Source organism: Neorhizobium sp. JUb45, assembly GCF_004343585.1.
Lineage (GTDB): Bacteria > Pseudomonadota > Alphaproteobacteria > Rhizobiales > Rhizobiaceae > Neorhizobium.
The window spans coordinates 787,338-897,096 of sequence record NZ_SLYW01000002.1 but is presented as its reverse complement, the minus strand read 5'-3'; the positions used below and the strand labels follow the sequence as shown (position 1 = coordinate 897,096).

Here is a 109,759-nt window from a genome sequence, read left to right as displayed (position 1 = left end):
GGCAAATGGCTCAAGCGTTTGTATTACCCCGCTCACCGCCGCGGCGACGCGGTTTTTCCCTGGTAGCTCAGCGGTAGAGCATTCGACTGTTAATCGACAGGTCGCCGGTTCGAATCCGGCCCGGGGAGCCAAATTAAAAGACAAACGCCTGCTTTCGTTGAGAAATCCGAAAGCGGGCGTTTTCTTTTCTGCTATACGGACTATCGCCGTGTGCAGGCATTTATCCCCGTTAATCAGAACCGAGCGTTTTCAGTCCGCCCTCAGCGATCAGGCTGTTTCGAGAGACGGCAAGGTCACGTCTTCCTGCCATCGAAATCGAATCGTCTGCACAGACATTCGTCCGAATGTTTCAGGTGATCCGCATGAGGAGGGATTTGATCCGTTCAGATTCGGGCAGAGCCGGCGCCTGATCGAGTTTTGTGCGCGAACGGTACTTCGTGTCGGAAGCATACCAATCGATCAGCCCTGACGCCACATCGAGCGCCTCGGCATCGGTCTTGTCGACGCCGTTCTCTTCGCACCATGCGGTATGGAAGCGATCGATCTCTTCCAGATCATCGGAAGACAATACGGTCGACGAAACTCTATTGGAAAGCATAACTGATCTCCGCGCGCTCACGCGTCATTGTTTGCGCATAACGGCAGCGGAATCATTTTGTTCCTGATTCGAAAAACACGAAGGCTGAAACGTCAGCACAGTTCGACGGTTTGAATGACCTTCGTCGGCATCAGCCCGACACGGAACACGTCAGGCTTTCTCCTCCAGAATCGCACTGAAGGCCTTCATGTCTTCCAGAAAATTCTGAAACCGCTCTTTTCCCATGGCCGAATGGATACGGCTTCTGGCCTTGAGCGCCGCCTCATGCACCGTCTGCAACACCTGTTCGCCCTCGGGCGTGATGAACAGCAGGCGCGCGCGCCTGTCCTTGCTGTCGACTTCGCGCCGGATCAAACCCTCGTTTTCGAGAATCTCGACGCATTTTGTCACCGACGAGCGGTCGAGTGCGATGCGTTCACCAAGCATGTTCTGCTGAATGCCCGGTTCGATATAGGTGAATGCCAGCGCGCTATATTGGGTTGGGGAAAACCCGAATTCCGACGCCTCTTCCGTAAACAGAGCAAGCGCCACCTGCTGGCAGCGCCGCAAGAGTATCCCATGGGTATTCAGCATATGCTCGGCGGTCACGATCACGGAAAACGTCTCCCTGCGACAGATTGACATACGTCAACTGGTGGCGTAACTGATCATCAGCTATCCAACTAATTTGGCGCGGTGGAGGACTGCGCTGTCTCGCGACAGCGTCAACAGGTCCGCTCGCGCTTTTTTTCGTGACTTCCGCATGCCCGAAATCCGTCAGCATTTTCCAGTCTCCGGACGCCAGGCGCTCAGCGCCACGGTGAAGAGCGCGACCTTGCCCGACATTTTTCGCCGATGCAACGCACCGGCCGTGCCGAAAACCCTTTTCCCGCAGGCAACAGCCTCGCTTTCTTCATGGACAGGAAAACGATGACGAGACAGTCGAACGATCCCAACGGCAAGCTGATGATGTCGCGCCGCGGCATGCTGCTCAGCGGCGCCACCCTTCTTGCCGGCAGCATGGCGGCTTCGCTCTGTCCCGGCATGGCGCTGGCGGCGGTCGATGCCGGCGCGCAGAGCCGCTTCATGCAGCTCTCCAATCTGCTGATCGACCATCGGCTTAACCCCGATGTCGGCGCCCGCATCGCCGAGACGGCGACAGGCCAATACACGAATTTTGCCGGCATGCTTGATGCCATCATCGCCATTGCCGAAAAGAAGCAGGCAAAGACGGTCGAAGAGTTTTTTGGTGACATCCCCGAAGGCGAGCTGAAGGACTTTGCCCACTGGGTGATTTTTGCCTGGTACAGCGGCTGTTCGTCGGAAAAGCGCGATGCCAAGGTTTTCACCTATGAAGAGGCGCTGACCTTCAAGACCACCAGCGACGTGGTCACCATCCCCTCCTACGGCATTTCCGGCCCGAACCTGTGGACACGCCCCAACGTGCCGCTGTCGGCCCCGATGCCGCGCTTCTGACGAACCCCATTTAAAAGAAGTTTTCCCATGGTTACCAAGAACAGTGCCGACGTCGTTATCGTCGGAACGGGCGTGGTCGGCGTCGTGATCGCCGAACAGCTGCTCGATGCAGGCCATTCCGTGCTGATGATCGAGGCCGGCCCGCGCGTCTCGCGCGCCGAAGTCGTCGAGAACTGGCGCAACGCGCCGCTCGGCGTCAAGGGCGATACATCCGTCGCCTATCCGCCCCGCCCCTGGGCGCCGCATCCGACTGGCGCGGAAAAGCCGGAAAATGCCTATCTGCAATTCACCGGCCCCGATGCCTACGACCAGACCTTCATCCGATATGCGGGTGGCTCGACCTGGCACTGGGCAGGCACGTCCTGGCGCCTGACGCCGGAAGATATGCGCCTGAACTCGCTTTACGGCGTTGGCCGCGACTGGGCTTTCGACTACGACACGCTCGAGCCCTATTACGTCCGCACCGAACACAAGCTCGGCATCTGCGGCCCCTCCGACAGGGCGCAGCAATGGCCGCAGACCGGTGCCCGCTCGGCTGACTATCCGATGCCGGCCCTGCCATTTTCTCCGGGCGAGGTGCGTTTCACCGACGTCGTGAAGACGCTCGGCTACAACAACATCCCCGTCTCGCAGGCGCGCAATAGCGGCATGCCCTATGATGGCCGCCCGGCCTGCTGTGCCAACAACAACTGCGTACCGGTCTGTCCGGTCGCGGCAAAATACGATGCCGAAACGGCGCTGCACCGCCTGGAAAAGAAAGGCGTCACCCTTCTCGTCGATTCGGTCGTCTACCAGGTCGAAACGAACGCCCAGAACAAGATCGAAGCCGTCAGCTATTACGACCAGCACAAGCAGAGCCACCGGATCACCGGCAAACTGTTCGTGCTCGCCTGCAACGGCCTTGAAAACCCGAAACTGCTGCTGATGTCGAAGGACGACCGCAACCCGAACGGTGTTGCCAATTCGTCCGATCAGGTCGGCCGCAACATGATGGACCATCCGGCCCGCTCGTTTACGGTCACCACCAAGGATCCGTACTGGTCCGGCGTCGGCCCGGTCGTCAATTCCGGCATCATGCAAACGTCGCAAGGCTCGTTCCGCTCGGAGCATGCCGGCGCCTATTTCCGCTATAATAACTTTGCCCGCAACCGCTTCGTCACCTTCGCGGCGCTGAAAAAGGGCCTCGTCGGCAAGGCACTTGATGAGGAAATCCGCCGCATGACCGCCTGCACGGCGGATATCGTCGCCGCGCACGAAATCCTTGCGGACCCGAACAACCGCCTGACACTCTCCGACAAGAAGGACTGGCTCGGCCTGCCCAAGCCATCGATCCACTACGACGTCGGTGATTACGTTCGTAAATCCTGGGAAGCCTATTCGCAGCCGATCGGCAAGCAGATCGCCGAGGCCATGGGTGCCGTCGACATCAAGATCAGCCCCAAATTCAACAACAGCAAGCACATCATGGGCGGAACCATCATGGGCAAGGACGCCTCGAACTCGGTCGTTGACGTGGATTGCCGGTCGCATGACCACGAAAACCTGTTCATTCCGGGCGGCGGCGCAATGGCAGCCGGCGCATGCGGCAACAGCACCATCACCATGGTCGCCCTCGCCCTCAAGGCCGGCGACGCCATTGTCGACCAGATGCGGGGTGCATGATCATGAAGACCATCACGTCCTTTGCCCTCGCCGCACCGCTGGCGCTGGTTGCCCTTGCTCCGGTCACGGCTTCCGCCCAGGAATTTTCCAAGGAATTGATCGACAAGGGCCGCTATCTGGCGACCGCGTCGGACTGCGTCGCCTGTCACACCAACCATGCCGGCGGCAAGCCGATGGCCGGTGGCCTGCCGATGTCGTCGCCGGTCGGCACGATCATGTCGACCAACATCACGCCGTCGAAGCAGTTCGGCATCGGCAACTATACCGAAGCCCAGTTCGCCGACGCGGTGCGCAAGGGTGTTCGCGGCGATGGCGCCAACCTCTATCCGGCCATGCCCTATGTCTCCTATTCCAACATGACGGATGAGGATATCCACGCGCTCTACGCCTATTTCATGCAGGGCGTGCAGCCGGTGGACGAAAAGGCGCCGGAAACCAGTCTGCCATTTCCGATGAACATCCGCGCCTCGATGATGGGCTGGAACATGCTGTTCCGTCCGAACGAGATGCACAAGGATGATCCGGCGCAGTCGGCCGAGTGGAACCGCGGGCGCTACCTTGCGGAAGGTGCCGCCCATTGCAGCACCTGCCACACGCCGCGTGGCGCCCTCATGCAGGAGCAGAAAGACCTGAACCTCACGGGCAGCCAGATCGGCCCGTGGTTCGCGCCTGACATCACCAATGACAAGGTGCACGGCATCGGCACATGGACACAGGAAGAACTGGTCACCTACCTGAAGACTGGACGGCTCGATCACCGCGCTCAGGCGGCCGGCAGCATGGCGGAAGCCATCAGCTATTCGTTCCAGCACCTCACTGATCCCGATCTCAACGCTATCGCCACCTATGTGCGCAGCGTGCCCTCCGCCAATGCCACCCAGGCATCCGCACCGACACGCTTCGATCAGGGCAAGGCCGGCAACGAACTCGCCGCCTTCCGTGGCAGGAACTATGCCGAAGGCATCAAGGGCGATCAGGCAGGTGCCGCACTCTACACCGCCAACTGCGCCTCCTGCCACGGCTACAATGCGCAAGGCACGACGGACGGTTATTATCCGAGCCTGTTCCACAATGCGGCGACGGCCGGCGACAACCCGACGAACGTCATCGCCGCCATCCTCTACGGCGTCGATCGCCACACCAAGGGCGGCCACGTGTTCATGCCGCCTTTCGGCGACCAGCCGAACACCGTCAATGCGCTCAGCAATGTCGAGGTCGCCTCGCTGTCGAACTTCCTCCTCAAGGACTATGGCAATGCGAAGCTGACCGTGACGCCGGAGGACGTGCAGGTGATCCGTCAGGGCGGCCCCAGCTCGCAGCTGGTGCTGTTTGCACGTATCGGCATGGGTGCCGGCGCTGCTGCGGCGTTGATCGTGCTGGGTGCCGCCGTATGGCTCTTCCGCCGCAAGCGGGCACAAACGCAAACCGCCGCGTAATCGCGGCGGCATTGCGTTCAAAATTGAAAGCCGCCCTCGCCGGGCGGCTTTTTTGTTTAGAAGAGCTCGGCAACAGCCGACGACTTGGCGGCCGCCATGGCTTCCGGCAGCGTCAGGGTCGAATAGACGCGGTTACGGCCATTGCTCTTGGCCAGATAAAGCAACTGATCGGCAGCATTGAGATTGTTGTCAAAACTCTCGCCGGTTTCGGTCTCCACCACGCCGATCGAGATAGTCACCGCGATCTCGTGCTTGTTGACCTCCATCACCAGTTCCTCGATCTGCTGGCGGATCAGCTCGCAGAAAGAATGCGCCTGGAAAGCATCCGTATTGCGCAGGTAAAGCGCGAATTCCTCGCCACCCAATCGCGCGGCAAAATGCTTTGCCGGTGCGCAGATCTCTGTCAGCGTATCGGCCACCATCTTCAGCACCCGGTCACCTGCCTCGTGACCGTAAGTGTCATTGATACGCTTGAAATGGTCGATATCGAGAATGGCAACGCTGCTGCACTGGCCGGGCAGCCTCGCCTCCTCCATCTGTTTGGTTTTCTCGAAAAAGCACCGACGGTTGGAAAGTCCGGTCAGGTAATCGCGGTCGGCCAGATAACGCAGCCGCTGGATCTGCTTCAGCGTCTCGATATTATTGTCGATGCGACACTGCAATTCTTCCGGCACAAACGGCCGATAGATGAAGTCGCAGGCGCCGGCCTTGAGAAAACTGGCCGAAAGCCACCGGTCATTCGAGGAAGACACGCCGACGATGCGCATTTCCTCCGAGGAACGGGTCTCGCGGATGCGCCGCGTCAACTCGTAACCATCCATGTCGGGCATGTGATAATCGGTCACGACGAGATCGATGATCTCTTCAGCCTCCAGGATCTCGAGAGCCTGTTTGCCGGAATGCGCTTCGAGAACGCGAAAATTCTGGCGCGCCAGTATTTCAACGAGGCCGGAACGTGCTGATCTTGCATCGTCAACGACGAGGATCGTGAAGGCACGGTTGGAGAGGATGCGCGACACTGTCTGCAGCACGGTCTCGATTGTCCGCTTGCCGTCCTTGACGATGTAGTCGATGATTTTCTTTTCGGCGTAACGCTCGCGTGCTTCCGGATCGAAGATCGCCGTAAAAACAATCGTCGGAACTCCGAAATCCCCGAGCAGGCCCACAATTTCGCCGCGCGGCGCATCCGGCAGATTAAGTCCGGTCAGCGCCAGCGTAAACTGCTGCGTCTGAAGACAAACACGAGCGCTTGCCAAGCTGTCACAACATACGACATCCGCACCGGTTTCTTCTTCCATTCGCTGCCGCAGCAACATCGTCATGGCCGGAGAATCTTCGATCAGCAGTATTCTATTGTGGTCGTCTTTTATGGTCGCAACACTCACGTGTCGCGCGTCTTTTCTGCCTGCCATTTACCCCACCGCAATAACAGTCACCCCAAATTTCCTCTTTTGTAGGAGGCAACCTGTTACCAAGCGATTATAGTGGAAGTAAAATTGCGAGCGGAAAGAAGCTTTTAGAGCAAAAGCTCATGTTGTCATGAACACCAATTGGTAAAAGCACCACCCTTTGGTTGCGCCAAACCTTCGCGCACAAGCTGATCACCTATCGACTTACCATTCCGCATCGCCACCCGCAGCTTGGCTCCGGCCTGTTCTCGATCACCGCTATCCGAAAGGACAAGGTCGAACGGGCCAGCGCCTAGAAGCTCCCGCAGACGAACCTTGGCGCGAAAACCGCGCTGGCGTTCGGCATCACACTTTGCAGACTCGGCTCCGGGCACGTCGACATCGGCCAGGCGCACCGCCGTCTTGTCGTGCCAGAACACACCCGCCTCGGCAATGCAGTCGTTCAATCCCGACCGGCCGCAATAATAGAACTGTCCCTTGAAGCCAGCACCGACCATCTTGGCACCACCATCGGGCGCAAGTGCTTTCGCACCTGCTGCCGTTGGAATGGCCGGCGGCGGCAGCGAGGCCAGCATCGGCTTGGCGATCGGCTGCGGTGCGGTTGCCGGTACGGATCGTGACGGAATGGATGCCGGCGGGACCGGCACATTGGCGGGCAGGTTCGAGGCCGCCTTGCTGCTCGACACGGCTGGCGGCGAAGTGGGGCGTGGCGACGGCTGCGGCTTTGCAGCCTCATGCCGGCTGGCCGCGGTCGCCGGCGGTTTTGTCGGGGGCAGATATCGCGCGAGATCCTCGCGGTTATCATAGGCGATGATACCGACGACCACGAGAGCCGCTGCACCGTACCAGGGCGTCATGCCGCCCCCGCCCTTTGCCTTGCTTGAACGGCGCGTCTTGCGCGCCCTGCTCGTGGCTGCCTTTGCCATTGCCTTTTCCTTCACGCCGTTTGCGACGGAGTATCGTTAATAAATCTTTCCGAATGGTTGGCATGAGACGATTGAGCGTACCGTTTCGGCGCAGATTTTTTTCGTCATCCACAAGCCTGAAATACAAGGGGTCCGGGCGCATGGGTGCGCAGACGTGCCGCCAAACATGACACCAGCCTCTAGAAAAGCGGATTCCCCCTCTATATGCAGGGGCTATCGGCACCTGTGTCAGTTTTGATCATGTGTGTATTTCGCGGATTTCGCGGCGGTGTTGATCCAGTTTTACGCAAGCCCTGAATTCTAGGGTCTCGTCACCGGAATGAGTCCGGCCCCAACGAGGACAATGATATGTCAAATGAAACGGACCATAACCGCCACGAGCCGAGCGATTCGGCCATTGCGCTTTTCCTGCAGGACAATGATCCTGATCAGTTGACGGACATCCTGGTCGCGGCGCTCGATGAGGCCTTCCGCATCATGGAACAGGATATCCGCACCGAAACCTTCCACTGAGACTTGATAGGGTGACGAGCCGGCCAACCAACCGGCTCAGGCCGCCAGCAACGCCTTGAGCTTTTCGAAACGCCGACGTGCGCGCGCCAGTCGCTTCGCCTCGGCGATCGGCAGATGAACGATATCCTCGAGGGATTCCATCAGCCGGGTGGCCGCTTCATTCTCGCCGGTTCCAACCGGCGCGTTTTCGACAATCTGGCAGGCGAAATTGTACATCTGTCTATAGCTGGCGATTTCCGCGGCGATCTCCTGCCAATCGCGCTTCTGTCTGCTCATATCCATCCATCACTTTGATCATCAAATCGGGACGGAAACGCGCCAACTGCCTAAAATGCCCAGCTTTATCGAAATCATTAGTCAAGCTCGCATTAACCTGTAACCGGCGCGCGAATTAGCATTGTCTGAATAAACGCACACACTTAAGTTTCGGATGGGAACCGGACGCGTACCGTCAGCCCTCTGCCGCCGGGTCCGTCCGCAAGCTCGACACTGCCGCCGTGCAGCGCGGCGACTTCCTCGACAATCGGCAACCCAAGTCCGCTTCCCGGCCGATCCTGCCATCCGCCACGCTCGAAACGGGTCAGCGCCTGCGTCCTGCGACCTGGTGGAATGCCCGGACCGTCATCCTCCACCTCGAGAATCACCTCGTTTTCCGTCTGCGATGTCCGCAGGGTGACGACGGCGCCCTCGCCCGCATAAAGAACGGCATTTGAGATCAGGTTCTTCATCAACTCGGTCAGCAGCAAGGGTTCGGCCTTGACCATAACAGGCGCCTCGCCCTCGAAACCGAGATCGATGCCGGCCTCTGCCGCCCGCACCACATGCTCGGCTGTCGTGGCACGCGCCAGTTCCGTCAGATCGATCGACGCAAAACCGTCGCGACGTGCGCGCGCCGTTGCATCGATCCGCGCCATCAGCAGCAGTTGCGCCAGCATGCGCTCGGCATCGGCCACCGCCTCATCGGCCTTCAACGCCGCCCGCCGCGCCTCGTCGAGATCGGTCGCCCGAGTCGCCAGCGCCAACTGGGTGCGGATGACGGCGAGCGGTGTGCGCAACTGGTGGCTGGCATTGCCGGTGAAGTGACGCAACGCATCGAGCGCCGATTGCAGCCGCACCATGAAGGAATTGACCGTATCGACCAGTTCCTGCACTTCCTTCGGCACCCGGTCGGCAATCGGCGCCAGATCGTCCGGGCTGCGATGGGCAATCGCGCCGCCCAGCCGGCTGAGCGGCCGCAGCGACACGGTCACGGCAATCCACACGATCAGCGTCGCACCGACGATCAAGAAAAGCAGCCGCAGCGCCGAATGCAGCAGGATCGAATTGGTCAGTTGCCGGCGCGCGATCGTGGTTTCCGCCACCGTCACCATGAAGGGCATGGAATTGATACCGGTCGAGGCGGAGCGCGCCAGCGTCGCCACCCGGATCGGTTCACCGCGAAATGTCGAATCGAAAAATGCCGTTGGCTGGCCTTCGTAACGCGCCAGAAACGGCAGGTTCTTGTAGCCGGTGATGAAGGTACCGGGTGGGCCATCAACCCGGTAGAAAACCCGGTCCTGCGCCGCCGAGGTCAGCATTTCCAGCGCCACATAGGGAATATCGACTTCAAGACTGCCGTCTTCGGCAACCACGACCCGCTCGGCAATGGCCAGCGCCGAGCCGGCCAGCACACGATCCGACACCTCGTTGGCGGTTTCGCGCGCCTCCCGCCATGTGTCGGACAGAGCCAGCAGGCCCAGCACGCCGGTCGAGGCGAGCAACCATGCCAGCAGGCGCCGGCGGATGGAATAAAGCACCAGCCTCATGCGGTCACGATCGTCTGGTTCTGGAAAAGGCGAGCATCAAAACTCACCGGCTCGCCGCCGCGCCTTCGAGGTAATAACCGATGCCGCGCGCACTCTTCACCGTCAGCCCATGCGGCTGCAGGCGGCGGCGCAGGCGGCTGACATATTGTTCGATCGCATTGGCCGACAGGTCCTCGTCGAAACCCGTCATCGAGCCGATGATCGCCTCCTTGGAGACGACCTTGCCGGCGCGCATGAACAGCAGCTCCAACAATCCGAGTTCGCGGGCGGGAATATCGAGCGGCCGGCCTTCGCTGGAAAAGCTGCGCGAGGTCAGATCGAAGGTGACGCCGCCATACCCGATCTGCGACGAGCGCATGCCCGCCTGCCGACGCAGGAGCACGCGGATGCGCGCTTCCAGCTCGGAGATATCAAATGGCTTGGTGAGATAATCGTCGGCGCCGAGATCAAGCCCCTTCACCCGCTCCTCGGGCGCTCCCCGTGCAGTGAGGATCATAACGGCGGCACGGTTCTGCCGCGAACGCATGGCGCGCAGAACGTCAAGCCCATCCATTTCCGGCAGGTTGAGATCGAGTATGACGAGATCGAAATTCTGGGCGGCTGCCACGGCTTCCGCAGACGCACCGTCGCGGACGACATCGACCACATAACCGCTGCCCCGCAGAATCGCCGCCAGCCCGTCGGCCAGCGCGACATTGTCCTCCACCAGCAAGATACGCACCGGCGACACCTCCCTCTTCGCAAGGCCGAGAATAGCGGCAATGCGACGAATTGTCACCGGCATTAGGCGGCTCGCGAACAGGGAGGCGGCGTTACTGCTTAAGTCTGCGATGGCTGAGCAGGTGCAGACGCTGGAGCGGCGTTTAGCTGGCGCGCCAGAGACATCTTTGCAATGTCGTTCTGGTACTCGGCAGATTTTACGAGAAAGTTCATGTGTTTCTCAATCTTAGCGATGTTGCCGCTGATGAGCAGCCCAACAGCGATGATTCCACACGTAAAAGTCGCCACAACGATGCCGATGAAAAAGCCAACCCACCCCGCTCCAGCCATGGCGGGTGAGTAAGCCATGCTGGCGAGAGTAAAGCCCGCAACGATCAGGATAGCATAGATTCCGTTCAGGCCATTTAGCAGCGCAACAAGAAGTCGATTCATAGGTCCCCCCAGGTTGCGGTAAAGATGCGCCCGACTGCGCATGATTTCAACTCATGGTCGTTGACGAACTGCTCAAGGCCTTTGGCCAAAACGTCGCGGGAGAAGGCGAACTGCCTCGTTTAAACGCTAGGAGCGCGGGCCGAGATAATCCATCTTGCCGATCGGAACGCCTTTGTGGCGCAGGATGGCGTAAGCGGTCGTGACGTGGAAATAGAAGTTCGGAATGGCGAAACCGAGCACGTAATCGCGCGCCGTGAAGGTAGTCGAACCGCTGCCGGTTTTCAGCACCACTTCAATGTCGTCCTTGCCCTCCATCGCTGATGCCTCGACGGCCTTCAGGATCTCGACGGTCTTTTCGATACGGGCGTGCAGGTCGGCAAACGTCACTTCTTCGTCCGCCATCGGCACGTCGTCGATTCCGGCGACGCGCACGGCCACGAATTTGGCGGTATCGCTGGCACGCTGGATCTGCGAGGTGAGCGGCGCCATGTCCTCGATCAGCCGTGCTTCAAGAAGGGTCTTGTGATCCAGCCCCTTTTCATCAGCAAAGGCCTCGCCTTTCTTCAGAATGGCGGAAAGGTTTTCGAAGGCGCGGATGAAGGCCGGGAGAGTGATGTCGTAAAGCGAGAGCGACATGGATGCGTCCTGTGTATTTGGCCGGAACGGCCGGGGAATGATCGCCAACAGGTAGGCATGGCGTTCCGTCAAACAAGCGGGACAAAAATTGTTTTTCCAGCCGTTGTGTTTGCGCTGGCAGTGCCCATGCTTGTCGTTTGTCAGGCAGTCGGGCATGCTTCGCCGATGAAGGCTTTTACGCTCCCGTTTATTATCGCGCTTCTCTGTCCCATCGCCGCGTCGGCGGCGGAGGAAACGCTGTTCCCTGCCCTTTCCGGCGCCAGGGACGCGCGCGAACTGAAAGTCTATTCGTCGCTCGACCGGCCACTCGCCACACCGATGATCACCGGCTTTCAGAAGGCCAATCCCGATATCGCCATTCGTTATGAGGAAATGCTGACCGGCGAGATCTACGATCGCATCGTGCACGAAACCGATGCCGGCCAGAAGACCGCGGATTTCGCCTTCTCCTCGGCCATGGATCTGCAGGTCAAACTCGCCAATGACGGTTACGCGCAGGTCAGCGAAATGCCGATGAAGGAGCGCTGGCCGACATGGGCCAACTGGCGCGATGCCGTTTATGCCCTGACGTTCGAGCCGGCCGTGTTCGTCTACCACAAGCCGAGTTTCGAAACGTCGCCGCCGCCATCCACCCGCGCCGAACTGGTCGATTATCTGGAAAGCCAGGGCGACGCCGTTCATGGCCGCATCGGCACCTATGACATCGAGCGTTCGGGCGTCGGCTTTCTGTTCATGTCGCGCGATCAGGAACAGTTCGGCGACATCTGGTCGGTGGTGAAGGCGATGGGGGCTGCCGGCGTCAAGCTCTATTCCACCAGCGAGGCGATCCTCGAACGCGTCGCCGACGGCCGGTTTGTGCTGGGTTATAATATTGTCGGCTCCTATGCCTCCAACTGGGCGAGCCGCCATCCCAATATCGGCATCCTGCTGCCCAAGGATTATACCGTGGTGATGTCACGCATCGGTCTTGTTCCGCAGGCTGCGGCGAACGCCGATCTTGGCCGGCTCTATCTGGAATTCTTCATGTCGAAGGAAGGCCAGACCATTCTCGCCCGCGATGTGCAGATCCCCGCGGTCAGCCCGGATGTCGCCGGCGCCAATACCGAAACGGCCCTGCAGAAGATTCTCGGCGGCCAGTTGAAACCCGTTCCCGTCAGCCCCGGCCTCATGGTCTATCTCGATCAGGTCAAGCGCGCCCGGCTGATTTCGCACTGGAACGACGTTCTGAGGCGACAATAATCGCTGTTTCCCCTTGTCAAATGCCAGGCGCGGGTGAAGTGTCAGGTAGATGTCAGCTTCATATGTTGGCTTAACAAATGATCGGTGACCGCGTGGAGGCGGAAACCGGTGGTGATGGGAGAGAGATTTCAAGCTGGGCCAACCCGGCACAGCTCCTCCTGTCTCCAGCAGAGACACCGCGCCTCAAAGGCGCCTTTGGAGGAAGACACTTGAAACACTTTTTCATCGCTTCGTTGTTGGCTGGTGCCATGGCACTGCCCGCTTATGCCGCCGATTACACCATCGTCGCTCCGGCAGCGCCGGGTGGCGGCTGGGACCAGACGGCCCGCTCATTGCAGGCCGACCTGCAGAAGGAAAAGATCTCCGGCAAGGTTCAGGTCGTGAACGTACCGGGCGCCGGTGGCACGATCGGTCTTGCCCAGTTCGCCAGCCAGCAGAAGGGCAACCCGAACTCGCTGCTCGTCGGCGGTTACGTCATGGTCGGCGCCATCCTCACCAACAAGGCCCCGGTGACGCTCGACGCCATCACCCCGATTGCCCGCCTCACCGGTGAATATGAAGCCGTCGTCGTTCCGGCCTCTTCCGACATCCAGAACATCGGCCAGCTGATCGAGAAGCTGAAGGCTGATCCGGGTGCGGTATCCTGGGCTGGCGGCTCGGCCGGCGGCACCGACCATATCGGTGCGGGCCTGATTGCCAAGGCAGCCGGCGTCGATCCGACCAAGATCAACTACATCGCCTATTCGGGCGGCGGTGAAGCGCTTGCTGCCATCCTCGGCAACCAGGTCACCGCCGGCATTTCCAGCTATGGCGAATTCGAGCCGCAGATTAAGGCCGGCACGCTGCGCCTTCTCGCCGTCTCCAGCGCCGAGCGCATCGAAGGCGCAGACGCTCCGACGCTGAAGGAATCCGGCCTCGACGTCGTTCTGGAAAACTGGCGCATGGTTGCCGCAGCTCCCGGCATTTCCGCCGAGCAGAAGGCTGCCATCACCGCAGACGTCGAAAAGCTGGTGAAGTCCGCCACCTGGCAGGCAACGCTGAAGACCAAGAAGTGGCAGGACACGTTCCTCGCCGGCAAGCCGTTCGAAGACCAGCTCGCCAAGGACATTGCCGCGACCGAAACCATTCTCAAGGACATCGGACTGGTTAAATGACCACTGGCAATCACAACCACACCCACGCGCGCCGCCCTGATTGGGCGGCGCTTGCCGTCGCCCCCGTTCTCGCCGGCATCGCCGCCGTCATCTTCTTCGATGTCAACCGGTTGGAAAGCAGCGGTGGCTATTCCGGCATCGGCCCGGCAACGGTTCCCGAAGTCATCGCCTTCTGTCTTGTCGGCCTGGCGATCTGGACAGTCGTTGCGGCCTTCCGGGGCGATTTTCCCGAACGCGAACAACAGGAAGTTTCGCCCGTCATCTGGATCGTCGGTGGCCTTGCTGCCCAGATGCTGCTTCTGACGACCGCAGGCTTCTCGATCGCGACAGGCATCCTGTTCGCCATGACCGCCGCCGGTTTCGGCAAGCGCAAGCTTTGGTTCTCCATCCCTGCCGGCATCGCCTTTGCCTTCGTCGTCTGGATCGCCTTCGCGCAGCTTCTGCAGCTGTCGCTGCCGGCCGGCCCGCTCGAACGACTGTTCTTCTGAGGCGCGTTGCAATCCCCCGGATCGCCTCGTCGCGCCTTAGTCTCTGTTTTCTCGCATGTCGTTACCGCAGCACGCTTTTGCGCGGCATGCTCTAGGAAGTAAGCCCCGATGAATACCTTCGATTTCCTGCTTCAGGGCCTGTCGATCGCAGCACAACCGATCAACCTGTTCTATGCGCTGATCGGTGTCACGCTCGGCACGCTGGTCGGCGTTCTGCCCGGCATCGGCCCGGCGCTGACCGTGGCGCTGCTCCTGCCCGTGACCTACCAGCTCGATCCGGCCGGTTCGCTGATCATGTTCGCCGGCATCTATTACGGTGGCATGTATGGCGGTTCGACCACCTCGATCCTTCTCAACACCCCCGGTGAAAGCGCCTCGATCGTCACCGCGCTTGAGGGCAACAAGATGGCCCGCGCAGGCCGCGGTGGTCCGGCACTTGCAACGGCTGCGATCGGCTCGTTCGTCGCCGGCCTCATCGCCACCGTGGCGCTGGCCTTCATCGCTCCCTTCGTCGTCAAATTCGCGCTCGCTTTCGGCCCCCGCGAATATTTCGCGCTGATGGTTCTGGCCTTCGTCACCGTGTCAGCCGCCTTCGGCGATTCGACCTTGCGCGGCCTTACCTCTCTTTTCATCGGTCTTGCGCTTGCCATTATCGGCATCGACCAGCTGACCGGCCAGACCCGCATGAGCTTTGGCATTCCCGATCTGCTCGACGGTATCGAAGTGACGACGCTTGCCGTTGCGATGTTTGCCATCGGCGAAACGCTCTACGTTGCCGCACAGGGCAGCCGCGCACCCGAAAAGGTCGAGGCGGTCAAGGGTTCGTTGTGGATGACGAAATCGGACTGGGGCCGTTCGTGGAAGCCTTGGCTGCGCGGCACGGCGATCGGCTTTCCGATCGGCGCCATGCCGGCTGGTGGTGCCGACGTATCGAGCTTCCTCTCCTATTCGGCGGAAAAGCAGTTTTCGAAACACCCGGAAGAATTCGGCAAGGGCGCCATCGAAGGTGTCGCCGGCCCGGAAGCCGCCAACAACGCCTCGGCTGCCGGAACGCTGGTTCCGCTTCTGACGCTCGGCCTGCCGACCACGGCGACCGCCGCCATCATGCTGGCCGGTTTCCAGCAGTTCGGCCTTCAGCCGGGCCCCCTGCTGTTCGCCACCAATCCGCAGCTCGTCTGGGGCTTAATCGCCTCGCTGCTGATCGCCAACTTCATGCTGCTGGTTTTGAACCTGCCGCTGATCGGCCTGTGGGTGCGTCTGCTGACCATTCCAAAACCGTGGCTTTACGCCGGCATCCTGATGTTCGCGACACTTGGCACGATCGGCGCCAACCCGTCGGTGTTCGAACTCGGCATGCTGCTCGCATTCGGCCTGCTCGGTTATTTCATGCGCGTCATGGGTTATCCGATCGCACCGGTTGTCGTCGGCCTCATCCTCGGCCCGATGGCGGAACAGCAGCTGCGCCGCGCGTTGTCGATCAGCCAGGGCGATCCGACCGTGCTGGTCAGCTCGCCGATTGCAGCAACGCTGCTGGTGCTGGCCGTGCTCGCACTGATCGTGCCGCTGATCATGCGTGCCCGTGGTCGTGGCGACGTGCTGTCGCAGGTTGCCGGCGCTGAAGATTGATCAAGACACAGCCTCCCAAGGCAAAAAACACCCCGCCCGGTTTCGCCGGCGGGGTGTTTTGCATTTCAGGGAGTGAAGGTTTTTAAAGGCCGAGAATGTCGCCGAGCAGGCCCATCTTCGAGCCTGACAGCACGATCGGCGCAAACAGGACCGACAGGCACAGGCAGGGTTTTGTCTGCCCCGCCACCGGCCGGTGGTCGAGGCTCTCGTCAGCGACAGAAACGTCGCCCCGCGCAAATGTGCCGCGATGATCGTGGAAATCGCCGTCGAGAACCAGCGTCAGTTCCAGCCCCTCGTGGGTATGATTGGGCAGTGCCCTGCCCGGCCGCGCCCATAACAGGCTCGCTTCCGAACCGTCTTCCTTGTTGTGCTCGATCATATGCTGCTTCAGACCCGGCAGCTTGCCCTTCCAGGGCACATCGGCCAGATCGAAGCCGAGATAATCACGCAAAGCGCGCGGCAGGACGTGGTGTTTTTCGCGCGGCTGCACCAATCGCAGCTGCGGCGATGCGGACCGCATGATGGTTTCCATCCGTCGATCGCCATTCACCAATGACCGCGTTTCTCCCTTTTCCAGAGATTGACCGGCAAACGCTTCCAGCGTTCGCGCCATCAGCGCAGAAGACGGTTTCATCTCGATATGGGACGCTATCAGTACCCGCGCAGGTTCCGGCAGGTCACCTGCCACGTATTCGGAAATCAGCGCATCCAGCATTGCAACCGTCATATGCCCGCCTCTGCTGCACAGCAGATTGTAAGCGCGCATGAGAGCAGGCTTCCTACTCTGCAACCTTTCCAATACTGCCAGACCATTGGCCGCATCAATTCACAACCTTCCAGTGTTCCTGCCTCCGCAACAGGGTAGATTTCCCATAATGTGGGGGTAATGGCGAAAAGCCGCCACTCCTGAAAAATAGGGGTAGATAAGAAATTAAGGCTGTCCCGCTTCCCAGAAACAGAATTTCTTGCGTCGGCGCCATTGTCCGTAGACAAGACGGTTACTAGGTCGTGTACTCTCGCGTCCATGCGTCGAGACACGATGCGCTTGTTAAATGACAGAAAAGGCTTTTCCATGACCCCGCATTCCTCGGTGCTCAGCGTGATCGGCAACACCCCTCTGATCCGCCTCAAAGGCGCGTCCGATCAGACAGGCTGCGAAATTCTCGGCAAGGCAGAATTTCTCAATCCGGGACAGTCGGTCAAGGACCGGGCAGCGCTCTACATCATTCGCGATGCGGAAAAGAAAGGCCTGTTGCGTCCGGGCGGGGTCATCGTCGAAGGCACGGCCGGCAATACCGGCATTGGCCTGACGCTGGTCGCCAAGGCGCTCGGGTATCGCACGGTCATCGTCATTCCCGAAACCCAGAGCCAGGAAAAGAAAGACGCCCTGAAACTCATGGGTGCCGAACTCGTGGAAGTGCCGGCTGTTCCTTACAAGAACCCCAACAATTACGTCAAAATCTCCGGCCGCCTCGCTGAGCAGTTGGCAAAGACCGAGCCGAACGGCGCCATCTGGGCAAACCAGTTCGACAATGTCGCCAATCGCCAGTCGCATGTGGAAACCACCGCGCAAGAAATCTGGCAGCAGACGGATGGCAAGATCGATGGCTTCATCTGCGCGGTCGGCTCCGGCGGCACGCTTGCGGGCACTGCGGAAGGACTTCGCGCCCATAACGCGGCCATCAAGATCGGGCTTGCCGATCCCGATGGCGCCGCGCTCTATGACTATTACGTCAATGGTGAGTTGAAGGCCGAAGGCAGCTCGATCACCGAAGGCATCGGCCAGGGCCGCATCACCGCCAATCTCGAAGGTTTTACGCCCGACTTCAGCTACAAGATCGGCGATGCGGAAGCCCTTCCCGTCGTCTTCGACATGGTCGAGCAGGAAGGCCTGTGCCTCGGCGGCTCCACTGGAATCAATGTCGCCGGCGCCATTCGGCTTGCGCGTGATCTCGGCCCCGGGCACACGATCGTCACGATCCTCTGCGATTATGGCAATCGCTACCAGTCAAAGATGTTCAATCCGGAATTCCTGAAATCCAAGGGCCTGCCGCTGCCGAAATGGTTGACCTCGACCAACAAGATTACGGCACCGTTCGAAGCTGCCTGATGCCCCTGAAAGTACACGCATGACCACGAAGCTGCTTTTCCGCGACGACTTCTATCTGTCCACGGCCGAAGGCACGGTTACCGTGCTGCACGAGGATGGCGCGATCGAACTCGACCAGACCTGCTTTTACGCCACCTCGGGCGGCCAACCCGGCGATATCGGCTTTTTCGAACGTGCCGATGGTAGCCGGATCGAGATTGCCACGACCCGCAACGGCGCCACCAAGGAGATCATTCTCCACGTGCCGGCCGAAGGTCAGCCGCAGCCGCTGGTGGGCGAAAAACTGACCATCCATATCGACTGGCCACGCCGCTACAAGCTGATGCGCATGCACACCGCCTGCCATATCCTGTCGGTCGTGTGCCCCTACCCTGTCACCGGAGCGGCTGTCGGCGAGGATGAGTCGCGCATCGATTTCGACATGAGCGACATTCCCGATCCGCTCGACAAGGCGTCAGCCACCGAACGGATGATGGCGCTCGTCACGCAAAACCACCCGGTCTATCTGCAGTGGATCACCGACGAGGAACTGGCCGCCAATCCGGAACTGGTCAAATCCAAGAACGTGCGCCCGCCGGTCGGCCTCGGCCGCGTCAGCCTTGTCTGCATCGGCGAGAATTCCAGCATCGACAGCCAGCCCTGCGGCGGCACCCATGTGTCTGAAACGCAGGAAGTCGGTGCGGTCTACATTTCCAAAATCGAAAAGAAGGGCAAGGAGAACCGCCGGTTCCGCATTCGCTTCGGCACGCCCGAAGAGACCGCCTGACCGCTTTCTGATATTGTCATCTATTGCCATGCAAGGGAGAGTGCCATGAGCGGAGCAAGAAGCCGTTTTATCGTATCCGCTGACTGGGTGGAAAAGCAGCTGGGGACGAGAGGTTTTCGTGTCATCGACGCGGCCTGGTATCTGCCGGCGCATAACCGCAATGGCGCTGCCGAATATGCCGGCGGCCACATTCCCGGCGCCGTGTTCTTCGATCAGGACGTGATCGCCGACCACACGACGGGCCTGCCGCACAGCCTGCCCTCGCCGGACTATTTTGCCGAGGAAATCGGCAAGCTCGGCATTTCCGAACACGATACGATCGTCGTCTACGACGGCCCCGGCTTTTTCTCCGCACCGCGCGTGTGGTGGATGCTGCGCACCATGGGTGCCGAAAACGTCTATGTTCTCGACGGCGGCCTCGATGGCTGGAAGGCGGAAAACCGCCCGCTTGAAACCAACCTTTCAGAACCGGTGCCCACCACCTTCACCCCGCATTACCGCCCGCGTCGCGTCACCGGATTTTCGGAAATGCGCGCCGTCGTCGATACCGCCGTGCGGCAGGTGGTGGATGCCCGAGGTGCCGGCCGTTTTACCGGCGACGAAGCCGAGCCGCGTGCCGGCATGCGCTCCGGCCATATGCCCGGTGCCCGCAGCCTGCCCGCCACCAGCCTTTCTGCGAATGGCCGTTTTCACGATCTCGCCACGCTGAAACGCCTGATGGACGATGCCGGCATCGATCTTTCGCAACCGGTCGTCACCAGCTGCGGGTCCGGCGTCACCGCCGCCGTCATCACGCTGGCGCTGGAATCGCTCGGCCATACCGACAATTCGCTTTATGACGGCTCGTGGTCGGAATGGGGTTCGCGCAGCGACACAGCCGTTGTCACCGGCCCCGCTGAGCCGATTTCGCGTGAGGACGTGCAGCCGATGAAGGCGCATATCACCCGCCTCGAAATGACAGCCGTGCCGAAAAACAGCCTGCCGATCCCGGCCAATATCCACACGGCGCTGATGAGCGTGCAGGACGTTCCCCTTAGCTATTACCGTTATCTCTACCATCAGGTCGGCAAGCGCTGGCACTGGTACGAGCGGCTGCGGATGAGCGACGCAGAACTGTCGGAGGTTCTGAAAGATCCAAAAGTCAGCGTCACTGTTCTGTATGTGAACGGCGCGCCAGCCGGTTTCTTCGAACTCAACAAGCTCAATGACGACCTCGTCGAACTTTCCTACTTTGGCCTGTTCGAACATGCGCTCGGCATGGGCATCGGCAAGTGGTTCCTGTTGCAGGCGCTGTACGCCGCCTGGCAGAACAATCCGAAAAAGGTCACCGTCACCACCAACACGCTCGATCATCCGCGCGCCCTGCAGCTCTACCAGATGATGGGTTTCTCACCGGTCAGCACCGGCGAGGCCTGGGTGCCACCCATGTCGGATGCCGAACTGCTGATGGCGCTCGATCGCTGATGCCGCAATTTCCCCCCAAGGCTACTCTGTGGGCCTTGGGGCTCCTGCCCGTTCTCGCCATCCTTGCCTACGGCTCATGGTCTGCGATCCGGGCTGCGCTTTACGTACCCCAGACAGTCACGATCTCTAAAATTGAAATCCTGTGTTCGATCCGTTCACGGCATCATGTGTTTCTTTTCAATGAGGAAACGCCGTGGACAGAGGACTGCGCGGGGCAGAAACAATTGTTCAAGACGCGGTTCGGCGGTCGACGGGACACGTTGCGGAGCGGCGTCTTTCTGTCTTTTTCCTATGTTTCTCCGGCGGACGGACGCCCACATGTTGGAACGCTACGCCGTCGCCACAACGACCAGAATTTCGAGGCACGACCGGGCGACAGAATTGCGATCGAGGCCTCCCGTCTGATGCCGTTGGTTATCACCGACTGGTCAAGCGGCAGCATCGCAGAAGATGATCGCATTCTCAGTCCTGCCGCAAACAGTTCTCTTCGACGCTGACGCAAGAAACGGGTGGCGGCTCTGAGCCATCCAGTTCATTTCTCCCGAACACAACGGGAGCAGCACCATGATCACCTTCACCGCCATGCCGACCGAACACGCCGAGCACCTGCGCAACAGCGGCCCGGACGCCTACGGCAACACGCCCGAAACCGCCGTGTCGGACGGCCCCGGACATCCGTGCCGTCACTGCCTTGAAAACATCGATGCGGGCGAAGACTATCTCATCCTCGCCTACCGCCCTTTCCCGTCGCTGCAGCCTTACGCCGAAACAGGACCGATCTTCCTGCACGCGAAACGCTGCAAGCGTTACGAGGCAACGGAAATCATGCCGCCTATGCTTGAGAGCCCCGACTATATTGTCCGCGGTTATGGCAGCAATGATCGCATCGTTTATGGTAGCGGCGCGGTGACATCCACATCCGATATTGCCAATCGTGCGGAAATTCTTCTGGCGCGCGAGGATATCGCCTATCTGCATGTGCGTTCAGCACGCAACAACTGCTTCCAGTGCCGGATCGACAAGGTTTGAAGCCATTTGACCGTCCCGTTCTGGGATTATATTCGAATTGCTCGAATTTTACAGATGCAATGAAATATAATTCAACGGCTTACCTGTATTTCTCCATTCGAACGATGGAGAGACGCATGGCAGTCATTGGAATGAAGACCCGCAGCGCCCAGCGCCGCAAGACCCGCATTATCGGGACCGTGAAATATTACAATCAGGCCGCCAAGGGCCGTATCGTTGATCTGTCCGACACCGGCCTGGCGCTCGATCTCGGCAGCCCGTTCCACGCCGCGACCGGCAGCGCGGTCAAGATCGAAACCGAGGAACTCGGCATTCTCGAGGGCACTGTCAAGTGGTCGCACCGTGGCCGCCTGGGCATCCATTTTCGCCCCAATTCGAATGCGTCGGCGCAGGTACAGTCGTATTTCCGCTTCTTCCATCAGGAAATCCGCCCGGTTCTGACACGATAAAAAGCGGCATCGGAAGATATCCAACCCTCTGTCATTTTACTGATGCAACCCCATGCAATTGCGCCTAGGTTGCCTCGATAAGCACAGGGGAGATTTTCATGTCGCAATTGTCCGCTCTTCATCCTATCAGCCGCCGCGCCCTGCTCGGCGGCTTTGCCGCTTCTTCGGCCCTCGTTGTCCTTCACCCATTTGCGGCACGCGCTGCCAATAATCAGGCGCATCTGCGCATCATGGAAACCACGGACATTCACGTCCACGTCTTCCCCTATGACTATTACGCCGACAAGCCGAACGACACGCTGGGCCTTGCCCGAACCGCCTCGCTGATCGACGGCATCCGCGCCGAAGCCGGCAATTCCATGCTGATCGACAATGGCGACTTCCTGCAGGGCAACCCGCTCGGCGATTACATCGCCTATGAGCGTGGCATGAAGGATGGCGACACACATCCGGTAATGGATGCCATGAACGTCCTCGGTTACGACGTCGGCACGCTTGGCAATCACGAATTCAACTATGGCCTGGACTTCCTCTCGAAGGTTCTGGCCGGCTCCAAATTCCCGCATGTCTGTGCGAATCTTACCAAGGGCATGCTGGCATCCGATGCCAAAAAGGATGAACTGATCCTCAAGCCATACGTGATCATCGAAAAACAGATCCGCGACGGCTCCGGCGCCACGTCTACCATCAAGGTCGGTTTCATCGGTTTTGTACCGCCGCAGATCATGACCTGGGATGCCAAGAACCTCGAAGGCAAGGCGCAGACCCGCGATATCGTCGATGCCGCCAAGGCCTGGGTGCCGGTGATGAAGGAGGAAGGCGCCGATATCGTCATCGCCCTTTCCCACTCCGGCATTGATGGTTCCGGCCAGAGTGAGCGCATGGAAAACGCCTCGCTTTATCTTGCCGGCGTCGAGGGCATCGATGCGATCTTCACCGGCCACCAGCATCTGGTCTTCCCCGGCCCCAAGGATTTCGACGGCATTGCCGGCGCAGACGCCAAGAAGGGCACGCTGATGGGCAAGCCCGCCGTGATGGGCGGCTTCTGGGGCTCGCATATGGGCCTGATCGACCTGCTTCTGGAAAAGGACGGTAACAGCTGGAAGATCATTTCCTCCACCTCCGAAGCGCGGCCGATCTACCATCGTGACGACAACCGGAAGATCGTCGCTGACGTGAAGGACAAGCCCGAAGTTCTGGCGGCCGCCAAGGCCGATCATGAGGCGACGCTCGCCTATGTCCGCCGCGCCGTCGGCAAGACATCCGCGCCGCTCTATTCGTATTTCGCGCTGGTGGCAGACGATCCCTCCGTACAGATCGTCTCCAACGCCCAGACCTGGTACATCAAGCAGATGCTGAAGGATGGCGAATACAAGGACTTTCCCGTCCTCTCCGCCGCAGCGCCCTTCAAGGCCGGCGGCCGTGGCGGCTCCGAATATTACACCGACGTTGCCGCGGGTGACATCGCCATCAAGAACGTCGCCGACCTCTATCTCTATCCGAACACCGTGCAGGCCGTACTGATCACCGGCGCGCAGGTGAAAAACTGGCTGGAAATGTCGGCCGGCATGTTCAATCAGGTCAAGGCCGGCTCGAAGGATGCCGTCCTGCTGAATGACGGTTTTCCGTCCTACAATTACGATGTCATCGACGGCGTCACCTACCAGATCGACCTGTCCCAACCGGTACGTTTCGACAAGGACGGCAAGCTGATCAATCAGGATGCCAACCGCATCGTCGATTTGGCATTCGACGGCAAACCGATCGATCCGGCCCAGAAATTCGTGGTGGTCACCAATAACTATCGCGCCGGCGGTGGTGGCAAATTCCCGGAGATCGCTTCCGACAAGCTGATCTTCGTTGCCCCCGACACCAACCGCGACGTCATCGTCCGCTACATCGTCGATCAGGGCACGATCAATCCGTCGGCCGATGCCAACTGGTCGTTCAAGCCGTTACCGGGCACCAGCGCGGTATTCGAGAGCGGTCCGAAAGGCCGCCAGTATGCCGCTTCGGTCAAGGGTGCCAAGATCGAGGAAGCCGGTGACGGCGAGAACGGTTTTGCAAAATTCCGTCTGGTGCTTTGATACCCTCCGGCATCATCAACCCTGACGTCATCCTCGGGCTTGTCCCGAGGATCTAATCACGTCAATAATCACAGGCAGTTGCAGATCCTCGGGACAAGCCCGAGGATGACGGCCGCACCGTTTATCCGAAACAACTCCCGTGATCCCCATGCCCACATTCTCCTTCCAGCAGGTCGACGTCTTTTCAACCCAAGCCATGCGCGGCAATCCGCTGGCCGTCGTCATCGGCGCCGATGGGTTTTCCGATGCCGACATGCAGGCCTTTGCCAACTGGACCAACCTGTCCGAAACCACTTTTCTACTCCAACCTACCACTCCCGATGCGCATTACCGCGTCCGCATTTTTACACCCACACAGGAATTGCCCTTTGCCGGCCACCCGACGCTCGGCAGCGCCCATGTCTGGCTCAGCCAGGCGGTGAACGCACCTGAGGGTGAAGTCGTGCAGGAATGCGGAGCCGGCCTCGTGCGCATCCGCCGGGATGGCGAGCGGCTTGCCTTTGCCGCCCGACCTTTGGTCCGCTCCGGCCCGGTCGATGCCGCCATCGTCGAGCGGATCGCCCGCGGCCTCAATCTGCCGGATGCGCTGATAAAGGACGCCAACTGGGTGGAAAACGGCCCCGACTGGATCGGCGTGCTTCTGCCCTCGCGCACCGATGTGCTGGCCGCCAAGCCGGATTATTCCATCCTGGCCGGCGCCCGCGTCGGCCTTGTCGGCCCGTTCAATTCCGATCTCGATGGCGCGGACGCCCGGTTCGAAGTGCGTGCCTTCACCCGCAACGGCTATGAGGATCCGGTCACCGGCAGTCTCAATGCGGGGCTTGCGCAGTGGCTAATCGCTTCGGGTGTCGCGCCAGACCATTATGTCGCCGTGCAGGGTACCGCGCTTGGCCGCGCCGGCCGCGTGCATGTCGACAAGGTGGGTGACGATATCTGGGTGGGCGGCAATGTGACCACCTGCATATCCGGCACGCTGACGCTATAGTCACCTGACAAGCGGCAGGAGGACGCATGCTGACGCGGCACTATTTTGCGACCCAGGCCTACAACAATGCCTGGGCCAATCACCGGGTTCTGAAGGCATGCAGGCAATTGTCTGCGGCAGAACTTACGGCGAAACGAGTAAACTTCTTTCCGTCGATCATCCACACGCTCAATCACATCCTGACCGTCGATTGGCTCTATATCAGCGCGCTTGAAGGGGATTGTATCGGCAGTGCCGCCTTCGATCCGGAGATCCCGTTTCCCGCCCTCGCCGATCTCGACCGCGAGCAGCGCGCCGCCGACCGTCGCCTGATCGACCACTGTCGAAATCTTGGCGAAATCGGCCTTGCCGCAGAGATCCACATCCCGCGCGCCACGCATATCCAGGTGGAAACAGCGGATCGCACGCTTCTGCATCTCTTCCAGCACCAGATCCACCATCGCGGTCAGGTGCATGCCATGTTATCGGGAGCATCGGTTGCGCCGCCGCAGCTGGACGAATTTTTTACCGCCGATCCGGCAGAACAGGCGCTCCGGCGTCAGGATTTTGCCGAACTCGGCTTCACCGAAGCCCTTATCTGGGAAAACGACAATGCCTGATCTTTATCTCTGTCTCAGGGCCCTGCACCTGATTTCCGACTTCGTGCTGATTGCCGGCATACTGGTCAACGCCTTTGCCATCGGCATGGTGCCGCCGGCCATCCGCACCGGTGTCATCGAGGTGCTGCGCAAATACGACCGCACCGTCAACACCGCGGCTCTCGCCGGTGTCTGGATTTTTGGCCTGTGGCTTGCCTTCGGCTATACCGGTTTTGTCGGCAATGGCTGGCTGCACGCGAAACTGCTGTTCGTGGTGTTGCTGTCGGCGCTGCACGGCATGCAGCAGGGCTGGATGCGCCGCATGGCCAAGGATCCGAAGCTTGATCCGCCCGCTTTCGTGCGCGCCGGCATGCCGATCATTCTGGTCTCGACGGTGATCATCGTGGCGCTGGCCGCCTTAAAACCGTTCTGATCTCGAAAACAGCGATCCTCAGCTTTCGCCGAGGATCGCCGCCAGAAGCTGGCCCTCCAGCAGTGCCAGCTCCGGATCTCCATGACGACGCGGATGCGCCTGTGGCACCGCGAGATCAAGCTTTATCTCGCCCTCATCCAGTACGATGACGCGGTCGGCCAGATGCACGGCTTCCGTTACGTCATGCGTCACCAGTACGGCGGTAAAACCCAGTTCCCGCCAAACCCTTGTCAGCAATTGCTGCATGCTGATCCGCGTCAAGGCATCGAGTGCGCCAAGCGGTTCATCCAGCGCCAGCAGCCCCGGCCGGCTGACGAGTGCACGCGCCAGTGCCACCCGCTGTCTCTGCCCACCGGAAAGCTTTGCCGGCCACTCCTTTGCCTTTTCGGAAAGCTGCACCTCTTCCAGCACCAGTTCCGCCTCACGGCGCGCATAGGCTTTTGGCACGCCATCGCCAAGGCCCACTGCAACATTGTCAGCCACGGAAAACCACGGCAGCAATCGCGGCTCCTGAAAGACGATCCGGGCATCCGGCGCAACACGATCACCACCATCGTCGATGAAATCGATCTCGCCACCGGTCGGCTCATCCAGCCCGACCAGCAGGCGCAAAAGCGTGCTCTTGCCGCAACCGCTTTTGCCGACGATGGCCACGAACTGCCCGGCCGGAACATCGAGGTCGATGCCGCGCAGGACACGGTTGTCGCCAAACGCCTTTTCGACACCACGCAGGCGAAGTCCGGCCGGAGCCTTGGGCAGGACCGGTGGCTCGGCACTCGGCCGGACCTCGGTGCCGTCGGGGAAGTAAGCTCTTTCCTGAAGCTCGAAAGCGTCCCAGACCATGGCGGAAGGAAGCAGATAGGAACTCACTGGCATAACCTCTTCTTCTCAAACCTGATAGGCCGCGTTCCAGGACAGGGCCCAGCGCTCCAGAGCGCGGGCAACAACATCGGCGAGCTTGCCGAGCACGGCATAGATGACCAGCGCCAGCACGACGACATCGGTCATCATGAATTCGCGGGCGGTATTGGCCATGTAGCCGATGCCGGAATTGGCGGCGATCGATTCGGACACGATCAGCGTCAGCCACATGATGCCGAGCGCATAACGAAGCCCCACGAAGATCGATGGCAGCGCACCCGGAAAGATCACCTTGCGGAACAGCGACCAGCTGCTCATGCCGTAAATCCTGCCCATCTCGACCAGATCACGATCAACGTTTTTCACGCCGTGATAGGTGTTGAGATAGATCGGAAACAGCACGCCGAGCGAGGTCAGAAACAGCTTTGCCTCCTCACCGATGCCGAACCACAGGATGACCAGCGGAATCATTGCCAGATGCGGAATGGTGCGCAGCATCTGCAAGGTCGTGTCGGTAAGTTGTTCCGACAATTTTGACACACCGTTGGCAATGCCGAGCAGAAATCCGATCGAGCCGCCGATCAACAATCCGCTGAGTGCGCGTGCGCCGCTGACAGCGATGTCACGCACCAGTTCACCGGACAGCAACCGTTCCCAGAAAGCCGCGACCACCGCCACCGGTGCCGGCATAATGCGATCGGAAATCACCCCGAGTGACGACAGGGTCTGCCACACGATCACCAATGCCACCGGCACGAGATAGGGCAACCAAGCAGCGCGCGAGATGGTGCGCAGGCCAGACGGTTTCCCGCCCTTTGCCTGCACACCGTCCGCCGCGCCCTTGGGAGGGTTTTGTGAGGCCTGCGCCCAGTCCTTGGACTTTTCCTGGGGCCTGTCTTCGGTCAGTGTCCGTGGCGTTCCACTGGTCGCCCGCCGCAGTTTTCGTCCGTCGGAAAACGTATCGATCGTCGTCATCGGCCAAGCCTCCATGGGTTATCAGGACGCCGCAACGGCGCGCACGGTCGCGTGCCCGCCGCCGCCAAAGATCGGTTTTGCCGCTGCAAACTCGTTGCCGAACCCGGCACGCTGTTCTTCGCGAGTAATGCCAAGCTCGGGGAAAAGCAGTTCAGCCACGCGATAGGCTTCTTCCAGATGTGGATAACCGGAACCGATCACCGTTTCGATGCCGAGTTCCTGATACTCCTTGAGCCGCGCCGCCACCGTTTTTGGCGAACCGACCAGCGCCGTGCCGGCACCCGAACGCACCAGGCCGATACCGGCCCACAGGTTCGGCGAGACTTCCAGCTTGTCGCGTCGTCCATTGTGCAGAGCCGCCATGCGCCGCTGCCCGACCGAGTCCGACTCGGTCGCGAAATGCGCCTGTGCCTTGGCAATCGTCTCGTCGGAAAGCTTTGAAATCAGCTTGTCGGCCGCTTCCCAAGCCTCCTCGTCGGTCTCGCGCACGATGAAATGAAGGCGGATGCCGAAGGAGACGTCCCGGCCCTGCTTTTCGGCTGCCGCCCGCACCGCCTTAATCTTCTGCTCCACCTGCTCCGGCGGCTCGCCCCAGGTCAGGTATTTGTCGGCGCGGCCTGCAAAAAATTCGATACCGGCATCCGACGAGCCACCGAAATAAAGCGGCGGGCGCGGCTGCTGGATGGTCGGGAAACCGAGTTTTGCGCCTTTGGCCTTGATGTGCTTGCCATCGAGATCGGCATGGCCGGTCGTGACCAGATCCTCGAAAACCTGAAAGAACTCTTCCGCATGCGCATAACGCTCGTCATGCTCGAGAAAGATGCCGTCACCGGCCAGTTCGGACGGATTGCCGCCGACAACGATGTTCAGCAGCAACCGCCCGTTCGACACGCGGTCGAGCGCCGCCGCCAGCCGCGCGTAATAGGCAGGCGACGCCGTGCCCGGCCGGATCGCCACTAGAAATTTCAGCTTTTCCGTGAACGGCGCCAGCGAAGCGGCCGTTACAAACGATTCCTCGCAGGAGACGCCGGTCGGCAGCAGCACACCGGAATAACCCAGCCGGTCCACCGTCTGCGCCAGTTCGCGCAGGTAGCGGTTTTCCGGCGGCCGGTTCAGTTCAGAACCACCGAGATAGGTGCCGTCGCCGCCGGTCGGGATGAACCATAAAAAGTCGATCGGTTTGGATGTGTCCGTCATGTCGGTGCTCCTCTCATTCCTGCTCAGCTGGCTTTCGGACGCCAGACGATGTCGCTGATGTCGAGTTTGCGGGGAATGATCTTCAGATCGTAGAATTCGTCGGCGAGCGCCTGCTGGTATTGAACCGCCGCGTCCGGCAGCGTTGAGACGGCACCGAGATCGGCGCCGCGACGTGACAGAACCACCTTGGTGACGTTTTCCGGCACACCGGTGATCGAGGCGATCGCCTTCACCGTCTCGTCGAAATTCGACTGCGCGGCGGTTCCGACCTTCTTCAGTTCATCGATGATCTCGACGACCAAATCGCCGTTTTCGCCGACGAAATCGCCGTTGCCGAGAAAGTAGCTCCATGAGTCGACGATGCCTTCCGCCGTCGTCAGCACCCGCGTGTTCGGATCTGCCTCGGCAATCGCCGTATAGGGATCCCAGATAGACCAAGCATCGATCGAACCGTTCTTGAAGGCGGCCGCCGCATCCGGCGGCGCGAGATCGAGCTGCGTCACGTCGCCCGGCGTAAGCCCGCCCTTGCGCAACACCTTGACGGTCACGTTATGGGCACTGGAGCCGCGCTTGAAGGCCAGCTTCTTGCCCTTGAGATCGGCGATCGACTGGATCGGCGAATCCTTGTGCACGAGAATCGCAGAGCCCTGCCCGCTGCCGCGATAGGTGCCGACGTAAAGCAGGTTGCCGCGCGCCGCCTGCGCAAACAGCGGCGGCACATCGCCGGTCGGGCCAAAGTCCAGCGCACCGGCGCCGAGCGCTTCCAGAAGCGGCGGACCGGAGGTGAATTCCGACCATGAAACCTTGATGCCGCGATCGGCAAAACGCTTTTCCAACGCACCCTGGCTTTTGGCGAGCGCAAGCACGCCGTTCTTCTGCCAGCCGATGCGCAATTCCTTCGCCGCCGCCCGCGCCTTGCCGGCGATCGGAAGAACCGTCGAGACTGCGGCGGCACCAATCAGTCCAAGTGTCTGCCTGCGCGTAACCATGAGAACCATCCCTCTCTTGCAGACCCCGCAGTGCCCTCACCGGCGGCGATCTCTCGATGAAGAAAGGCTCCCATACTCCAGTGGATTGGTCGACATTGCGATGTTTCAAAAAAGGCGGGGTTTAGGAGTTTTCATTTCTCAATTTTAGCGATGTCGGAATGCGAAACTCCTACAGTCACGAAATACACCGCAGTGCGGAAAATGATTTTTTGCAGCTGCGCGCTTCCCGATGCTCTCGCTTTGTTCTAAGCCTTAGGAAGTCGCATATTGGAGGTTGGCATGGCGAAAGTGGCATTCATCGGTCTTGGGGTCATGGGTTTTCCGATGGCGGGGCACCTCAAGGAAAAAGGCGGCCACGAGGTCACGGTCTATAACCGCACCGCTGCAAAAGCCGACGACTGGGCCAAAAAGTTCGGTGGCAAAACCGGCGCCACACCGGCCGAAGCCGCAAAAGATGCAGATTTTGTTTTCATCTGCGTCGGCAATGACGATGACCTGCGCTCGGTCACGCTGGGTGAAACCGGCGTGCTTGCCGGCATGAAGTCCGGCGCCATTCTGATCGACAACACCACGGCCAGCGCCGATGTGGCGCGCGAACTCGCAGACGCAGCCGCTGCGAAAAGTATCGGCTTTATCGACGCTCCGGTTTCCGGCGGACAGGCCGGCGCAGAAAACGGCGTGTTGACGGTCATGTGCGGCGGTGATCAGTCGACCTTCGACACGGCAAAACCGGTCATTGATGCCTTTGCCCGCATGGTCGGCCTGATGGGGCCGGTCGGCTCCGGCCAACTCACCAAGATGATGAACCAGATTTGCATCGCCGGCATCGTTCAGGGCTTGGCCGAATCCATCCATTTCGGCAAGCAGGCCGGTCTCGATATCGAAAAGGTGGTGGACGTCATTTCGAAGGGCGCCGCCGGTTCCTGGCAGATGGAAGCCCGCCACAAGACGATGAACGAAGGCAAATACGACTTTGGTTTCGCCGTTGACTGGATGCGCAAGGATCTTGGCATCGTGCTGGAAGAGGCCCGCAACAACGGCGCAAAACTGCCGCTGACGGCGCTGGTCGATCAGTTTTACGGCGACGTGCAGGCGCTTGGTGGCAATCGCTGGGATACATCCTCGCTGCTGGCGCGGCTGGAACGGAAATGATCAGGCGTTTGCGCATCGTCGCACTTGCCGCCGCGACCGTCGCGATGGCATCGGCGGCTCTGGCAGAAACCGACGGGGAGAGGATCGCAAAAATCCTGACCCCGGCCATCAAATCGTGCTGGACGATGCCCCTGCCGCCGGAAGGGCAAAAAGCGCTGCCATTTTCCGTAAGCTTCAAGCTTGGTCTCGACGGCTCGGTCAGCGAGCGACCCGTTTCGCAGAAAGAGCCCAGCTCCGATTACGAACGTCTGATGATAGCGAGTGGCGTTCGCGCCATTCTCAAATGCGGGCCGTATAGCGCGCTCGCGGCGTCGGGCCTGCCCTATGAAGCATGGCGGGACATCGACATCAACTTCGATCCGAGCCAAACGACGTTTTAAAGCCCTTAGTCGCAAGTTTGAGGCGGCTTGTCCGGTCACGCTTACCGTAAAGCAAGGCCATCGGCACGAATTTCCGTGCCGATGGCCTTCATGCGTTTTCGCTTGGTGCGCTGAATGCAGCGCTGCCGCTTATTCCTCGACCTGCGACTTCTGGGTATCGAGCGTCATGTAATCGAGCGGCAGTTCCGTCGTGTACTTGATCTGCTCCATCGCAAACACCGAGGACACGTCGCGGATCTCGATCTTGGCGATCAGGCGCTTGTAGAAAGCATCATAGGCAGCGATATCCGGTACGACGACGCGCAGCAGATAATCGACGTCGCCGCTCATGCGGTAGAATTCCACCACTTCCGGGAAATCGACCACGACTTCCGAAAAGCGCTTCAACCATTCGATCGAGTGGCTGGCAGTGCGGATCGAAACGAAGACCGTGACCTTGGTATTGACCTTGCCCGGATCGAGCAGCGCCACACGACGGCGGATCACACCATCCTCTTCCATCTTCTGGATACGGCGCCAGCAGGGCGTCGTCGACAGGCCGACCTTCTTGGCGAGGTCGGCGACGGCCAGTGTGGAATCCTCCTGCAGGATACGCAGAATCTTGCGATCGAGACGGTCCATAAAATCTCCCCTTCGAAATTATTTTTCGTCATACCGCGAATTTTGGCATGTGTAACCGAAAATTCTTTCAACGACACAAACTGTCCACATCCTGACGCAGAGTTGGCAAGACATCTTTGCTAAACCACAAATTGCGCTTCAGCCACGCGCTGTTTCGCCAGCTCGGATGCGGCAGAGGCAGAATGCGCGGCCCGTCATTGACAAAGTAGCTGCGGCGCCATTCCTTCACCGTGTCCGTCATCGTCTTGGCCTTGATAGTGCCCATATGCCAAACCTGGGCATATTGACCGACCGCCAGAATGAGTTCGATCTGCGGCATGGCATCGATCACCGCCTGGCGCCAGAGCGGGGCGCACTCCCGGCGCGGCGGCAGATCGCTGCCCTTTTCGTCATAACCGGGAAAACAGAAGCCCATCGGCACAATGGCAAACCGGTCGCGATCGTAAAACTCATCGCGACTGACGGCCAACCATTCGCGCAGCCGGTCGCCAGACGCGTCGTCAAACGGCAGGCCGCTTTCATGCACGCGAAGGCCCGGCGCCTGCCCGGCAATCAGAATTTTTGCCTTCGAGGACAACACGGCCACCGGACGCGGCTCGTGCGGCAGCCGATCCTCCGGCCCCCGCACCGGCACGTCACGACAGAGCCGACAGTCGGCGATCGATCGGCGCAGCAATTCCAGCCGATCGGCGGTGTCGGTTTCTGCGGATGATGTAACGGAAACAGACATGGCGTTGGACACGGGCAAAGAACTCACAACCATTGCAGCGACAATATATCCTTCATTCCGGAGAGGAAACCGCGGCCTTCCTGCTCAAGCTTGCGCTCGCGCCGCCAGTCGGCGGGCATGATGAACGGACCTGCCCATATCCCTTTCCTGTCATTTTCCGCATCCACCTGCTCCCGGCGATAAGTGATCAGGCTCGTCGTCACCGCCATGCCGGATCGCACCATCGCGCCACCGACCGTGCGGCCATCGACAAAACAGTTGACCACAAGACGCCCATAACGATCCCGCTCACCGCCGCGGCATTCGACCTCGCCGCCTGCGACTACCCGCTGCAACGCTGCCTTGGCATCCTGCCCGCAATCCCAAGCCTGCCCATCACGCTCGCAGGTCTGGTCGAGTTCGGGCGCATCGATACCGGCGAGCCTTAGCCGTTCCGACCCCGCCGCCAGCGTATCGCCGTCAACCACACGAAACGGACCTGTCACCGGATCGCTCGCGCCGCCCTGCAGCCGTGCCGCGATCAGCGCCAGCAGGAACAGGAAACACAGCGTCAGCACGACATCCTTAAAGCGCCCGATCGTTCTATGCCTTCGATAGGCGCCTATGCGACCCCGCGTCATGTTTCCGCCTCAAATCCCAACAGATGCTTCAGAAAAATGGAAAACAAATTCTTTCGCATCAGGACCTTCTTAATAATTTCCTACTAGGCTCGCACCATCCGGATCAGCAGTCCATGGGCAATGAGTAACAGCGTCAGCACATCGACGGACAAGATCATCGTGGACCGCACGCGCGCCCACCGCAGCAAACCTGTGTCCAAAGCCGTGCGGGCGACGCGTGAAAGATTGCAATATACTGCGCAGGGCGCCCATGGCTTTGATCGCGAAATGCTGTCGCAGCACGTTCGCACCGTGCTTCAGAGCGCACTGATCACGCCCGTCGTCATCTTCCTCGTTGCGATGGTCGGCCTTGCCATCAACCAGAACAGCAGCCTCATCTCCTGGGGCCTGCTCACCATGGCCGTTCATGCCATGAACCTGGTTCTGGCCAAACGGATCGCCCGCAAGGAATTCACCACCGAAGAGGCGTTGCGCTGGCGCAGATGGTTGCTGGTTGGACAGATCGCGCTTGGTTTCTGCTGGGCGCTTTTTGCCATGCAGAGCTGCGATGCCTGCGGCAATACCGACGGTTTCTATTTCTACAAGGTCGCAGCCCTTCTGGTGGCCATCTCCATCACGGCCATGACCAATTTCATGCTGCGCCAGGCGGCATTGTTCAGCTTTATCCCGACCGTACTGATGCTGGTGATGACCGCCATCAGCAGCCAGAACCCGCTGGATTATGGCCTGACCGCGATGGTCGCCACAGCACTCGTGCTGTTTTATTACATCTCCAACCGGCTTTATCAGTCCAGTCTTACACTGATGTCCTATCAGTCGGAAAAGGACGACCTGATCGCCGAGCTGGAGGTTGCCAATTCGATGTCGGACGAAGCGCGGCGCCGTGCCGAGGAAGCCAACCTTGCAAAGTCCCGCTTCCTCGCCTCGATGTCGCATGAGCTGCGCACACCGCTCAACGCCATTCTCGGTTTCTCCGAGGTGATGAATTCGGAAGTGCTCGGGCCGCTGTCCAACCCGACCTACAAGGAATATGCCGGAGATATCCACCGCTCCGGCGAGCACCTGCTCAACCTCATCAACGAGATTCTTGATCTGTCGCGCATCGAAGCCGGCCGTTACGATCTCGCCGAAGATGCGCTGTCCCTGCTGGAAATCGCCGAGGACTGCATCGGCATGGTACAGTTGCGGGCGCGCGCCAAGAACATCACCATCCAGCAGCAGTTCGAGCCGGAAATGCCGCTCGTCTGGGTCGATGAGAAATCGATGCGGCAGGTGCTGCTCAATCTTCTCTCCAATGCGGTAAAATTCACCAGCCAGGGCGGCGACGTCATGGTCAAGGTCGGCTGGACGGCCGGCGGCGGCCAGTATGTCTCTATCAAGGACAATGGCCCCGGCATCCCGGAAGAGGAAATCCCGGTCGTGCTCTCCGCCTTCGGCCAGGGCTCGATCGCCATCAAGAGCGCCGAACAGGGCACCGGCCTCGGCCTGCCGATCGTACAGGCCATCCTTGCCAAGCATGACGGCCAATTCATGCTGAAGTCCAAGCTGCGCGAAGGCACCGAGGTGATTGCCATCCTGCCCTCCACCCGCGTGCTACAAAGCCTGCCGGCCGTTGAAGACGCCCCGCCGATCGAGCGCCGCCGCAAGAGTTTTGCGTAATCCGGGTTCAGGCCACCATCTTCCACGGCAGCGCTTTTTGAGGCATCATGCCGGCCATGACCGAACTTCTCGACAAAGCCATCGAAGCCAGCAAGGAGCTTCCTGCGGAATTGCAGGATGAACTCGCTTACATGATGATGAAATTCGTCAGCGGTGGGCAAGAACCCTACATGATGTCTGCCGAAGAGGAAGCATCGTTCAAGACATCGCTTGAGCAAGCGGCGCGCGGTGAATTTGCTTCCGAAGAGCGCATGCAGGCAATCTGGACGAGATTTTCGAAGTGAATATCCTTTTCACACCTGAAGCGGCAGATGAGCTGGAGCAGGTGCTGGAAAGGGTTTCCGCAGTTTCTCCTTCGGGTGCCAAACATATCAGTCAGCGTATCGAGCAGATACTCAAATATCTCGCTGCTTTTCCATATGCCGGAACGAACGCCAATCGCGCTGGTATGCGCCGTCTGGTGGTTAACCCCTACCCTTATGCCATCTACTACAGCGCCACGGATGATTTCGTCACGGTTCTTGGTGTCCGTCACACAGCGCAAAATCCAGCTGACATGCCCGATGCCCGTTGACGCTTACCCCCACAGCCGCACCACCACCACATAGACAACAAACACCCCATTGGCGCACAGCAGGCAGAACACTGCCAGTGACCCCAGATCCTTGGCATGCCGGCCGACGGTGGAAATTTCGGGCGAGATGCGATCGACCAGTTCCTCGATCGCCGTATTGAGCGCCTCGACGGCAAACAGGAGCAGCATCAGCACGAGATAGATCAGGTAATCGGCAAGATGCGCGCCGATGGCAACAAACACCACAATGGCCATCACGAAAGCGATCACCTCGTGGCGAAAGGCTTCTTCCTGCCACAGCCTTGTCAGCCCCTGCAGCGAATAACGTGTCGCTGCGATGACGCGACGCAAGCCGCTCGCCTTTTCGATATTGCTGTCGAGTGGTGTCTTTTCCATGCGGGGCATACCTTCTCCGGCAGCCGCAGGATCATCGGCCATGGACGGTTCTATGGCGTGGGCAGGTTTCGCAGTCCATCCGCAATTTTTCGGTCACAGAGAAATCGGTCGTCGTAAATCCAGCCGCACCTGCCGAGAGACAGCAGCCTCGTCAGGTCTCACGGTCGTGCTCTTGCGCCTGTCTCAACCGAATTTTCTGACCGGCCGCCCAGGAATCGGCATGTTCTGCAAAACGAAATACGCGCTCCATGACCTCACCATTTTCAAACACCCGGACGATCCACCAGTCGTCACGCTCGAAAATCTCCACCCTGTCGCCAGACAATATGCCAAATCCCAATCACCCCACCAAAACATGACAAACGCTAACTTTTCAGGAAAAGAGAGTCTACCTGCAAGCTCTCGCGACTGACTGAAAATCAGGCAATCAATCACTCGGAAATATCCCAAACAGCTTGATATGAGTAAACATCACACAAACGTGAGGTTGCTCTGCTCTCAAAAGCGGCACGCCCTGCCAGGCCGATGGAATCAGCACGCAGACAGAAAATATTTCCAGGCAAATAAAAAGGGCGCCGCTACAGTCATAGCGCCGCCCCAAAAATTGCTGTCGTGATGTCTCGTCGAGCGGCTTACGCCTTGTTGGTCACGCCGGCCTGCGCAAAAGTCGCCATGCCGGAATGGCAGGCGGCAGCGGATTTGACGATGCCGGCGGCGAGTGCGGCGCCGGTGCCCTCACCCAGCCGCATGCCGAGCGCCAGAAGCGGCGTCTTGCCGAGTTTTTCGATCGCGGCAAGATGACCCGGCTCGCCGGAGACATGACCGATCAGGCAATGGTCAAGCGCCGACGGGTTGATCGCCTTCAGGATGGCCGCAGCAGAGGTTGCCACGTAACCGTCGATCAGCACCGGGATCTTTTCCATGCGCGCCGCAAGAATAGCGCCGGCCATCGCCGCCACTTCGCGGCCGCCGAGACGACGCAGCACTTCCAGCGGATCGGCAAGATGATCCTTGTGGAACTCGACAGCAGCCTTCACCGCCGCCACCTTGCGCGCCAGAACATCGCCATGCGAACCGGTGCCGGGGCCGACCCATTCCTCCGCCGTGCCACCGTAAAGCGCCAGATTGATGGCGGCGGCCACCGTGGTGTTGCCGATGCCCATTTCGCCGATCACCAGAAGATCGGTACCGCCGGCAATCGCTTCCATGCCGAATGCCATCGTAGCGGCGCAGTCACGCTCGGACAGAGCCGGTTCGACCGTGATATCGCCGGTCGGGTAATCCAGCGCGAGGTCAAAAATCTTCAGTCCGAGATCGTGCGTTACGCAGATCTGGTTGATGGCAGCGCCACCGGCGGCAAAGTTTTCCACCATCTGCTGCGTTACAGAAGGCGGAAACGGCGTGATGCCGTGTTTGACGACGCCGTGATTGCCGGCAAATATCGCCACAAGCGGACGGTTCACGGCCGGCGAACGGCCCGACCATGCGGCCAGCCAGAAAGCGATCTCCTCCAGACGCCCCAGCGAACCCGGTGGCTTGGTCAGTTGCGCGTCGCGTTCGCGCGCCGCCACCAGTGCCCGCTGGTCAGGTCCCGGCAATTCGCGCAGGAGAACGCGAAAATCGTCGAAAGGCATGCCGCTCACGCTCATATCATCAATCCTTGTCATGTCTTAAGCGCGGGAGACTTGTGTTTGCTTCGGGAATCCCGCTTTGTGGCCCCCTGTTTATCAGGCACGGCCGGAGGAACAACTGCCAAACGCACGTCACATGCTCAGCGAATTCGTCGCAGACATCGCCCGCTCCGTCGGTTTTCTCAGCCGACTGCCGGTTCACGCCCGCTTTTTCGAGGGCCATGACGGCAGCATTTCGCGTGCTGTCCGGGCGTTTCCGCTGGCAGGTGTGGTCGTTGCGCTTCCCGCCATGTGCGTGTTCTGGGCCACGCTCGTTCTCGGTGCCGAACCGTTCCTGGCCGCCATCCTCAGTCTCGGCGCATTGGCAATCACCACCGGCGCGCTGCATGAGGATGGATTGGCCGATGCCGCCGATGGGCTTGGCGGCGGCCGTGACAAGGAGCATGCGCTCACCATCATGAAGGACAGCCGCACCGGTTCCTATGGTGTTGTCGCCCTCATCCTTTCCTTCGGCATCCGCGCTGCGGCACTGGCCCAACTCGGCGACGACCTCTCTCCCTTCGGCGCGGCACTCACTCTTCTCTCCACTGCTGCCGTCAGCCGCGCGCTGATGGTCTGGCACTGGTCGCTGCTGCCACAAGCCCGCACCAATGGTGTTGCTGTCGCCGTCGGAAAACCGGAGGATGCAGCACGCACAACGGCGCTGACACTGGCCACATTGATTGCCTTCCTATTGCTTCTGCCAAGCTATCATCTCGGCTCCATCCTGTTCGCTTTGGCACTCGCGGTTCTGGCCGCCTTCGCCTTCACCCGCGTGGCCGATAAAAAACTCGGCGGCCATACCGGCGATACGATCGGCGCCACCCAGCAGATCACGGCGGCAGCCATGCTCACCGCCCTTGCCCTCGCCACGTGAGCACCCGATATGTCGGCCATGCACGTATCGAAAATCCTCTCCCCCTGCACCGGCGTCTGCACCATTGCTGCGGAAGACGCCCCGCTTGCCGGCCATTGCCTCGGCTGCGGCCGTTCGCTCGATGAAATCGGCAACTGGCGCGATATGGATAATGATGCGCGTGCAAAAATCATGGCCACCCTGCCCGGCCGCCTGCACCGTGCCGGCCTCACCGTTGCCTCGACACTGATGGAGACCACCGCACCGTGAATGGATTGACCGTCGTTCTGCTCATTCTCGGCGCCGGACTGGCGCTCCTGATCTTCAACGATTCGAGCGGCCGCACGCTCGGCATGGCCAATGACGATTTTGCCAGCCTCGTCTATCTTTTGCCGATTGCCGCCGTGCTTTCCGCGGGCGTGCTGGCGGGCCGTCATGGCAAGCTTGGCGAAACGGCACGGATGATCGCAATCTGGCTGGTCATCATCATGGGCCTGATGGTCGGTTATCTCTACCGCAATGATTTTGCTTCCGTCGGCAACCGGCTGATGGCCGGCCTCATGCCCGGCAGCGCCATCGTCACCACCGCGTCGGACGGTAGCTCGGAAGTCATCCTCCACCGCTCGATGGGCGGGCATTTTCAGGCTCGCACGGAAGTCAACGGTCGCACCATTGCGATGCTGGTCGACACCGGCGCCAGCGCCGTGGTGCTGACTTGGGAAGATGCACAGACACTTGGCCTAGATCCGGAAAACCTGTCCTTCACCGTCGCCGTTTCGACCGCGAACGGTCGCGCCATGGCAGCCCCCGTCCGCCTCGATCAGATGGCGATCGGCCCGATCGTGCGCCGCGATGTGCGCGCCATGGTCGCCTCGGAAGGTCGCTTGAGTGAAAGTCTGCTCGGCATGACGTTTCTGTCGACGCTGGGTTCCCTGCAAATCCAGACGGATGAGCTGAGGCTGCGCGACTGAACGACGGTGGGGCGGCGTCTATTCCGCCGCCATCAGTTCCATAACCGGCGTCACTTCATCCACCTTCGCGCGAAAATGACTCGGAGGAGCGCCGATGATGCGCTTGAAAGCACGGCTGAACGAAGCCTCGGCATCATATCCCAGCCGCTCGGCGATTACCGCCACCCGCATGCCCTCTTTCAGCCAGAGCCGCGCCTGATGCATGCGCACCCGCGCCACGTAACGCGCGGGCGTTTCGCCCACAACCTTGGCAAATCGTTCGGCAAAACCCGAGCGCGACGCCCCCATATGGCGCGCCAGTTCGGCAACCGTCCAGTCACGCTCCGGCTCCAGATGGATCGCCGCCAGAACCCGGCCGACATCGGGGCTGCGCACCGCCGCAATCCAGCCATTGGTCTTGCCGCAACCATGCTCCACCCAGGTGCGGATCATCGTCGCCATCAAGACATCCGCAAGCCGTGCCAAAATGCCGCCGGCACCAACGCGGTCCATATCCACCTCACGCGCCATGGCGTCGAGCAGATGCGGAATGGTGGGCTCGCTGCGGGCCAGATCGATCGTCGTCATCACATCCGGCATCATCTGCAATAGCGGATGCAGCCGGTCGACATTGAAGCGCATGGAGCCGTTGAAGACCTGCGTACTGCCACGCAGCATTTCCTGACATTGAACATCATAGACGCCGGAGCATATTTTGGTACGTCCGTACCGTTCGAACGGCACCGGCGACACGTCCGAACGGCTGGCCAGCACATGCGCATCGCCGCGCGGCAGAAGCACGGCGTCGCCGGCCTTCAGCTCCAGCCATTCGTCGTGGCCTGCCAGCTGCAATACGGCGCACCCGGACTGGATAAAATGAAACCGCGCCGCATCCTGCGCCGGAAATGCCGTCGCCCACGGCTCCGCAAGCCGGCACCGACCGTATTCAACGCCATCGAGACGCAACCCCCGCAGCATTTCGCTGAGCGGATCGGCGGGAAGTTCAAAATGAGAATTGGACGAATGATCAAGCATGACGGAGTTTCTAGCATGGAAACTCCAGCTCGTCACGCCTATCCCTTGATCAACCGCAAATCAGGAGAATACCATGCTGGACCATATCCCATCCCCGGGCGGCGACGCCCGGACGGCAGAACATGCGCGTTGGGGCGCTGTCGTCTCCATGACATTGGGCGTTTTTGGCCTTGTCACCGCGGAATTTCTGCCCGTCAGCCTGCTGACACCGATTTCCGGTGACCTTGCCGTCACCTCCGGCGTTGCCGGCCAGTCGATCACCATGACCGCCATCGTCGCTGCCATTGCAGGGCCTGCCGTTGTTATCGGCACCCGCAAATATGACCGCCGCTGGACCGTATTGGCGCTGACGACACTGCTCATCATTTCAAGCCTGATCGCGGCTTTCGCCGGCAGCATCTATACGTTGCTCACCGCCCGCTTCCTGCTCGGCATCGGGCTTGGCGGTTTCTGGGCCATGTCGGCAGCGCTTGCCATGCGCCTTGTGCCGCCGCACCTGATGCCCCGCGCCATGGCCATCATCATGGCCGGCGTGTCGCTCGCCACCGTCTGTGCCGCCCCGCTCGGCGCATGGATCGGCGCCACGATGGGATGGCGCGCTGCATTCCACCTGTCGGCCGGCATCGGCGTTGTCGCCCTTCTCGTACAGGCATTTACCCTGCCCGCCATGCCGCCAAGCGGCCATGCCGGTCTCGCCACCATGGCGGCACTGCTGCGTCGTCCGGCCATGCGTCTCGGCCTCATCACCATTCTTCTGGTCATCACCGGCCATTTTGCAGGCTTCACCTATATTCGCCCGTTCCTGGAACGTGTGCCGCATCTCGGCGTCGAAACCATCTCGCTGATCCTGCTTGCCTATGGCGTTGCCGGCTTCTTCGGCAACCTGCTCGGCGGCTTCGTATCGGAGCGCAGCCCGCGCCTGTCGATCACCATCTTTGCAAGCCTTGTCGCAGCCGCAGCCGTCAGCATGGCAGTGGCCGGAAGCTCGGAAATCGTTGCAGCTACGGCTGTTGCCGTCTGGGGCCTTGCCTTCGGCGCCATCCCGGTCAGCCTGCAGAGCTTTGTCGTCCGCGCCGGTTCGGATGAGGCGGAAAGTGCCGGTGCGCTGATGCTCACAACGTTCCAGATCGCCATTTCCAGCGGTGCGGTCCTCGGCGGCATCCTGATCGAGACCCAGGGGCCGATCGCCGTCGTGTCCTTCCTCGCCGCCGGCGCGCTTCTCGGCGCCTCGGTCATGGCCAGCCGTGGCGAGAGCCGTCGTCTGTCGATGGGCTGAGACGTTTCCTGACCATCCCTGCCAAAAAATCCGGTCGACACCTGTCGGCCGGATTTTCCTTTATTAGCTCTTGGCAATCATCAAGTTTAGGCGCAAGCACGGCGCATCAACGACCGCAGCAAGATGCCTCCATGTCTCCTCGCAAAATTGCCTCCGTCATTTTCAACCCCATCCTTGCCGGCGCCAGCCTGCGCGAACGCCTCGTCGCCGGTCTCGGCGCCCTGATCGGCATCGCGCTCACCGGCGCGCTGGCCGGGCTGATGATCGGCCATGGCCTGTCACCGCTTCTGGTCGCGCCGATGGGCGCATCCGCCGTGCTGGTGTTTGCCGTACCCGCCAGTCCGCTGGCGCAGCCATGGTCGGTGATCGGCGGCAACACGCTGTCGGCGGCTGTCGGCCTGCTGGTCGCGCATTTCGTGCCCGAACCGGTGCTGGCCACGGGTATCGCCGTCTCGCTTGCCATTCTGGTGATGTCGATCACCCGCTGCCTGCATCCGCCCGGTGGCGCTGCGGCGCTGATGGCGGTTCTCGGCGGTGGTGCCGTTGATGCCTGGGGGCCGCTCTTTCCTGTCATGCCGGTGCTGTTGAACGCCATCGTGCTGACGATTGCCGGCATCATTTTCCACCGCCTGTGTGGCCGCTCCTACCCGCACCGCCCGGCACCGGCGGTCACCGCACCGAATGTACCGGTGCCATCGGCCATACCGAATTTCGAAGAGGAAGATGTCGATGCCGCGCTCGCCCATCTCGACGAAACCTTCGACATCGACCGGGAAGACCTGATCCGCCTGATGCGGCAGGTGGAGGCGGAGCATATCGCCCGGCGCACGGTCCTGAAATGACAAACGGCGCCCCGAAAGGCGCCGTCCTCAATTATAACTCGCAGTCGAAGAAATCAGATCTTCAGATCGTCCTTGTCGGCCTTCGCCGAGGCCATGATCTTTTCCAGCCAGCCGAGCATCACCGCCGATACGACAAAGGCAAGATGGATGATCGTGTACCACATCAGCTGACCATCGGTGTATTGCGCGGCATTGAGAAAGATCTGCAGCAGATGGATCGACGAGATCGCCACGATCGACGAGGCCACCTTGATCTTCAGGCTGCCGGCATCGAGCTTGCCGAGGAAGGACACGTCGGCTTCCGTCTCGTCGAAACGGCTGACAAAGTTTTCGTAGCCGGAAATCATCACCATCACGATCAGGCTGGCGACCAGAGCAGCATCGATCAGGCCGAGCATGGCGAGGATCATTTCCCCTTCACCCAGCGTGAAGACGTTCTGCGCGACCTTCCAGAACTTTGACAGGAAGGACAGTGCGTAAACCGCCAAAGCCGCAGCAAGGCCAAGGTAGAAGATGATGAGTATCCATCGGCTCGACAGGATAATCTTCTCGACGAGCAGTTCCAGCGATTTCATGTAGGTGTAGTCTCCGAAGGTCTTGGGGTGCGGATCAGATAGTCCCTGACCACGACACCCGCAAGACGACGAAGCTGCCCCGCGTCGCTAGGTCGCGATTTTCCTGACGATTGCCAGTTTCAAGTCTTAGCTGCGCAGCCGGTAACCGGTGCGGAAAATCCAGCCGAGGATCGACAGGCAGATCACCAGAAACAGCCCGATCATGCCAAGGCTGACGATCGGATTGACGTCGGCGATCTCGTAAAAACTCCAGCGGAAACCGCTGACGAGATAAAGCACCGGATTGAAATGGCTGACCGCCTGCCAGAAAGGCGGCAGCATGTCGATCGAATAGAAACTGCCGCCGAGGAAGGTGAGCGGCGGCACGATCAGCATCGGCACGATGTTCAACTGTTCGAAATTCTTGGCCCAGATGCCGATGATGAAACCGAACAGACTGAAAGTGATCGCCGTCAGCACCAGAAACAGCACCATCATGAACGGATGGGCGATGTGGATATCGACGAAGAAGGAGGCCGTGGCGAGAATGATCAGGCCGATGATCAGCCCTTTGCTGGCCGCCGCTCCCACATAACCGATCAGCACTTCCGACATCGCCACCGGCGCCGACAGAAGCTCGTAGATCGTTCCGGTAAATTTCGGGAAATAGATGCCGATCGAGCCATTGCTGATGCACTGGGTCAATAGCGTCAGCATGATCAGGCCCGGCGTGATGAACGAGCCGTAGGAAACGCCGCCGACTTCCTGAATACGCGAGCCGATCGCCGTACCGAACACGATGAAATAGAGCGACGTGGTGATGACCGGCGAGATGACGCTTTGCAGAAGCGTGCGGCGCATGCGGGCCATCTCGAAATAGTAGATCGCCTTGACCGCTTCGAAATTGAATGTGCCGGTCATGCCCGCTCTCCGATCAGCTTTACAAATATGTCCTCAAGCGAACTCTGGTGGGTGGAAATATCGGCAAGCGGCACATCGGCTGCCGCCAGCGCCTTCATCAGCGCCGCGATGCGACTGCCCTGCCCGTTCCCATGCGTCTCATCCGCCGCATAATCATGCACCAGCGCACGACCGTCATCGACCAGTTTGAGATCGAAGGCCTCCAGCCCTGGCGGCACCGTTTCAAGTGGCCGAGTCAGTTCCAGCCGCAGCTGTTTGGCACCGAGCTTTTTCATCAGCGTGGTCTTGTCCTCGATCAGCAGCAGCTCGCCGGCATTGATGACGCCGACGCGATCGGCGATCTCCTCCGCCTCCTCAATATAATGGGTGGTGAGGATGATGGTGACGCCGGTTTCGCGCAGTTTTTCCACCACCTGCCACATGTCGCGCCGAAGCGTCACATCGACACCGGCCGTCGGCTCGTCGAGGAAGAGGATGCGCGGTTCATGCGCCAGCGCCTTGGCGATCAGCACACGCCGTTTCATGCCGCCGGAAAGTTCGCGCAGCATGTTGTTGCGCTTGTCCCACAAGGACAGGTCCTTCAGAACCTGCTCAATCAAGGCCGGATTTTTCGACTTGCCGTGCAGACCGCGCGAAAACGTGACGGTGTTGATCACCGTCTCGAACTGGTCGGTGGTCAGTTCCTGCGGAACCAGCCCGATCATCGAGCGGGTGGCGCGGAAATCGCGCACCACGTCATGACCGCCGACCGTCACCTGCCCACCGCTCGGATTGACCAGCCCGCAGACGATAGAGATCATCGTAGTCTTGCCGGCGCCGTTTGGCCCGAGCAGCGCAAGGATCTCGCCCTCGCGGATGTCGAGATCGACGCCTTTCAGCGCCTTGAACCCGTTGCCATAGACTTTTGTCAGATTACGGATGGAAACGATGGGAGGTTTGCTGGAATTCGGCTGAATAGACGACATGGAGAGACTTCTGGCTGGAATACTTTGGCGCCGGATATAGGTGCCATGCCAACGGAAAAACATCCCCCGTCGGCAGTTATCCGTTTTGACGGACAATCAATAGAACACGCCGACAAAGAACTGGATCGAAACGCAGACGAGAAACACGCCGAACGCCCGCTCCAGCGCCTGTCGGCTCATCGCATGCGCGGCCCGCGCGCCATAGGGCGCCATGATGAGCGTGATCGGGATGATCAGCGCGACGGCGATCCAGTTGACGTAACCTGTGGAAAGCGGCGGCAGGCCGGCTGCACCCCAACCGCCGAATACATAACCCACCAGCCCCGGCAGCGAAATCAGCACGCCCATGCCGGACGACGTCGCCACCGCCTGATGGATGGAACGGCCATAGAGCGTCATGAACGTGTTGTTGACGACACCGCCGCCCACACCCATCAGGCCGGACAGGATGCCAAAGCTGGTGCCGACCAGAAACCGCGCCGGATTTTTCGGCAGCTCGTCGCCCAGCCGCCAGCTCGCCCGGTTAAAGATCATCCGTGCCGCCAGAATGAGCGCGATCACCGCAAAGATCAGCCGTAGCGTCACGCTCGACGCCTTGGCGGCAACGATTGCCGCAATCAGCGTGCCGAGCGGCACGGCAATCACCCAGCCGCGCAAAAGCTCCATATCGACCGCACCGCGCGCCCGATGCGCCAGAAACGAGCGGATCGAGGTCGGCACGATGATGGCCAGCGACGTGCCGAGCGACAATTGCATGCGAACGTCCTCGGGCACGCCGAGCAGACCGAAGACATGAAAGAAGATCGGCACCAGAATGGCGCCTCCGCCGATACCGAACATGCCGGCCAGCAACCCGGACACGACACCGCTCGCCGCCAGCACGGCGGCAAAGAAAAGCATTTCTGTCATTTCGGGCATGAACTCTCCTGCAACGCGAAAACCGGCATTGCGGAGTTTTTTTGAAATTCACCGCCTGCGCATCCGATCCTGCCGTTGTGCCAGCGTGATCGCCTGTGGACAAGTGCGTTCGGGCGTCATCCAGATCATTCGTAAAACGCGCAAATGGCAAAATCTGCACAACCGTCACAGAGCCGTAATCTTGTCGCGCCATGTTGCCGTCGTCGAGACCGGCCGCACCGCCGCACACGCCGCCGATCCCGAAGCATGACCGTCAGGCCGCCTTGCCCGCCCATCCTCGTTGGGCCGCCGAGGCACCGTTCGCCTGATGGTCCCTATCGGAAATGCATGGCCGCCCATGCGCTTCCTGTCGTGATGCATGCAGTCGTAGTGACCGAAAGCCGGCACACAATCCCGCGCCCGCTTTCCACCCTTTGGCCGGCCCCGTGCCGGCCTCTTTTTTGCCTGAGGGTATGAAAGCCATTCTCACCCTTGAGCCTTGGCCCCTCACCGGCTATCTGGAGCCTCCACAAAACTCCTCCGTCACAGCAAGGTAGCTCCCGGCATGATCCCAGATTTCCTCGTCACCCATTCCGGGGGCTTCCATGCCGATGAGCTGCTGTCGAGCGTCATCCTCACGCGTCTCTTCCCGAACGCCAAATTGGTACGCAGCCGCGCGCCGGAATGGATCACGCCGGGTTCCGACCGCATCATCTATGATGTCGGCGGCGCCTATGATGCCGACATAGGCATTTTCGACCATCATCAGCGCGGTGCGCCGCTGCGCGAAGATGGCGCGCCTTACTCATCCTTCGGCCTGATCTGGAAACATTTTGGTCGCGCCTATCTTCTGGCGCTGGATGTGCCGGAAGCGCATGCCGATGCCGTGCACGCTGCCTTCGATCAGAAATTCGTGCTGCCGATTGATCTGCTCGACAATGGTGCGGTCGATCCCTCCGTCGCCGGACCGCTGGCCAGCCTGACGCTGCCGAGCCTGCTGGCAACCTTGAAGCCCGTCTTCGACGCCAAGGATGCGGACGCAGACGACCGCGCCTTTGAGGTTGCACTCGGCATTGCCCGTCTCTTCGTCGAGGCCGGCATCGCCCAGCGCGCCTCGAAACTGCGCGCAGAAAGCCTCGTTCTCGATGCGATCGCCACCACCGGCGACAGCCGCGTTCTGGAACTGCCGATGGGCATGCCTTTTCGCCCGGCCATCGTAAAAGCCGGCGCAGAGCATCTTCTGTTCGTGGTGCACCCGCGCGACAAGGATTGGTGTGTTACCGGTATTCGCCTCAGCGATGACGGATTTGAACAGCGCGCCGATCTGCCCGCTGCCTGGGCCGGTTTGAACAACGGAGAACTTGAAAAGGTTTCCGGCGTTATCGGCGCCAGCTTCTGCCACAATGCCCGCTTCATCGCGGCTGCCAAAACACGCGAGGCAGCACTCGCCATGGCCGATCTGGCGGTAAAGGAAGCTCTGGCGGGTTGATCCCCGCCAGCTCCACTCAATCGCAATAACGGCTGCCCGATTTGCGCTCCCGCAGATCGAAGTGAAAATGGTTCCAGTGCTCCTTGTTGGAGCCTGGGCCGAGCACCGTGTTGAAATATTTGCAGCTGTCGGTGCGCACGGCCTTCAGAAGCCCGCCTTCGCGGAACTTGAACAGGCCCTTCTTGCGCACGTCGATATCGTGGCCGTTCTTCAGCACGAACTTGCCGACATCGATGGCATTGCCACGCGCATGTTCGGAGATCGGATTGTATTTCTGGCGGCTGTTGTTCATGCGCCGGCAGGAATAGCCGCCAAGCGGCACGATGGTCTTGACGCCGCTCCAGTAGCGGGCGCGCGAAGACGGTGCGAGTTCGTATTTCACCCAGCGGGCAAAGGCGAGTGTCGTCTGGCAGTTCAGCTTGACCGACGGCTTGACGCCGATATTGCCGGACAGGCCGGTCAGCTCGATCGGGTAATCGATGCCGCAGCTCGGGCCATCCGAGATGCGCTCGGCATTGCGATATTCGACGCCGAGACGGCGCAGTTCGACACGGCAGGCCGCTTCCGAAGCCGGCATGGCTTCCGGGCCGCGCGGTGCGATCGGCGTGCGTTCGTCCATCGGGTTCGGGGTGCGCAGCATGGCCACTTCCTGCGCCTGCGCCTCGCCGCCCACCTGACGGGTCCCGAAAGGCGTAGACTGGCGCTGCCATGGCTGCTCGCCACTCATGTTGTTGTTATTGCCCAGATCGGCACGCTGGCCGCTGCCCGAGCGCTTTGGCGGCACGATGACAGGCTCGTCACCCAGGTTCTGCGGCTGCGTCCTGCCCTGACGGCCAAGTGCGCGTGGACTGTCGGTGCCGATGCCATCAACCACCGGCTGGCTGCCGACACCTTCGGCGATATCCGTCTGCTGCTCCTGCGCCAGACCGACGACGCCGTTATCGCCGCCGACGCCAAGTTCGGCATCCATGTTGACGCCACCTTCGGCGCCTTGTGCGGACATGCTCTGGCCGCCGGAAACGGCAGCGACGCCTTCATCGCTGTCGATACCCGGAAGACGCCCCTGCTGCACGCGAGCGTTCCGCATCGGCTGGCTTGTTGATCGCTCGGGCGGCATCGGCCCGCCCCATTGTTCGTTGGCGGGTGCCTGCGGCATCGGCTGGCGGGCAATGCCACCGTTCTGTCCGCTATAACCGCCATAGGCCGAACCGGGATTGCCGTTGACGCCCGGCTCGCGCAGGTATCCGTAGGAAGACTGGCCGTTATCGACGGCTGCCGGCGGCATGGGGTCGGAAAGGCCGGCGGTCGAGGTTCCGCCATAGGTCTGGCTGGCCGGCATGTTTGTCGGCGGCATCGGCCGAATGGCGCCGACGCGCGTGCCGTTGTCGATGCCGGCCGGCGGCACAAGCCCGTCCGCCGAACATGCCGTCAGCATCGTCGTGATCATCAGCGAAGCCGTAACCCGCCGCCAGAAAAGAGCATACGCCATACCAGAATGCCTTACCTGTCCAAGAGGTCGTCCGTTCTTCGTGACAGATTCGCCACTCTTCCGGATTCTAGGCTGGCTTGGTAAACGAAAGCTTGAGCGATCAAGGCCGTTTCAAGGTCATATCGGGACAGAGGTGCCGCGAAACGATGCGTCCGGGCGGCAGACTTGCTGCGAAAGCCGCCTTGCCGAGGCTATGCGACATGCTTATGGTCCGCCGCACCGCAAACGAAGGCCACCAGATCACCATGAACGACACCGCCAAGACTGTACCAACGGGCGAACTGACACTCCGCACGCTCGCCATGCCCGCCGATGCCAATCCGGCCGGCGACATTTTTGGCGGCTGGGTCATGGCACAGATGGACCTGGCAAGCGGCATCCGCGCCGCCGAGCGCGCCCATGGCCGCGTGGTGACGGCCACCGTCAAGGAGATGTCGTTCGAACTGCCGGTGAAGATCGGCGATACGCTGAATATCTACACGCAGATCACACGGGTCGGCCGCACTTCGATCACGCTCAGTATCGAAGCCTGGGCGAAACGGGACCGTCACCGGGCGCTGGAAAAAGTCACGGCCGGCACATTCATCATGGTGGCACTGGATGAAAACGGCAAACCGACGCCGGTGCCACCGGAGTGAGGCGGAGCACCGCTCGCGGCCTCCCTGAACCGCATCTCACCGCAAAACGGCAAGCCGAAATTGCTCGCCCTATTCCGCCGCCTGCCGCATGGGCCGCACATCGTCCAGCCCGAGAATTTCGGAAAAATCCTTGTGATTGGGGCAATTGGAAAGCCGCACCTTGAAGGCCTCCACCAGCCAGGATGCCGCAGGTCCCAGCGGATGCGAGGCCTTGTGCATGGCGTAAAGCGGATATTCGCCCTGCTGATAGGCATCGAGCTTCAGCGCCACCAGCCGGCCCTCGACGAGATCATGCCGCACCAGCGAGGCCGGCAGACCACCCCAGCCGAGCCCGCCCTTGATCAGTTGGTGTTTGGTGGCGATGTCGCTCACCCGCCATGTCTTGAACGACAACACATTGAAATCGCGGCCATTGGTCAGGCCCGATGCATCAGTCACCACCATCTGCACCTCTTCACGCACGTCGGCCAGCGTCAGCGGCCGGGCGATCTGCGCCAGCGGATGGTCGCTTGCCGCCACCGGCAGCATGAACGAGTGGCCGATCCTTTCCACCACCAGCGTGTCATCCTTGCTCAGCAGCGCCCCGCCAAGGCCGATATCGGCACGACCGGAAGACACCATGTCCATCACCATGCCGAGTTCACCGACATGCAGATTGAGCGACACGGAGGGAAAACGGGCGCGAAATTCGCGCAGTTCGACGACGACGGCATCGGCAGGCACCATGACGGAGATCGCCATGGTCAGCTCAGCTTCCAACCCCTGCTTGATGCTCTTTGCCCGCGCCCGCATCAATTGCAGGTCGGCAACGATGCGGCGCGCATCGGCCAGCATCGCCCGCCCCTCTTCCGTCAATTTTGGCTGGCGGCCGCTGCGCTCGAAAAGCGGCATTTCCAGCTGCGCCTCGAGATTGGCGATCGTGTAGCTGACCACCGACTGCGCACGGTTCAACCTGCGGGCGGCAGCAGAAAAGCTTCCCGTTTCGGCAACCGACAGAAAAACCTGCAACTGATCGAGCGTGGGATTGGCGTCCATTCGACCTATCCATTTCCTAGATAACTAGCTTCGACATTATCCCGGTTCTCTCGATAGGTGTCCATGCCTATTTGTGAAGCCGAGCGAGGATGGGACCTCCCAGCCCAACCTCCGAAGAAACAACCGCAATCCGTTCAAGGAATTCCGACATGTCGTCCATTCTCCTCGTCACCTCAAGCCCGCGCGCCGAATCCCTGTCGACGAAAGTGGCTACCGAATTCGTCGATAAGCTGAAGGCAAACAATCCGGCCGCAACCGTCGCACATCGCGACCTCGGCAAGAACCCGATCGCCCATCTCGACCCGGTCACCACCTCGGCCATCAAGAAGCAGCCGGCCGACCGCACGCCGGAAGAAGCCGCAGCCGTCGTCGAATCCGACACGCTGACCAATGAACTGCTGGCCGCCGACACAGTCGTCATCGCCACCGGCCTGATCAACTTCAACATCTACTCCTCGCTGAAGTCCTGGATCGACATGGTCGCCCGCGCCGGCATGACCTTCCGCTACACTGCTGAAGGCCCGGAAGGCCTGGCAAAGAACAAGAAGGTCTACATCGTCCTGTCGGCTGCCGGCGTTTATTCGGATGGCCCGGCTGTCGCCATGAACCACGCCGTTCCCTACCTCAAGACCGTGCTGGCCTTCCTGGGCATGACCGATGTCGAAGTCATCTATGTCGAAGGCACGGCCTTTGGCCCGGAAGCCTTTGAAAAGGCGATCGCCTCCGCTGCTGCCCGCACGGACGAACTGGCCAAGGCTGCCTGATCCGCATCTGATCCACCGCTGAAAACACATATGGCGACCGATGCAGATCGGTCGCCATATTTCGTTGGAAGACATTTTGTTCGATGTGCGTGCCCGCGCAGACGCGATGTCAGACCGCTTCGCGCTCCTGCATCTGTCCGCTGCGCACATTCTTGCTGCCGCGCGTAGCCTCGGCCATGCCGTTGAGCTGCATGGCAATCGCCGGGCGCACCTCTGTCAGCCGCTCGCTCACCGGTGCCGGCCGGCCAAGTAGATAACCCTGCAATTCATCACAGCCCGCCTGTGTCAGGAACAGCGCCTCCTCGATGGTCTCGACGCCTTCGGCGACGATACGCATGCCGAGCCCGTTGCCAAGCGCAATGATGGAGCGGACGATCACTTGCGCGCTGTCGACGACGCCGAGATTGCTGACAAAACTGCGGTCGATCTTGATCGTGTCGAATGGATAGCGGCTGAGATAGCTGAGCGACGAATAACCGGTGCCGAAATCATCCAGCGCCACATCGAAGCCCATCTGCTTGAGATCGCCGAGCACCTGCAGCGCGCGCTTGTCGTCATCGATCAGCACGCTTTCGGTGATCTCCAGCTCGATCTGCGACGGTTCGGCACCGGTTGCCTTCAAGGTTTCCGCCAGACGGCTGACGAAACGGCTGTTGCGGAACTGCAGCGGGCTAAGATTGATGCTGATGCGCCGGCCTTCCAGGCCACCACTCAGGCGGCATGCCTCGGCAATCACCCACTCGCCCAGCGCCACGATCTGGCCCGACGCTTCAGCCACGGGAATGAACTCGCCCGGAGGCACAAGGCCGCGCTGCGGATGGTGCCAGCGCAGCAGCGCCTCATAGGCGACAATCTCGGCCGTCGCTGCATCCACGCGGGGCTGCAGATAAAGCTCGAATTCGCCGCGCAGGATGGCGAGATCGAGATCCGCCTCCAGCGCCCGCCGTTTTTCGATCAGTTCGTTCATGCCGGGCTTGAACACCAGGCTGGTGCCTCGCCCTTCCTGCTTGGCATGGAAAAGGGCGATATCCGCCCTGCCGACCAGCCCGTCGAGATCATCCGCATGTTCCGGGCAGAGCGCCCCGCCGATGCTGACATCGGCCAGCACGATGTCGCCGCTGACGAGTTCGATCGGCTCGGCCATGCTGCGCAACAGGCGATGGCCAAAATCCTCGATCTGCGCATTCAGATGGGCGCTCGTCAGGATCACCGCAAATTCGTCGCCGCCCAGCCGCGCCACGACATCATCCGGGCCGAGCAGGCGCTGCAGCCGTGCAGCCGTCTCGCGGATCACAGCATCGCCAGCCTGATGGCCGTGGATGTCGTTGACGTCCTTGAAGCGGTCGATATCGACCATGGCGATGGCAAAGCTCGCGCCGCGTTCGGTCAGCTCCCCCACACGTTCGGCAAACAGTGCCCGGTTCGGCAGGCCTGTCAGGAAATCGTGCTGCGCCAGATGGCGAATGCGCTGTTCGGCTTCCTTGCGATCGCGCAGGTCGACGATGCAGCCGACGCGCACGCGCTCGCCACGATAGACGATGTCGCGTCCGCGCGCCTGTACCGGAATGCGTTCGCCGTCGCTCGCCACCAGCACCAGTTCGTGGATCGTGTCGTCGTTGAAGGTGGTCACGGTCGCCACATCGATTGACGGCCCGTTCTGAAGGAAATCGAAGATGCTCGTGCCCGGCAGGTCTTTCAGTGGCCGACCCAGCAGCTTCGCCAGCTGCGGATTGCCATCGACGACGATGCCGTCGCGGTGGATCATGATCGCCTCGAACGTGGCACTGGCCAGGGCCGCAACACGCTCGCCGTCATCGCCAACGACAACGTTTTTCACCTTCTTACGATGGAAAGCGGCCAGCGACCAAGCCTTTCGGCCAGGGATCAGCCAGCTGAGACCGGCAAAAACAAGCGCACCTGCGCCCAGTCCCCAATACAGGTCCGTCGTGATCGTGGCTGTGGCAGATGCCATCACTACCGCATTCGTCGCAGCCGCCGCAGCCTGCGGCTCGAGGCAGACGAGAGGGCTTAGCGCAAACCAGCCGATATGTATGCAACCTGCTCGCATCAACGGACCGACAACTCAAATGACAAGATGAGCGGACGGTAGCGGCAAGGCCTTAATTTTAGGTGATCGGCAAACGCCAGCCGACGACAATTTCAGCAACAGGATCAAGACCGTGCTGACTTTTCCGTGAGAGCGGAGAACGACTTACGTTACGGTAACCGACTCTGCGTCAACAGCCGTCAGGCCGAGCGTTCCGGCGCACCATCGGAAAACAGCGAGGCGCCGTTCTGATCAATGATCTGGCGTGCCTTGCGGAACGTGCTTTCGACTGCGTCATCCATCGAGGTGAACATGTCTGCCCGGATGAAGGTGCGCACAAGCACGGTCTCGCCGACCTGCTTTTCGATACGGCCTGCAAGCCGATACTGGCTGCCTTCCTTGATCGGCGCGGGATGGATCATGCAGCCCGCATGCTCCTGCGGCTCGACAGCCGGACCTGCGGCAGCCTTGGGCGCATCACCGGCGGAAAACATCGAAAGGAAACTGGAAAAGAATGAAGCCATGGGATTTGCCTTATCATACCAATGCCGCTGCCGGAAGCCACGCATTGACGCAGCTTCCGTCGGTTCAAAATGCCCGTCAGATGATCAGATTGGCGAGAATTTCGTTTTCGGTTATGTCCTCGTAACCGAGACCCGCGGCTTCAAAACGCTGGAACAGGCCGGCAAAGTTTTCCGGCGCCGTCGTTTCGATGCCTATCAGGATCGAACCGAAATTGCGGGCCGATTTCTTGAGATATTCGAAACGGGCGACATCATCGTCGGGACCGAGCATATCGAGAAAGTCGCGCAGCGCACCGGGACGCTGCGGCAGGCGCAGGATGAAATATTTCTTCAGGCCGGCAAAGCGCATGGCGCGCTCCTTCACGTCCGGCAAACGCTCGAAATCGAAATTGCCGCCCGACACCACGCAGACCACCGTCTTGCCAGCCAGCCTGTCCGGCCCCAGTTCCTCCAGCGCCCGGATCGACAGGGCGCCGGCCGGCTCCAGCACCACGCCTTCAAGGTTGAGCATTTCGGTGATCGTCACGCAGATGGCGTTTTCGGCGATCAGTTTTACCTGCTCGGGCGGAAAGCCGCTCAGGCGCTCGAAATTGAGGCTGCCGATACGGGCAACGGCTGCGCCATCGACAAAATTATCGACCTTGGACAGCGTCACCGGCCCACCGGCGAGAAGGCTCTTTTGCAGGCTCGGCGCGCCTTCCGGCTCGACGAACAGAAAGTTTTCGCGCGCCACGACATCCTTCAGGAAACCGGTGGCACCCGATGCCAGCCCGCCACCGCCAACCGGCAGGATAACGAGATCCGGCACCGCGTCGCTTGGCAACTGGTCCATGATTTCTGCGGCAACCGTCGCCTGGCCTTCGATGATATCGGCATCGTCGAAGGGTGGCACCATCATGGCACCCGTCGTTTCCACATGCTCGCGGGCAGCAGCATAACATTGATCGAAAATGTCGCCGACGAGACGGATCTGGATGAACGGGCCGCCGAACATGCGGGTCTTGTCGATCTTCTGCTGCGGCGTCGTCACCGGCATGAAGACCACACCCTGCACCTCGAAATGGCGGCAGACGAAGGCAAAACCTTGCGCATGATTGCCGGCCGAGGCGCAGACGAAAACACGGTCACGACCATGCACTTCTACGGCCTTGCGCAGAAAATTGAAGGCACCGCGAATCTTGTAGGAACGGACGGGAGACAGGTCCTCGCGCTTCAGCCAGATTTCGGCGCCATACCGGCGGCTCAAATGTTCATTGAGCTGCAACGGCGTTTCGGGAAAAATTTCCCGCATGGCCACCTGAGCATCCGCGACCGCGACTTTATCCAAGACCTTCACTCCCTGACCGTTCTCTCTGTTGAACCGGCTATGCCACAGCGGCGCGGAAGACAAAAGGATATTTCCGAACCCAGCGGTACGGTTGAGGTAGATGATCGGAATTGATGAGTACAGTTGGCACTGGTGCGGACGGCGGGGATCGAACCCGCAAGACCGAAGTCGAGAGATTTTAAGTCTCTTGCGTCTACCAGTTTCGCCACGTCCGCGTGACGTGTCTTTTCAGGCACATAAGCCGTGCAGTCAACAGCCGGTTTTGAAATCACGCGGATTTCAGCACGCGGCTTATATTAGCAACTACCATTGATGCGACCTCGCCAAAGCCTATGTCGATCTTTTGGCGCAGGAGCGATCATGGCAAAATTCTATCTGCATATTTCCGACGGCAAGGAAGCCGAAGTGGAAATCGACGCAGCCAATGCCCACGCGGCGATGAATGACGGGCTGAACGCACTCAGCACCTTCGCCTGCCGCAATTTCCCGCCGCCCGACAATGTTTCGATCACCGTGCTCGACGACAAGCGCCGCAAGGTGGGTCGCATGCGTTTTGTGTTTGAAATCGAATATGCCGATACTCTCGTGATGTAGTCCGTCCCATCAGGCACAAAAACAAAAGAGCGCGACATCCCTGCCGCGCCCTTCTCAAAACCTTTACAGCCGATCAGGCCAGCTTGGCGGCGATTTTTGCCACATGGGCGCCCTGGAATTTGGCGGCTTCCAGCTCGACTTCGGACGGCTGACGAGAGCCGTCGCCATCGGTGATGGTCGAGGCGCCATAAGGAGAACCGCCCTTGACGGCTTCAACGCCCATCTGGCCCTGGAAGGCATAAGGCAGGCCGACAACGACCAGGCCGTGGTGAAGCAGTGTCGGGATGAAGCCGAGAATGGTGGATTCCTGACCACCATGCTGGGTGGCGGACGACGTGAATACCGAACCGACCTTGCCGACCAGCTTGCCGTTGAACCACAGGCCGCCCGTCTGATCCCAGAAATTGCGCATCTGCGAGGCGACCGTACCAAAGCGCGTGCCGGCGCCGACGATGATTGCGTCGTATTCGGCAAGCTCATCGACGGTGGCGATCGGCGCTGCCTGATCGAGCTTGAAATGCGAGGATTTTGCCACCTCCTCCGACACCAGTTCCGGCACGCGCTTGACCGTTACCTCGGCACCGGCCGACTTGGCGCCTTCGGCAACCGCGTAGGCCATCGTCTCGATATGGCCGTAGGAGGAATAATAGAGGACCAGAACTTTTGCCATTGTCTTCGTTTCCTTGGTTTGTGTGGGTGTAGGCGCTTCGACCGGCGCGCTGCCGATCAGCTTTTTGAGAAATTCGATGATCATCGGCCCGCCTTGTAACAATCGTATGGGCGAAGCTAACGGAGGCAAGCCAACCCCGCCAGCCGATGGTTTCAGCACGCACTGTCCACTTTTCATGAACAACGACGAGAGATCTCGTTCATCTTTTGTGGAAGGCAAGCCCGCAGCATGTTGCGGCTTGCATTCATTCTGCCGCGCGCTAACGTCAAAGCATCCGCACACCGCACGAGTACCCTTCATGAGCCAGACCTCCTCCGTCACCGCCGCCATGCTTGCCATCGGCGACGAGCTTCTCTCCGGCCGCACCAAGGATAAAAATATCGGCCATCTCGCCGACCTTCTGACGATGGCGGGCATTGATCTGAAGGAAGTCCGCATCGTTGCCGACGAGGAGGATGCCATCGTCGAGGCGCTGAATGCGCTGCGCAGCCACTACACCTACGTCTTCACGTCAGGCGGCATCGGCCCCACCCATGACGATATCACCGCCGATTCGGTGTCAAAGGCTTTTGGCCTGCCCTGCATCCACGATGCGGCGGCGATGACGCTGCTTTCGGAAATGTACAAGCGCCGCGAGATGGAATTTACGGAAGCCCGCCAGCGCATGGCGCGTATGCCGCAGGGTGCAAAACACATCGCCAATCCGGTCTCGACCGCGCCCGGCTTCATCGTGGAAAACGTCTATGTGATGGCCGGCGTGCCGCAGGTGTTTCAGGCCATGGTCGACAACGTCCTGCCGACGCTGAAGACCGGCGCAAAGATGCTGTCGCGCGCCATCCCCTGTCCCTATGGCGAAGGCGATATCGGCACGCTGCTTGGCGCCATCCAGAAGGCGCATCCCGCCACCAGCATCGGCTCCTATCCGAAATATGACGGCCAGCGGTTTTCCACCGAGCTGATCGTTCGCGCCCGCGACAACGACGTTCTCGATGCGGCCGCAGCCGCCGTCGAAACAATGATTGCGGAACTCACTGCGCAGAAAACCGCCACAAACCCCTCGCCGGACGCCTGATCGCGGCCAGCCTCCTCCATCGCCGCCCCATCCTTGACCCGCAGGCCACCGCGACCCACCTTCCATACAAGGCCGGGTCTGGAAAAAATCCCGGCGCATGAGGAGGCACCGCAATGAGTTACAAGACCATCATGGCCGTACTCGATGATCCGGCCAGCGCCCGGCAGATCAGCGATTTCGCCACCTTCCTTTCCGAGCGGTTCTCCGCCCATATCGTCGGTGTGCATGCCGAAACGCTGGCCGCCGTGCCGCTGATCGCGCCGATGGAAATTCCCGATCCTGCCGCCGTGCAGGTTCTGCAGGAAGCTGCCCAGCGCGAAACCGCCTCGGTCGAGAAGATTTTTCGCGAACGCATCGAAGCACAGGGGCTGCCTTCCGAATGGCGCAGTTTTGTTTCCGCCAACGGTTATGCTTCCGGCAATGTCATAGAAAGCGCGCGTGCCGTCGATCTGATCGTCGCCAGCCAGGGGCACGCACCGGAAGGCGGCCCCGTCAATCGGGCCGATCTCGAGGCATTCCTGTTCGAAAGCGGCCGCCCCATGCTGCTGGTGCCGCGCACCCTCACCCAGCCCCAGCCGATCCGCCGCGTGCTGATCGCCTGGAACGGCTCGCGTGAGGCGACGCGTGCCACATTCGATGCGCTGCCCTTCCTGAAAAATGCCGAGAGCGTCGAAATCTTCTGCGTCGATCCGCCGGAGACATCCGGCCAGATGCCGGACATGGCAGGCGTCGAGCTCGCCGCCACGCTTTCCCGTCACGGCGTCAACGTGACGCTGCGGACCGAACACACAAGCGGCATCAAGGCATCCGCAGCCATCGAGAACCGGCTGGCCGATTCCAGCGTCGATCTGCTGGTGATGGGTGGTTATGGCCATGCCCGCTGGTGGGAAGTGCTGTTTGGCGGCGTCACCCGCACGCTGCTGGATTCGATGACGGCGCTGACGCTGCTGTCGCGCTGAGAGGACCGGGCTGCCTTCTCCCCGCAGGCCGGGGAGAAGGACGTTCACGGGAACGCACCGCGTTTAAGGCCGCACCTCGAGATAAACTGACTGCCCGCCATCCCTGCCGATCGCAACCACATCATAGGCTGCAGCCGGATCGTCGCCCATGCCAAGCGCACCGGCCGGCATGCCCGGCACGGCGACACCGGCCATATCGGGCCTTTCCTTCAGCACGCGCTTGAGCGCCGCCAGCGGCACATGGCCTTCGAACACATAGCCGTCGGCCACGGCGGTGTGGCAGCTCCAGGCCTCTTCGGGCACGCCCCATTTGGCCTTGACTGCATCCATATCGTCCACAATTTCCATACGCAAAGGCACACCGGCCGCCTTCACGGCCTTGGCCCATTCCTCGCAGCAGCCACAATACGGGTCCTTGTAGACAACCATTTCCGCCGCCTGCGCCGTCACGGAAGCCATTAGCGCGAAAGCCAGCGCGCCCATCATCAATCTCGGTTTCATCACGATATCTCCATCGTCTTCGAATTTTCAGTCAGGGTGTCAGGCGACGAATGCGCCCATCGTTTCGAGAACAGGAGATTTGGGTGGCGGCACCGGCGGCGCTAAAAACAGCACGGTAATGCCGCACTCGGCAGGCGGGCAGAAACACGGCTGCACGCCAAAGGGCGCAACCACCAGCAGGTCAGGCACGATCACAGGCGATGCCACGCATTGCATCGGACAGGCGGCAGGCGTGCATCCCGCCTCCTGGCAATATTTGCCGCCCCGTGCGGCATGCGCCTTGCCGGGATGATACGCCGTTTGAATGTGGGACGCCGCCTGCCCCGCATCATCCGATGGCATTTCCAGCGACAGCGCACCGCCTGCCAGAAACAGCGTCGCGACGAGCATCGACAGGAAACGCAGCATGATGACCATGACGGCATGATTGCACCGTCAATGCCGTAAATGAAGCGCTCACCAGAGGGACAATTGAGCGCAGCTTCTCTATCGTCAGTTTTCCCGGCGCATGCGGGCGGCCTCGCCGCTCAATCCTGCTCGTAAACCACCCAGGCCTTGTCGAAATTGCGCGCAGCCAGATCTTCTTCGCTCATCAGCACATACAGTGCGCCCGGAAAGGGATAACCGGTCGCCTCGTCGGTGCCGATCTGCAGTACCAGCCGCCAGTCCTTGGCATCTGCCAGCAGGCGCTTGCCCTGCTCCGTCTCGAATGCGGAAGTATCGCCGGCATAAAGGCCGTTTGCGGCCAGCTGGCTCATCGCCTGCATGCCGGTCTGGATGGCACGCGGCCAGCCACCAAGCTGGTGATTGCCGCCCTCGGCTGCCGTCGGCCAGCCCAGCGAAAACAGCCATTGCGAATAGATCGACGTATCGTCGCCGCTGATTTCGCCGACCGTATCCCAGCCGCTGTCGCCGACCGGCACCGTGGTCACGACAGAACGCGGAGAAATGGCTGCGGCCTTCAGGCTGGCGGCACCGGGAAAATCCGAGAGTTCCTTCGGCAGAGGCTTGCGCTCGAGTTCGGCTTTCGGCGTGTCGTCATAAACCAGCTTCCAGCCGGCTTTTCCGCGCGGCTCGTAGCTCGCCGGCAGAACCGGCATGTCGTAAAAGAACAACAGCCTGCCCGTCGTCGGCAGCGCCTTGTCGAAACCGGGTTCGCCGGCCAGAGCCGCCAGATCCACCTGCGCGACAAACGGCAGCGGAAACGGTTTTATCACGGTCTCGGCCAGCAGTTTCTGTTCGACAGCCGCCTTGACGGCCACATCCGCCGGCAGACCGGTGGCATTGGCCAGATCGGCTTCACTCACCTCGGCGCCGGCATCCTTCATGACTTTCAGCGCCGCAGCCCTTGCCTCCTCGTTGGCGCGCTTGCGCTCATCGGCAAAAGCCCTGCCCTCGGCTTCCGGCACCCAAGGCGGCACGACACCGGCATCGGCATAGAAATTGGCGGCATCGGCGGTGAACTGTTCGGCCAGTTCCACCGCATTCTCATAAACCGGCCGCATCGGCCATGCGACACCCTTAGGCAGGTCCGGCAGGCCACCGACCTTGGACGAACCGAGCGGCAGCGCCGTTTCATCGGCGGGTTTGGTATCGAGCACGATGCCATCGCGCGCCACCTTGACGATCGCCGCCACACCGGCCGCCGACATGCCGGCCTCGGTCAAACGGTCGGACAGTTCGTCACGTGATGAGGGCAGCGCCATGATCTCCTCGCCCTCCTGCGCAAATGCCGCATGGGGGCTGGACAGGGAAATACAGGCCAACAGGCTGCAGGCGAGAGCGAGACGGAAACGGCGGGCCATGGTCGGCTCCTCGGGCTGGTCGCGGGGAAAAGAGCAGTGCCGTGACTCGCGTGACAAGATCAAGTCGGATGCGGTGGGCTGTACATCGCCGCGCGTTTTCGTCCCAACTCGAACGAACAGGGCCTTGCGCTAGAATTGGTCGTGTTTCCACTTTTATCGTGATAGCCGTCCTTCGTCGCCCAGCTCATTTTCCTCAGAAGGGAAATCTGTATGAAGTGCCTGCGCATCTACGCCACACCGGATGGTGAATCTCATTTCGATGAAATCGAACTGCCAACGACGAAGCGGTCAGTACATCCAGATGCGGTTCCGTTTGACGTTACCGCCAGCTACCCAGCCTCACGTGTCCGGATCACTCATATTCCGGAGGGTATGCGGGAAGTTGCGTGGCACAAGGTACCAGAGCCGGTGCTGACCGTCAGGCTTGATGGATCCGTAGAATACGAAACCAGTGACGGAGAGGTGCGCCAGGTTTCGGCTGGCAGTTTCGTGCTGGTCATGGACACCCATGGGAAAGGCCATCTTTCGCGACATTCACCAGAGGCTCAGACCGTCATCTGGATATCATTGCCAAACGGCCTTGATCTTCCATCGCCGCAATGACCGTTCATCCATTCGTGGCAGACATGCCGTCCAGTCCGCCACTCGCCCACCTACAATTCCCCCGATCATCCACAGCACCCTCACCCTCCCGCTTGCCATCGATCCGCCAATACCGTTATGAAAGCCTGCAAGGGGCCGGAAAACCGGCCTTTCGGCGTCTCCGCCCTCACTACCGGCGCGGCCGCCCGTTTTCTTTCACACCATGCTTGCGGAGCCCGTCGGATGTCTCTTCCCGATAAAGCCTTTCCCGTTTCCTGGGATCAGTTCCACCGTGATACCCGTGCGCTCTCGTGGCGGCTGTCCGGCCTCGGCCAGGAATTCAAAGCCATCGTCTGCATCACCCGCGGCGGCCTCGTGCCGGCGGCGATCATTTCGCGCGAACTCAATATCCGCATGATCGACACCGTCTGCATCGCCACCCGCCATGATTACGTCAATCAGGGCGATACCGTTCTCCTCAAGGGCATTTCGCCGGAACTGATGGAAAATGGCGGCGAAGGCGTGCTCGTAGTTGACGATCTCACCGATACCGGCAAGACGGCACTGGAAGTGCGCGCTATGATGCCAAAAGCGCATTTCGCCTGCGTCTACGCAAAACCCTCCGGCGTGCCGACCATCGACACCTTCGTGACAGAGGTTTCGCAGGATACGTGGATCTATTTCCCATGGGACATGGGCTTTACCTATCAGGAGCCGATCGCCAAGGGCCATCGCGGCTGATGGCCGACAGCCGCTGATTCGCCAAAAAATCTCTGGCCAGCCCCATGCATGCAGGGCTGGTCTTCCAAATCCGCACGGCGTCCCATTTCGGAACGATTAAAGAGCGTGGTCCACTTTGGGTGCCGCGCTCTTTCCATATCTGGTGATGCCTTGGCATGCCGGGGACACGGCGGTGGCGAGGTGACAAGCTCTTTCCGAAATCCACCGGAAAATGTGGCAATTTATCGTCGCTTTTGTGGTGCACGGCCGTTCATTTTCCGGCTCATCACTGCTTGACCTCCAAAAACTTTCTCGCAAGCAATTGAGATTTAACGGCTATTTTTTCTCCCCGTTTTCCACAGGCCCCAACCACAATATCTTGTGGTTAAAAAAGTGTGGCAGACCAGCCCTTGACCCAAAGGCTGCGACTCGGCATGAATGATCCCATGTTGCGGCGGCGACTGGACCGGATATACGAGACCGGCCCTCCTTCGATTTGTAGATTTCCTGCATGGCTCGGGCCGACATGACTGTCGCCTTGGCAACGGGTTTTCGTGCGCGTTCGAATGCTTGCCAATGCGGTGCCCAAGGCTGGTAAAAATATTCTGTTAATGCTATATTTAGCGTTTGCAGCCAGCATCGGACACAAGATACAGGTTAAGCAATCACTGCTGATTCACCTGGATCACCGAATCCGACCGGCTGCCCATGATGGCGAGCGGCCGGCGCTGAAGATTTGCGCCTTGAGAGGCGCCACGAACTAAGGACGAGACCATGCGCATTGAACGTCGTTTCACCAAGCCCGAGACCGGGGCTTATGGCGAGATCGCTTTCCGCAAGGCGGTGAGCGAGATCCGCAACCCGGACGGCTCCATCGTTTTCCGTCTCGCCGATATCGAGGTGCCGACCCAGTTTTCTCAGGTCGCCACCGACGTTCTGGCCCAGAAATATTTCCGCAAGGCCGGCGTGCCAAAATTCCTGAAGAAGGTCGAGGAAAACGACGTTCCTTCCTTCCTGTGGCGTTCGGTTGCCGATGAAAAGGCGCTGAAGGACCTGCCGGAGAACGAGCGTTACGGCTCGGAAACCGATGCGCGTCAGGTGTTTGATCGTCTCGCTGGCACCTGGACCTACTGGGGCTGGAAGGGCAAGTATTTCTCGTCTGAAGAAGATGCGAGCGCCTTCAAGGACGAGCTTGCCTATATGCTCGCCACGCAGCGCGTCGCCCCGAACAGCCCGCAGTGGTTCAACACCGGCCTGCACTGGGCCTATGGCATCGATGGCCCCGGTCAGGGCCACTTCTATGTCGACCCCTTCACGGGCAAGCTGACGAAGTCGAAGTCTTCCTACGAACATCCGCAGCCGCATGCCTGCTTTATCCAGTCCGTCGAGGACGACCTCGTCAACGAGGGCGGCATCATGGACCTGTGGGTGCGTGAAGCCCGCCTGTTCAAGTATGGCTCCGGCACCGGCTCCAACTTCTCCTATCTGCGTGGCGAAGGCGAGAAGCTTTCCGGCGGCGGCAAGTCGTCGGGCCTGATGTCCTTCCTGAAGATCGGTGACCGCGCTGCCGGCGCCATCAAGTCGGGCGGCACCACCCGCCGTGCGGCGAAAATGGTTGTGGTCGACATCGACCATCCGGATATCGAAGCCTATATCGACTGGAAGGTGAAGGAAGAGCAGAAGGTTGCCGCTCTCGTCACCGGTTCCAAGATCGTTGCCCGTCACCTGAAGTCGATCATGAAGGCCTGCGTCAACTGCGAGGCCGATGGCGACGATTGCTTCGATCCGCTGAAGAACCCGGCCCTGAAGCGCGAAATCCGCGCTGCCAAGAAGGACCAGGTTCCGGAAAACTACGTCAAGCGCGTCATCCAGTTCGCAAAGCAGGGTTACAAGGATCTTGATTTCAAGACCTATGACACCGACTGGGATTCGGAAGCCTACCTGACGGTTTCGGGCCAGAACTCCAACAACTCCGTCTCCTTGAAGGACGACTTTCTGCGCGCCGTCGAAAACGACGGTGACTGGAACCTGACCGCCCGCAAGGACGGCAAGGTCATGAAGACGCTGAAGGCACGCGACCTGTGGGAAAAGATCTCCTACGCCGCATGGGCGTCGGCCGATCCGGGCCTGCATTACAACACCACCATGAACGACTGGCACACCTCGCCGGCCGCGGGCCCGATCCGCGCCTCGAACCCGTGCTCGGAATACATGTTCCTCGACGACACCGCCTGCAACCTGGCGTCCCTGAACCTGTTGCAGTTCAAGTCGGCCGCCACCAAGCGCATCGACATCGCCGATTACGAACATGCCGTTCGCTTGTGGACCGTCGTTCTCGAAATCTCCGTGATGATGGCGCAGTTCCCGTCCCGCGAGATTGCCGAACGCTCTTACGAATACCGCACGCTTGGCCTCGGCTACGCCAATATCGGCGGCCTGCTGATGTCGACCGGCATTCCGTATGACTCGAAGGAAGGCCGCGCCATTGCCGGCTCGCTGACCGCCATCATGACCGGCGTTTCCTACGCCACGTCGGCTGAAATGGCATCGGAACACGGCCCATTCCCGGGCTTTGCGCCGAACCGCGACAACATGCTGCGCGTCATCCGCAACCACCGCCGCGCCGCTCACGGCGAAACGTCGGGCTATGAAGCCCTGTCGGTTGATCCGGTCGCTCTCATCCACGAAGAGAACCCGGATCAGGATCTGGCAGTGCATGCCATGGCCGCATGGGACAAGGCGCTGGAACTCGGCGAACAGCACGGCTACCGCAATGCCCAGGTATCTGTTATCGCGCCGACCGGCACGATCGGTCTCGTGATGGATTGCGACACGACCGGCATCGAGCCCGACTTCGCACTGGTCAAGTTCAAGAAGCTCGCCGGTGGCGGTTACTTCAAGATCATCAACGGTGCCGTTCCGGAAGCGCTTCGCACACTCGGTTACTCGGAAAGCCAGCTTGCCGAAATCGAAGCCTATGCTGTCGGTCACGGCAACCTCAACCAGGCCCCGGCCATCAACCCGTCGACGCTTGCCGCCAAGGGTTTCCCGGCTGACAAGATCGAAGCCGTCAACGGCGCTCTCAAGGCTGCCTTCGACATCAAGTTCGTGTTCAACCAGTGGACGCTTGGCGCCGACTTCCTCAAGGAAACCTTGAAAGTTTCCGACGAGCAGCTGGCCGACATGAGCTTCAACCTGCTCGAGCATATCGGCTTCTCCCGCAAGGACATCGACGCCGCCAACATCCACGTCTGCGGTGCGATGACGCTGGAAGGCGCGCCGTTCCTGAAGGACGAACATCTGGCCGTATTCGATTGCGCCAACCCCTGCGGCAAGATCGGCAAGCGTTATCTGTCGGTAGAATCGCACATCCGCATGATGGCAGCTGCCCAGCCGTTCATCTCGGGTGCGATCTCCAAGACGATCAACATGCCGAACGACGCGACTGTCGAAGAGTGCGGCGAAGCCTACATGCTGTCCTGGAAGCTGGCCCTCAAGGCCAACGCCCTTTACCGTGACGGCTCCAAGCTTTCGCAGCCCCTCAACGCCTCGCTGATCGACGAAGACGATGCCGACGACGCTCTCGAAGAGCTGATCCAGGCACCGGCAGCCGCGCAGGCGGTCACCGTCACCGAAAAGATCGTCGAGCGCATCATCGAGCGTGTATCGCGTGAACGTGAAAAGCTGCCGAACCGCCGTCAGGGTTACACCCAGAAGGCCAATGTCGGCGGTCACAAGGTTTACCTGCGCACCGGCGAATTCGGCGATGGCCGCATCGGCGAAATCTTCATCGACATGCACAAGGAAGGCGCCGCCTTCCGTGCGATGATGAACAACTTTGCGATCGCCATATCGCTGGGTCTGCAATACGGCGTACCGCTGGAAGAATATGTGGAGGCATTCACCTTCACCAAGTTCGAGCCGGCCGGCATCGTGACGGGCAATGACGCGATCAAGAACGCCACGTCGATCCTCGACTACGTGTTCCGCGAACTCGCCGTATCGTATCTCGGCCGCCACGATCTGGCGCATGTCGATACGTCGGACTTCTCGCAGACCGCACTCGGCAAGGGCATTCAGGAAGGCAAGACCCAGCTCGTTTCGACCGGCTGGACCCGCGGTTACAAGCCGACCCTGATCCAGGGCGGCCAGATTGACCGCGCTGCCGGCGAACCGAAGGGTGCAGCCACGGCAGCCCCTGCCCGCGCCTCGGCCAATGTGACGGCGTTTGCCGGCTCGGCTGCCCGCAAGCTGGAACCGGCTGTCGCCATCTCGACCTCGGAAATCGTCGCCTTCAAGCGCGATTACGAGGAACGCGCCAAGGAACTGGCCGAAGAGATCGCCGAGGAAGCACCGCTGGCCAGCGAAAGTGAACAGGCCGCAACCGCGCTGTTCTCCGACAAGGCAGCAGCGGATGCCGCATCGGCAAAGGCCGAAGCCAAGAAGGTGGAAGCCGACCGCCGCATGAAGTCGATCATGCAGGGGTATACGGGCAACATGTGCTCCGAGTGCCAGAACTTCACGATGGTGCGCAACGGCACGTGCGAGAAGTGCGACACGTGCGGTGCTACGAGCGGCTGCAGCTGATTGACGCGACAGCGTTGAATGAATGAGAAAAGCCCGGTTTCACGACCGGGCTTTTTGGTATCGGCTGGCAGAAACATGCCCCCTCACCAAGCGCGTCCAGCGCTCGGCTTCGCCTCTCGCGGACTTGCTATCCTCTCCCTCAAGGGGAGAGGTAAGACGCTGCGGCCCTTATCTCTCCCCTTGAGGGAGAGAAAGCGATTTCAACACCTTAGCCAAAGGCTAAGTGTTAGAAATCGCAAGTGAGGGGTAAACGCCGCCTCCACCATCACTCACCTCGATTCATCAACTCGGCGACAATTTTCATCACCACACCATCCAGATTGCGTTCCACCTCGTCGTTCCAGAAGCGCAACACGCGAAAACCTTGCGACCTGAAATAGGCGTCACGCACTGCATCTGACGCGCTTTCGGAGTGCTGGCCACCATCCACTTCGATAATCAGTTGCGCCTCGAAACAGACGAAATCGAGAATGTAACCGCCGGTCGGCACCTGCCGCCTGAACTTGAAACCTTCAAGCTGCCGATTGCGCATCGCCTGCCACATCAGGTTTTCCGCCTTGGTGGAATCCGTCCGCATCGCTTTCGCATATCGGCGATGCTTGTCTGGAATGTTTCTATGCATGTGATGCCCCCAGCCGGGAAGCATTTAACCGCCGGCTGAAAGGGAAAGGCAAGATGGTTGCGGCAGCGTGTTTACCTCTCCCCCTGCGGGAGAGGATACAAGATCATGATCTTAGCTTCAGCTAAGTCATAGATTTTGTTGGTGAGGGGCAACCTTCTGCGCCCCCACAAACGCAAACAGCGCCGCGCACCCTTCCGGGCACACGGCGCTGCCGCAATCATATCAGGCGCAAATCCTAGAAGTGGTAGTTCACGCCGGCCTTGATGGTGTGATCCTTGACGTCGCTTTCGGCAACGGTGCCGCTGGCGGTGTCGAAGCTGCGGACGTCGCCGGTGCGGGTGTAGTTATATTCCACGCGGCCGGAAATCTGCTGGTTGAACTTGTGCTCAACGCCGGCGCCGAGCTGCCAGCCTGGCTTCCAGCCGTCAGGACCTTCAACACCAGCGCTGTCGCGGATGCTGGTCATGGCGACGCCGCCTGTGCCGTAGATCAGCGTATTGCCGAGCGGCATACCGACCTTGGCCTTGCCGGCCAGGCGGTAGCGTTCCTGCAGGTTGCCATTAGGCACGTTTACTTCGACATCGCCCAGATGCGAGAACTCGACTTCGCCACCGACGACAACGCCGTTGGTTTCCATGTTGTAGCCGCCGTGGACGCCGCCGGTGAATTCCTTGTCGCCCGAAAACGGGTTGCTGCGCTCCGAAGAGGTGCCGGCATGGATACCGACATAACCGCCGGTCCAGCCCGAATCCTGCGATACAGGCTCGTTGTAGGACGGGGCTTCATAAGCATTGGTGAGATCGGCAGCGAAAACCGGGCCGGAAACGAAAGTGGCGGCAAGCGCCAAAGCAAGCGACTTCTTGATCATGACTATACTCCATACACAGCCCGCAGATGGTGGATGCGCGGGCGATACATCGGCTTGCGCCACGGAAGTTTCCAATCGGTCCAGCCCGGTCCCCTGACCGTCTTGGCACTTCCGCACCGGTATGCCTTTAACTTTCACGAAATCATAAACAGTCCATTAACCGCGCCGCGCCGTCGCCCCCGCGCCGATACCGCAACAGCCCCGGTTTTCCGCATTCACGCCTGAGCGGAGCGAAAGAGCCGATAACGGAATCAAGTGCTTGCAATTATCCCGACATTTGATCGCCTTTCGCGGTCGCCTGCAGATATTTTTTTCGTGATCACGGCCGAAAAAACAGCCAGCATCAGCGGGTGAGCCAGCCTTGGCCGCAACCACATGATCCCGGTCCGTACCGAAACCATGGGAGAACGGCAGTTTTGCCAAAAGGTTTGTCTGGTCACGGCAGCGCCCTCCGCTATCTTGGGAAACCCACACCCTGAGCGACCGGAAGCCCATGAGCGAAACGCCTCCAAAAACCCGCGAACGTTTTGTCCTGCTCGATGGTTTGCGTGGTGTCGCCGCCGTGTTCATCGTGCAGCGCCATGCCGAGCCGATGCTGGGCGACGCCCTGCCCTCCAGCTATCTCGGCGTCGACCTGTTCTTTGCCCTGAGCGGTTTCGTGCTTGCGCATGCCTATGGGTCGGCGCTGGCCTCCGGCGCCACGTCGTCGCTCGCCTTCATGAAGGCGCGGCTGCTGCGGCTTTACCCGCTCTATCTGGTCGCGCTGGCGCTCACCGTCGGTTATTACCTGCGCATGTACCAGACCGGCCTGCCGGTGATGGCGGACGAGGTGGTGGCACCGGGCGAGCTTGCTGCCGCCATCGTCACCGGCCTTCTGTTCCTGCCGACGCCCTTCACCATCTCCTTCAACGCTGCGCTGTTTCTCGTCCACCCCGCATGGTCGCTGTTCGATGAACTGGTCGCCAACTTTGCCTATGCGGCGCGCGGCGTGCGCCTGCAAAGCCGCCATATCGCCGTCGTCATCGCCATCAGCGCCGCCGTGCTGGTCATTGCCGCGCTGCAATTCGAGCGCCTGCATGCGGGCTTCCGCTGGAACGAGATGTATGCCGGCCTTGCCCGCGTGTTCTTTTCGTTTTCCGCCGGCGTGCTGATCTATCGCCATCGCCGCAGGACGCAGAAACTTCAGCCGCTCGCAGCCCTCGCCTGCCTCGCTGTCACGGCCGCCGTGCTCGCCGCGCCGACGCCAAAAGATGTGAAATGGATCTTTGATCTGATCGTCGTCTTCCTCGTCTGGCCGGCTATGCTCTATGCCGCAAGCGGCATCCTGCCCGACCGCCGCACCGCCGCCGTCTCCACCTTCCTCGGCACGGCCTCCTACGGGCTTTACGTGCTGCATTCGCCCTTCATCGATTGGGCTGTGCTCGGCTGGGCGACATGGACCGGCAACAGCATCGGCGACCTGCCGTTCGCGCCGGTTGCCGGCACCGCCTTCATCGGCCTTTGCGTGCTCCTGTCATGGTGGCTGACGGTAGCGTTCGACGAACCCTTGCAGCGCCGTTTCAAGCGTGCCCGCGCTGACCGCCGTCCACTGGCCGACAATCCCGGAGGCCCCTGAAACATCCGCACCCATAGATGACGCATGACCGGCGGAACCAAAGCATTCACCGCGTGTTGAAATGCCACACGGCAGCAATAGACCGTGATCATTTCAGGAGGTTCATCATGGGACGCGGTATTCTTCTCTGGCTTCTGGGTATTCCACTGCCGATCGTCATCCTTCTCGTCCTGTTCCTGCGCTGAGGAGGCTGACATGCCCCTCACCTCAACAGACGCCACGGCGCTCACGCCGGTCGAATCCTCGAAATCGGCCGTCGCCTGGGGACCGATCATCGGCGGGGCGGTCGCCGCCACCGGCGTCAGCCTCATCCTCATCATGTTCGGCTCCGGCCTCGGCCTCACCATGGTCTCGCCCTGGGCGGGCGAAAGCAGCTCGGCGGCAACGGTCGGCATCACCGCCGCGATCTGGCTGATCGTCGTGCAATGGCTGTCCTCGGCGCTCGGCGGTTACCTGACCGGTCGCCTGCGCACCAAATGGGCGGCCGTCCATACTGACGAAGTGTTTTTTCGCGATACCGCCCACGGGCTCGTGTCCTGGGCCGTAGCCACCCTCTTCGTGGCAGGGGTCCTCACCTCGTCGCTGACCTCGCTTGCCGGTGCCGGTGCGCAGGCAGTCGGCAGCGCTGCCGCCACAGCCACGGTGGCCGCCGCCTCGACATCCGGTGGCCCGGCAGACACGTCGGCTGCAACGTCATACTTCACCGATGCATTGCTGCGCCCGGAACGGGTTTCGTCCAATGCGCAGGGTGATGACACCGCGGCAACCGCCGAAGTCTCCCGCATCCTCGTCAACGGCGCCGTTGCCGGCGGCGTGCCGGAAGACGACAAGGCCTATCTCGCCGCCATCGTCTCGGCCCGCACCGGGCTGGAACCGGAACAGGCACGTAGCCGCGTCGATGCCGTGCTGCAGCGTATCGAAGCCGCCAAGGTCGCCGCTCAGGAAGCGACCGACAAGGCCCGCAAGGCAGCGGCAACCACCGCACTGGTCGGCGCCATCTCGCTGCTGGTCGGTGCCTTCATCTCCTGCGCGGCCGCCGCTCTTGGCGGACGCCAGCGTGACGAGGAAGAAGACCTGATCGCCGCCCGCCTCTGAGCGCGACCCGATCTGACGAAAACGAAGCCTCGCAGCGATGCGGGGCTTTTTTGTCGCGTCACGTCAACGCAACGTGAGCCAAGTTTATGATGCCAAACAAAATGCGGATCGGAGTGTGGTTTTGCTCGTAGAATCGTTTCCATCCCCTAATCTGGCGCTTGATGAAAGCGAAGGAGCAATGAAGGCATGACCGAGTTGAAAAACATCTGCGTCTATGGCGCCGGAGCGCTTGGTGGCACACTGGCGGCACGACTTGTGGAAGGGCTCGGCGACACGGTTTCCGTTTCCGTCATCGCGCGCGGTGCGCATCTCCAAAAAATCCGTGAGAACGGCCTGGAAGTGCGTGTGAGCGGTGAAGACAAGCCGACCATCGTTCCCGTCACCGCAACCGACGACCCGAGGACGCTGCCCAAGCAGGATCTCGTCATTACCGGCCTGAAAGGTCATCAGGTACCGGCAGCGGCGGAAGGCATCGCCCATCTGCTGGCCGATCACACCCGCGTCGTGATGGTGCTGAACGGCATTCCGTGGTGGTATTTTCACCGCGACGAGAAGAGCGGCCATGCCGAACATCGCCTGCCGGAACTCGATCCCGGCGATCGCCTGTGGAATGCCGTCGGTCCACAACGTGTAATCGGCTGTGTTGCCTATCAGGGCGCCGAAGTGGTCGAACCGGGCATCATCCAGCTGCCGGCGCGTGGCCGTTTCATTCTCGGCGAACCGTCCGGCGAGATTTCGGCTGATCTGCAGGCCATCTCCGATCTCCTGACGCAGGCCAATGTCAAAATCATTCAGACCGCCGATATCCGTGGCGAAATCTGGAGCAAGCTGATGGGCAATGCGTCCTTCAATCCGATCAGCGCACTGACAAAAGCCCTCAGCGACCGCATCGTTACCGATCCAGCCCTTCTGGCGTTGATGAGCCGCGTCATGCAAGAGGTGTATGCCGTCGCTTCCGCCCTCGGCAGCCAGCCGGCGCAGACGGTCGAGGAACGATTGAAGGAAGCGATGACGATCGGCCCCCACCCCACCTCCATGCTTCAGGATTTCCTTGCAAAGAAACCGCTGGAATATGTCCCGCTGGTTGAAATGGTGGTGCGGCTCGGACAGATGACCGAAACACCGGTGCCGGCGCTCGATACCATCCTTGCACTGGTCGGCGAACTCGACCGGCAGAACCGTGAGGTTCAGGCCTGATAAATCGAGTCAACGGCTTGTGAGATAGAATCAGGAAAGCCCGACAAGGCGCTGATATGGAGTGCAAACAGCGGCCCAAAGAAAAACCCTCCGCGGCAGGGGAACAGCGGAGGGTCAGGTGACTTGGAGGTCAAAAATGTTTTTTGTTATCGTGCGACACCGAGGGGAGGAATGCCGCCTGTTATCTGATGTGTTCGATGTGTAGATAACCGATAAGTGGCCATTTGGTTCCACGCTTCCTTAACGGCCGAGTGTTATAGCTCTAAACCACCGCATGCAGCAGAGGCAACGATGTCGACCCATAATTTCCGCTTCACCCATTATGATCTGCGTGAACAGCGTGCCGGTACGATCGTGGATGTGACGCTGAATGCGGTGAACAACGTGCGTCTGATGACGGCGGTGAATTTTCAACGCTTCAAGGAAAAGCTCGACTACAAATATGTCGGCGGCATCGCCAAAAAATCACCGACACGGGTCATCATTCCGGATGCCGGTCACTGGCACCTGATTGTCGATGAGGAAGGTCATGGCGGGCTGGCGGGGTCTTCCGTCAAGGTCGTCGCACCGCCCGGCCGTCAGACCAAGGCGTCCTGACGCCTCAGCCTTCGCCGCGCTCACGCCGCAGTTTTTGCCACCAGTCCAGCCGCTTGCGGATATCCCGCTCAAAGCCGCGCTCGACCGGCTCGTAAAACGTCTGGCGACCCATCTTTTCCGGAAAATAATCCTGACCTGAAAACGCATCCGGCTCGTCGTGGTCGTAACGATAGCCGTCGTTATACCCTTCAGCCTTCATCAGCTTGGTCGGCGCATTGAGAATATGTTTGGGCGGCAGCAGCGAACCGTTTTCCTTCGCCGCCCGCGTCGCGGCCTTGAAGGCGGTATAGACGGCGTTGGATTTCGGCGCGGTGGCGAGATAGACGCAGGCCTGCGCCAGCGCCAGTTCGCCCTCCGGCGAACCGAGATAGTCATAGGCATCCTTGGCGGCATTGCACACCACCAGCGCCTGCGGATCGGCAAGGCCGATATCCTCCACTGCCATGCGCACCAGCCGGCGCCCGAGATAAAGCGGGTCCTCACCGGCATCGAACATACGGGCGAGATAATAGAGCGCCGCATCCGGGTCCGATCCGCGCACCGATTTATGCAGCGCAGAGATCAGATTGTAATGGCCGTCCTGCGCCTTGTCATAGACCGGCGCGCGACGCTGCACGATGCGGGTCAGGTTCTCTGTGTCAAAAACCTCCCCTGCCCGCGCGGCACGCCAAACCTCTTCGGCCAGCGTCAGCACAGCACGGCCGTCGCCATCGGCCATGCGCACCAGCGCCGCACGCGCGCTGCCATCGAGCGGCAGCGGCTTGTCTTCCACCTTTTCGGCGCGTGCCAAAAGTTCGGTCAGGCTTTCTTCGTCATGGCTTTTGAAGGTCAGAACACGGGCACGCGACAAAAGAGCGGCGTTGAGTTCGAAGGACGGATTTTCCGTGGTGGCGCCGACCAGCACGATCGTGCCGTCTTCCATCACCGGCAGAAAACTGTCCTGCTGGGCGCGATTGAAGCGATGGATCTCGTCGACGAACAACAGCGTCTGGCGGCCATCCATGCGGCGCAGCCGGGCGCCCTCAAAAACCTTCTTGAGATCGGCGACGCCGGAAAAGATCGCCGAAATCTGCTCGAAGGCCAGACCCGCCTCACCGGACAAAAGCCTTGCAACAGTGGTCTTGCCGGTGCCGGGAGGTCCCCAGAAAATCATCGAACCCAGCGAACCGCTGTCGATCATGCGGCGAAGCACGCCGTCTTCACCGGTCAGGTGCGATTGGCCGGTCACGTCAGCGATCGTTTTCGGTCTCAGCCGATCAGCAAGAGGCCGCCGATTGGCGACCTCCTCCGGAATTTTCGGTGCGAAAAGATCGTTGCTCATGATCGATCAGCGGAAGAACTGGCGGATGCGCTGGCCATCACGCTCGATCTCAAGACGCCAGAAACCCGGATCGGCATCTTTCAGGATGCCTTCGAGTTCCTTGCTGGTCTTCACCGTATCGCCGTTGAGCGAAATGATGATGTCCTTCGGCCGGAAGCCGACGCGGGCAGCAGGAGAGTTGCGGGCGATATCGGTCACCACGACGCCGGTCTTGTCGGCGGTCAGCTGCAGTTCGCCGGCAAGTTTCGGCGACAGATTGGCGACGCGCAGGCCGGCAAACGGATTGCGGCCTTCGATCAGGCGTTCGTCACGTGGCGTCGTTTCCGGCGCGGTGTTGAGCGCGATCGTCAGCTTGCGCTCACCGCTCGATTGGGCGACCGTCAGGTCCGCAGCCTTGCCGAGACCGGCCGTGGTCAGGCGGTAACCCAAGGCATCGGGATGCTCGACAGGGATGCCGTTGACGGCGGTAATGACTTCACCCGGCTTCAGGCCACCCTTGTCCGCCGGCCCACCTTCGACAACGGCCGTTACCAGCGCGCCGCGGGCGGTTTTCAGGCCAAGCGCTTCAGCAACCTCGGAAGTCACCGGCATGAAGGTCGCGCCGACATAAGGACGTTCGAAGGTGGTCTTGCCCTCTTCGGCAGCCTTCAGGAACACTTTTACGAGATTGCCGGGAATGGCAAAACCGACGCCGTTGGAACCACCACCACGCGAGAAGATCGCGGTGTTGATGCCGATCAGCTCGCCATTGGTGTTCATCAGTGCACCGCCGGAATTGCCGGGGTTGATCGACGCATCCGTCTGGATGAAGAAGCCGAAATCGCCATTGGTGACCTGGTTGCGGGCAAGGCCCGAAACGATGCCGCTGGTGACGGTCTGGCCGACGCCGAACGGATTGCCGATGGCGAGCACGAGATCACCGACCTCGACGGCATCGGAATTGGCGATGGCGAGAACCGGAAAGCTTTCCTTCGCCTTGATGCGCAGCACGGCCAGATCCATGCTCTCGTCCTTGAGGATCACCTCGCAGGGGAACTCACGGCCATCGGCCAGCGCGATCTTGATATCGTCAGCGCCCTGGATGACGTGGTTGTTGGTGACCACGAGACCGTTGTCGGAGAGGATGACGCCGGAGCCGAGCGACGACTGCTTTTCCGAGCGGTTCGGCATGCGCTGGCCAAAGAACTGCTCGAAGAAGGGATCGCCGGCAAACAGATTGTTCCGCTGCACGGCACGTTCGGCATAAACGTTGACCACGGCGCCCGCGGTGCGCTTGACCAGCGGCGCGAACGAAAGCTGCATCTGCTCACGGCTCTGCGGCAGGGTTTTCTCCTGCGCTTGCGCCGCAACGGGCAGAAGAAGGGTTAAAGCCAGAAGGCCGGTCGACACGCATTTTTGCATGTTCAGCATGTAGTTCCTCTATTCAGAAGGTCCGGCCACAACAGCCGGGGCCGATATATCGACGCCGAAGCTGGAAAACAAAGGTGGCCGAATCACGGACGAGATCGCGAAAATCGAATGGTTTCAGATTACATATAGGACAGGTAAGAATGGAAACCATGGACTTTCTGACACGCGCAAAAAACTGGGCAAAACGGCTGAAACGCGAGGTCGTGGTGCTGTGGTTTGCCGCCCGTGATCGCGCGTACCCTTGACGGCGAAGCTCGTGGCAGGTGCGGTTGCCGCCTACGCGTTGTCACCGATCGACCTGATCCCGGATTTCATCCCCGTCCTCGGTTATCTCGATGATGTGATCCTGGTGCCGCTCGGCATCATGCTGGCGGTAAAGCTCGTGCCGCAGGCGCTGATGGCCGAGTTCCGCGAGCAGGCAGCTTTGCGCGAAGGACGCCCGACCAGCCGCTCCGGCCTCATCGCCATCCTTGCCATCTGGCTTTTGTGCCTCATTTTGCTTGTCTGGGGTCTTTCAGATTTCTTCTGAAGGCTCGCCACCATGCAAGGAACGCCGGAATGAAGAATACGATCACCGCCACAGCCCTGACTGCCTTTCTCCTCGGCCTGACCTTGCCAACCCTGCCCGCGACCGCAGCCAGTTTCGACTGCAACGGCCAGAATCTGGCCGCCGATGAAAAAGCCATCTGCGAAAACCGTGACCTCAACGATGCCGACGTGAAGATGGTGACGACATTCGAGATCCTCACCGGGCTTCTGGCCATGGGCACGCGCGGCGAGATGCAGGACGATCAGGCCACATGGCTGAAACGCCGCCAGGCTTGCGGCGGTGATATCGAATGTATCCGCACCGCGTATGTAGGGCGGCTGAAACAGCTCAGCGAAACGTTCGAGAAGATCAACCGGCCGCTGTGATGGTGGTGTGGTGGTGCCATGAATGGTAAGCTGTCTCAGTTCATCAGAAGAGGTTCACCATGGCAGCCCTCGATAATCTGCCGGATGGCTCTGACGACACCGCGCGCGAGCCCACAAGCAGGGCCGTTAGCACCTATGTCGACGACGAAACCGACATCCTTCGCGGCATAGAAGCGGGCCTCTCCGATCTTCAATCCGGTAGACTCGTGCCGCATGATGAAGCCATGGCCGAGATAATGGCGCGGATCAATGCAGCGCAGTTTCAGGCGACGCCTGACACCGTATGACCGGCAGGGCCGGCGATATATTCAAGGGCGGCCTGAATATCCGCAGCCTCGGGAAGCGGATAATCCTCGAGGATTTCCTCATGACTTGCACCGGCCGCCAACAGTTCAAGAACATCCTTCCCACGGATCCGCAGGCCGCGAATGGCGGGGCGTCCCGCGCAGATTTGCGGATCGAAGGTGATGCGATGAAGTTCGGACATTTTTGCCTCCGGAGCCTGCCACCTAAACACAACACAAAGCCCCGCCGGTGAAACCTGACGGGGCTTTGATGTCTTAGTGCCGTATCGGCAAACCTTACTCCGGCAAGATCCGCACTGCGCCCTTGTCGGCCGAAGATGCAAAGGCCGCATAAGCCTTCAGCGCCGTCGTGACATTGCGCTTGCGCGGCGCTGCCGGCTTCCAGCCGAGCGTTTCCTGCTCGTGGCGGCGGGCCGCCAGATCGGCGTCCGAAACCTTCAGGTTGATCGTGCGGTTCGGAATGTCGATCTCGATCATATCACCCGGCTGAACCAGACCGATGGCGCCGCCCTGTGCCGCTTCCGGCGAGGCGTGACCGATCGACAGGCCCGACGTGCCACCGGAGAAACGGCCGTCGGTGATGAGAGCGCAGGCCTTTCCAAGGCCCTTCGACTTCAGATAGCTGGTCGGATAGAGCATTTCCTGCATGCCCGGTCCGCCCTTGGGACCTTCGTAACGGATGACGACGACGTCACCGGCAACGACTTCGTTGCTCAGGATGCCCTTCACGGCAGCGTCCTGACTCTCGAAAACCACAGCCGGGCCGGTGAATTTCAGGATCGATTCATCGACACCGGCGGTTTTGACGATGCAGCCATCGAGCGCGATGTTTCCGTAGAGAACAGCCAGACCGCCGTCCTTGGAGAACGGATGTTCGACCGAGCGGATAACGCCCTTTTCGCCGTCTGCGTCGAGATCATCCCAGCGCGAGGACTGCGAGAAGGCGACCTGCGTCGGCACGCCGCCCGGTGCGGCCTTGAAGAAGGTGCGGACAGTCTCGGAATTGGTGCGGGTGATATCCCAGCGGTCGATGGCATCACCGAGCGTCGGCTCGTGGACGGTGTAGCAATCGCGGTTGATCAGGCCACCGCGATCGAGTTCGCCGAGAATACGCATGATGCCACCGGCGCGGTGCACGTCTTCCATATGGACGTCCTGCTTGGCAGGCGCGACCTTGGACAGGCACGGTACCTTGCGCGACAGCTTGTCGATCTCTTCCATGCCGAAATCGATGCCGCCCTCATAGGCGGCCGCGAGGATGTGCAGAACCGTATTGGTCGAACCGCCCATGGCGATATCGAGCGACATGGCGTTCTCGAAAGCTTTCTTGCTGGCGATATTGCGCGGCAGGACGTTTTCGTCCTCCTGCTCATAATAACGGCGTGCGAGATCAACGATCAGGTGACCGGCCTCGACGAACAGGCGCCTGCGATCCGAATGGGTGGCGAGCGTCGAACCGTTTCCGGGCAAGGACAGGCCGAGCGCCTCGGTCAGACAGTTCATCGAGTTGGCGGTGAACATGCCGGAGCAGGAACCGCAGGTCGGGCAGGCCGAGCGTTCGATGACAGCCACGTCCTCGTCGGAAATCTTGTCATCCGCAGCGGCGACCATGGCATCGACGAGATCGAGCGCAACCGTCTTGCCGTGCATGACAACCTTGCCGGCTTCCATAGGGCCGCCGGAGACGAAGACTGCCGGAATGTTCAGGCGCATGGCAGCGTTCAGCATGCCGGGCGTGATCTTGTCGCAGTTGGAGATGCAGACCATGGCATCGGCGCAATGGGCGTTGACCATGTATTCGACCGAGTCGGCGATGATTTCGCGCGATGGCAGCGAATAGAGCATGCCGTCATGGCCCATGGCGATGCCGTCATCGACGGCGATGGTGTTGAATTCCTTGGCAACACCGCCGGCCGCCTCGATTTCGCGCGCAACCAGCTGGCCGAGATCCTTCAGGTGGACGTGGCCGGGTACGAACTGCGTGAAGGAATTGACGACGGCGATGATCGGCTTGCCGAAATCCGAATCCTTCATGCCGGTGGCGCGCCAAAGGCCGCGCGCACCCGCCATGTTGCGGCCGTGGGTGGTGGTTCTGGAACGATAAACTGGCATGGATGTGTCCTCACTCGATCGGACCCTGCAGTCTATCTGCTCCCCGGCAGAGACGCAAAAGCCCTATTTTTGTGGTTTTCCTACTCCAATCGCGAACGGGTGTCACTGCCAGAAACCGGCAAAACAGTACGGTACGGTACGGTTCGCAAAATGAACTTGGTCAACGCCGCAAGTCATCAGGCATAACGCCAAAATGCTGCATGATCATATCGACGTTGCGGCGGTGGGATTTGAAATAGACGTCGAACAGATCACCGAACACCGGCACGCTGCCGACCACAGAATCCAGCGCGATATTGCCGACCATCTGCGCCAGCTTATCGGCGGGCACACCCATGCGGCGCGCTTCGTTGACGATGTAGAGGCCGATTAACGCGCCGCCGGCATCACCGATCACCGGAACGAGGCCCATTACGGAATCTGCGCCAAAGCGGATGCCGGTACCGGGAATGCGGATGGCAGTGTCCATCAGCCGCGCGATACCCGACAGCCTGCGCAGACGACGCAGTCTCTCGATACTATCGGTGAAATCGTCTCCGGTGGTATTTCCAGCGGCATTCCATGTGCGTGCGGCCATTTTTGCCTCCAGCAAATCCATTGCTGCATAAATGAATGGGGATTGCTGTGGTTCCCTGCAATGCCGGCGGTGAGATTTGTCTCCTCAAGGACAATCCCAGGCTTCACGCAAACGTGGTTCATTCGCATCCGCTGGGTGCTGTGAAACCAAACCGCCCGGCGCTACGTATATTGACGGAATACAGTTTTCAGCTGGAGGCCGATCATGGCTGCCTATCGCCCACCACACATTCCCGCATCCGACATTACGCCGCGCAGCATCTACATGTCGCGCCGCAGCTTTCTCGGTACGGCCGCTGCCGGCCTTGCCCTGACTGGCGCAGGCAGCGCGTTTGCCGCACCGCTGCAGGCCAGGCCCGGCCCCTATACACTGGACGAGAAGCTGACGCCGAAGGAAGCGGTGACCTCCTACAACAATTTTTATGAGTTCGGGACGGACAAGAGCGATCCGTCCAACAATGCCGGCGACTTCAAGCCGACGCCCTGGACGGTGAAGGTCGACGGGCTTGTCGGCAAACCGAAGGAATTCGGCCTCGAAGAGCTGTTGAAGATGCCGATCGAGGATCGCACCTATCGCATGCGCTGCGTCGAGGGATGGTCGATGGTGATACCATGGATCGGTTTTCCGCTGGCGGCATTGCTCGATCAGGTGGAGCCGCAGGGCAGCGCCAAATATGTTTCCTTCGAAACGGTGGTGCGGCCGGAAGAAATGCCGGGCCAGAAAGGCCTTTTTCAGCCCCTGCCCTGGCCTTACGTCGAAGGATTGCGCCTCGATGAGGCCCGTCATCCGCTGACCATCCTCGCCGTCGGTCTTTATGGCGAAACGCTGCCCAACCAGAACGGTGCACCGATCCGACTGGTGGTGCCGTGGAAATACGGCTTCAAGAGCATCAAGTCGATCGTCAGGATTTCGCTTGTCGAAAAGCAGCCCGAAACCACCTGGAAAAACAGCAATGCCCGCGAATACGGGTTCTATTCCAACGTCAATCCGGCCGTCGATCACCCGCGCTGGAGCCAGGCGACCGAGCAGCGCATCGGCGAAGGTGGTTTCTTCAAGACGGCGCGGCGGCCAACCCTGCCCTTCAATGGCTATGCCGATGACGTCGCTGGTCTTTATGCCGGTCTGGACCTGAAGGCAAACTACTGATGTCTGTCATTCCCGCCCTGCCGCGCAAGTTCCACGGCCCGAGTATCTGGGCGCTCTATGTCATCGGTCTCTGTCCCGCGGCGTGGTATTTCTATCTTGGCGCAACGGGCGGCCTCGGCATCAATCCGGTCAAGGAATTCGAGCACCTGCTGGGTTTGTGGGCGCTGCGCTTCATCATCGCCACACTTGCAGTGACGCCGCTGCGCGATCTGGTTGGCATCAACTGGATCCGCTATCGGCGGGCGCTGGGTCTCCTCGCCTTCTATTATGTCGTGATGCATTTTTCGGTGTGGATGCTGCTCGATCTCGGCATGGATGTGCATGCAGTCCTGGGGGATATCCTCAAACGTCCCTATATTTCGATCGGCATGGTGTGCCTTGCGGCGCTGGTGCCGCTGGCGGTTACATCCAACAACTATTCGATCCGGCGTCTCGGCAAGCTCTGGATCGACATGCATCACCTGATCTACCCGATCGCCCTTGGCGGGGCGCTGCACTATTTCCTCGCCGTCAAATCGATCACCACCGGGCCCTTCATTCACATCGCAGCGATTGCCCTGCTTCTTGCCTATCGGCCGCTGCGCAAACCCATCATGCGCTGGAAGCGGGCGCGCAAGTCCGTGGATAGCCCACAGCCAGCACATCGCTGACGCGCCCTCGCCTTGACTTTGCCCATCTCGCAGTCTCCATTCCGGGCCGAATGGAGATCGGGGCATGACGACAGCAGACACGACAGCGAGCGGCGGACGACTGTCCTTCCTCGACACTTATCTGTGTGATCTGCGCCCCTGGGGCGAGCTTCGCGGTTCTGCCCGGTTCATGGTCGAGTTTCTCTATTTCGGCGTCAAGGAAGCGCGGGCCTGTCTGTTTGCCGGCCTGTTTTTCGTTTCGATCTTTCTGGTGCCGAAAGCAGGACTGCTTGGCCTGCCGCGCTACGACGTTCTGCTGATCATCGCACTCGCCATCCAGATCTTCATGATCTGGAGCAAGCTCGAAACCTGGGACGAAGCCAAGGCGATCGGCCTGTTTCACATCGTCGGTTTTGCGCTGGAAGTGTTCAAGACGTCAGGCAGCATCCAGTCATGGTCCTATCCGGATTTCGCCTATACCAAGCTGTTTGGCGTACCGCTGTTTTCCGGTTTCATGTACGCCGCCATCGGCAGTTACATCATTCAGGCCTGGCGGCTGTTCGACCTGCGTATCCACCATCATCCAAGCTACTGGATGGCGACAGTGATTGCGCTGGCGGTCTATATCAACTTTTTCAGCCACCATTATATCGGCGATTATCGCTGGTATATCGCAGCCTGCGCGATCGGCCTTTATGCGCGCACCACGGTCACCTTCCGCCCTTATGACCGCGAACGGAAAATGCCGCTTCTGCTGGCTTTCGTTCTGATCGGCTTTTTCATCTGGTTTGCCGAAAACGTCTTCACGCTCGTCGGTATCTGGCAATATCCGAACCAGATCGGTGCATGGTCTACCGTGCATCTCGGCAAGTGGAGTTCGTGGTCGATGCTGGTCATCATGACCTTCACGATCGTCGCGCACCTGAAGCACATCAAGCGGCAGATCCACGTTCCGGAATAAGCGCTACCGCAAGCAGATGAGGGCCGGACCCTGATGTGTCCGACCCTCGCCCCTCCCGCTGAACCTCGCGTGATGTCTAAAACTGTTTCTTGAAGAGCAGACGATCGAGCGACAGATAACCGCCGCCGAAGGCTGCGAACATGAAAGCGCCGCCAGTCCAGAACAACGATGCCTGTTCCGCCTTGCCCTGCGCCTGATGCAGGAATTTTGCGCCGCCATCGGCGAGCCTTGCCATTGCCGGCTGGGTGAACAGATCGCCGCCAGCCTTCAGCGCATCGATACCGGCCTGCGTCAGAAATGCATCTCCGTATGGATGCGCGAAATGATAGAACAGCGTGATCGCCAACATGACACCATTGGCCAGCGCTGCCGGACGGGTGAACAGGCCGAGAGCAATCATGATGCCACCGAAAAACTGCACGGCGGCGAGAAGCGGCGACCACAGCCAGCCCGGATAGAAGCCGATATTCTCGACAAAGCCGATTTGCGCGAACGGCGCCGTGATCTTGGCCCATCCCTCGATGGCAAGCATCCCGCCAATTGCCAGACGGAACACGCTCCAGGCCATGGGCTGAGCAATCCGTTCGTAAAATCCGCCAAGGGCAGGAATAAACAAATTTCTGGGTTCGCGGTCGAATATCGGAGCGTAAGTCATTGTCATCCCTCGCACTGTGTTGACAAGAGACAACTTAGCGGGATCACCGCCGGCCGACTTTGATTACAGTCAATCGCGAAAGACAAATGTCTGCGGCGGCGACCAATCCGATACCAACCGCGTAGGCCAGGATATTCCAGAGCGAGAAAACGCGGCCAAGCAGCAATTTCCCGGCCAGCGTCAGGCGAAACGCGTCGAGTTCGGGCGTGTGATATAGCCGGGAGAATTCCACCGCGGCGGCGATTGCTAGCGCCATGACGACCATCCGAACGATCCTCAGTGAACCGCTGACAACAGCGATCAGCAGGAAGACCATGGCGCCCCAGAGAATGGAGCCACCATATTTCACCACCAGGAAGGACAGTCCGAGATCATATCCGAAGCGCCGGAGTGCCAGCCCCGCCATGATCACGAGGATGACGACGAGCAGCCTGCGCCACCTCCGGTTCCACATCTCTTTGTCGGTCGCCATGCGCCCTCCCCGCAAGACATGAAAAAGGCCGGGCGTTTCCACCCGGCCTTTTCAAAGGATAGATCGAAGCCGAAATTAAGCGGCTTCAGCAGCTTCTGCTTCAGCGGCAACACGAGCCTTGTCGGCCTTGCCCTTGGCATCAACGTCGCGTTCAACGAACTCGATGACAGCCATCGGAGCGTTGTCGCCCTGACGGTAACCAGCCTTCATGATACGCAGGTAACCGCCGTTGCGGGTTGCGTAACGCGAAGCGATGGCATCGAACAGCTTCTTGACAGCGTCGTTGTCCTGGATCTGCGAGATGGCCTGACGACGAGCGTGCAGGTCGCCGCGCTTGCCGAGCGTTACCAGCTTCTCGACGATCGGGCGAATTTCCTTCGCCTTCGGGAGAGTGGTGACGATCTGCTCGTGCGTGATGAGCGAAGCAGCCATGTTGGCGAACATCGCCTTACGGTGGCTGGCAGTACGGTTAAGCTTGCGGCCGGCTTTTGCGTGGCGCATGATTTGTCTCCTTCACTTGCAGGCATTCGCCTGCAGTCTGACTAGTTAGTATTGGTCTTCGTAACGCTTTGCGAGGTCTTCGATGTTCTCCGGCGGCCAGGCGGGAACTTCCATACCAAGATGGAGGCCCATGGACGCGAGAACTTCCTTGATCTCGTTGAGCGACTTGCGACCAAAGTTCGGAGTGCGGAGCATTTCTGCTTCGGTCTTCTGGATCAGGTCGCCGATATAAACGATGTTGTCGTTCTTCAGGCAGTTCGCCGAACGGACGGAAAGTTCCAGTTCGTCGACCTTCTTGAGGAGCGCCGGGTTGAATGCCAGCTCGGTGACTGCTTCCTCTTCGGCTTCCTTCTGCGGCTCGTCGAAATTGACGAAGACCGACAGCTGGTCCTGAAGGATGCGGGCAGCGAATGCGACGGCATCTTCACCGGTGACCGAACCATCGGTTTCGATGGTCATGGTCAGCTTGTCATAGTCGAGAACCTGGCCTTCGCGGGTGTTCTCAACCTTGTACGATACCTTCTTCACCGGCGAGTAGAGGCTGTCGACCGGGATAAGGCCGATCGGAGCATCTTCCGCACGGTTGCGATCGGCCGGGACGTAACCCTTGCCGTTGTTGACCGTGAACTCCATGCGGATCTCGGCGCCCTCGTCGAGCGTGCAGATCACGTGGTCAGGGTTCAGGATCTCGATATCGCCGACCGTCTGGATGTCGCCGGCAGTGACCGAACCCGGACCCTGCTTGCGAACGACCATGCGCTTGGCATCGTCGCCGTCCATCTTGATGGCGATTTCTTTGATGTTGAGCACGATATCCGTCACATCTTCCCGAACGCCGGGGATGGAGGAGAATTCATGCAGGACGCCGTCGATCTGCACTGCGGTGACAGCAGCACCACGCAGAGACGACAGGAGAACGCGACGCAGGGCGTTGCCGAGCGTAAGACCGAAGCCACGTTCAAGCGGCTCGGCGACCAGCGTTACCTTCGTGCGACCGGACGAGGTGAAATCGACCTTGTTCGGCTTGATCAATTCCTGCCAGTTCTTCTGAATCATATTTTTCCCTTCCGTACGCTGCCACCATCCAATCGTGGCAACCGATCACGAGAACACCAACGATGCAAGATGCTTGTCGGCGATACAGGCAAAGCCGCCAAACCTCAAACGTGAGGCCGGGCGGCGATACCAGAGTTCTTTGAACGAAGCCGCGCCACACGCAGCCCCGAAATGCGATCAGACGCGGCGCTTCTTGCGCGGACGGCAACCGTTGTGCGGGATCGGCGTCACGTCGCGAATGGAGGTGATCATGAACCCGGCAGCCTGGAGGGCGCGCAGAGCCGATTCACGGCCGGAACCCGGACCGGTAACTTCGACTTCAAGCGACTTCATGCCGTGTTCCTGAGCCTTCTTGGCGCAGTCTTCAGCAGCGATCTGGGCCGCAAACGGAGTCGACTTACGCGAACCCTTGAAGCCCTTTGCACCAGCAGACGACCAAGCAATTGCGTTGCCCTGTGCGTCCGTGATGGTGATCATCGTGTTGTTGAAAGTCGAGTTAACGTGGGCAACGCCCGACGTGATGTTTTTACGTTCGCGACGGCGAACGCGTGTGGCTTCCTTGGCCATGATCTTCCTTTCGTCGATCTCTTCACCGCCGTAGTTCCAGCGGCTCCACCGGCCTGCATCGCAAGGATACAGGCCAAATTATAAAGAGGCCGGCAGCAGCCAGCCTCCCACTCCGGATTCCCGAAGATTACTTCTTCTTACCAGCAATCGCCTTCGCCGGACCCTTGCGGGTACGAGCGTTGGTGTGCGTGCGCTGACCGCGGACCGGAAGGCCACGACGGTGACGCAGGCCACGGTAGCAACCGAGGTCCATGAGGCGCTTGATGTTCATCGCAGTTTCGCGACGAAGATCGCCTTCGACCTGATAGTCGCGGTCGATGGTTTCGCGGATCTGAAGGACTTCAGAGTCCGTCAGCTGATGGACGCGCTTATCGGCGGGAAGACCAGTCTTCTCCATGATTTCCTGCGCGAACTTCGGACCAATCCCGTGAATGTAGGTCAGCGCGATAACAACGCGCTTCGCAGTCGGGATGTTGACGCCAGCGATACGTGCCACGTCTGCTCTCCTTTTCCAGTTGCCATCCGGCAAGTGGTGCTTGTTCATGATAGCGACCTTAAGCGGTCACCAGTTCAATTTCGATCCGGAACATGTCAAAACGATCGGACCCGGCTTCCCTCACGGGAAAACCGCGCCGATCGCAGAAATGTCGCGAGTTGGCGCGGTGTTTAGCGGAATCAGTGGCTGAAAGCAACCGGCACCGCCAAGATTCTTTAACAGTCCCCTACGGATCAAAGAGCCGACAGGTGCTTTTCGATTTCAGCCGTGACCGTCTTTACGTCAGCCATGCCATCGATCGTCTTCAACTGGCCGGTCGAAGCATAATGCGCCGATAGCGGAGCAGTCTTCTCGCGGTATTCGACCAGACGCTTCTTGAAAGCTTCCGGCATGTCATCTGCACGAACCTTGCCGCCTGCGGCGATCGTTTCGGCGACTCGGTTTTCGATTCGGCCCAACAGGGCGTTCTCGTCGACCTTCAGCTCGATGACCGTATCCAGCGGGCAGCCCTTGTCCTCGAGCATCTTCTCCAGCGCAACGGCCTGCGGCACGGTGCGCGGATAACCGTCGAGGATAAAGCCCTTGGCACAGTCCTCGGCGTCGATGCGTTCAGCGACGATCGCATTGACGATCTCGTCTGAGACCAGCTGGCCAGCATCCATGACGGCCTTAGCCTTAAGGCCGATTTCAGTTTCGGCTTCCTTGGCGGCACGAAGCATGTCGCCGGTGGAGAGCTGCGGAATACCGTATCTCTCGGTCAGAAGCTTGGCCTGGGTGCCCTTGCCCGCCCCGGGCGGTCCCAAAAAGATCAGTCTCATCGTCCCCTCTTTCCTCCGCGCAGTTTCGACTTCTTGATCAGACCCTCATACTGCTGCGCAATGAGGTGTCCCTGGATCTGTGCGACCGTATCAAGGGTTACACTGACGACAATCAAAAGCGAAGTACCACCAAGGGCTAATGGAATACCCGTGCGGGCAATCAGAAGCTCAGGCAGAGTGCAGACGAAGACAAGATAAATAGCGCCGATAACCGTGATGCGGGTAAGCACGTAGTCAATATATTCAGCGGTGCGATCACCCGGACGAATGCCCGGAATGAAGCCACCATGTTTCTTCAGGTTGTCCGCCGTCTCCTTGGGATTGAAGACGATGGCCGTGTAGAAGAAGGCGAAGAAGGCGATCAGCAGGCCATACAGAAGCATGAACACTGGCTGGCCGTGGCCGAGCGCCGAGATAACCATGGTTGCCCATTCAGGCAGCTGGTTGTTGCTGGCAAAGCCAGCAGCCGTTGCCGGCAGAAGCAGCAAAGAGGAAGCGAAGATTGCCGGAATGACACCCGAAGTGTTGAGCTTCAGCGGCAGGTGCGACGTGTCGCCCTGGAACATGCGATTGCCGACCTGACGCTTCGGATACTGGATCAGAAGGCGACGCTGCGCACGCTCGACGAAAACGATCAGAGCTATGACGCCGATGGCAACGAGGACGACCAGCAGAATGAGGCCCGTGTTCAGCGCGCCCGTGCGGCCAAGTTCCAGCGTGTTGGCAAGAGCGCTCGGCAGGCCTGCGGCAATACCGGCGAAGATGATCAGCGAGATACCGTTGCCGAGACCGCGCGAGGTGATCTGCTCACCCAGCCACATCAGGAACATGGTGCCGCCAAGCAGCGTCACGACGGTGGCGATTCGGAAGAACCAGCCCGGATCGATAACAAGCCCCTGCCCGCTTTCGAGGCCGACAGCAATGCCATAGGCCTGCAGCGTGCCGAGAAGAACGGTGCCGTAACGGGTGTACTGGTTAATGATCTTGCGGCCCTGCTCGCCTTCCTTCTTCAGGTTTTCAAGCGAGGGAACGACCGAGGTCATCAGCTGCACGATGATCGATGCGGAGATGTAAGGCATGATGCCGAGCGCGAAGATCGCCATACGCTCGACGGCGCCGCCCGAAAACATGTTGAAGAGGCCGAGAATACCACCCGACTGACCGCGGAAGGCTGCGGCATAAGCCTCGGGGTTCAGACCCGGAAGCGGAATATGCGTACCCAGACGGTACACAAGAAGGGCTGCCAGCGTAAACCACAGGCGCTTCTTGAGATCTTCCGCCTTGGCGAAAGTCGAAAAATTCAGATTTGAGGCCAGTTGTTCAGCTGCTGAAGCCATGGAATTCTCCGCCCGACCCTGTCCCCGGCAGCAAAACGCCAAACCGGAACCTAGTCTTGATTCTGTTTTTCAGAAATTCGGGGGCGCGAACTGCAATCAGCAATCGCCTGCCTCACCCGCTTTTCCGTTTGATCCCGGTAAGCTGACCGGCCGGACTGCCCTGGGATCGTGAGGCTCACATATGGACATAAAATCGCCCGGTGTGAAGCTCACTCCGGGCGATTTCAAAGGTTTTACTCTGCGGCAGTTTCGACAGCCGGAAGCTTGATCGAGCCACCAGCCTTTTCGATCTTCTCGACAGCAGCCTTGGAGGCGCCGGCGGCTTCGATCGAAACCTTTACCGTCAGTTCGCCGTCGGACAGGACGCGAACGCCGTCCTTGAGGCGACGGATGACGCCGGCAGCCTTGAGGGCTGCAGCATCGATCGTTGCCTTCGGGTCGAGCTTCTTGGCATCGATCGCAGCCTGAATACGGCCAACCGAAACGGTTGCGAAGTCAGACGAGAAGATGTTGTTGAAGCCACGCTTTGGCAGACGACGGTAGATAGGCATCTGACCGCCTTCGAAGCCGTTGATGGCAACGCCGGAACGGGCCTTCTGACCCTTGACGCCGCGACCACCGGTCTTGCCCTTGCCCGAACCGATACCGCGACCTACGCGGATACGGTCCTTGGAGGCGCCTTCGTTGTCCTTGATCTCATTCAGTTTCATGATCAAACCCTCACTTCTCGTCGACGACGCGGACGAGATGCTGGACGGCCCGGATCATGCCACGAACGGAAGGAGTGTCTTCCAGCGTGCGAACCCGGTGCATCTTGTTGAGGCCCAGACCAACCAGCGTTGCACGCTGAACGGCCGGACGGCGAATAGGCGATCCGATCTGTTCGATCGTAACCGTCTTTGCTTCAGTCTTCTTCGTAGCCTTAGCCATGTGTCAGACTCCTCTTATTCTTCCGACGCATTGCCGGAAGCGGCGCGACGAGCCTGCAGTGTGGCATACTTAAGGCCACGCTGAGCTGCCACATCCTTCGGATGCACCTGGTGCTTGAGGGCATCGAACGTCGCACGGATCATGTTGTACGGGTTCGACGAACCGGTCGACTTTGCAACAACGTCGTGCATGCCGAGAGTTTCGAAAACGGCGCGCATCGGGCCACCGGCGATGATGCCGGTACCAGCCTTGGCTGCACGAAGCAGAACCTTGCCGGCGCCATGGCGACCGTTGACGTCGTGATGCAGCGTACGGCCGTCACGCAGCGGTACGAAGATCAGATCGCGCTTGGCAGATTCAGTTGCCTTGCGGATAGCTTCCGGCACTTCACGAGCCTTGCCATGGCCGAAGCCAACGCGGCCCTTCTGGTCGCCGACGACGACGAGAGCAGCAAAACCGAAGCGACGGCCGCCCTTGACGACCTTGGCGACGCGGTTGATCGCGACCAACTTGTCGACGAATTCGCTATCGCGCTCTTCACGGCCCTGACGATCGTCACGGCCCTTTCTTTCCTGTGCCATTGTCCTTTTCCTTTTTCTTTTGCGGGTGGAACGGCAGGTTAAAGATAACCCGTCCCCTCTTTCTCAAGATCGGCCGGGGGCTGCGGAGAAACCGCATTTCGCCCGGCCTCCCCTATTGGGTGAGACCGGGCGAAAATTTCTTAGAAGCTCAGACCGCCTTCGCGGGCAGCTTCAGCAAGTGCCTTGATGCGGCCATGGTAGATGAAGGCGCCGCGATCGAACACGACTTCCGTCACGCCGGCCTTGGAGGCGCGCTCTGCAACCAGCTTGCCGACGGCAGCAGCTGCTGCAACGTCCGCACCGGTCTTCAGCGACTTGCGCAGATCGACGTCGAGCGTGGAAGCGGCTGCAAGAGTGCGGCCGGCCACATCGTCGATGACCTGTACGTAGATGTTCTTGGACGAGCGGTGAACCGACAGACGCGGACGGCCGTTTGCGACCTTCTTGATCTGGCGGCGAACACGGCTCGCACGCTTTGTGAGTGCTTCTTTTCTGGTAGCCATGATCGCTCGTCCTTACTTCTTCTTGCCTTCCTTGCGGACGATCCGTTCCCCAGCGTACTTGACGCCTTTGCCCTTGTAGGGCTCGGGACCGCGGTATTCGCGGATTTCCGCTGCAACCTGACCGACCTGCTGCTTATTGATGCCGGAGACGACGATTTCCGTCGGCTTCGGCACGGCAATGGTGATGCCCTCAGGGGCTTCATAGACAACATCGTGAGAGAAACCGAGCTGCAGCTGCAGGTTCTTGCCCTGCAGAGCCGCGCGGTAACCGACGCCGTTGATTTCGAGCTTGCGCTCGTAACCGTCCTTAACGCCCTTGAAGATGTTCTCGATCATCGTGCGGGACATGCCCCACTTCGAACGAGCATCCTTGGAATCGTTGACCGGGGTCACCGAAACAGCGTTTTCGTTGTATTCAACTTTGACTTCGTCGTTAGCAACGAAGAAAAGTTCGCCCTTCGGGCCCTTTGCGGTGATCTTCTGGCCGTCGACCGAAGCCGTTACGCCTGCAGGAACCGGAACGGGCTTTTTACCGATACGAGACATTATGTTATCCTGTCTGTCCGTTATGGAGATCCTTGCCCAGTCTTAGAAGACCGAGCAAAGAACCTCGCCGCCTACGTTCTGCTCGCGCGCCTGGTGATCGGCCATCACGCCCTTCGGTGTCGAAAGGATGGTGATACCGAGGCCGTTCGAGACCTGCGGGATGGACTTAACCGAGACATAAACTCGGCGGCCCGGCTTCGAAACGCGGCCGATCTTACGGATCACGGACGCGCCTTCGTAGTACTTGAGTTCGATTTCGATCTCGGCCTTGCCGTTACCAAAATCAATTTCCGAATAACCGCGGATGTAGCCTTCAGCCTGCAGAACATCGAGAACGCGAGCGCGCAGCTTGGAAGCAGGCGTCGAAACGGTGTTCTTGCGACGGGCAGCGCCGTTGCGGATGCGGGTGAGCATATCGCCCAAGGGATCAGTCATGGTCATCTAACGATCTCCTTACCAGCTCGACTTAACAATGCCCGGCACCTTGCCGGAATTACCAAGCTCACGAAGCGCGATACGCGACATTCCGAGCTTGCGGTAGAAAGCGCGCGGGCGACCGGTGACTTCACAACGGTTGCGGATACGCGTTTTCGAGCCATCACGCGGCAGAGAAGCGAGCTTGACAGAAGCCTTGAAGCGCTCTTCGATGGGCAGTGCCTGGTTCATGATGGTCGCCTTCAGAGCAGCACGCTTCTCAGCGTGTGCGGCAACCGTCTTGCGGCGGCGCTTGTTCTTTTCAACTGCGCTGGTTTTCGCCATATCGTAGTTCCTTTAAAACGCTTGTCGTTACGGTTACTGGCGGAACGGGAAGTTGAACTCTTTCAGAAGAGCCCGTGCTTCGTCGTCGCTGGTAGCCGTCGTGCAAACGATGATGTCCATGCCCCACATCTGATCAACCTTGTCGTAGTTGATCTCCGGGAACACAATGTGCTCCTTCAAGCCCATGGCGAAGTTGCCACGACCGTCAAAGGACTTCGGGTTCAGGCCGCGGAAGTCGCGAACGCGCGGAAGCGCGATGTTGACCAGGCGATCTACGAACTCGTACATGCGGGCGCCGCGCAGGGTAACCTTCGCGCCGATCGGCATCTGCTCGCGGACCTTGAAGCCGGCGATAGAGTTGCGAGCCTTGGTGATGACCGGCTTCTGGCCGGCGATAGCAGCCAGATCGGCAGCAGCCACGGTGGGCTTCTTCGAATCGGCAGTTGCTTCACCAACGCCCATGTTGATGACGATCTTGTCCAGCTTGGGGATCATCATTTCATTGGCGAACGAGAACTGTTCCTGCAGCGCTGCGCGGATGCGGGAAACGTATTCGGTCTTGAGCCGCGGCTCGTACTTGGACTCAGCCATCGATCACATCTCCCGTACGCTTGGCCACACGAACCTTCTTGCCGTCGACGACGGAGAAACCAACGCGGGTCGGCTTGCCGTCTTTCGCGACGATCGCGATGTTAGACAGGTGGATCGATGCTTCTTTGTTGATGATGCCAGCTTCCTGCGTCTGTGTCTGACGCTGGTGACGCTTCACCATGTTGATGCCGCCGACGACCGCACGGTCTTCCTTCGGCAGAACCTGGAGGACTTCACCGGTACGGCCCTTGTCCTTGCCGGTGAGTACGACGACGTTGTCGCCCTTCTTGATCTTCTGCATGGTTCTCGCTCCTTACAGTACTTCGGGAGCCAGCGAGATGATCTTCATGTGGTTCTTGGCGCGAAGTTCGCGCGGAACCGGTCCGAAGATACGGGTGCCGATCGGCTCTTTTTTGTTGTCGATGAGGACCGCTGCGTTGTTATCGAAGCGGATGACGCTGCCGTCGGCGCGACGGATGTCCTTGGCGGTACGAACGACCACCGCCTTCATCACATCGCCCTTCTTCACGCGGCCGCGCGGGATGGCTTCCTTGATCGAAACGACGATAATGTCGCCGACCGAAGCATACTTGCGCTTGGAGCCGCCCAGCACCTTGATGCACATGACACGACGTGCGCCGGAATTATCCGCCACGTCGAGGTTTGTTTGCATCTGAATCATGTCAGGTCGCCTTCTCGTAAGGACCGAAACGGTTGGGCATAGAGCCCCCTATTCCGGCCATGGACATATTTTATTTCGCGCGGGTTGGGTCTTGCCAAGGTGGTTTCCCCAACGGGACCTTCCCTGCGCTGCAAAGCAAAAAGAACGCCCGTAAACCGGGCGTTCTCAGCCGATGGGCTGCTTCATACAGATTTCTGCGGCAGACGCAAGGGCCTGCCGCAATTCTGTGGGCTTAAGCCTGGGCAGAAACAACTTTCCAGGTCTTGTCCTTGGAGATCGGTGCGCATTCCTCGATGGAAACGACATCACCAATCTTGTACTGGTTGGTTTCGTCATGCGCCTTGTACTTCTTCGAACGGCGAACCGTCTTCTGAAGCAGCGGATGAGCGAATCGGCGCTCGACGCGGACAACAACGGTCTTCTCGTTCTTGTCGGAAACGACTACGCCCTGCAGAATGCGTTTTGGCATATTATTCTTCCTTAGGCCTTGGCTTCTGCCGCCTTCTGGCGGGCAATGGTCTTCACGCGAGCGATGTCCTTGCGGACTTCGTTGATGCGGGAGCTCTTCTCAAGCTGGTTGGTGGCCTTCTGGAAGCGCAGATTGAACTGCTCTTTCTTCAGGTCAGCAAGCTTATCCTTGAGCTGATCGGCCGTCAGGCCGCGTACTTCTTCGGCTTTCATCGTGCCTCTCCTTACTCTGCGATGCGCTGAACAAAGCGCGTCGTGACCGAGAGCTTGGCAGAGCCGAGGCGCAGGGCCTCGCGCGCGATTTCTTCCGAAACGCCGTCGATCTCGAACATGATACGACCAGGCTTGACCTTGCAAGCCCAGTATTCAACAGAACCCTTACCCTTACCCATACGAACTTCGGTGGGCTTGGCAGTAACCGGGACGTCAGGGAAGACGCGGATCCATACACGGCCCGCGCGCTTCATGTAACGGGTGATCGCGCGGCGAGCCGCTTCGATCTCGCGAGCGTTCACGCGGTTCGGTTCCTGAGCCTTCAGGCCGAATTCGCCGAATGCCAGGTCGAAGCCGCCCTTGGCAACGCCCTTGATGCGGCCCTTGAACTGCTTGCGGAACTTGGTACGCTTTGGCTGCAACATTTTCTTACTTCTCCGAGCTTATCTTTCGCCAGCGCTAATCAAGCGTTTTCGCGTTCGCGGCGACCGCCGCGATCGTTGCGTTCGCGGCTTGCCGGACCCTGTGCGTCGCCTTCAAGGCCACGACGTTCGGAAGCCATCGGATCGTGCTCAAGGATTTCGCCCTTGAAGATCCAGACCTTGATGCCGCAGATGCCGAATGCGGTAGAGGCTTCAGCCGTACCGTAGTCGATGTCTGCACGCAGGGTGTGAAGCGGCACGCGGCCTTCGCGGTACCATTCGGTACGAGCGATTTCAGCACCGCCGAGACGGCCTGCGCAGGTGATCTTGATGCCTTCGGCGCCGAGACGCATGGCCGACTGAACGGCACGCTTCATCGCACGGCGGAAAGCCACGCGGCGCTCGAGCTGCTGGGCGATCGACTGACCGACCAGCGTGGCATCGATTTCCGGCTTGCGCACTTCAACGATGTTGAGGTGCGTTTCCGAAGAGGTCATGGTCGAGATCTTCTTGCGAAGCTTCTCGATGTCTGCACCCTTCTTGCCGATGATCAGACCCGGGCGAGCCGAGTGGATCGTGACGCGGCACTTCTTGTGCGGACGCTCGATAACCACCTTGGCGATGCCGGCCTGCTTCAGCTCGGACATCAGGTAAGCGCGGATCTTCAGGTCTTCATGGAGCAGCTGGCCGTATTCGGCGTTGTCGGCGAACCAACGGCTGTCCCAGGTACGGTTAATGCCGAGGCGGAAACCGATAGGATTGATTTTCTGACCCATTATGCGGCCTCCCCTTTTTCCTCGACTTCGCGAACGACGATCGTCAGATGCGCGAACGGCTTTTCGATGCGCGAGGCGCGGCCGCGACCACGAGCGTGGAAACGCTTCATGGTGATCGACTTGCCGACGTAGGCTTCCGCCACGATCAGGCTGTCGACGTCGAGGTCATGGTTATTCTCGGCGTTGGCGATAGCAGACTCGAGAGTCTTCTTCACCGAACCGGAAATGCGCTTGCGCGAAAATTCCAGTTCTGCCAGGGCGCGTTCAACCTTCTTGCCACGGATCATGGCAGCGACGAGGTTGAGCTTCTGCGGGCTGACGCGAAGCGTGCGGGCTACTGCCTGTGCTTCGTTGTCCTTCAGCCGGCGTTCGGTCTTAGCCTTCGCCATGGTTACTTCCTCTTCGCCTTCTTGTCCGCACCGTGACCGTAATAGGTCCGGGTCGGAGAGAATTCACCGAACTTGTGACCGACCATGTCTTCGTTGACATTGACCGGAATGTGCTTGCTGCCGTTGTAGACGCCGAACGTCAGGCCAACAAACTGGGGCAGGATCGTGGAGCGACGGCTCCAGATCTTGATAACTTCTGCACGTCCGCCTTCGCGCACCTTCTCAGCCTTCTTGAGAAGATAGCCGTCAACAAACGGACCTTTCCATACTGAACGAGCCATTTTTTGACTTCCCTCTTACTTCTTGCGCTGGTGGCGCGAACGCATGATGAACTTGTCGGTCGACTTGTTCGAACGCGTGCGCTTGCCCTTGGTCGGCTTACCCCATGGGCTCACCGGATGGCGACCACCAGAGGTACGGCCTTCACCACCGCCGTGCGGGTGATCGACCGGGTTCATGACGACGCCGCGGTTATGCGGACGCTTGCCACGCCATACGGTACGACCAGCCTTGCCGTCGTTGATGTTGCCGTGATCCGGGTTGGATACGGCACCGACTGTACCAAGGCACGAAGCCGGTACGAGGCGCTGTTCACCGGAGTTCAGACGCAGGATCGCCATGCCGGCATCGCGGCCGACGAGCTGCACGTAGGTGCCAGCCGAACGAGCAATCTGCCCACCCTTGCCAGGCTTCATTTCCACGTTGTGGACGATGGAGCCGACCGGGATGTACTGCAGCGGCATCGTGTTGCCGGGCTTTACGTCCACTGCCTTGGTGGAGGCAATGACCTTGTCGCCGGCAGCAAGACGCTGCGGAGCAAGGATGTAAGCCTGCTCACCATCCGTGTAGGTGATGAGCGCGATGAACGCGGTACGGTTCGGGTCGTATTCCAGACGCTCGACGGTGCCTTCGATGTCGAACTTGCGACGCTTGAAGTCAACCAGGCGATAGGTACGCTTGTGACCGCCGCCGATGAAGCGGGCGGTGATGCGGCCGTTGTTGTTACGACCGCCGCTCTTGGAGAGACCTTGCGTAAGCGCCTTGACCGGCTTGCCCTTCCAGAGGCCCGAGCGGTCGACGATAACCAGCTGGCGCTGGCTAGGGGTCGTCGGATTGTAGCTTTTCAATGCCATGATCTAATTCCCTCAGAGGCCCGTGGACACGTCGATGGACTGGCCTTCGGCGAGCGTGACGATAGCCTTCTTGACGTCCTTCTGCTTGCCGACGAAGCCGCGGAAGCGCTTCGTCTTGCCCTTGCGGACCAGCGTATTGACGGCAGTGACCTTGACGCCGAAGAGAGCTTCGATGGCAGCCTTGATTTCAGGCTTGGAAGCGGTCTTGGCGACGTTGAAGACGACCTGGTTCTGTTCGGATACCAGTGTCGACTTTTCGGTGATCGACGGAGAGACGATCACGTCGTAGTGGCGAATGTCGATCACTTGAAACGCTCCTCGAGGGCTTCAACCGCAGCCTTGGAAAGCACGAGCTTGCCGCGACGCAGGATGTCGTAAACATTGATGCCCTGTACCGGAAGAACGTCCACGTTCGGGATGTTCTGGGCAGCGAGCTTGAAGTTGCTGTCGAGTTCGGCACCGCCGATGAACAGCACGTTGGTCAGGCCGAGCGAAGCGAACGTACCGACCAGACCCTTGGTCTTTGCTTCAGCAGCAACCAAGTCATCGATAACGATCAGATCTTCAGACTTCAGCTTGGCCGACAGGGCGTGACGCAGAGCAAGCGCACGAACCTTCTTGGGAAGGTCGAATGCATGGCTGCGGGTAACCGGGCCGTGAGCCTTGCCACCACCACGGAACTGCGGAGCGCGAGCCGAATGGTGACGAGCGCGGCCCGTACCCTTCTGCTTGAACATCTTGGCGCCGGTGCGGGAAACTTCCGCACGTGTCAGCGTCTTGTGTGTGCCCTGCTGCTTCTTGGCAAGCTGGTAGCGAACCATACGGGCGAGGATGTCCTCGCGCGGGTCGAGGCCGAAGATCGCGTCGGACAGGGAAACCTTGCCGGCGTCTTTTCCCTCGAGGGTCTTGACGTTGAATTCCATTTGCTTGGCTCCCTTACTTCGCGGCCGACTTGACGGCATCGCGGACGATGATCCAAGCGCCCTTCGAACCGGGAACGGCACCCTTTACGAGGATCAAACCACGATCTTCGTCGGTGGATACAACTTCCAGATTCTGCGTGGTTACGCGGGTCGAACCCATGTGACCAGCCATGCGCTTGCCCTTCCAGACCTTGCCCGGATCCTGGTTGTTACCAGTAGAACCGTGCGAACGGTGCGAAACGGACACACCGTGCGTGGCGCGAAGACCGCCGAAGTTATGGCGCTTCATGGCGCCAGCAAAACCCTTACCGATCGAGGTGCCGGTCACGTCGACCAGCTGGCCGGCCGAGAAGTGGCTCGGGGTCAGAGACTGACCAACTTCGATAAGGTTGTCGCTGGAAACGCGAAACTCTACGAGCTTCGCCTTCGGCTCGACTTCAGCAACGGCAAAATGACCGCGCAGAGCCTTGCTCGTATTCTTGACCTTGGCAGTACCAGCACCAAGCTGGACAGCCGTATAGCCATTCTTTTCATCGGTACGCTGGGCTACCACCTGGCAGTTTTCCATGCGCAGTACCGTTACCGGGATATGCTCGCCGGCGTCGTTGTAGACGCGGGTCATCCCAAGCTTCTGTGCAATTACACCTGAACGCATCGGTTCAATCCTTCTCACTCAACCCGAGACCTGGCCTCAGAGCTTGATTTCCACGTCGACACCAGCGGCGAGGTCGAGCTTCATCAGAGCATCGACTGTCTGGGGCGTCGGATCGACGATGTCGAGCAAGCGCTTATGCGTGCGCATTTCGAACTGCTCGCGGCTTTTCTTATCGACGTGGGGAGACCGGTTGACCGTAAACTTCTCGATTCGAGTCGGAAGCGGAACGGGGCCCCGGACGCTAGCTCCGGTGCGCTTCGCCGTCGACACGATCTCGCGCGTAGAAGCGTCGAGAATACGGTGATCGAATGCCTTAAGGCGAATGCGGATATTTTGGCCGTTCATTCGACGTTATCCTTGTTATCTAGTTATCCGTGCACCGAAAAAACGGAACACAGGTTCTTCGTACCTAAAGGCGGGACCACCGGTGTCAAAGATCGAGAGAGACCCCGGCGAACCGTGGCTCTTTCCAGTCTTCGGGCCCAAAGGACCCACCTTTATATTGATTTGCAGCAGACGATTCGCTGGCCAAAGCCGCTTTTCACTGCGCTCACGCGCCATCTGCTACATTTTTATGTCATACGCAAGGGTCTACCCCGTTTGCGCATGAAAAAAGCATGAATAAAGGGATAAGGGCGCCGCGAGCGGCGCCCTTACCTGTCTTATTCTACGATCGAGGCAACGATGCCGGCGCCGACGGTACGGCCGCCTTCGCGGATAGCGAAGCGCAGCTTTTCTTCCATCGCGATCGGAACGATCAGCTCAACAGCAACCGTGACGTTGTCGCCCGGCATAACCATTTCCGTGCCTTCCGGCAGCGAAACGATACCGGTCACGTCCGTCGTGCGGAAGTAGAACTGCGGACGGTAGTTGGTGAAGAACGGAGTATGACGGCCGCCTTCTTCCTTCGTCAGGATGTAGGCTTCTGCCATGAACTTCTTGTGCGGCTTGACCGAACCCGGCTTGCACAGGATCTGACCACGCTCGACGCCGTCACGCTGTACGCCACGGATCAGCGCGCCGACGTTGTCGCCGGCCTGGCCCTGGTCGAGCAGCTTGCGGAACATTTCAACGCCGGTAACCGTCGTCTTGGTCGTGTCGCGGATGCCGACGATTTCGACTTCTTCGCCAACCTTGACGATACCACGCTCGACGCGGCCGGTCACAACAGTACCACGACCCGAGATCGAGAACACGTCTTCGATCGGCATCAGGAACGGCTGGTCGATCGGACGCTCAGGCGTCGGGATGTAGGCGTCGACCTGAGCCATCAGCTCGCGGATCGCGTCTTCACCGATCTTCTTGTCCGAATCGTTCAGAGCGGCCAGAGCCGAACCCTTGACAACCGGAACGTCGTCGCCCGGGAAGTCGTAGGACGACAGAAGTTCGCGAACTTCCATTTCCACGAGTTCCAGCAGCTCTTCGTCGTCGACCTGGTCGACCTTGTTGAGGAACACGACCAGAGCCGGAACGCCAACCTGACGAGCAAGCAGGATGTGCTCGCGGGTCTGCGGCATCGGGCCGTCGGCAGCCGAGCAAACCAGGATCGCGCCGTCCATCTGCGCTGCACCGGTGATCATGTTCTTGACGTAGTCGGCGTGGCCGGGGCAGTCGACGTGCGCGTAGTGGCGGTTCGGCGTCTCATACTCAACGTGTGCCGTCGAGATGGTGATGCCGCGTGCCTTTTCTTCCGGTGCAGCGTCGATCTGGTCGTACGCCTTGAACTCGCCGAAATACTTCGTGATCGCTGCCGTCAGAGACGTCTTGCCGTGGTCGACGTGGCCGATCGTGCCGATGTTCACGTGCGGCTTGTTACGCTCAAACTTGCTCTTTGCCATTGCAGGCTCTCCATTTTATGTGGACCGTTTCAGGTCCTAATTCTTGTTTGATCGCCCCGGCTTTGAGACCGGGGCGTAGTCTGGTGTCGTATTCCGATTACTTCTGACCGGAATACTTAGCCTGGATTTCGGTCGCGACGTTCGACGGAACCGGTGCGTAGTGATCGAAGGTCATCGAGTACTGCGCGCGGCCCTGCGACATGGAGCGCAGGTTGTCGACGTACTTGAACATGTTCGCAAGCGGAACGTGTGCGTTGATGACGATAGCGATGCCGCGCTGTTCCTGGCCCTGGATCTGGCCACGACGCGAGTTCAGGTCGCCGATAACGTCACCGACATAGTCTTCCGGCGTTACGACTTCGACCTTCATCATCGGCTCTAGAAGCTGTGCACCAGCCTTCTTTGCTGCTTCACGGAAGCAGGCACGCGATGCGATTTCGAAGGCGAGAACCGACGAGTCGACGTCGTGGAAGGCGCCGTCGATGAGGGTCGCCTTGACGCCCAGCATCGGGAAGCCAGCCAGCGGACCCGAAGACAGAACGCTCTCGATACCCTTCTGAACGCCCGGGATGTATTCCTTCGGAACAGCACCGCCGACGATCTTGGATTCGAACAGGAAGTCTTCGCCATCCGGGTTCGGTTCGAAGACGATCTTGACGCGCGCGAACTGACCGGTACCACCGGACTGCTTCTTGTGCGTGTAGTCTTCTTCGTGCTGACGCGTGATGGTTTCGCGGTAGGCAACCTGCGGAGCACCGACGTTGGCTTCAACCTTGAACTCGCGACGCATACGGTCAACGAGAATGTCGAGGTGAAGTTCGCCCATGCCGGCGATGATCGTCTGACCCGATTCCTGGTCAGTCTTGACGCGGAACGACGGATCTTCAGCAGCCAGACGGTTGAGCGCGAGGCCCATCTTTTCCTGGTCGCCCTTGGACTTCGGCTCGATCGCGATCTGGATGACCGGCTCGGGGAATTCCATCCGCTCGAGGATAACCGGCTTCAGCGGATCGCAGAGCGTATCGCCAGTGGTGGTTTCCTTGAGGCCAGCCAGAGCAACGATGTCGCCTGCAAAGGCTTCTTCGATGTCTTCACGGCTGTTGGAGTGCATCTGCAGCATACGGCCGACACGCTCGCGCTTGTCCTTGACCGTGTTGATGACAGACGAACCCTTTTCGAGCTTGCCCGAATAGATACGTGCGAAGGTGAGCGAACCGACGAAGGGGTCGTTCATGATCTTGAACGCCAGCATCGAAAGCGGCTCCGAGTCGTCAGCGTGACGCTCGATTTCGGCTTCGGTCTTGAAGTCGATGCCCTTGATCGCGGGGATGTCCATCGGCGACGGCAGGTAGTCGACAACAGCGTCGAGCAGCGGCTGAACGCCCTTGTTCTTGAACGCGGTGCCGCAGAACATCGGGTGGAACTTGACGTCGATCGTGCCGCGGCGAACCAGTTCACGGATCTTGTCATTGTCCGGCATGTCGCCGTTCAGGTAGGCTTCCATTGCCTCTTCGTCGATTTCGACGACCTGTTCGATCATCTTCTCGCGATATTCGGCAGCCTTTTCCTTCAGGTCGTCCGGGATCTCGACAACGTCCCATGCAGCGCCGAGCGATTCGTCGCGCCATACGAGAGCGTTCATCTCAACCAGGTCGACAACGCCCTTGAATTCGGTTTCTGCACCGATCGGGAGCTGCATGACGACTGCGATGGCGCCAAGACGGGTCTTGATCATCTCGACCGAGCGGTAGAAGTCCGCACCGGTCTTGTCCATCTTGTTGCAGAAGATCATGCGCGGAACGTTGTACTTCTCAGCCTGACGCCAGACGGTTTCCGTCTGCGGCTCTACGCCGGCGTTGGCATCGAGAAGAGCAACCGCACCGTCGAGCACGCGCAGCGAACGTTCGACTTCGATGGTGAAGTCAACGTGGCCGGGGGTGTCGATGATGTTGAAGCGGCGCATCTTGCCGTCGCGACCCTTCCAGAAGGTCGTGGTGGCAGCGGAGGTGATCGTGATGCCACGCTCCTGCTCCTGCTCCATCCAGTCCATGGTGGCAGCGCCGTCATGAACTTCACCGATCTTGTGCGACTTGCCGGTGTAATAGAGAATACGCTCGGTGGTCGTGGTCTTGCCGGCGTCGATATGCGCCATGATACCGAAGTTGCGGTAGTCTTCGATTTTATATTCGCGAGCCATAATGACTGCCTTTCGAAATTCGATCGGTTAAGATTACCAGCGGTAGTGCGAGAAGGCGCGGTTGGCGTCAGCCATCTTATGCGTATCTTCGCGCTTCTTGACAGCGGAACCACGGTTGTTCGAGGCATCCATCAGTTCACCGGACAGGCGGTCAACCATGGTGGTCTCGTTGCGCTTGCGGGCAGCAGTGATCAGCCAGCGAATAGCGAGTGCCTGACGGCGCTCCGGACGAACGTCGACCGGGACCTGGTAGGTAGCACCACCAACGCGGCGCGAGCGTACTTCAACATGCGGCGCGATATTCTCGAGCGCCTGATGGAAGATCGCCAGCGGCTCGGACTTTGCCTTTGCCTGCACGCTATCGAAGGCACCGTAAACGATGCTTTCAGCAACCGACTTCTTGCCATGAAGCATGATGGCATTCATGAACTTCGTGACGACCAGATCACCGAACTTCGGGTCCGGGTTGATCTCACGCTTCTCTGCACTATGACGTCTGGACATACGTTCCGTCTCTCAATTGTTGCGGGCGCTTTATCACGCGGAGAACCTCGCGCAGCGCCAAATAGGTTTTGTTGACCGAAGATTACTTCGGACGCTTCGCGCCGTACTTGGAGCGACGCTGCTTACGGTTCTTGACACCCTGGGTATCGAGAACGCCGCGGATGATGTGGTAACGAACGCCCGGCAAGTCCTTTACGCGGCCGCCACGGATCATGACGACAGAGTGTTCCTGCAGGTTGTGACCTTCACCCGGAATATAACCGATGACTTCGAAGCCGTTGGTCAGACGGATCTTGGCGACCTTACGCAGAGCCGAGTTCGGCTTCTTCGGCGTCGTGGTGTAGACGCGGGTGCAGACGCCACGCTTCTGCGGGTTTTCCTGCAGAGCCGGGACCTTGTTGCGCTTGACCTGTGCCTGACGAGGCTTGCGGATCAGCTGGTTTACGGTAGGCATATAACCATCCCTTGCAAAATAATCTCGTGACCCCTTTTGAGGGCCGGTTTCGCCGTTTCCGGCCGCGACGCACACATTCCAACATGCACAAAACGTGGCCCCACCCTGTCTCGGAAGGACCACGGAAGGCAGAGGACGCGTTCAAAAAACGCGTCGTGCGTGCAGCATTCTTGTCTTCAACGTGCGCATGGAAGCCTGTTTGAGGCATATTTCCGACACGTGTCGTGCCGGATAGTGCAGCCTCACATCTCTTCCGATGCGGCGCGTTTACTGTTTCCGTCCCGGCGCGTCAAGGGAGAAAACGAAATTACCCCCTGCCCGACCTGGGCAAGCGCCTTGTTTTCCGGCCTTTATACGCCATTTCCGGGGAATTGCGACACAGGTTCGGTGATGCCGGTGGGAATCGGCTGGCAAAGCCGTTAAGAATCGATAAAGACCTGAAAGGCACCTGCCCACGGCACTGCCGCCAGCCTCGGAAATGGAAAAACGCATGATCGACACGCCCGACAACGACAACACTCTCGACGAACCAATGATCTTCATCATCATCGGCAAGGGGTATGAATCGAAGACGAGCGAAGGCACGGAGATGCATATCCTGCTGCGCGCGCCCGATGATGACACCGCCGTACGCGACGCGCTCAACGCGCTGTCCGAAGAAGGTTTTCTCGAAGCGGACCTCGACCAGATCGGTGTCCTGACGCAAGAGCCCGTGGATGAACCGCATGCCTCCGCCTATCAGGGCGCTCTCGAAGGCGAAGTGTCGATCATCCGCTTCACCTCCTGACCCACACGCCGCACGCCGCTGCGGCGGCCCGTGCGACGCCGTTCAGGCCATACGATACGCCCACGCCTCCACCGCGTGGGCGTTTTCGTTTGTGCATCATCCATGATCCCGGATTGCTCCGGACAGTAAAAAAGCCGCCCGGATCACTCCGAGCGGCTTCATTTTTATCGGAAGGACCGACCCTGCTTATTCAGCCGGGGTCTTCTCCGGGTTCATGTCCTGCAGCATCGGGGTGGCAGAGCCAGCGCCCGAACCCTTCTTGCGCTCATCAAGGATGAGTTCGTCGCGCGAAGTGGCGATGCGGCGGATCTGCGTCATGGTCCCGCCGGTACCAGCCGGGATGAGGCGGCCGACGATGACGTTTTCCTTCAGACCCTGCAGTGTGTCCATCTTGCCGGCGATGGCAGCTTCCGTGAGAACCTTGGTGGTTTCCTGGAAGGATGCAGCCGAGATGAAGGACGGCGTCTGCAGCGATGCCTTGGTGATGCCGAGCAGAACCGGATCGCCGTAAGCGGGCTTCTTGCCCTCTTCCTCGAGCCGTTCGTTGGCTTCGTCCAGTTCGATACGATCGACGTTGTCGCCGACGATGTACTGGCTGTCACCACTGTCGGTGATCTCGACCTTCTGCAGCATCTGGCGAACGATCACCTCGATGTGCTTGTCGTTGATCACAACGCCCTGCAGTCGGTAGACTTCCTGGATTTCGTTGACCAGGTAGGAAGCGAGTGCTTCCACGCCCTTGATCGCCAGGATGTCGTGCGGCGCCGGGTTACCGTCGAGGATGTAATCACCCTTTTCGATATAGTCGCCTTCCTGAAGGTGGAAGGGCTTGCCCTTCGGGATCAGGTATTCGACCGGCTCGACACCGTCTTCTGCAGGCTCGATCATCACGCGACGCTTGTTCTTGTAGTCGCGGCCGAGGCGGATCGTACCATCGATCTCAGCGATGATGGCGTGGTCCTTCGGACGACGAGCTTCGAACAGTTCGGCAACGCGCGGCAGACCACCGGTGATGTCCTTGGTCTTGGCGCTTTCCATCGGAACACGCGCAAGAACGTCACCCTGCGACACCTTCTGGCCCGGTTCTACGGACAGGACGGCCTCGACGTTGAGGTGGAAGCGGGCTTCGCCACCACGCGACAGCTTCAGGATCTGGCCTGCATCGTCCTTGATGACGATTGCCGGCTTGAGATCGACACCGCGCGGCGTCGAACGCCAGTCGATGACCTGACGCTTGGTGATGCCGGTGGATTCGTCGGTGGATTCCGAAACCGAGATCGAGTCGACCACGTCTTCGAAGGAAACCGTACCGGCGACTTCCGTCATCATCGGGCGTGTGTATGGGTCCCACTCTGCCAGACGCTGACCGCGACGAACCTTGTCACCATCATCGACATGCAGCTTCGAACCGTAGGCAACGCGCTGCGAAGAACGCTCCACGCCACGCTCGTCCAGGATCGTCACCGCCATGTTACGACCCATGGCGACAAGAACGCCTTCCGAGTTGCGCAGCATGTTGCGGTTCTTGATCAGGATCGTGCCTTCGTACGACGCTTCCAGGAACGACGAGTCAACCACGTTGGCCGTACCACCAAGGTGGAACGTACGCATGGTCAGCTGCGTGCCCGGCTCACCGATAGACTGAGCAGCGATAACGCCGACTGCTTCGCCCATGTTGACCGGCGTACCGCGAGCAAGGTCGCGGCCGTAGCAAACCGAGCAAACGCCGGTCTGGACTTCGCAGGTCAGTGCGGAGCGAATGCGGATCGACTGGATGCCAGCCTTTTCGATTTCGATGACATCCGGCTCGAGGATCATGCGGCCGGCATCAACGATGCGCTCACCCGTGACCGGATGATCGATGTCGTCGAGAGCCGTACGACCCAGAACGCGGGCGCCGATCGATGCAACGACCTGGCCGGCGTCAACGATGGCGGTCATGGTAAGACCGGTCTCGGTGCCGCAATCGACGAGGTTGACGATGCAATCCTGGGCGACGTCAACGAGACGACGCGTCAGGTAACCGGAGTTAGCCGTCTTCAGAGCCGTGTCTGCGAGACCCTTACGGGCACCGTGGGTCGAGTTGAAGTACTCGTTAACGGTCAGACCTTCCTTGAAGTTCGACGTGATCGGCGTTTCGATGATTTCACCCGACGGCTTGGCCATCAGGCCGCGCATGCCGCCCAGCTGACGCATCTGGTTCGGTGAACCACGAGCACCCGAGTGCGACATCATGTAGATGGCGTTCATCTGCTTCTGGCGACCGGTTTCCGGATCGAACTCGACGGCCTTAATGCGGGCCATCATGTCTTCGGCAACCTTCTCGGTGGCCTTACCCCAGGCGTCGACGACCTTGTTGTACTTTTCGCCCTGAGTGATCAGACCGTCATTGTACTGCTGTTCGTATTCCTTCACCAGGGTTTCGGTGTCACCGACGATCTTGGCCTTGGTTTCAGGAATGATCATGTCGTCCTTGCCGAACGAAATGCCGGCGCGGCAGGCATGCTTGAAGCCCAGCTGCATGATGCGGTCGCAGAAGATGACCGTGTCTTTCTGACCGCAGTGACGGTAGACCGTGTCGATCATCTTGGAGATGTTCTTCTTGGTCATTTCCTGGTTGCAGGTCTCGTAAGGGACCTTGAAGTTCTTCGGCAGAAGTTCGCCGATGATCATACGACCAGGTGTCGTCTCATGGATCTGCGAAACCGGCTTGCCTTCTTCGTCGACCGTCTTGAAACGACCGCGGATCTTGGCATGCAGGGTCACGACCTTGTTTTCCAGAGCATGGAGCAGTTCGCCCATGTCGGAGAAGACCATGCCTTCGCCCGGCTCGTTCTGGTTCATGATCGATAGGTAGTACAGGCCGAGAACCATGTCCTGCGACGGAACGATGATCGGTGCACCGTTAGCCGGGTGCAGGATGTTGTTCGTCGACATCATCAGGACGCGGGCTTCGAGCTGAGCTTCCAGCGACAACGGCACGTGAACGGCCATCTGGTCACCGTCGAAGTCGGCGTTGAAGGCCGTGCAGACGAGCGGGTGCAACTGGATAGCCTTGCCTTCAACCAGGATCGGTTCGAAGGCCTGGATGCCCAGACGGTGCAGCGTCGGTGCGCGGTTCAACAGGACCGGATGCTCGCGGATAACCTCGTCGAGGATATCCCAGACTTCCGGCTTTTCCTTTTCAACCAGCTTCTTGGCCTGCTTGACGGTCGAGGAATAACCCTTGGCGTCGAGGCGGGCGTAGATGAACGGCTTGAACAGTTCGAGCGCCATCTTCTTCGGCAGGCCGCACTGGTGCAGCTTCAGTTCCGGACCCGTCACGATAACCGAACGACCGGAATAGTCGACGCGCTTGCCGAGAAGGTTCTGGCGGAAGCGGCCCTGCTTGCCCTTGAGCATGTCGGACAGCGACTTCAGCGGACGCTTGTTGGCGCCGGTGATGACGCGGCCACGGCGGCCGTTGTCGAACAGCGCGTCCACAGATTCCTGCAGCATGCGCTTTTCGTTGCGGATGATGATGCCCGGAGCGCGCAGTTCGATCAGGCGCTTCAGACGGTTGTTACGGTTGATGACGCGACGATAGAGATCGTTCAGGTCAGACGTCGCGAAGCGGCCGCCATCGAGCGGAACCAGCGGACGCAGGTCCGGCGGGATAACCGGCACGACCTTCATGATCATCCATTCCGGGCGGTTGCCGGACTCGATGAAGTTCTCGACGATCTTCAGTCGCTTCATGAACTTCTTCTGCTTCAGATCAGACGTCGTTTCCGCCAGATCTGCACGCAGGTCACCAGCCAGCTTGTCGAGGTTCATCGACGCCAGCATTTCGAAGATGGCTTCAGCACCGATCATCGCCGTGAACTGATCTTCACCGAACTCGTCGATGGCGATCATGTATTCCTCTTCCGACAGAAGCTGATTTTCCTTCAGCGACGTCAGGCCAGGCTCGGTGACGATGTAGTTTTCGAAGTAGAGAACGCGCTCCACATCCTTCAGCGTCATGTCGAGCAGCGTCGAGATACGCGAAGGAAGCGACTTCAGGAACCAGATATGGGCAACCGGAGCTGCGAGCTCGATATGGCCCATGCGCTCACGACGAACGCGCGACAGCGTGACTTCGACGCCGCACTTTTCGCAGATGATGCCCTTGTACTTCATGCGCTTGTACTTGCCGCACAGGCACTCATAGTCCTTGATCGGACCAAAGATGCGCGCGCAGAACAGGCCGTCACGTTCCGGCTTGAAAGTACGGTAGTTGATGGTTTCCGGCTTCTTGATCTCGCCGTAGGACCACGACAGGATCTTTTCCGGGCTCGCAATCGAGATCCGGATCGAATCGAAGTGCTGTGCCGGCACTGTCGGGTTGAAAAGGTTCATGACCTCTTGGTTCATGCCTGTCTCCTTGATGGGGCGCGAAGGCCCTCAAACGGGTCGTGCTCGACAAATTCCCGGGCTGTCGAACCAGACCCTTAAATGACAAAGGACGCCAGTGATGGCGAAACTCCCCTCACCTTTCCGGTTGCCCGGCGGTTAAGGGAATGGTGTGCGCAATTTCTCACGCACACCGTTGTCAAAGTATTATTCGGCTGCGTCCGGCAGCTGACCTTCCGGCTGGTTTTCGAGCTTGGAATTCTCCAGCTCGACCGACAGACCGAGCGAGCGCATTTCCTTGACGAGAACGTTGAAGCTCTCCGGAATGCCCGCTTCGAACGTGTCGTCGCCACGTACGATCGCTTCGTAGACCTTGGTACGGCCTGCCACGTCGTCCGACTTCACGGTCAGCATTTCCTGCAGGGTGTAGGCGGCGCCGTAGGCTTCCAGAGCCCAGACTTCCATTTCCCCGAAGCGCTGGCCACCGAACTGCGCCTTACCACCGAGCGGCTGCTGGGTGACGAGCGAGTACGGACCGATCGAACGCGCGTGGATCTTGTCGTCCACAAGGTGGTTCAGCTTGATCATGTACATGTAGCCGACGGTTACCTTGCGGTCGAACTGCTCGCCGGTACGGCCATCGTAGAGAACCGACTGACCGCTTTCGTCCAGACCAGCCTTCTTCAGCATGGCAGCAACGTCAGGCTCATGCGCACCGTCGAAGACCGGCGTTGCGATGGAGAGACCACGCTTGGACTGCTCGGCCAGACGAATGAGAGATTCGTCGTCGAAGGTCGAAACCTCGTTATTGGCCTGGCTTTCGTAAGCTTCGGTCAGCTCCTGCTTGAGCTCGGTGATGTCGTTCGATGCCTTGTACTCTTCGAGCATCTGACCGATGCGCTTGCCCATACCGGCGCAAGCCCATGCAAGATGCGTCTCGAGGATCTGGCCGACGTTCATGCGCGAAGGCACGCCCAGCGGGTTCAGAACGACGTCGACATGGGTACCATCTTCCAGGAACGGCATGTCTTCGACAGGCACGATACGCGAGACAACGCCCTTGTTACCGTGACGGCCGGCCATCTTGTCGCCCGGCTGGATCTTGCGCTTAACAGCCACGAAGACCTTGACCATCTTCATGACACCCGGAGGCATTTCGTCGCCGCGCTGTACCTTCTCGACCTTGTCCATGAAGCGGTGCTCGAGGAGCGACTTCGATTCGTCGTACTGGGCACGCAGAGCTTCGACTTCGCCCTGAACCTTTTCGTCTTCGACTGCGAACATCCACCACTGCGAGCGGGGGTATTCGGAGACGATGGCGTTGGTCAGTTCGACGCCCTTCTTGAAGCCCTTCGGGCCGGCAACCGACATCTGGCCGCGCAGCATCTCGATCAGACGGCCGTAAACGTTACGGTCGAGGATCGCCTGCTCGTCGTCACGGTCCTTGGCGAGGCGTTCGATTTCCTCGCGCTCGATCGCCATCGCACGTTCGTCCTTTTCAACGCCGTGGCGGTTGAAAACGCGAACTTCGACGATGGTGCCGAACGTGCCCGGAGGCATGCGCATGGAGGTGTCGCGAACGTCGGACGCCTTTTCACCGAAGATGGCGCGCAGAAGCTTTTCTTCCGGCGTCATCGGGCTTTCGCCCTTCGGCGTGATCTTGCCGACGAGAATGTCGCCAGGAGCGACTTCCGCACCGATGTAGACGATACCGGCTTCGTCGAGGTTCTTCAGCGCTTCTTCCGAAACGTTCGGAATGTCGCGCGTGATTTCTTCGGGACCAAGCTTGGTGTCACGTGCCATCACTTCGAATTCTTCGATGTGGATGGAGGTGAACAC

Annotated in this window: 122 protein-coding genes, 2 tRNA genes and 2 pseudogenes (1 of these 126 running past the window's edge); 50 read left to right on the top strand and 76 right to left on the bottom strand. The window is 60.0% G+C overall.

The genetic code is table 11. The annotated features are described in order from the left end of the window. The first annotated feature begins 56 nt into the window (after nucleotides 1-56). Nucleotides 57-131 (top strand) — tRNA-Asn (locus tag EDF70_RS11225). 218 nt (nucleotides 132-349) lie between these two features. Here the strand turns inward: EDF70_RS11225 and EDF70_RS11220 are convergent. Both EDF70_RS11220 and EDF70_RS11215 read right to left on the bottom strand, forming a co-directional pair. Then, complete coding sequence (locus EDF70_RS11220; RefSeq protein ID WP_132273388.1) at nucleotides 350-598, bottom strand: hypothetical protein; 249 nt, start codon at nucleotides 596-598, stop codon at nucleotides 350-352. A 150-nt stretch (nucleotides 599-748) separates the two neighbouring features. Beyond that, nucleotides 749-1,192, bottom strand: a complete 444-nt coding sequence (locus tag EDF70_RS11215; protein WP_165931990.1) for a MarR family winged helix-turn-helix transcriptional regulator — start codon at nucleotides 1,190-1,192, stop codon at nucleotides 749-751. A 315-nt stretch (nucleotides 1,193-1,507) separates the two neighbouring features. On the opposite strand from EDF70_RS11215, the gene EDF70_RS11210 reads away from it, so the two are divergent. From EDF70_RS11210 to EDF70_RS11200, 3 genes are read left to right on the top strand one after another with little or no spacing between them, the layout of a single operon-like run. Further along, entirely contained in the window at nucleotides 1,508-2,053 is a 546-nt protein-coding gene (locus EDF70_RS11210) for a sorbitol dehydrogenase family protein (protein ID WP_132273386.1), read from the top strand. Between the two features lie 27 nt (nucleotides 2,054-2,080). Then, nucleotides 2,081-3,715 carry a GMC family oxidoreductase gene (locus tag EDF70_RS11205; protein WP_132273385.1) on the top strand — a complete coding sequence of 545 codons (1,635 nt, stop codon included), beginning with the start codon at nucleotides 2,081-2,083 and terminating at the stop codon, nucleotides 3,713-3,715. Nucleotides 3,716-3,717: 2 nt separating this feature from the next. Continuing rightward, nucleotides 3,718-5,151 (top strand): cytochrome c, encoded by a 1,434-nt coding sequence (locus tag EDF70_RS11200; protein ID WP_132273384.1) that lies wholly within the window; start codon nucleotides 3,718-3,720, stop codon nucleotides 5,149-5,151. Nucleotides 5,152-5,207: 56 nt separating this feature from the next. Here EDF70_RS11200 and EDF70_RS11195 read toward each other — a convergent pair whose 3' ends face one another. Together EDF70_RS11195 and EDF70_RS11190 are read right to left on the bottom strand one after the other, a co-directional pair. Further along, nucleotides 5,208-6,473: a diguanylate cyclase gene (locus tag EDF70_RS11195; RefSeq protein ID WP_245519122.1), complete on the bottom strand. Its 1,266-nt coding sequence runs from the start codon at nucleotides 6,471-6,473 to the stop codon at nucleotides 5,208-5,210. A 215-nt stretch (nucleotides 6,474-6,688) separates the two neighbouring features. Further along, nucleotides 6,689-7,486 carry a hypothetical protein gene (locus tag EDF70_RS11190; protein WP_132273382.1) on the bottom strand — a complete coding sequence of 266 codons (798 nt, stop codon included), beginning with the start codon at nucleotides 7,484-7,486 and terminating at the stop codon, nucleotides 6,689-6,691. A gap of 348 nt (nucleotides 7,487-7,834) precedes the next feature. On the opposite strand from EDF70_RS11190, the gene EDF70_RS29980 reads away from it, so the two are divergent. Beyond that, complete coding sequence (locus EDF70_RS29980) at nucleotides 7,835-7,999, top strand: hypothetical protein (protein WP_165931989.1); 165 nt, start codon at nucleotides 7,835-7,837, stop codon at nucleotides 7,997-7,999. A gap of 36 nt (nucleotides 8,000-8,035) precedes the next feature. Here the strand turns inward: EDF70_RS29980 and EDF70_RS11185 are convergent, their stop codons facing one another. From EDF70_RS11185 to EDF70_RS11165, 5 genes are all read right to left on the bottom strand, one after another. Then, a complete protein-coding gene (locus tag EDF70_RS11185; RefSeq protein WP_132273381.1) occupies nucleotides 8,036-8,275 on the bottom strand; it encodes a hypothetical protein in 240 nt (79 codons plus the stop codon). A 143-nt stretch (nucleotides 8,276-8,418) separates the two neighbouring features. Then, the gene (locus tag EDF70_RS11180; RefSeq protein WP_132273380.1) at nucleotides 8,419-9,804 is read right to left on the bottom strand and encodes a sensor histidine kinase; all 1,386 of its coding nucleotides are present in this window, start codon (nucleotides 9,802-9,804) and stop codon (nucleotides 8,419-8,421) included. A gap of 43 nt (nucleotides 9,805-9,847) precedes the next feature. Beyond that, nucleotides 9,848-10,525 carry a response regulator transcription factor gene (locus tag EDF70_RS11175; protein WP_132273776.1) on the bottom strand — a complete coding sequence of 226 codons (678 nt, stop codon included), beginning with the start codon at nucleotides 10,523-10,525 and terminating at the stop codon, nucleotides 9,848-9,850. A 98-nt stretch (nucleotides 10,526-10,623) separates the two neighbouring features. Beyond that, nucleotides 10,624-10,956 (bottom strand): hypothetical protein, encoded by a 333-nt coding sequence (locus EDF70_RS11170; RefSeq protein WP_132273379.1) that lies wholly within the window; start codon nucleotides 10,954-10,956, stop codon nucleotides 10,624-10,626. A gap of 126 nt (nucleotides 10,957-11,082) precedes the next feature. Then, nucleotides 11,083-11,592: a DUF1993 domain-containing protein gene (locus tag EDF70_RS11165; RefSeq protein ID WP_132273378.1), complete on the bottom strand. Its 510-nt coding sequence runs from the start codon at nucleotides 11,590-11,592 to the stop codon at nucleotides 11,083-11,085. A 165-nt stretch (nucleotides 11,593-11,757) separates the two neighbouring features. Here EDF70_RS11165 and EDF70_RS11160 point away from each other — a divergent pair, with 165 nt between their 5' ends. The 4 genes from EDF70_RS11160 (at nucleotide 11,758) to EDF70_RS11145 (ending at nucleotide 16,099) form a co-directional block, all read left to right on the top strand. Then, nucleotides 11,758-12,831, top strand: a complete 1,074-nt coding sequence (locus tag EDF70_RS11160) for an ABC transporter substrate-binding protein (RefSeq protein WP_132273773.1) — start codon at nucleotides 11,758-11,760, stop codon at nucleotides 12,829-12,831. A 209-nt stretch (nucleotides 12,832-13,040) separates the two neighbouring features. Continuing rightward, nucleotides 13,041-13,985, top strand: a complete 945-nt coding sequence (locus tag EDF70_RS11155; protein ID WP_132273377.1) for a tripartite tricarboxylate transporter substrate binding protein — start codon at nucleotides 13,041-13,043, stop codon at nucleotides 13,983-13,985. Further along, entirely contained in the window at nucleotides 13,982-14,473 is a 492-nt protein-coding gene (locus EDF70_RS11150; protein ID WP_132273376.1) for a tripartite tricarboxylate transporter TctB family protein, read from the top strand. The genes EDF70_RS11155 and EDF70_RS11150 overlap by 4 nt, the downstream gene beginning before the upstream one ends. Nucleotides 14,474-14,581: 108 nt before the next feature. Further along, nucleotides 14,582-16,099, top strand: coding sequence for a tripartite tricarboxylate transporter permease (locus tag EDF70_RS11145; RefSeq protein ID WP_132273375.1), 1,518 nt, complete (start codon nucleotides 14,582-14,584; stop codon nucleotides 16,097-16,099). Nucleotides 16,100-16,181: 82 nt separating this feature from the next. Here the strand turns inward: EDF70_RS11145 and EDF70_RS11140 are convergent, their stop codons facing one another. Beyond that, nucleotides 16,182-16,865: a ChrR family anti-sigma-E factor gene (locus EDF70_RS11140; RefSeq protein WP_245519121.1), complete on the bottom strand. Its 684-nt coding sequence runs from the start codon at nucleotides 16,863-16,865 to the stop codon at nucleotides 16,182-16,184. Between the two features lie 306 nt (nucleotides 16,866-17,171). Between EDF70_RS11140 and EDF70_RS11135 the strand changes: the two genes are divergently transcribed. The 10 genes from EDF70_RS11135 to EDF70_RS11090 all read left to right on the top strand — a co-directional run bounded on the left by EDF70_RS11135 (nucleotide 17,172) and on the right by EDF70_RS11090 (nucleotide 26,000). After that, nucleotides 17,172-18,209, top strand: a complete 1,038-nt coding sequence (locus EDF70_RS11135; protein WP_132273374.1) for a cysteine synthase A — start codon at nucleotides 17,172-17,174, stop codon at nucleotides 18,207-18,209. A 19-nt stretch (nucleotides 18,210-18,228) separates the two neighbouring features. After that, nucleotides 18,229-18,975 carry an alanyl-tRNA editing protein gene (locus tag EDF70_RS11130; RefSeq protein ID WP_132273373.1) on the top strand — a complete coding sequence of 249 codons (747 nt, stop codon included), beginning with the start codon at nucleotides 18,229-18,231 and terminating at the stop codon, nucleotides 18,973-18,975. 45 nt (nucleotides 18,976-19,020) lie between these two features. Beyond that, nucleotides 19,021-20,439, top strand: a complete 1,419-nt coding sequence (gene sseA / locus EDF70_RS11125) for a 3-mercaptopyruvate sulfurtransferase (RefSeq protein WP_132273372.1) — start codon at nucleotides 19,021-19,023, stop codon at nucleotides 20,437-20,439. Continuing rightward, the gene (locus EDF70_RS11120; protein WP_132273371.1) at nucleotides 20,439-20,936 is read left to right on the top strand and encodes a hypothetical protein; all 498 of its coding nucleotides are present in this window, start codon (nucleotides 20,439-20,441) and stop codon (nucleotides 20,934-20,936) included. Before sseA ends, EDF70_RS11120 begins: the two co-directional genes overlap by 1 nt. Nucleotides 20,937-21,003: 67 nt before the next feature. Further along, complete coding sequence (locus EDF70_RS11115) at nucleotides 21,004-21,468, top strand: DUF1203 domain-containing protein (RefSeq protein ID WP_132273370.1); 465 nt, start codon at nucleotides 21,004-21,006, stop codon at nucleotides 21,466-21,468. A gap of 116 nt (nucleotides 21,469-21,584) precedes the next feature. Beyond that, the gene (locus tag EDF70_RS11110; RefSeq protein ID WP_245519120.1) at nucleotides 21,585-21,917 is read left to right on the top strand and encodes a PilZ domain-containing protein; all 333 of its coding nucleotides are present in this window, start codon (nucleotides 21,585-21,587) and stop codon (nucleotides 21,915-21,917) included. Nucleotides 21,918-22,015: 98 nt separating this feature from the next. After that, on the top strand, nucleotides 22,016-24,004 hold the full coding sequence (locus EDF70_RS11105; protein WP_132273369.1) for a bifunctional 2',3'-cyclic-nucleotide 2'-phosphodiesterase/3'-nucleotidase: 1,989 nt from the start codon (nucleotides 22,016-22,018) through the stop codon (nucleotides 24,002-24,004). Nucleotides 24,005-24,152: 148 nt separating this feature from the next. Further along, nucleotides 24,153-24,989: a PhzF family phenazine biosynthesis protein gene (locus tag EDF70_RS11100; RefSeq protein ID WP_132273368.1), complete on the top strand. Its 837-nt coding sequence runs from the start codon at nucleotides 24,153-24,155 to the stop codon at nucleotides 24,987-24,989. A 26-nt stretch (nucleotides 24,990-25,015) separates the two neighbouring features. Further along, complete coding sequence (locus EDF70_RS11095; RefSeq protein WP_132273367.1) at nucleotides 25,016-25,588, top strand: DinB family protein; 573 nt, start codon at nucleotides 25,016-25,018, stop codon at nucleotides 25,586-25,588. Further along, nucleotides 25,581-26,000, top strand: coding sequence for a CopD family protein (locus tag EDF70_RS11090; protein WP_132273366.1), 420 nt, complete (start codon nucleotides 25,581-25,583; stop codon nucleotides 25,998-26,000). The genes EDF70_RS11095 and EDF70_RS11090 overlap by 8 nt, the downstream gene beginning before the upstream one ends. A gap of 18 nt (nucleotides 26,001-26,018) precedes the next feature. Here EDF70_RS11090 and EDF70_RS11085 read toward each other — a convergent pair whose 3' ends face one another. Genes EDF70_RS11085 through EDF70_RS11070 form a run of 4 tightly spaced genes read right to left on the bottom strand, consistent with a single transcriptional unit; the run spans nucleotide 26,019 to nucleotide 30,022 of the window. Beyond that, nucleotides 26,019-26,876, bottom strand: a complete 858-nt coding sequence (locus tag EDF70_RS11085) for an ATP-binding cassette domain-containing protein (protein ID WP_245519119.1) — start codon at nucleotides 26,874-26,876, stop codon at nucleotides 26,019-26,021. 12 nt (nucleotides 26,877-26,888) lie between these two features. Next, entirely contained in the window at nucleotides 26,889-27,836 is a 948-nt protein-coding gene (locus tag EDF70_RS11080; protein ID WP_245519118.1) for an ABC transporter permease subunit, read from the bottom strand. A gap of 21 nt (nucleotides 27,837-27,857) precedes the next feature. Then, nucleotides 27,858-29,033, bottom strand: coding sequence for an FMNH2-dependent alkanesulfonate monooxygenase (gene ssuD, locus EDF70_RS11075; RefSeq protein ID WP_132273365.1), 1,176 nt, complete (start codon nucleotides 29,031-29,033; stop codon nucleotides 27,858-27,860). 23 nt (nucleotides 29,034-29,056) lie between these two features. Next, nucleotides 29,057-30,022 (bottom strand): aliphatic sulfonate ABC transporter substrate-binding protein, encoded by a 966-nt coding sequence (locus EDF70_RS11070; RefSeq protein ID WP_132273364.1) that lies wholly within the window; start codon nucleotides 30,020-30,022, stop codon nucleotides 29,057-29,059. Nucleotides 30,023-30,289: 267 nt separating this feature from the next. Here EDF70_RS11070 and EDF70_RS11065 point away from each other — a divergent pair, with 267 nt between their 5' ends. Together EDF70_RS11065 and EDF70_RS11060 are read left to right on the top strand one after the other, a co-directional pair. Next, entirely contained in the window at nucleotides 30,290-31,174 is an 885-nt protein-coding gene (locus EDF70_RS11065) for an NAD(P)-dependent oxidoreductase (RefSeq protein ID WP_348639719.1), read from the top strand. Nucleotides 31,175-31,182: 8 nt separating this feature from the next. Then, complete coding sequence (locus EDF70_RS11060) at nucleotides 31,183-31,554, top strand: hypothetical protein (RefSeq protein WP_132273362.1); 372 nt, start codon at nucleotides 31,183-31,185, stop codon at nucleotides 31,552-31,554. A gap of 129 nt (nucleotides 31,555-31,683) precedes the next feature. On the opposite strand, the gene EDF70_RS11055 is transcribed toward EDF70_RS11060, so the two are convergent. From EDF70_RS11055 to EDF70_RS11045, 3 genes are all read right to left on the bottom strand, one after another. Further along, a complete protein-coding gene (locus EDF70_RS11055; protein WP_132273361.1) occupies nucleotides 31,684-32,175 on the bottom strand; it encodes an Lrp/AsnC family transcriptional regulator in 492 nt (163 codons plus the stop codon). Between the two features lie 67 nt (nucleotides 32,176-32,242). Then, nucleotides 32,243-32,905, bottom strand: a complete 663-nt coding sequence (locus EDF70_RS11050) for a uracil-DNA glycosylase family protein (protein ID WP_132273360.1) — start codon at nucleotides 32,903-32,905, stop codon at nucleotides 32,243-32,245. Nucleotides 32,906-32,928: 23 nt separating this feature from the next. Further along, nucleotides 32,929-33,525 carry a thermonuclease family protein gene (locus EDF70_RS11045; protein ID WP_132273359.1) on the bottom strand — a complete coding sequence of 199 codons (597 nt, stop codon included), beginning with the start codon at nucleotides 33,523-33,525 and terminating at the stop codon, nucleotides 32,929-32,931. 120 nt (nucleotides 33,526-33,645) lie between these two features. Here EDF70_RS11045 and EDF70_RS11040 point away from each other — a divergent pair, with 120 nt between their 5' ends. From EDF70_RS11040 to EDF70_RS11030, 3 genes are read left to right on the top strand one after another with little or no spacing between them, the layout of a single operon-like run. Further along, complete coding sequence (locus EDF70_RS11040; protein WP_132273358.1) at nucleotides 33,646-35,184, top strand: ATP-binding protein; 1,539 nt, start codon at nucleotides 33,646-33,648, stop codon at nucleotides 35,182-35,184. A gap of 47 nt (nucleotides 35,185-35,231) precedes the next feature. After that, on the top strand, nucleotides 35,232-35,468 hold the full coding sequence (locus EDF70_RS11035) for a hypothetical protein (RefSeq protein ID WP_245519117.1): 237 nt from the start codon (nucleotides 35,232-35,234) through the stop codon (nucleotides 35,466-35,468). Continuing rightward, nucleotides 35,465-35,758, top strand: coding sequence for a type II toxin-antitoxin system RelE/ParE family toxin (locus EDF70_RS11030; RefSeq protein ID WP_165931988.1), 294 nt, complete (start codon nucleotides 35,465-35,467; stop codon nucleotides 35,756-35,758). The genes EDF70_RS11035 and EDF70_RS11030 overlap by 4 nt, the downstream gene beginning before the upstream one ends. Before the next feature lie 3 nt (nucleotides 35,759-35,761). Here the strand turns inward: EDF70_RS11030 and EDF70_RS11025 are convergent, their stop codons facing one another. Continuing rightward, a complete protein-coding gene (locus tag EDF70_RS11025) occupies nucleotides 35,762-36,154 on the bottom strand; it encodes a diacylglycerol kinase (RefSeq protein ID WP_132273757.1) in 393 nt (130 codons plus the stop codon). 40 nt (nucleotides 36,155-36,194) lie between these two features. Between EDF70_RS11025 and EDF70_RS11020 the strand changes: the two genes are divergently transcribed. Beyond that, the gene (locus EDF70_RS11020) at nucleotides 36,195-36,566 is read left to right on the top strand and encodes a hypothetical protein (protein ID WP_132273356.1); all 372 of its coding nucleotides are present in this window, start codon (nucleotides 36,195-36,197) and stop codon (nucleotides 36,564-36,566) included. A gap of 220 nt (nucleotides 36,567-36,786) precedes the next feature. On the opposite strand, the gene cobT is transcribed toward EDF70_RS11020, so the two are convergent. Beyond that, nucleotides 36,787-37,803, bottom strand: a complete 1,017-nt coding sequence (cobT, locus tag EDF70_RS11015) for a nicotinate-nucleotide--dimethylbenzimidazole phosphoribosyltransferase (protein WP_132273355.1) — start codon at nucleotides 37,801-37,803, stop codon at nucleotides 36,787-36,789. Between the two features lie 118 nt (nucleotides 37,804-37,921). On the opposite strand from cobT, the gene EDF70_RS11010 reads away from it, so the two are divergent. Genes EDF70_RS11010 through EDF70_RS11000 form a run of 3 tightly spaced genes read left to right on the top strand, consistent with a single transcriptional unit; the run spans nucleotide 37,922 to nucleotide 39,651 of the window. After that, nucleotides 37,922-38,701: an adenosylcobinamide-GDP ribazoletransferase gene (locus tag EDF70_RS11010; protein WP_132273354.1), complete on the top strand. Its 780-nt coding sequence runs from the start codon at nucleotides 37,922-37,924 to the stop codon at nucleotides 38,699-38,701. 9 nt (nucleotides 38,702-38,710) lie between these two features. Beyond that, the gene (locus EDF70_RS11005; protein WP_245519116.1) at nucleotides 38,711-38,950 is read left to right on the top strand and encodes a DUF1289 domain-containing protein; all 240 of its coding nucleotides are present in this window, start codon (nucleotides 38,711-38,713) and stop codon (nucleotides 38,948-38,950) included. Next, nucleotides 38,947-39,651: a TIGR02281 family clan AA aspartic protease gene (locus tag EDF70_RS11000; protein WP_132273352.1), complete on the top strand. Its 705-nt coding sequence runs from the start codon at nucleotides 38,947-38,949 to the stop codon at nucleotides 39,649-39,651. Before EDF70_RS11005 ends, EDF70_RS11000 begins: the two co-directional genes overlap by 4 nt. Before the next feature lie 18 nt (nucleotides 39,652-39,669). On the opposite strand, the gene EDF70_RS10995 is transcribed toward EDF70_RS11000, so the two are convergent. Continuing rightward, entirely contained in the window at nucleotides 39,670-40,665 is a 996-nt protein-coding gene (locus EDF70_RS10995; protein ID WP_132273351.1) for an AraC family transcriptional regulator, read from the bottom strand. Nucleotides 40,666-40,738: 73 nt separating this feature from the next. On the opposite strand from EDF70_RS10995, the gene EDF70_RS10990 reads away from it, so the two are divergent. Both EDF70_RS10990 and EDF70_RS10985 read left to right on the top strand, forming a co-directional pair. Beyond that, on the top strand, nucleotides 40,739-41,941 hold the full coding sequence (locus tag EDF70_RS10990; RefSeq protein ID WP_132273350.1) for an MFS transporter: 1,203 nt from the start codon (nucleotides 40,739-40,741) through the stop codon (nucleotides 41,939-41,941). Between the two features lie 131 nt (nucleotides 41,942-42,072). Then, a pseudogene (locus tag EDF70_RS10985) lies at nucleotides 42,073-42,753 on the top strand (HPP family protein); the annotation flags it as partial. 83 nt (nucleotides 42,754-42,836) lie between these two features. On the opposite strand, the gene EDF70_RS10980 reads toward EDF70_RS10985, so the two are convergent. From EDF70_RS10980 to EDF70_RS10965, 4 genes are all read right to left on the bottom strand, one after another. After that, nucleotides 42,837-43,358 (bottom strand): TIGR00645 family protein, encoded by a 522-nt coding sequence (locus EDF70_RS10980; protein ID WP_132273348.1) that lies wholly within the window; start codon nucleotides 43,356-43,358, stop codon nucleotides 42,837-42,839. Between the two features lie 126 nt (nucleotides 43,359-43,484). Continuing rightward, the gene (locus EDF70_RS10975; RefSeq protein ID WP_132273347.1) at nucleotides 43,485-44,258 is read right to left on the bottom strand and encodes an ABC transporter permease; all 774 of its coding nucleotides are present in this window, start codon (nucleotides 44,256-44,258) and stop codon (nucleotides 43,485-43,487) included. Next, entirely contained in the window at nucleotides 44,255-45,223 is a 969-nt protein-coding gene (locus tag EDF70_RS10970) for an ABC transporter ATP-binding protein (protein WP_132273346.1), read from the bottom strand. Before EDF70_RS10970 ends, EDF70_RS10975 begins: the two co-directional genes overlap by 4 nt. A 96-nt stretch (nucleotides 45,224-45,319) precedes the next feature. Then, nucleotides 45,320-46,141, bottom strand: a complete 822-nt coding sequence (locus EDF70_RS10965; RefSeq protein ID WP_132273345.1) for a sulfite exporter TauE/SafE family protein — start codon at nucleotides 46,139-46,141, stop codon at nucleotides 45,320-45,322. Nucleotides 46,142-46,685: 544 nt separating this feature from the next. On the opposite strand from EDF70_RS10965, the gene EDF70_RS10960 reads away from it, so the two are divergent. Next, the gene (locus EDF70_RS10960; RefSeq protein WP_132273344.1) at nucleotides 46,686-47,609 is read left to right on the top strand and encodes an MYG1 family protein; all 924 of its coding nucleotides are present in this window, start codon (nucleotides 46,686-46,688) and stop codon (nucleotides 47,607-47,609) included. 16 nt (nucleotides 47,610-47,625) lie between these two features. Here the strand turns inward: EDF70_RS10960 and EDF70_RS10955 are convergent, their stop codons facing one another. Continuing rightward, nucleotides 47,626-49,098: an extensin family protein gene (locus tag EDF70_RS10955; RefSeq protein WP_132273343.1), complete on the bottom strand. Its 1,473-nt coding sequence runs from the start codon at nucleotides 49,096-49,098 to the stop codon at nucleotides 47,626-47,628. A 245-nt stretch (nucleotides 49,099-49,343) separates the two neighbouring features. Between EDF70_RS10955 and EDF70_RS10950 the strand changes: the two genes are divergently transcribed. Then, nucleotides 49,344-49,736: an acyl-CoA thioesterase gene (locus EDF70_RS10950; RefSeq protein WP_132273755.1), complete on the top strand. Its 393-nt coding sequence runs from the start codon at nucleotides 49,344-49,346 to the stop codon at nucleotides 49,734-49,736. 69 nt (nucleotides 49,737-49,805) lie between these two features. On the opposite strand, the gene EDF70_RS10945 is transcribed toward EDF70_RS10950, so the two are convergent. Next, complete coding sequence (locus EDF70_RS10945; protein ID WP_132273342.1) at nucleotides 49,806-50,771, bottom strand: LysR family transcriptional regulator; 966 nt, start codon at nucleotides 50,769-50,771, stop codon at nucleotides 49,806-49,808. 149 nt (nucleotides 50,772-50,920) lie between these two features. Between EDF70_RS10945 and EDF70_RS10940 the strand changes: the two genes are divergently transcribed. Further along, entirely contained in the window at nucleotides 50,921-51,535 is a 615-nt protein-coding gene (locus tag EDF70_RS10940) for an FMN-dependent NADH-azoreductase (protein WP_132273341.1), read from the top strand. A 109-nt stretch (nucleotides 51,536-51,644) separates the two neighbouring features. On the opposite strand, the gene EDF70_RS10935 is transcribed toward EDF70_RS10940, so the two are convergent. The 4 genes from EDF70_RS10935 to EDF70_RS10920 form a co-directional block, all read right to left on the bottom strand. Then, nucleotides 51,645-53,507, bottom strand: a complete 1,863-nt coding sequence (locus EDF70_RS10935) for a GGDEF and EAL domain-containing protein (protein WP_245519115.1) — start codon at nucleotides 53,505-53,507, stop codon at nucleotides 51,645-51,647. 275 nt (nucleotides 53,508-53,782) lie between these two features. Beyond that, a complete protein-coding gene (locus EDF70_RS10930) occupies nucleotides 53,783-54,106 on the bottom strand; it encodes an HlyU family transcriptional regulator (protein ID WP_132273339.1) in 324 nt (107 codons plus the stop codon). Nucleotides 54,107-54,182: 76 nt separating this feature from the next. Further along, nucleotides 54,183-55,433, bottom strand: a complete 1,251-nt coding sequence (ilvA, locus tag EDF70_RS10925) for a threonine ammonia-lyase (RefSeq protein WP_132273338.1) — start codon at nucleotides 55,431-55,433, stop codon at nucleotides 54,183-54,185. Between the two features lie 130 nt (nucleotides 55,434-55,563). Next, nucleotides 55,564-55,648, bottom strand: a tRNA-Leu gene (locus EDF70_RS10920). 145 nt (nucleotides 55,649-55,793) lie between these two features. Between EDF70_RS10920 and EDF70_RS10915 the strand changes: the two genes are divergently transcribed. Further along, entirely contained in the window at nucleotides 55,794-56,027 is a 234-nt protein-coding gene (locus EDF70_RS10915) for a hypothetical protein (protein WP_132273337.1), read from the top strand. A gap of 73 nt (nucleotides 56,028-56,100) precedes the next feature. Here the strand turns inward: EDF70_RS10915 and wrbA are convergent, their stop codons facing one another. Continuing rightward, nucleotides 56,101-56,697, bottom strand: a complete 597-nt coding sequence (gene wrbA / locus EDF70_RS10910) for an NAD(P)H:quinone oxidoreductase type IV (RefSeq protein ID WP_132273753.1) — start codon at nucleotides 56,695-56,697, stop codon at nucleotides 56,101-56,103. A gap of 298 nt (nucleotides 56,698-56,995) precedes the next feature. Here wrbA and EDF70_RS10905 point away from each other — a divergent pair, with 298 nt between their 5' ends. Both EDF70_RS10905 and EDF70_RS10900 read left to right on the top strand, forming a co-directional pair. Then, a complete protein-coding gene (locus EDF70_RS10905; RefSeq protein ID WP_132273336.1) occupies nucleotides 56,996-57,769 on the top strand; it encodes a competence/damage-inducible protein A in 774 nt (257 codons plus the stop codon). Nucleotides 57,770-57,882: 113 nt separating this feature from the next. Further along, nucleotides 57,883-58,728 (top strand): universal stress protein, encoded by an 846-nt coding sequence (locus EDF70_RS10900; protein WP_132273335.1) that lies wholly within the window; start codon nucleotides 57,883-57,885, stop codon nucleotides 58,726-58,728. Nucleotides 58,729-58,791: 63 nt separating this feature from the next. Here EDF70_RS10900 and EDF70_RS10895 read toward each other — a convergent pair whose 3' ends face one another. From EDF70_RS10895 to EDF70_RS10885, 3 genes are all read right to left on the bottom strand, one after another. Next, nucleotides 58,792-59,214 carry a DUF411 domain-containing protein gene (locus EDF70_RS10895; RefSeq protein ID WP_245519145.1) on the bottom strand — a complete coding sequence of 141 codons (423 nt, stop codon included), beginning with the start codon at nucleotides 59,212-59,214 and terminating at the stop codon, nucleotides 58,792-58,794. 54 nt (nucleotides 59,215-59,268) lie between these two features. Next, a complete protein-coding gene (locus EDF70_RS10890) occupies nucleotides 59,269-59,646 on the bottom strand; it encodes a hypothetical protein (RefSeq protein WP_132273333.1) in 378 nt (125 codons plus the stop codon). Between the two features lie 110 nt (nucleotides 59,647-59,756). Then, nucleotides 59,757-61,034 (bottom strand): YwqG family protein, encoded by a 1,278-nt coding sequence (locus EDF70_RS10885; protein WP_132273332.1) that lies wholly within the window; start codon nucleotides 61,032-61,034, stop codon nucleotides 59,757-59,759. 210 nt (nucleotides 61,035-61,244) lie between these two features. Between EDF70_RS10885 and EDF70_RS10880 the strand changes: the two genes are divergently transcribed. The 3 genes from EDF70_RS10880 (at nucleotide 61,245) to EDF70_RS10870 (ending at nucleotide 66,923) form a co-directional block, all read left to right on the top strand. Next, nucleotides 61,245-61,637 carry a hypothetical protein gene (locus tag EDF70_RS10880; RefSeq protein ID WP_132273331.1) on the top strand — a complete coding sequence of 131 codons (393 nt, stop codon included), beginning with the start codon at nucleotides 61,245-61,247 and terminating at the stop codon, nucleotides 61,635-61,637. 222 nt (nucleotides 61,638-61,859) lie between these two features. Next, nucleotides 61,860-62,357: a xanthine phosphoribosyltransferase gene (gpt, locus tag EDF70_RS10875; RefSeq protein WP_132273330.1), complete on the top strand. Its 498-nt coding sequence runs from the start codon at nucleotides 61,860-61,862 to the stop codon at nucleotides 62,355-62,357. 753 nt (nucleotides 62,358-63,110) lie between these two features. Further along, complete coding sequence (locus tag EDF70_RS10870; RefSeq protein WP_132273329.1) at nucleotides 63,111-66,923, top strand: vitamin B12-dependent ribonucleotide reductase; 3,813 nt, start codon at nucleotides 63,111-63,113, stop codon at nucleotides 66,921-66,923. Between the two features lie 265 nt (nucleotides 66,924-67,188). On the opposite strand, the gene EDF70_RS10865 is transcribed toward EDF70_RS10870, so the two are convergent. Further along, entirely contained in the window at nucleotides 67,189-67,545 is a 357-nt protein-coding gene (locus EDF70_RS10865) for an endonuclease domain-containing protein (protein WP_132273328.1), read from the bottom strand. Nucleotides 67,546-67,780: 235 nt separating this feature from the next. Beyond that, nucleotides 67,781-68,413, bottom strand: coding sequence for an outer membrane protein (locus EDF70_RS10860; RefSeq protein WP_132273327.1), 633 nt, complete (start codon nucleotides 68,411-68,413; stop codon nucleotides 67,781-67,783). A gap of 493 nt (nucleotides 68,414-68,906) precedes the next feature. On the opposite strand from EDF70_RS10860, the gene EDF70_RS10855 reads away from it, so the two are divergent. From EDF70_RS10855 to EDF70_RS10840, 4 genes are all read left to right on the top strand, one after another. Beyond that, entirely contained in the window at nucleotides 68,907-70,028 is a 1,122-nt protein-coding gene (locus EDF70_RS10855; RefSeq protein ID WP_132273326.1) for an acyltransferase, read from the top strand. Nucleotides 70,029-70,223: 195 nt separating this feature from the next. Beyond that, entirely contained in the window at nucleotides 70,224-71,123 is a 900-nt protein-coding gene (locus EDF70_RS10850) for a hypothetical protein (protein WP_132273325.1), read from the top strand. A 186-nt stretch (nucleotides 71,124-71,309) separates the two neighbouring features. After that, nucleotides 71,310-72,320, top strand: coding sequence for a 2-dehydropantoate 2-reductase (locus tag EDF70_RS10845; protein ID WP_132273324.1), 1,011 nt, complete (start codon nucleotides 71,310-71,312; stop codon nucleotides 72,318-72,320). 291 nt (nucleotides 72,321-72,611) lie between these two features. Further along, on the top strand, nucleotides 72,612-72,917 hold the full coding sequence (locus tag EDF70_RS10840; RefSeq protein ID WP_132273323.1) for a DUF1883 domain-containing protein: 306 nt from the start codon (nucleotides 72,612-72,614) through the stop codon (nucleotides 72,915-72,917). Between the two features lie 4 nt (nucleotides 72,918-72,921). On the opposite strand, the gene EDF70_RS10835 is transcribed toward EDF70_RS10840, so the two are convergent. Continuing rightward, entirely contained in the window at nucleotides 72,922-74,238 is a 1,317-nt protein-coding gene (locus EDF70_RS10835) for a replication-associated recombination protein A (protein WP_132273322.1), read from the bottom strand. A 6-nt stretch (nucleotides 74,239-74,244) separates the two neighbouring features. Then, complete coding sequence (locus EDF70_RS10830) at nucleotides 74,245-75,648, bottom strand: DegQ family serine endoprotease (protein WP_132273321.1); 1,404 nt, start codon at nucleotides 75,646-75,648, stop codon at nucleotides 74,245-74,247. A gap of 149 nt (nucleotides 75,649-75,797) precedes the next feature. Here EDF70_RS10830 and EDF70_RS10825 point away from each other — a divergent pair. From EDF70_RS10825 to EDF70_RS10815, 3 genes and pseudogenes are all read left to right on the top strand, one after another. Next, nucleotides 75,798-76,177 (top strand): annotated as a pseudogene (locus tag EDF70_RS10825) (YkvA family protein). 29 nt (nucleotides 76,178-76,206) lie between these two features. Further along, nucleotides 76,207-76,563, top strand: a complete 357-nt coding sequence (locus EDF70_RS10820; RefSeq protein ID WP_132273320.1) for a hypothetical protein — start codon at nucleotides 76,207-76,209, stop codon at nucleotides 76,561-76,563. A gap of 59 nt (nucleotides 76,564-76,622) precedes the next feature. Then, nucleotides 76,623-76,850: a CopG family transcriptional regulator gene (locus EDF70_RS10815; RefSeq protein WP_132273319.1), complete on the top strand. Its 228-nt coding sequence runs from the start codon at nucleotides 76,623-76,625 to the stop codon at nucleotides 76,848-76,850. Here EDF70_RS10815 and EDF70_RS10810 read toward each other — a convergent pair. From EDF70_RS10810 to EDF70_RS10800, 3 genes are all read right to left on the bottom strand, one after another. Next, nucleotides 76,826-77,050: a DUF433 domain-containing protein gene (locus tag EDF70_RS10810; protein ID WP_132273318.1), complete on the bottom strand. Its 225-nt coding sequence runs from the start codon at nucleotides 77,048-77,050 to the stop codon at nucleotides 76,826-76,828. The two genes, EDF70_RS10815 and EDF70_RS10810, sit on opposite strands and share 25 nt — an antisense overlap. Before the next feature lie 94 nt (nucleotides 77,051-77,144). Next, entirely contained in the window at nucleotides 77,145-78,980 is a 1,836-nt protein-coding gene (gene ilvD / locus EDF70_RS10805) for a dihydroxy-acid dehydratase (protein WP_132273317.1), read from the bottom strand. Between the two features lie 160 nt (nucleotides 78,981-79,140). After that, the gene (locus tag EDF70_RS10800) at nucleotides 79,141-79,557 is read right to left on the bottom strand and encodes a DUF4112 domain-containing protein (RefSeq protein WP_132273316.1); all 417 of its coding nucleotides are present in this window, start codon (nucleotides 79,555-79,557) and stop codon (nucleotides 79,141-79,143) included. Nucleotides 79,558-79,761: 204 nt separating this feature from the next. Between EDF70_RS10800 and msrP the strand changes: the two genes are divergently transcribed. The 3 genes from msrP (at nucleotide 79,762) to EDF70_RS10785 (ending at nucleotide 82,293) form a co-directional block, all read left to right on the top strand. Next, nucleotides 79,762-80,703, top strand: coding sequence for a protein-methionine-sulfoxide reductase catalytic subunit MsrP (gene msrP, locus EDF70_RS10795; RefSeq protein WP_132273315.1), 942 nt, complete (start codon nucleotides 79,762-79,764; stop codon nucleotides 80,701-80,703). Continuing rightward, complete coding sequence (gene msrQ / locus EDF70_RS10790; RefSeq protein WP_132273314.1) at nucleotides 80,703-81,353, top strand: protein-methionine-sulfoxide reductase heme-binding subunit MsrQ; 651 nt, start codon at nucleotides 80,703-80,705, stop codon at nucleotides 81,351-81,353. Before msrP ends, msrQ begins: the two co-directional genes overlap by 1 nt. Nucleotides 81,354-81,417: 64 nt before the next feature. Continuing rightward, nucleotides 81,418-82,293, top strand: a complete 876-nt coding sequence (locus EDF70_RS10785; RefSeq protein WP_132273313.1) for a DUF817 domain-containing protein — start codon at nucleotides 81,418-81,420, stop codon at nucleotides 82,291-82,293. Between the two features lie 76 nt (nucleotides 82,294-82,369). Here EDF70_RS10785 and EDF70_RS10780 read toward each other — a convergent pair whose 3' ends face one another. The 33 genes from EDF70_RS10780 to rpsL all read right to left on the bottom strand — a co-directional run bounded on the left by EDF70_RS10780 (nucleotide 82,370) and on the right by rpsL (nucleotide 102,759). After that, nucleotides 82,370-82,861: a DoxX family protein gene (locus tag EDF70_RS10780; RefSeq protein WP_245519113.1), complete on the bottom strand. Its 492-nt coding sequence runs from the start codon at nucleotides 82,859-82,861 to the stop codon at nucleotides 82,370-82,372. A 130-nt stretch (nucleotides 82,862-82,991) separates the two neighbouring features. Then, complete coding sequence (locus EDF70_RS10775) at nucleotides 82,992-83,420, bottom strand: DUF2809 domain-containing protein (RefSeq protein ID WP_132273311.1); 429 nt, start codon at nucleotides 83,418-83,420, stop codon at nucleotides 82,992-82,994. Between the two features lie 75 nt (nucleotides 83,421-83,495). Continuing rightward, nucleotides 83,496-83,921 carry a 50S ribosomal protein L17 gene (rplQ, locus tag EDF70_RS10770; RefSeq protein ID WP_132273310.1) on the bottom strand — a complete coding sequence of 142 codons (426 nt, stop codon included), beginning with the start codon at nucleotides 83,919-83,921 and terminating at the stop codon, nucleotides 83,496-83,498. A gap of 45 nt (nucleotides 83,922-83,966) precedes the next feature. Next, nucleotides 83,967-84,977 carry a DNA-directed RNA polymerase subunit alpha gene (locus EDF70_RS10765; protein ID WP_132273309.1) on the bottom strand — a complete coding sequence of 337 codons (1,011 nt, stop codon included), beginning with the start codon at nucleotides 84,975-84,977 and terminating at the stop codon, nucleotides 83,967-83,969. 177 nt (nucleotides 84,978-85,154) lie between these two features. After that, complete coding sequence (gene rpsK, locus EDF70_RS10760) at nucleotides 85,155-85,544, bottom strand: 30S ribosomal protein S11 (protein WP_112731736.1); 390 nt, start codon at nucleotides 85,542-85,544, stop codon at nucleotides 85,155-85,157. Between the two features lie 127 nt (nucleotides 85,545-85,671). Continuing rightward, a complete protein-coding gene (gene rpsM / locus EDF70_RS10755) occupies nucleotides 85,672-86,040 on the bottom strand; it encodes a 30S ribosomal protein S13 (RefSeq protein WP_132273308.1) in 369 nt (122 codons plus the stop codon). A gap of 233 nt (nucleotides 86,041-86,273) precedes the next feature. Beyond that, nucleotides 86,274-86,858 carry an adenylate kinase gene (locus tag EDF70_RS10750; protein WP_132273307.1) on the bottom strand — a complete coding sequence of 195 codons (585 nt, stop codon included), beginning with the start codon at nucleotides 86,856-86,858 and terminating at the stop codon, nucleotides 86,274-86,276. Next, nucleotides 86,855-88,195, bottom strand: coding sequence for a preprotein translocase subunit SecY (gene secY, locus EDF70_RS10745; RefSeq protein ID WP_132273306.1), 1,341 nt, complete (start codon nucleotides 88,193-88,195; stop codon nucleotides 86,855-86,857). Before secY ends, EDF70_RS10750 begins: the two co-directional genes overlap by 4 nt. Before the next feature lie 233 nt (nucleotides 88,196-88,428). Then, a complete protein-coding gene (rplO, locus tag EDF70_RS10740) occupies nucleotides 88,429-88,905 on the bottom strand; it encodes a 50S ribosomal protein L15 (RefSeq protein WP_132273305.1) in 477 nt (158 codons plus the stop codon). Between the two features lie 10 nt (nucleotides 88,906-88,915). Beyond that, the gene (gene rpmD, locus EDF70_RS10735) at nucleotides 88,916-89,125 is read right to left on the bottom strand and encodes a 50S ribosomal protein L30 (protein WP_054158113.1); all 210 of its coding nucleotides are present in this window, start codon (nucleotides 89,123-89,125) and stop codon (nucleotides 88,916-88,918) included. Nucleotides 89,126-89,139: 14 nt separating this feature from the next. Then, nucleotides 89,140-89,706, bottom strand: a complete 567-nt coding sequence (gene rpsE, locus EDF70_RS10730) for a 30S ribosomal protein S5 (RefSeq protein WP_132273304.1) — start codon at nucleotides 89,704-89,706, stop codon at nucleotides 89,140-89,142. 140 nt (nucleotides 89,707-89,846) lie between these two features. Further along, nucleotides 89,847-90,209: a 50S ribosomal protein L18 gene (rplR, locus tag EDF70_RS10725; protein WP_132273303.1), complete on the bottom strand. Its 363-nt coding sequence runs from the start codon at nucleotides 90,207-90,209 to the stop codon at nucleotides 89,847-89,849. A 12-nt stretch (nucleotides 90,210-90,221) separates the two neighbouring features. Next, the gene (gene rplF / locus EDF70_RS10720) at nucleotides 90,222-90,755 is read right to left on the bottom strand and encodes a 50S ribosomal protein L6 (protein ID WP_132273302.1); all 534 of its coding nucleotides are present in this window, start codon (nucleotides 90,753-90,755) and stop codon (nucleotides 90,222-90,224) included. Nucleotides 90,756-90,797: 42 nt separating this feature from the next. Then, nucleotides 90,798-91,196 carry a 30S ribosomal protein S8 gene (gene rpsH / locus EDF70_RS10715; protein ID WP_132273301.1) on the bottom strand — a complete coding sequence of 133 codons (399 nt, stop codon included), beginning with the start codon at nucleotides 91,194-91,196 and terminating at the stop codon, nucleotides 90,798-90,800. 12 nt (nucleotides 91,197-91,208) lie between these two features. After that, nucleotides 91,209-91,514: a 30S ribosomal protein S14 gene (gene rpsN / locus EDF70_RS10710; RefSeq protein ID WP_132273300.1), complete on the bottom strand. Its 306-nt coding sequence runs from the start codon at nucleotides 91,512-91,514 to the stop codon at nucleotides 91,209-91,211. A 33-nt stretch (nucleotides 91,515-91,547) separates the two neighbouring features. Next, nucleotides 91,548-92,105 carry a 50S ribosomal protein L5 gene (gene rplE / locus EDF70_RS10705; protein ID WP_132273299.1) on the bottom strand — a complete coding sequence of 186 codons (558 nt, stop codon included), beginning with the start codon at nucleotides 92,103-92,105 and terminating at the stop codon, nucleotides 91,548-91,550. After that, nucleotides 92,098-92,406, bottom strand: coding sequence for a 50S ribosomal protein L24 (gene rplX, locus EDF70_RS10700; RefSeq protein ID WP_112731758.1), 309 nt, complete (start codon nucleotides 92,404-92,406; stop codon nucleotides 92,098-92,100). Before rplX ends, rplE begins: the two co-directional genes overlap by 8 nt. Before the next feature lie 12 nt (nucleotides 92,407-92,418). Continuing rightward, on the bottom strand, nucleotides 92,419-92,787 hold the full coding sequence (rplN, locus tag EDF70_RS10695; protein WP_003495199.1) for a 50S ribosomal protein L14: 369 nt from the start codon (nucleotides 92,785-92,787) through the stop codon (nucleotides 92,419-92,421). 232 nt (nucleotides 92,788-93,019) lie between these two features. After that, complete coding sequence (gene rpsQ / locus EDF70_RS10690; protein WP_112731760.1) at nucleotides 93,020-93,256, bottom strand: 30S ribosomal protein S17; 237 nt, start codon at nucleotides 93,254-93,256, stop codon at nucleotides 93,020-93,022. A gap of 11 nt (nucleotides 93,257-93,267) precedes the next feature. Continuing rightward, on the bottom strand, nucleotides 93,268-93,468 hold the full coding sequence (rpmC, locus tag EDF70_RS10685; protein ID WP_132273298.1) for a 50S ribosomal protein L29: 201 nt from the start codon (nucleotides 93,466-93,468) through the stop codon (nucleotides 93,268-93,270). A gap of 11 nt (nucleotides 93,469-93,479) precedes the next feature. Next, on the bottom strand, nucleotides 93,480-93,893 hold the full coding sequence (gene rplP, locus EDF70_RS10680; RefSeq protein ID WP_132273297.1) for a 50S ribosomal protein L16: 414 nt from the start codon (nucleotides 93,891-93,893) through the stop codon (nucleotides 93,480-93,482). Nucleotides 93,894-93,931: 38 nt separating this feature from the next. Further along, nucleotides 93,932-94,666 carry a 30S ribosomal protein S3 gene (gene rpsC / locus EDF70_RS10675; RefSeq protein ID WP_132273296.1) on the bottom strand — a complete coding sequence of 245 codons (735 nt, stop codon included), beginning with the start codon at nucleotides 94,664-94,666 and terminating at the stop codon, nucleotides 93,932-93,934. Beyond that, the gene (gene rplV, locus EDF70_RS10670) at nucleotides 94,666-95,055 is read right to left on the bottom strand and encodes a 50S ribosomal protein L22 (RefSeq protein ID WP_132273295.1); all 390 of its coding nucleotides are present in this window, start codon (nucleotides 95,053-95,055) and stop codon (nucleotides 94,666-94,668) included. Before rplV ends, rpsC begins: the two co-directional genes overlap by 1 nt. Nucleotides 95,056-95,057: 2 nt before the next feature. Further along, entirely contained in the window at nucleotides 95,058-95,336 is a 279-nt protein-coding gene (gene rpsS / locus EDF70_RS10665) for a 30S ribosomal protein S19 (RefSeq protein WP_018900272.1), read from the bottom strand. A 15-nt stretch (nucleotides 95,337-95,351) separates the two neighbouring features. After that, nucleotides 95,352-96,188: a 50S ribosomal protein L2 gene (rplB, locus tag EDF70_RS10660; protein ID WP_132273294.1), complete on the bottom strand. Its 837-nt coding sequence runs from the start codon at nucleotides 96,186-96,188 to the stop codon at nucleotides 95,352-95,354. 12 nt (nucleotides 96,189-96,200) lie between these two features. Next, nucleotides 96,201-96,494, bottom strand: coding sequence for a 50S ribosomal protein L23 (locus tag EDF70_RS10655; RefSeq protein ID WP_112731768.1), 294 nt, complete (start codon nucleotides 96,492-96,494; stop codon nucleotides 96,201-96,203). Further along, nucleotides 96,491-97,111 carry a 50S ribosomal protein L4 gene (gene rplD, locus EDF70_RS10650; protein ID WP_132273293.1) on the bottom strand — a complete coding sequence of 207 codons (621 nt, stop codon included), beginning with the start codon at nucleotides 97,109-97,111 and terminating at the stop codon, nucleotides 96,491-96,493. The genes EDF70_RS10655 and rplD overlap by 4 nt, the downstream gene beginning before the upstream one ends. Nucleotides 97,112-97,124: 13 nt before the next feature. Then, nucleotides 97,125-97,766, bottom strand: coding sequence for a 50S ribosomal protein L3 (gene rplC, locus EDF70_RS10645; RefSeq protein ID WP_132273292.1), 642 nt, complete (start codon nucleotides 97,764-97,766; stop codon nucleotides 97,125-97,127). Between the two features lie 36 nt (nucleotides 97,767-97,802). Beyond that, nucleotides 97,803-98,111, bottom strand: a complete 309-nt coding sequence (gene rpsJ, locus EDF70_RS10640) for a 30S ribosomal protein S10 (RefSeq protein WP_003507767.1) — start codon at nucleotides 98,109-98,111, stop codon at nucleotides 97,803-97,805. Nucleotides 98,112-98,428: 317 nt separating this feature from the next. Next, nucleotides 98,429-99,604 carry an elongation factor Tu gene (tuf, locus tag EDF70_RS10635; RefSeq protein WP_132273282.1) on the bottom strand — a complete coding sequence of 392 codons (1,176 nt, stop codon included), beginning with the start codon at nucleotides 99,602-99,604 and terminating at the stop codon, nucleotides 98,429-98,431. Between the two features lie 97 nt (nucleotides 99,605-99,701). After that, nucleotides 99,702-101,801 carry an elongation factor G gene (gene fusA, locus EDF70_RS10630; protein WP_132273291.1) on the bottom strand — a complete coding sequence of 700 codons (2,100 nt, stop codon included), beginning with the start codon at nucleotides 101,799-101,801 and terminating at the stop codon, nucleotides 99,702-99,704. A gap of 33 nt (nucleotides 101,802-101,834) precedes the next feature. Continuing rightward, nucleotides 101,835-102,305, bottom strand: coding sequence for a 30S ribosomal protein S7 (rpsG, locus tag EDF70_RS10625; RefSeq protein ID WP_132273290.1), 471 nt, complete (start codon nucleotides 102,303-102,305; stop codon nucleotides 101,835-101,837). 82 nt (nucleotides 102,306-102,387) lie between these two features. Beyond that, on the bottom strand, nucleotides 102,388-102,759 hold the full coding sequence (rpsL, locus tag EDF70_RS10620; protein ID WP_003507760.1) for a 30S ribosomal protein S12: 372 nt from the start codon (nucleotides 102,757-102,759) through the stop codon (nucleotides 102,388-102,390). A gap of 490 nt (nucleotides 102,760-103,249) precedes the next feature. On the opposite strand from rpsL, the gene EDF70_RS10615 reads away from it, so the two are divergent. Further along, complete coding sequence (locus EDF70_RS10615) at nucleotides 103,250-103,546, top strand: transcriptional regulator (RefSeq protein WP_132273289.1); 297 nt, start codon at nucleotides 103,250-103,252, stop codon at nucleotides 103,544-103,546. Nucleotides 103,547-103,732: 186 nt separating this feature from the next. Here the strand turns inward: EDF70_RS10615 and rpoC are convergent, their stop codons facing one another. Beyond that, complete coding sequence (gene rpoC, locus EDF70_RS10610; protein WP_132273288.1) at nucleotides 103,733-107,941, bottom strand: DNA-directed RNA polymerase subunit beta'; 4,209 nt, start codon at nucleotides 107,939-107,941, stop codon at nucleotides 103,733-103,735. 186 nt (nucleotides 107,942-108,127) lie between these two features. After that, nucleotides 108,128-109,759, bottom strand: partial view of a DNA-directed RNA polymerase subunit beta gene (gene rpoB / locus EDF70_RS10605; RefSeq protein ID WP_132273287.1) — the 3' portion only. The gene runs 2,505 nt beyond the window's last position; 1,632 of the gene's 4,137 nt are visible here — the last part of the coding sequence; its start codon lies off the right edge, out of view; its stop codon occupies nucleotides 108,128-108,130.

Coding starts and splice junctions, on each gene's coding strand:
- rpsE (WP_132273304.1), bottom strand. CDS start 89,706: ATGGCACAGGAAAGAAAGGGCCGTGACGATCGTCAGGGCCGTGAAGAG.
- EDF70_RS10965 (WP_132273345.1), bottom strand. CDS start 46,141: ATGCCCGAAATGACAGAAATGCTTTTCTTTGCCGCCGTGCTGGCGGCG.
- EDF70_RS11135 (WP_132273374.1), top strand. CDS start 17,172: ATGACCCCGCATTCCTCGGTGCTCAGCGTGATCGGCAACACCCCTCTG.
- sseA (WP_132273372.1), top strand. CDS start 19,021: ATGAGCGGAGCAAGAAGCCGTTTTATCGTATCCGCTGACTGGGTGGAA.
- EDF70_RS10970 (WP_132273346.1), bottom strand. CDS start 45,223: ATGTCGTCTATTCAGCCGAATTCCAGCAAACCTCCCATCGTTTCCATC.
- EDF70_RS11020 (WP_132273356.1), top strand. CDS start 36,195: ATGGACGGTTCTATGGCGTGGGCAGGTTTCGCAGTCCATCCGCAATTT.
- EDF70_RS11010 (WP_132273354.1), top strand. CDS start 37,922: ATGCTCAGCGAATTCGTCGCAGACATCGCCCGCTCCGTCGGTTTTCTC.
- rplN (WP_003495199.1), bottom strand. CDS start 92,787: ATGATTCAGATGCAAACAAACCTCGACGTGGCGGATAATTCCGGCGCA.
- EDF70_RS10950 (WP_132273755.1), top strand. CDS start 49,344: ATGAACGACACCGCCAAGACTGTACCAACGGGCGAACTGACACTCCGC.
- rplE (WP_132273299.1), bottom strand. CDS start 92,105: ATGGCTGAGTCCAAGTACGAGCCGCGGCTCAAGACCGAATACGTTTCC.
- EDF70_RS11025 (WP_132273757.1), bottom strand. CDS start 36,154: ATGGAAAAGACACCACTCGACAGCAATATCGAAAAGGCGAGCGGCTTG.
- ilvD (WP_132273317.1), bottom strand. CDS start 78,980: ATGCCAGTTTATCGTTCCAGAACCACCACCCACGGCCGCAACATGGCG.
- EDF70_RS10990 (WP_132273350.1), top strand. CDS start 40,739: ATGCTGGACCATATCCCATCCCCGGGCGGCGACGCCCGGACGGCAGAA.
- EDF70_RS10945 (WP_132273342.1), bottom strand. CDS start 50,771: ATGGACGCCAATCCCACGCTCGATCAGTTGCAGGTTTTTCTGTCGGTT.
- EDF70_RS10860 (WP_132273327.1), bottom strand. CDS start 68,413: ATGATCAAGAAGTCGCTTGCTTTGGCGCTTGCCGCCACTTTCGTTTCC.
- EDF70_RS10830 (WP_132273321.1), bottom strand. CDS start 75,648: ATGCTGAACATGCAAAAATGCGTGTCGACCGGCCTTCTGGCTTTAACC.
- EDF70_RS11205 (WP_132273385.1), top strand. CDS start 2,081: ATGGTTACCAAGAACAGTGCCGACGTCGTTATCGTCGGAACGGGCGTG.
- rpsC (WP_132273296.1), bottom strand. CDS start 94,666: ATGGGTCAGAAAATCAATCCTATCGGTTTCCGCCTCGGCATTAACCGT.
- rpsK (WP_112731736.1), bottom strand. CDS start 85,544: ATGGCCAAGGAAGCCACACGCGTTCGCCGTCGCGAACGTAAAAACATC.
- EDF70_RS10900 (WP_132273335.1), top strand. CDS start 57,883: ATGAGTTACAAGACCATCATGGCCGTACTCGATGATCCGGCCAGCGCC.
- EDF70_RS10975 (WP_132273347.1), bottom strand. CDS start 44,258: ATGACCGGCACATTCAATTTCGAAGCGGTCAAGGCGATCTACTATTTC.
- rplR (WP_132273303.1), bottom strand. CDS start 90,209: ATGGCTACCAGAAAAGAAGCACTCACAAAGCGTGCGAGCCGTGTTCGC.
- EDF70_RS11045 (WP_132273359.1), bottom strand. CDS start 33,525: ATGACGCGGGGTCGCATAGGCGCCTATCGAAGGCATAGAACGATCGGG.
- msrP (WP_132273315.1), top strand. CDS start 79,762: ATGGCTGCCTATCGCCCACCACACATTCCCGCATCCGACATTACGCCG.
- EDF70_RS10940 (WP_132273341.1), top strand. CDS start 50,921: ATGTCGTCCATTCTCCTCGTCACCTCAAGCCCGCGCGCCGAATCCCTG.
- rpmD (WP_054158113.1), bottom strand. CDS start 89,125: ATGGCTAAGGCTACGAAGAAGACTGAAGCAAAGACGGTTACGATCGAA.
- EDF70_RS10935 (WP_245519115.1), bottom strand. CDS start 53,507: ATGGCATCTGCCACAGCCACGATCACGACGGACCTGTATTGGGGACTG.
- EDF70_RS10915 (WP_132273337.1), top strand. CDS start 55,794: ATGGCAAAATTCTATCTGCATATTTCCGACGGCAAGGAAGCCGAAGTG.
- tuf (WP_132273282.1), bottom strand. CDS start 99,604: ATGGCAAAGAGCAAGTTTGAGCGTAACAAGCCGCACGTGAACATCGGC.
- EDF70_RS11100 (WP_132273368.1), top strand. CDS start 24,153: ATGCCCACATTCTCCTTCCAGCAGGTCGACGTCTTTTCAACCCAAGCC.
- rpsJ (WP_003507767.1), bottom strand. CDS start 98,111: ATGAACGGCCAAAATATCCGCATTCGCCTTAAGGCATTCGATCACCGT.
- EDF70_RS11090 (WP_132273366.1), top strand. CDS start 25,581: ATGCCTGATCTTTATCTCTGTCTCAGGGCCCTGCACCTGATTTCCGAC.
- EDF70_RS10865 (WP_132273328.1), bottom strand. CDS start 67,545: ATGCATAGAAACATTCCAGACAAGCATCGCCGATATGCGAAAGCGATG.
- EDF70_RS11080 (WP_245519118.1), bottom strand. CDS start 27,836: ATGACGACGATCGATACGTTTTCCGACGGACGAAAACTGCGGCGGGCG.
- EDF70_RS10810 (WP_132273318.1), bottom strand. CDS start 77,050: ATGTCCGAACTTCATCGCATCACCTTCGATCCGCAAATCTGCGCGGGA.
- EDF70_RS10980 (WP_132273348.1), bottom strand. CDS start 43,358: ATGAAATCGCTGGAACTGCTCGTCGAGAAGATTATCCTGTCGAGCCGA.
- EDF70_RS10855 (WP_132273326.1), top strand. CDS start 68,907: ATGAGCGAAACGCCTCCAAAAACCCGCGAACGTTTTGTCCTGCTCGAT.
- EDF70_RS10885 (WP_132273332.1), bottom strand. CDS start 61,034: ATGGCCCGCCGTTTCCGTCTCGCTCTCGCCTGCAGCCTGTTGGCCTGT.
- EDF70_RS11195 (WP_245519122.1), bottom strand. CDS start 6,473: ATGACGATGTTGCTGCGGCAGCGAATGGAAGAAGAAACCGGTGCGGAT.
- secY (WP_132273306.1), bottom strand. CDS start 88,195: ATGGCTTCAGCAGCTGAACAACTGGCCTCAAATCTGAATTTTTCGACT.
- rpsN (WP_132273300.1), bottom strand. CDS start 91,514: ATGGCGAAAACCAGCGCAGTTGAAAAGAACAAGCGCCGCCGCAAGACG.
- EDF70_RS11200 (WP_132273384.1), top strand. CDS start 3,718: ATGAAGACCATCACGTCCTTTGCCCTCGCCGCACCGCTGGCGCTGGTT.
- wrbA (WP_132273753.1), bottom strand. CDS start 56,697: ATGGCAAAAGTTCTGGTCCTCTATTATTCCTCCTACGGCCATATCGAG.
- EDF70_RS10615 (WP_132273289.1), top strand. CDS start 103,250: ATGATCGACACGCCCGACAACGACAACACTCTCGACGAACCAATGATC.
- EDF70_RS11190 (WP_132273382.1), bottom strand. CDS start 7,486: ATGGCAAAGGCAGCCACGAGCAGGGCGCGCAAGACGCGCCGTTCAAGC.
- rplX (WP_112731758.1), bottom strand. CDS start 92,406: ATGCAGAAGATCAAGAAGGGCGACAACGTCGTCGTACTCACCGGCAAG.
- EDF70_RS11150 (WP_132273376.1), top strand. CDS start 13,982: ATGACCACTGGCAATCACAACCACACCCACGCGCGCCGCCCTGATTGG.
- rplB (WP_132273294.1), bottom strand. CDS start 96,188: ATGGCATTGAAAAGCTACAATCCGACGACCCCTAGCCAGCGCCAGCTG.
- EDF70_RS10780 (WP_245519113.1), bottom strand. CDS start 82,861: ATGGCCTGGAGCGTGTTCCGTCTGGCAATTGGCGGGATGCTTGCCATC.
- rpsQ (WP_112731760.1), bottom strand. CDS start 93,256: ATGCCAAAACGCATTCTGCAGGGCGTAGTCGTTTCCGACAAGAACGAG.
- EDF70_RS11035 (WP_245519117.1), top strand. CDS start 35,232: ATGCCGGCCATGACCGAACTTCTCGACAAAGCCATCGAAGCCAGCAAG.
- rpsL (WP_003507760.1), bottom strand. CDS start 102,759: ATGCCTACCGTAAACCAGCTGATCCGCAAGCCTCGTCAGGCACAGGTC.
- rpmC (WP_132273298.1), bottom strand. CDS start 93,468: ATGAAAGCCGAAGAAGTACGCGGCCTGACGGCCGATCAGCTCAAGGAT.
- EDF70_RS10930 (WP_132273339.1), bottom strand. CDS start 54,106: ATGGCTTCATTCTTTTCCAGTTTCCTTTCGATGTTTTCCGCCGGTGAT.
- EDF70_RS10955 (WP_132273343.1), bottom strand. CDS start 49,098: ATGGCGTATGCTCTTTTCTGGCGGCGGGTTACGGCTTCGCTGATGATC.
- rpsG (WP_132273290.1), bottom strand. CDS start 102,305: ATGTCCAGACGTCATAGTGCAGAGAAGCGTGAGATCAACCCGGACCCG.
- EDF70_RS11050 (WP_132273360.1), bottom strand. CDS start 32,905: ATGTCTGTTTCCGTTACATCATCCGCAGAAACCGACACCGCCGATCGG.
- rplP (WP_132273297.1), bottom strand. CDS start 93,893: ATGTTGCAGCCAAAGCGTACCAAGTTCCGCAAGCAGTTCAAGGGCCGC.
- EDF70_RS11115 (WP_132273370.1), top strand. CDS start 21,004: ATGATCACCTTCACCGCCATGCCGACCGAACACGCCGAGCACCTGCGC.
- EDF70_RS10905 (WP_132273336.1), top strand. CDS start 56,996: ATGAGCCAGACCTCCTCCGTCACCGCCGCCATGCTTGCCATCGGCGAC.
- EDF70_RS11085 (WP_245519119.1), bottom strand. CDS start 26,876: ATGCCAGTGAGTTCCTATCTGCTTCCTTCCGCCATGGTCTGGGACGCT.
- EDF70_RS11140 (WP_245519121.1), bottom strand. CDS start 16,865: ATGCGCGCTTACAATCTGCTGTGCAGCAGAGGCGGGCATATGACGGTT.
- EDF70_RS10835 (WP_132273322.1), bottom strand. CDS start 74,238: ATGAGCAACGATCTTTTCGCACCGAAAATTCCGGAGGAGGTCGCCAAT.
- gpt (WP_132273330.1), top strand. CDS start 61,860: ATGTCTCTTCCCGATAAAGCCTTTCCCGTTTCCTGGGATCAGTTCCAC.
- EDF70_RS10775 (WP_132273311.1), bottom strand. CDS start 83,420: ATGGCGACCGACAAAGAGATGTGGAACCGGAGGTGGCGCAGGCTGCTC.
- EDF70_RS10995 (WP_132273351.1), bottom strand. CDS start 40,665: ATGCTTGATCATTCGTCCAATTCTCATTTTGAACTTCCCGCCGATCCG.
- EDF70_RS11160 (WP_132273773.1), top strand. CDS start 11,758: ATGAAGGCTTTTACGCTCCCGTTTATTATCGCGCTTCTCTGTCCCATC.
- EDF70_RS10850 (WP_132273325.1), top strand. CDS start 70,224: ATGCCCCTCACCTCAACAGACGCCACGGCGCTCACGCCGGTCGAATCC.
- EDF70_RS10765 (WP_132273309.1), bottom strand. CDS start 84,977: ATGATTCAGAAGAACTGGCAGGAATTGATCAAGCCGAACAAGGTCGAT.
- ssuD (WP_132273365.1), bottom strand. CDS start 29,033: ATGACGGACACATCCAAACCGATCGACTTTTTATGGTTCATCCCGACC.
- EDF70_RS11105 (WP_132273369.1), top strand. CDS start 22,016: ATGTCGCAATTGTCCGCTCTTCATCCTATCAGCCGCCGCGCCCTGCTC.
- EDF70_RS10815 (WP_132273319.1), top strand. CDS start 76,623: ATGGCAGCCCTCGATAATCTGCCGGATGGCTCTGACGACACCGCGCGC.
- EDF70_RS11130 (WP_132273373.1), top strand. CDS start 18,229: ATGACCACGAAGCTGCTTTTCCGCGACGACTTCTATCTGTCCACGGCC.
- rplV (WP_132273295.1), bottom strand. CDS start 95,055: ATGGCGAAGGCTAAGACCGAACGCCGGCTGAAGGACAACGAAGCACAG.
- EDF70_RS11120 (WP_132273371.1), top strand. CDS start 20,439: ATGCCGCAATTTCCCCCCAAGGCTACTCTGTGGGCCTTGGGGCTCCTG.
- cobT (WP_132273355.1), bottom strand. CDS start 37,803: ATGAGCGTGAGCGGCATGCCTTTCGACGATTTTCGCGTTCTCCTGCGC.
- rplC (WP_132273292.1), bottom strand. CDS start 97,766: ATGCGTTCAGGTGTAATTGCACAGAAGCTTGGGATGACCCGCGTCTAC.
- rplF (WP_132273302.1), bottom strand. CDS start 90,755: ATGTCTCGTATCGGTAAAAAGCCCGTTCCGGTTCCTGCAGGCGTAACG.
- rpsS (WP_018900272.1), bottom strand. CDS start 95,336: ATGGCTCGTTCAGTATGGAAAGGTCCGTTTGTTGACGGCTATCTTCTC.
- EDF70_RS10800 (WP_132273316.1), bottom strand. CDS start 79,557: ATGGCCGCACGCACATGGAATGCCGCTGGAAATACCACCGGAGACGAT.
- EDF70_RS11220 (WP_132273388.1), bottom strand. CDS start 598: ATGCTTTCCAATAGAGTTTCGTCGACCGTATTGTCTTCCGATGATCTG.
- EDF70_RS10960 (WP_132273344.1), top strand. CDS start 46,686: ATGATCCCAGATTTCCTCGTCACCCATTCCGGGGGCTTCCATGCCGAT.
- rplQ (WP_132273310.1), bottom strand. CDS start 83,921: ATGCGCCACGCAAAAGCCGGCCGCAAGCTTAACCGTACTGCCAGCCAC.
- msrQ (WP_132273314.1), top strand. CDS start 80,703: ATGTCTGTCATTCCCGCCCTGCCGCGCAAGTTCCACGGCCCGAGTATC.
- rplD (WP_132273293.1), bottom strand. CDS start 97,111: ATGGAATTCAACGTCAAGACCCTCGAGGGAAAAGACGCCGGCAAGGTT.
- EDF70_RS10750 (WP_132273307.1), bottom strand. CDS start 86,858: ATGAGACTGATCTTTTTGGGACCGCCCGGGGCGGGCAAGGGCACCCAG.
- rpsH (WP_132273301.1), bottom strand. CDS start 91,196: ATGACCATGACTGATCCCTTGGGCGATATGCTCACCCGCATCCGCAAC.
- EDF70_RS10785 (WP_132273313.1), top strand. CDS start 81,418: ATGACGACAGCAGACACGACAGCGAGCGGCGGACGACTGTCCTTCCTC.
- EDF70_RS29980 (WP_165931989.1), top strand. CDS start 7,835: ATGTCAAATGAAACGGACCATAACCGCCACGAGCCGAGCGATTCGGCC.
- rpoC (WP_132273288.1), bottom strand. CDS start 107,941: ATGAACCAAGAGGTCATGAACCTTTTCAACCCGACAGTGCCGGCACAG.
- rplO (WP_132273305.1), bottom strand. CDS start 88,905: ATGAAACTGAATGAGATCAAGGACAACGAAGGCGCCTCCAAGGACCGT.
- EDF70_RS11055 (WP_132273361.1), bottom strand. CDS start 32,175: ATGGACCGTCTCGATCGCAAGATTCTGCGTATCCTGCAGGAGGATTCC.
- EDF70_RS10840 (WP_132273323.1), top strand. CDS start 72,612: ATGTCGACCCATAATTTCCGCTTCACCCATTATGATCTGCGTGAACAG.
- EDF70_RS11145 (WP_132273375.1), top strand. CDS start 14,582: ATGAATACCTTCGATTTCCTGCTTCAGGGCCTGTCGATCGCAGCACAA.
- EDF70_RS11165 (WP_132273378.1), bottom strand. CDS start 11,592: ATGTCGCTCTCGCTTTACGACATCACTCTCCCGGCCTTCATCCGCGCC.
- EDF70_RS11040 (WP_132273358.1), top strand. CDS start 33,646: ATGAGTAACAGCGTCAGCACATCGACGGACAAGATCATCGTGGACCGC.
- EDF70_RS11095 (WP_132273367.1), top strand. CDS start 25,016: ATGCTGACGCGGCACTATTTTGCGACCCAGGCCTACAACAATGCCTGG.
- EDF70_RS11210 (WP_132273386.1), top strand. CDS start 1,508: ATGACGAGACAGTCGAACGATCCCAACGGCAAGCTGATGATGTCGCGC.
- EDF70_RS10895 (WP_245519145.1), bottom strand. CDS start 59,214: ATGATGGGCGCGCTGGCTTTCGCGCTAATGGCTTCCGTGACGGCGCAG.
- EDF70_RS11070 (WP_132273364.1), bottom strand. CDS start 30,022: ATGGTTACGCGCAGGCAGACACTTGGACTGATTGGTGCCGCCGCAGTC.
- EDF70_RS11110 (WP_245519120.1), top strand. CDS start 21,585: ATGGCAGTCATTGGAATGAAGACCCGCAGCGCCCAGCGCCGCAAGACC.
- EDF70_RS10870 (WP_132273329.1), top strand. CDS start 63,111: ATGCGCATTGAACGTCGTTTCACCAAGCCCGAGACCGGGGCTTATGGC.
- EDF70_RS11005 (WP_245519116.1), top strand. CDS start 38,711: ATGTCGGCCATGCACGTATCGAAAATCCTCTCCCCCTGCACCGGCGTC.
- EDF70_RS11185 (WP_132273381.1), bottom strand. CDS start 8,275: ATGAGCAGACAGAAGCGCGATTGGCAGGAGATCGCCGCGGAAATCGCC.
- fusA (WP_132273291.1), bottom strand. CDS start 101,801: ATGGCTCGCGAATATAAAATCGAAGACTACCGCAACTTCGGTATCATG.
- EDF70_RS10880 (WP_132273331.1), top strand. CDS start 61,245: ATGAAGTGCCTGCGCATCTACGCCACACCGGATGGTGAATCTCATTTC.
- EDF70_RS11180 (WP_132273380.1), bottom strand. CDS start 9,804: ATGAGGCTGGTGCTTTATTCCATCCGCCGGCGCCTGCTGGCATGGTTG.
- EDF70_RS10890 (WP_132273333.1), bottom strand. CDS start 59,646: ATGGTCATCATGCTGCGTTTCCTGTCGATGCTCGTCGCGACGCTGTTT.
- EDF70_RS11170 (WP_132273379.1), bottom strand. CDS start 10,956: ATGAATCGACTTCTTGTTGCGCTGCTAAATGGCCTGAACGGAATCTAT.
- EDF70_RS10845 (WP_132273324.1), top strand. CDS start 71,310: ATGACCGAGTTGAAAAACATCTGCGTCTATGGCGCCGGAGCGCTTGGT.
- EDF70_RS10820 (WP_132273320.1), top strand. CDS start 76,207: ATGAAGAATACGATCACCGCCACAGCCCTGACTGCCTTTCTCCTCGGC.